Source organism: Nocardia sp. IBHARD005 (assembly GCF_052814245.1).
Genome location: NZ_CP199935.1, coordinates 6,119,659 through 6,234,129, shown reverse-complemented (window position 1 = coordinate 6,234,129; position 114,471 = coordinate 6,119,659). Strand labels below are relative to the sequence as shown.

General features: G+C 66.9%; 102 protein-coding genes and 4 pseudogenes (2 of these 106 cut by a window edge). 53 read left to right on the top strand and 53 right to left on the bottom strand.

The annotated features are described in order from the left end of the window. The 3 genes in view from ACTWPB_RS29220 to ACTWPB_RS29210 are tightly spaced (at most 17 nt apart) and all read left to right on the top strand, a layout consistent with a single transcriptional unit that may run on beyond the window. A protein-coding gene (locus ACTWPB_RS29220) for an HSP90 family protein (protein WP_446223656.1) crosses the window boundary here: on the top strand, positions 1–1,488 show its 3' portion. 309 nt of this gene lie to the left of the window's left edge; 1,488 of the gene's 1,797 nt are visible here — the last part of the coding sequence; its start codon lies off the left edge, out of view; its stop codon occupies positions 1,486–1,488. After that, positions 1,488–4,322, top strand: a complete 2,835-nt coding sequence (locus ACTWPB_RS29215; protein WP_446223655.1) for a hypothetical protein — start codon at positions 1,488–1,490, stop codon at positions 4,320–4,322. The genes ACTWPB_RS29220 and ACTWPB_RS29215 overlap by 1 nt, the downstream gene beginning before the upstream one ends. A 17-nt stretch (positions 4,323–4,339) precedes the next feature. Next, positions 4,340–6,088: a protein kinase domain-containing protein gene (locus tag ACTWPB_RS29210; RefSeq protein ID WP_446223654.1), complete on the top strand. Its 1,749-nt coding sequence runs from the start codon at positions 4,340–4,342 to the stop codon at positions 6,086–6,088. Positions 6,089–6,404: 316 nt separating this feature from the next. Here the strand turns inward: ACTWPB_RS29210 and ACTWPB_RS29205 are convergent, their stop codons facing one another. After that, the gene (locus ACTWPB_RS29205; protein WP_446223653.1) at positions 6,405–7,022 is read right to left on the bottom strand and encodes a TetR/AcrR family transcriptional regulator; all 618 of its coding nucleotides are present in this window, start codon (positions 7,020–7,022) and stop codon (positions 6,405–6,407) included. Between the two features lie 83 nt (positions 7,023–7,105). Between ACTWPB_RS29205 and ACTWPB_RS29200 the strand changes: the two genes are divergently transcribed. The 4 genes from ACTWPB_RS29200 to lon all read left to right on the top strand — a co-directional run bounded on the left by ACTWPB_RS29200 (position 7,106) and on the right by lon (position 11,884). Continuing rightward, complete coding sequence (locus ACTWPB_RS29200) at positions 7,106–7,885, top strand: Rv1157c family protein (protein ID WP_446223652.1); 780 nt, start codon at positions 7,106–7,108, stop codon at positions 7,883–7,885. Positions 7,886–7,915: 30 nt separating this feature from the next. Continuing rightward, the gene (locus ACTWPB_RS29195; RefSeq protein ID WP_082844323.1) at positions 7,916–8,086 is read left to right on the top strand and encodes a DUF2613 domain-containing protein; all 171 of its coding nucleotides are present in this window, start codon (positions 7,916–7,918) and stop codon (positions 8,084–8,086) included. Continuing rightward, complete coding sequence (locus ACTWPB_RS29190) at positions 8,083–9,153, top strand: DUF3068 domain-containing protein (RefSeq protein ID WP_446223651.1); 1,071 nt, start codon at positions 8,083–8,085, stop codon at positions 9,151–9,153. Before ACTWPB_RS29195 ends, ACTWPB_RS29190 begins: the two co-directional genes overlap by 4 nt. 172 nt (positions 9,154–9,325) lie before the next feature. Then, a complete protein-coding gene (gene lon / locus ACTWPB_RS29185; protein WP_446223650.1) occupies positions 9,326–11,884 on the top strand; it encodes an endopeptidase La in 2,559 nt (852 codons plus the stop codon). A 55-nt stretch (positions 11,885–11,939) separates the two neighbouring features. Here the strand turns inward: lon and ACTWPB_RS29180 are convergent, their stop codons facing one another. From ACTWPB_RS29180 to ACTWPB_RS29170, 3 genes and pseudogenes are all read right to left on the bottom strand, one after another. Further along, entirely contained in the window at positions 11,940–12,260 is a 321-nt protein-coding gene (locus tag ACTWPB_RS29180; protein ID WP_446223649.1) for a type II toxin-antitoxin system PemK/MazF family toxin, read from the bottom strand. Beyond that, on the bottom strand, positions 12,257–12,481 hold the full coding sequence (locus tag ACTWPB_RS29175) for a hypothetical protein (RefSeq protein WP_446223648.1): 225 nt from the start codon (positions 12,479–12,481) through the stop codon (positions 12,257–12,259). Before ACTWPB_RS29175 ends, ACTWPB_RS29180 begins: the two co-directional genes overlap by 4 nt. A gap of 208 nt (positions 12,482–12,689) precedes the next feature. Then, positions 12,690–13,097: pseudogene (locus ACTWPB_RS29170) on the bottom strand (PaaI family thioesterase); the annotation flags it as partial. 304 nt (positions 13,098–13,401) lie between these two features. Between ACTWPB_RS29170 and tnpB the strand changes: the two are divergent. From tnpB to ACTWPB_RS29155, 3 genes are all read left to right on the top strand, one after another. Further along, complete coding sequence (tnpB, locus tag ACTWPB_RS29165) at positions 13,402–14,790, top strand: IS607 family element RNA-guided endonuclease TnpB (protein WP_446223647.1); 1,389 nt, start codon at positions 13,402–13,404, stop codon at positions 14,788–14,790. 156 nt (positions 14,791–14,946) lie between these two features. Then, on the top strand, positions 14,947–16,014 hold the full coding sequence (locus tag ACTWPB_RS29160; protein ID WP_446223646.1) for a DNA polymerase IV: 1,068 nt from the start codon (positions 14,947–14,949) through the stop codon (positions 16,012–16,014). Between the two features lie 152 nt (positions 16,015–16,166). After that, entirely contained in the window at positions 16,167–17,162 is a 996-nt protein-coding gene (locus ACTWPB_RS29155; protein WP_446223645.1) for an acrylyl-CoA reductase family protein, read from the top strand. A 117-nt stretch (positions 17,163–17,279) separates the two neighbouring features. Here ACTWPB_RS29155 and ACTWPB_RS29150 read toward each other — a convergent pair whose 3' ends face one another. Further along, positions 17,280–19,163: an ABC transporter ATP-binding protein gene (locus ACTWPB_RS29150; RefSeq protein ID WP_446223644.1), complete on the bottom strand. Its 1,884-nt coding sequence runs from the start codon at positions 19,161–19,163 to the stop codon at positions 17,280–17,282. Between the two features lie 196 nt (positions 19,164–19,359). Here ACTWPB_RS29150 and ACTWPB_RS29145 point away from each other — a divergent pair, with 196 nt between their 5' ends. Together ACTWPB_RS29145 and ACTWPB_RS29140 are read left to right on the top strand one after the other, a co-directional pair. Then, positions 19,360–22,170, top strand: a complete 2,811-nt coding sequence (locus ACTWPB_RS29145; RefSeq protein WP_446223643.1) for an FAD-binding and (Fe-S)-binding domain-containing protein — start codon at positions 19,360–19,362, stop codon at positions 22,168–22,170. Positions 22,171–22,197: 27 nt separating this feature from the next. Beyond that, positions 22,198–23,145, top strand: coding sequence for a DNA-3-methyladenine glycosylase family protein (locus ACTWPB_RS29140; RefSeq protein ID WP_446223642.1), 948 nt, complete (start codon positions 22,198–22,200; stop codon positions 23,143–23,145). 12 nt (positions 23,146–23,157) lie between these two features. On the opposite strand, the gene ACTWPB_RS29135 is transcribed toward ACTWPB_RS29140, so the two are convergent. Further along, positions 23,158–23,364, bottom strand: a complete 207-nt coding sequence (locus tag ACTWPB_RS29135; RefSeq protein ID WP_056824023.1) for a hypothetical protein — start codon at positions 23,362–23,364, stop codon at positions 23,158–23,160. 183 nt (positions 23,365–23,547) lie between these two features. On the opposite strand from ACTWPB_RS29135, the gene ACTWPB_RS29130 reads away from it, so the two are divergent. The 4 genes from ACTWPB_RS29130 to ACTWPB_RS29115 all read left to right on the top strand — a co-directional run bounded on the left by ACTWPB_RS29130 (position 23,548) and on the right by ACTWPB_RS29115 (position 25,122). Next, positions 23,548–24,453, top strand: a complete 906-nt coding sequence (locus ACTWPB_RS29130; RefSeq protein ID WP_446223641.1) for a helix-turn-helix domain-containing protein — start codon at positions 23,548–23,550, stop codon at positions 24,451–24,453. After that, positions 24,450–24,650, top strand: a complete 201-nt coding sequence (locus ACTWPB_RS29125) for a DUF397 domain-containing protein (protein ID WP_446223640.1) — start codon at positions 24,450–24,452, stop codon at positions 24,648–24,650. The genes ACTWPB_RS29130 and ACTWPB_RS29125 overlap by 4 nt, the downstream gene beginning before the upstream one ends. Beyond that, positions 24,647–24,856, top strand: coding sequence for a DUF397 domain-containing protein (locus tag ACTWPB_RS29120; protein ID WP_446223639.1), 210 nt, complete (start codon positions 24,647–24,649; stop codon positions 24,854–24,856). Before ACTWPB_RS29125 ends, ACTWPB_RS29120 begins: the two co-directional genes overlap by 4 nt. A 128-nt stretch (positions 24,857–24,984) precedes the next feature. Then, positions 24,985–25,122, top strand: coding sequence for a hypothetical protein (locus ACTWPB_RS29115; RefSeq protein ID WP_446223638.1), 138 nt, complete (start codon positions 24,985–24,987; stop codon positions 25,120–25,122). Positions 25,123–25,166: 44 nt separating this feature from the next. On the opposite strand, the gene ACTWPB_RS29110 is transcribed toward ACTWPB_RS29115, so the two are convergent. Genes ACTWPB_RS29110 through ACTWPB_RS29100 form a run of 3 tightly spaced genes read right to left on the bottom strand, consistent with a single transcriptional unit; the run spans position 25,167 to position 28,708 of the window. Next, positions 25,167–25,913 carry a succinate dehydrogenase/fumarate reductase iron-sulfur subunit gene (locus ACTWPB_RS29110; RefSeq protein ID WP_446223637.1) on the bottom strand — a complete coding sequence of 249 codons (747 nt, stop codon included), beginning with the start codon at positions 25,911–25,913 and terminating at the stop codon, positions 25,167–25,169. 2 nt (positions 25,914–25,915) lie between these two features. After that, entirely contained in the window at positions 25,916–27,838 is a 1,923-nt protein-coding gene (locus ACTWPB_RS29105; RefSeq protein WP_446223636.1) for a fumarate reductase/succinate dehydrogenase flavoprotein subunit, read from the bottom strand. 30 nt (positions 27,839–27,868) lie between these two features. Continuing rightward, a complete protein-coding gene (locus ACTWPB_RS29100; RefSeq protein ID WP_446226531.1) occupies positions 27,869–28,708 on the bottom strand; it encodes a hypothetical protein in 840 nt (279 codons plus the stop codon). Between the two features lie 241 nt (positions 28,709–28,949). Between ACTWPB_RS29100 and ACTWPB_RS29095 the strand changes: the two genes are divergently transcribed. Continuing rightward, positions 28,950–30,098 (top strand): RNA-guided endonuclease InsQ/TnpB family protein, encoded by a 1,149-nt coding sequence (locus ACTWPB_RS29095; RefSeq protein ID WP_446223635.1) that lies wholly within the window; start codon positions 28,950–28,952, stop codon positions 30,096–30,098. Positions 30,099–30,265: 167 nt separating this feature from the next. Here the strand turns inward: ACTWPB_RS29095 and ACTWPB_RS29090 are convergent, their stop codons facing one another. From ACTWPB_RS29090 to ACTWPB_RS29080, 3 genes are all read right to left on the bottom strand, one after another. Next, complete coding sequence (locus ACTWPB_RS29090) at positions 30,266–30,556, bottom strand: hypothetical protein (protein WP_056824003.1); 291 nt, start codon at positions 30,554–30,556, stop codon at positions 30,266–30,268. A gap of 192 nt (positions 30,557–30,748) precedes the next feature. Beyond that, positions 30,749–31,699 carry an alpha/beta fold hydrolase gene (locus ACTWPB_RS29085; protein WP_446223634.1) on the bottom strand — a complete coding sequence of 317 codons (951 nt, stop codon included), beginning with the start codon at positions 31,697–31,699 and terminating at the stop codon, positions 30,749–30,751. Between the two features lie 258 nt (positions 31,700–31,957). After that, the gene (locus ACTWPB_RS29080; protein ID WP_446223633.1) at positions 31,958–33,139 is read right to left on the bottom strand and encodes an AAA family ATPase; all 1,182 of its coding nucleotides are present in this window, start codon (positions 33,137–33,139) and stop codon (positions 31,958–31,960) included. Positions 33,140–33,248: 109 nt separating this feature from the next. Between ACTWPB_RS29080 and ACTWPB_RS29075 the strand changes: the two genes are divergently transcribed. From ACTWPB_RS29075 to ACTWPB_RS29055, 5 genes are all read left to right on the top strand, one after another. Beyond that, on the top strand, positions 33,249–33,500 hold the full coding sequence (locus ACTWPB_RS29075; protein ID WP_446223632.1) for a hypothetical protein: 252 nt from the start codon (positions 33,249–33,251) through the stop codon (positions 33,498–33,500). A gap of 360 nt (positions 33,501–33,860) precedes the next feature. Continuing rightward, a complete protein-coding gene (locus tag ACTWPB_RS29070) occupies positions 33,861–34,391 on the top strand; it encodes a C40 family peptidase (protein WP_446226530.1) in 531 nt (176 codons plus the stop codon). A gap of 3 nt (positions 34,392–34,394) precedes the next feature. Next, positions 34,395–34,781 carry an RNA-binding S4 domain-containing protein gene (locus ACTWPB_RS29065; RefSeq protein ID WP_446223631.1) on the top strand — a complete coding sequence of 129 codons (387 nt, stop codon included), beginning with the start codon at positions 34,395–34,397 and terminating at the stop codon, positions 34,779–34,781. 548 nt (positions 34,782–35,329) lie between these two features. After that, positions 35,330–36,217: an MBL fold metallo-hydrolase gene (locus tag ACTWPB_RS29060; RefSeq protein ID WP_446223630.1), complete on the top strand. Its 888-nt coding sequence runs from the start codon at positions 35,330–35,332 to the stop codon at positions 36,215–36,217. A gap of 248 nt (positions 36,218–36,465) precedes the next feature. Next, positions 36,466–38,838 (top strand): flippase-like domain-containing protein, encoded by a 2,373-nt coding sequence (locus ACTWPB_RS29055; protein WP_446223629.1) that lies wholly within the window; start codon positions 36,466–36,468, stop codon positions 38,836–38,838. Positions 38,839–38,926: 88 nt separating this feature from the next. On the opposite strand, the gene ACTWPB_RS29050 is transcribed toward ACTWPB_RS29055, so the two are convergent. Further along, on the bottom strand, positions 38,927–39,274 hold the full coding sequence (locus ACTWPB_RS29050) for a hypothetical protein (RefSeq protein WP_446223628.1): 348 nt from the start codon (positions 39,272–39,274) through the stop codon (positions 38,927–38,929). 297 nt (positions 39,275–39,571) lie between these two features. Here ACTWPB_RS29050 and ACTWPB_RS29045 point away from each other — a divergent pair, with 297 nt between their 5' ends. Beyond that, the gene (locus tag ACTWPB_RS29045; protein WP_446223627.1) at positions 39,572–40,345 is read left to right on the top strand and encodes a GntR family transcriptional regulator; all 774 of its coding nucleotides are present in this window, start codon (positions 39,572–39,574) and stop codon (positions 40,343–40,345) included. 369 nt (positions 40,346–40,714) lie between these two features. Here the strand turns inward: ACTWPB_RS29045 and ACTWPB_RS29040 are convergent, their stop codons facing one another. The 9 genes from ACTWPB_RS29040 to ACTWPB_RS29000 all read right to left on the bottom strand — a co-directional run bounded on the left by ACTWPB_RS29040 (position 40,715) and on the right by ACTWPB_RS29000 (position 50,226). Then, the gene (locus ACTWPB_RS29040; RefSeq protein WP_446223626.1) at positions 40,715–41,839 is read right to left on the bottom strand and encodes an NAD(P)H-dependent flavin oxidoreductase; all 1,125 of its coding nucleotides are present in this window, start codon (positions 41,837–41,839) and stop codon (positions 40,715–40,717) included. Between the two features lie 44 nt (positions 41,840–41,883). Next, positions 41,884–43,236: a WS/DGAT/MGAT family O-acyltransferase gene (locus ACTWPB_RS29035; RefSeq protein ID WP_446223625.1), complete on the bottom strand. Its 1,353-nt coding sequence runs from the start codon at positions 43,234–43,236 to the stop codon at positions 41,884–41,886. Between the two features lie 258 nt (positions 43,237–43,494). After that, positions 43,495–44,370 (bottom strand): hypothetical protein, encoded by an 876-nt coding sequence (locus ACTWPB_RS29030; protein WP_446223624.1) that lies wholly within the window; start codon positions 44,368–44,370, stop codon positions 43,495–43,497. Positions 44,371–44,509: 139 nt separating this feature from the next. Next, complete coding sequence (locus ACTWPB_RS29025) at positions 44,510–46,210, bottom strand: cutinase family protein (RefSeq protein ID WP_446223623.1); 1,701 nt, start codon at positions 46,208–46,210, stop codon at positions 44,510–44,512. 185 nt (positions 46,211–46,395) lie between these two features. After that, entirely contained in the window at positions 46,396–47,541 is a 1,146-nt protein-coding gene (locus ACTWPB_RS29020) for a cation:proton antiporter (protein ID WP_446223622.1), read from the bottom strand. Then, entirely contained in the window at positions 47,538–47,915 is a 378-nt protein-coding gene (locus ACTWPB_RS29015) for a hypothetical protein (RefSeq protein ID WP_446226529.1), read from the bottom strand. The genes ACTWPB_RS29020 and ACTWPB_RS29015 overlap by 4 nt, the downstream gene beginning before the upstream one ends. 80 nt (positions 47,916–47,995) lie before the next feature. Then, the gene (locus ACTWPB_RS29010; protein WP_446223621.1) at positions 47,996–48,739 is read right to left on the bottom strand and encodes a TetR/AcrR family transcriptional regulator; all 744 of its coding nucleotides are present in this window, start codon (positions 48,737–48,739) and stop codon (positions 47,996–47,998) included. 110 nt (positions 48,740–48,849) lie between these two features. Continuing rightward, positions 48,850–49,938 carry a lipase family protein gene (locus tag ACTWPB_RS29005; RefSeq protein ID WP_446223620.1) on the bottom strand — a complete coding sequence of 363 codons (1,089 nt, stop codon included), beginning with the start codon at positions 49,936–49,938 and terminating at the stop codon, positions 48,850–48,852. Between the two features lie 84 nt (positions 49,939–50,022). Beyond that, a complete protein-coding gene (locus ACTWPB_RS29000; RefSeq protein ID WP_446223619.1) occupies positions 50,023–50,226 on the bottom strand; it encodes a hypothetical protein in 204 nt (67 codons plus the stop codon). 280 nt (positions 50,227–50,506) lie between these two features. Between ACTWPB_RS29000 and ACTWPB_RS28995 the strand changes: the two genes are divergently transcribed. Continuing rightward, complete coding sequence (locus tag ACTWPB_RS28995; RefSeq protein ID WP_446223618.1) at positions 50,507–50,956, top strand: SgcJ/EcaC family oxidoreductase; 450 nt, start codon at positions 50,507–50,509, stop codon at positions 50,954–50,956. 53 nt (positions 50,957–51,009) lie between these two features. Here ACTWPB_RS28995 and ACTWPB_RS28990 read toward each other — a convergent pair whose 3' ends face one another. From ACTWPB_RS28990 to ACTWPB_RS28980, 3 genes are all read right to left on the bottom strand, one after another. Continuing rightward, a complete protein-coding gene (locus ACTWPB_RS28990) occupies positions 51,010–51,312 on the bottom strand; it encodes a putative quinol monooxygenase (RefSeq protein WP_446223617.1) in 303 nt (100 codons plus the stop codon). A 118-nt stretch (positions 51,313–51,430) separates the two neighbouring features. After that, positions 51,431–52,087 (bottom strand): MEDS domain-containing protein, encoded by a 657-nt coding sequence (locus tag ACTWPB_RS28985; protein ID WP_446223616.1) that lies wholly within the window; start codon positions 52,085–52,087, stop codon positions 51,431–51,433. A gap of 4 nt (positions 52,088–52,091) precedes the next feature. Then, on the bottom strand, positions 52,092–53,774 hold the full coding sequence (locus tag ACTWPB_RS28980) for a PucR family transcriptional regulator (RefSeq protein WP_446223615.1): 1,683 nt from the start codon (positions 53,772–53,774) through the stop codon (positions 52,092–52,094). Positions 53,775–53,995: 221 nt separating this feature from the next. On the opposite strand from ACTWPB_RS28980, the gene ACTWPB_RS28975 reads away from it, so the two are divergent. The 3 genes from ACTWPB_RS28975 to ACTWPB_RS28965 all read left to right on the top strand — a co-directional run bounded on the left by ACTWPB_RS28975 (position 53,996) and on the right by ACTWPB_RS28965 (position 56,907). Then, on the top strand, positions 53,996–55,135 hold the full coding sequence (locus ACTWPB_RS28975) for a glutathione-independent formaldehyde dehydrogenase (RefSeq protein WP_446223614.1): 1,140 nt from the start codon (positions 53,996–53,998) through the stop codon (positions 55,133–55,135). Positions 55,136–55,273: 138 nt separating this feature from the next. Then, entirely contained in the window at positions 55,274–55,702 is a 429-nt protein-coding gene (locus ACTWPB_RS28970) for a GlcG/HbpS family heme-binding protein (RefSeq protein ID WP_446223613.1), read from the top strand. Next, entirely contained in the window at positions 55,699–56,907 is a 1,209-nt protein-coding gene (locus tag ACTWPB_RS28965; RefSeq protein ID WP_446223612.1) for a low temperature requirement protein A, read from the top strand. Before ACTWPB_RS28970 ends, ACTWPB_RS28965 begins: the two co-directional genes overlap by 4 nt. A 196-nt stretch (positions 56,908–57,103) precedes the next feature. On the opposite strand, the gene ACTWPB_RS28960 is transcribed toward ACTWPB_RS28965, so the two are convergent. From ACTWPB_RS28960 to rpsF, 5 genes are all read right to left on the bottom strand, one after another. Then, positions 57,104–60,112, bottom strand: a complete 3,009-nt coding sequence (locus ACTWPB_RS28960) for a replicative DNA helicase (RefSeq protein ID WP_446226528.1) — start codon at positions 60,110–60,112, stop codon at positions 57,104–57,106. A 722-nt stretch (positions 60,113–60,834) separates the two neighbouring features. Next, positions 60,835–61,287 (bottom strand): 50S ribosomal protein L9, encoded by a 453-nt coding sequence (gene rplI, locus ACTWPB_RS28955; RefSeq protein WP_378916044.1) that lies wholly within the window; start codon positions 61,285–61,287, stop codon positions 60,835–60,837. Between the two features lie 17 nt (positions 61,288–61,304). Further along, positions 61,305–61,556 (bottom strand): 30S ribosomal protein S18, encoded by a 252-nt coding sequence (rpsR, locus tag ACTWPB_RS28950; RefSeq protein ID WP_056823934.1) that lies wholly within the window; start codon positions 61,554–61,556, stop codon positions 61,305–61,307. Positions 61,557–61,588: 32 nt separating this feature from the next. Then, positions 61,589–62,161 (bottom strand): single-stranded DNA-binding protein, encoded by a 573-nt coding sequence (locus ACTWPB_RS28945; protein ID WP_378904447.1) that lies wholly within the window; start codon positions 62,159–62,161, stop codon positions 61,589–61,591. A 91-nt stretch (positions 62,162–62,252) separates the two neighbouring features. Beyond that, positions 62,253–62,540, bottom strand: a complete 288-nt coding sequence (rpsF, locus tag ACTWPB_RS28940) for a 30S ribosomal protein S6 (protein WP_056823926.1) — start codon at positions 62,538–62,540, stop codon at positions 62,253–62,255. A gap of 245 nt (positions 62,541–62,785) precedes the next feature. On the opposite strand from rpsF, the gene ACTWPB_RS28935 reads away from it, so the two are divergent. Then, positions 62,786–64,087: a hypothetical protein gene (locus ACTWPB_RS28935; protein WP_446226527.1), complete on the top strand. Its 1,302-nt coding sequence runs from the start codon at positions 62,786–62,788 to the stop codon at positions 64,085–64,087. Between the two features lie 59 nt (positions 64,088–64,146). On the opposite strand, the gene ACTWPB_RS28930 is transcribed toward ACTWPB_RS28935, so the two are convergent. Next, a complete protein-coding gene (locus tag ACTWPB_RS28930; protein WP_446223611.1) occupies positions 64,147–65,256 on the bottom strand; it encodes a DUF475 domain-containing protein in 1,110 nt (369 codons plus the stop codon). A gap of 69 nt (positions 65,257–65,325) precedes the next feature. Then, positions 65,326–65,901, bottom strand: coding sequence for a TerD family protein (locus ACTWPB_RS28925; RefSeq protein ID WP_056823921.1), 576 nt, complete (start codon positions 65,899–65,901; stop codon positions 65,326–65,328). Positions 65,902–66,189: 288 nt separating this feature from the next. On the opposite strand from ACTWPB_RS28925, the gene ACTWPB_RS28920 reads away from it, so the two are divergent. The 5 genes and pseudogenes from ACTWPB_RS28920 (at position 66,190) to ACTWPB_RS28900 (ending at position 72,128) form a co-directional block, all read left to right on the top strand. Continuing rightward, complete coding sequence (locus ACTWPB_RS28920; protein ID WP_446223610.1) at positions 66,190–67,308, top strand: hypothetical protein; 1,119 nt, start codon at positions 66,190–66,192, stop codon at positions 67,306–67,308. A 34-nt stretch (positions 67,309–67,342) separates the two neighbouring features. Then, positions 67,343–68,554, top strand: coding sequence for an HpcH/HpaI aldolase/citrate lyase family protein (locus ACTWPB_RS28915; protein WP_446223609.1), 1,212 nt, complete (start codon positions 67,343–67,345; stop codon positions 68,552–68,554). Beyond that, positions 68,551–69,807, top strand: a pseudogene (locus tag ACTWPB_RS28910) (phosphoribosyltransferase family protein); the annotation flags it as partial. The gene ACTWPB_RS28915 and the pseudogene ACTWPB_RS28910, both read left to right, overlap by 4 nt. A 378-nt stretch (positions 69,808–70,185) precedes the next feature. Then, entirely contained in the window at positions 70,186–71,295 is a 1,110-nt protein-coding gene (locus ACTWPB_RS28905; RefSeq protein ID WP_446226526.1) for a cysteine protease StiP family protein, read from the top strand. Positions 71,296–71,333: 38 nt separating this feature from the next. Continuing rightward, the gene (locus tag ACTWPB_RS28900; protein WP_446226525.1) at positions 71,334–72,128 is read left to right on the top strand and encodes an HAD family hydrolase; all 795 of its coding nucleotides are present in this window, start codon (positions 71,334–71,336) and stop codon (positions 72,126–72,128) included. Between the two features lie 141 nt (positions 72,129–72,269). Here ACTWPB_RS28900 and ACTWPB_RS28895 read toward each other — a convergent pair whose 3' ends face one another. From ACTWPB_RS28895 to ACTWPB_RS28885, 3 genes are read right to left on the bottom strand one after another with little or no spacing between them, the layout of a single operon-like run. After that, positions 72,270–73,034, bottom strand: a complete 765-nt coding sequence (locus ACTWPB_RS28895; protein ID WP_446223608.1) for an AIM24 family protein — start codon at positions 73,032–73,034, stop codon at positions 72,270–72,272. A 4-nt stretch (positions 73,035–73,038) separates the two neighbouring features. Further along, positions 73,039–73,737 (bottom strand): AIM24 family protein, encoded by a 699-nt coding sequence (locus ACTWPB_RS28890; RefSeq protein WP_446223607.1) that lies wholly within the window; start codon positions 73,735–73,737, stop codon positions 73,039–73,041. 9 nt (positions 73,738–73,746) lie between these two features. Beyond that, positions 73,747–74,370: an AIM24 family protein gene (locus ACTWPB_RS28885; RefSeq protein ID WP_387215959.1), complete on the bottom strand. Its 624-nt coding sequence runs from the start codon at positions 74,368–74,370 to the stop codon at positions 73,747–73,749. Between the two features lie 251 nt (positions 74,371–74,621). Between ACTWPB_RS28885 and ACTWPB_RS28880 the strand changes: the two genes are divergently transcribed. Together ACTWPB_RS28880 and ACTWPB_RS28875 are read left to right on the top strand one after the other, a co-directional pair. After that, the gene (locus ACTWPB_RS28880) at positions 74,622–75,977 is read left to right on the top strand and encodes a TerD family protein (protein ID WP_446223606.1); all 1,356 of its coding nucleotides are present in this window, start codon (positions 74,622–74,624) and stop codon (positions 75,975–75,977) included. A gap of 25 nt (positions 75,978–76,002) precedes the next feature. Beyond that, positions 76,003–77,550 (top strand): TerD family protein, encoded by a 1,548-nt coding sequence (locus ACTWPB_RS28875; protein ID WP_446223605.1) that lies wholly within the window; start codon positions 76,003–76,005, stop codon positions 77,548–77,550. A 76-nt stretch (positions 77,551–77,626) separates the two neighbouring features. Here the strand turns inward: ACTWPB_RS28875 and ACTWPB_RS28870 are convergent, their stop codons facing one another. The 3 genes from ACTWPB_RS28870 to ACTWPB_RS28860 form a co-directional block, all read right to left on the bottom strand. Next, a complete protein-coding gene (locus tag ACTWPB_RS28870; protein WP_446223604.1) occupies positions 77,627–79,366 on the bottom strand; it encodes a glycosyltransferase family 87 protein in 1,740 nt (579 codons plus the stop codon). An 11-nt stretch (positions 79,367–79,377) separates the two neighbouring features. Then, positions 79,378–81,558, bottom strand: coding sequence for a transglycosylase domain-containing protein (locus ACTWPB_RS28865; RefSeq protein ID WP_446226524.1), 2,181 nt, complete (start codon positions 81,556–81,558; stop codon positions 79,378–79,380). Positions 81,559–82,500: 942 nt separating this feature from the next. Then, positions 82,501–82,917 (bottom strand): DUF5318 domain-containing protein, encoded by a 417-nt coding sequence (locus ACTWPB_RS28860; RefSeq protein ID WP_446223603.1) that lies wholly within the window; start codon positions 82,915–82,917, stop codon positions 82,501–82,503. A 389-nt stretch (positions 82,918–83,306) separates the two neighbouring features. Between ACTWPB_RS28860 and ACTWPB_RS28855 the strand changes: the two genes are divergently transcribed. Together ACTWPB_RS28855 and ACTWPB_RS28850 are read left to right on the top strand one after the other, a co-directional pair. Beyond that, positions 83,307–83,864: a PadR family transcriptional regulator gene (locus ACTWPB_RS28855; protein ID WP_266295864.1), complete on the top strand. Its 558-nt coding sequence runs from the start codon at positions 83,307–83,309 to the stop codon at positions 83,862–83,864. Further along, positions 83,857–84,966: an inositol-3-phosphate synthase gene (locus tag ACTWPB_RS28850; RefSeq protein WP_446223602.1), complete on the top strand. Its 1,110-nt coding sequence runs from the start codon at positions 83,857–83,859 to the stop codon at positions 84,964–84,966. The genes ACTWPB_RS28855 and ACTWPB_RS28850 overlap by 8 nt, the downstream gene beginning before the upstream one ends. Before the next feature lie 262 nt (positions 84,967–85,228). Here the strand turns inward: ACTWPB_RS28850 and ACTWPB_RS28845 are convergent, their stop codons facing one another. The 6 genes from ACTWPB_RS28845 to ACTWPB_RS28820 all read right to left on the bottom strand — a co-directional run bounded on the left by ACTWPB_RS28845 (position 85,229) and on the right by ACTWPB_RS28820 (position 91,917). Beyond that, complete coding sequence (locus ACTWPB_RS28845) at positions 85,229–85,660, bottom strand: GyrI-like domain-containing protein (RefSeq protein WP_446223601.1); 432 nt, start codon at positions 85,658–85,660, stop codon at positions 85,229–85,231. Beyond that, entirely contained in the window at positions 85,660–86,115 is a 456-nt protein-coding gene (locus ACTWPB_RS28840; RefSeq protein ID WP_446223600.1) for a GyrI-like domain-containing protein, read from the bottom strand. Before ACTWPB_RS28840 ends, ACTWPB_RS28845 begins: the two co-directional genes overlap by 1 nt. A gap of 177 nt (positions 86,116–86,292) precedes the next feature. Beyond that, on the bottom strand, positions 86,293–88,620 hold the full coding sequence (locus ACTWPB_RS28835; protein ID WP_446223599.1) for a transglycosylase domain-containing protein: 2,328 nt from the start codon (positions 88,618–88,620) through the stop codon (positions 86,293–86,295). A gap of 97 nt (positions 88,621–88,717) precedes the next feature. Next, positions 88,718–89,617: a carbohydrate ABC transporter permease gene (locus tag ACTWPB_RS28830; protein WP_446223598.1), complete on the bottom strand. Its 900-nt coding sequence runs from the start codon at positions 89,615–89,617 to the stop codon at positions 88,718–88,720. Then, positions 89,617–90,594: a carbohydrate ABC transporter permease gene (locus tag ACTWPB_RS28825; RefSeq protein ID WP_446223597.1), complete on the bottom strand. Its 978-nt coding sequence runs from the start codon at positions 90,592–90,594 to the stop codon at positions 89,617–89,619. Before ACTWPB_RS28825 ends, ACTWPB_RS28830 begins: the two co-directional genes overlap by 1 nt. Before the next feature lie 45 nt (positions 90,595–90,639). Beyond that, entirely contained in the window at positions 90,640–91,917 is a 1,278-nt protein-coding gene (locus ACTWPB_RS28820; protein WP_446223596.1) for an ABC transporter substrate-binding protein, read from the bottom strand. Positions 91,918–92,190: 273 nt separating this feature from the next. Between ACTWPB_RS28820 and ACTWPB_RS28815 the strand changes: the two genes are divergently transcribed. Together ACTWPB_RS28815 and ACTWPB_RS28810 are read left to right on the top strand one after the other, a co-directional pair. Beyond that, entirely contained in the window at positions 92,191–92,991 is an 801-nt protein-coding gene (locus tag ACTWPB_RS28815) for a DUF2786 domain-containing protein (RefSeq protein ID WP_446226523.1), read from the top strand. Positions 92,992–93,170: 179 nt separating this feature from the next. Further along, the gene (locus tag ACTWPB_RS28810; protein ID WP_446223595.1) at positions 93,171–93,728 is read left to right on the top strand and encodes a TIGR04338 family metallohydrolase; all 558 of its coding nucleotides are present in this window, start codon (positions 93,171–93,173) and stop codon (positions 93,726–93,728) included. Positions 93,729–93,919: 191 nt separating this feature from the next. Here ACTWPB_RS28810 and ACTWPB_RS28805 read toward each other — a convergent pair whose 3' ends face one another. Both ACTWPB_RS28805 and ACTWPB_RS28800 read right to left on the bottom strand, forming a co-directional pair. Beyond that, on the bottom strand, positions 93,920–95,065 hold the full coding sequence (locus ACTWPB_RS28805) for an o-succinylbenzoate synthase (RefSeq protein WP_446226522.1): 1,146 nt from the start codon (positions 95,063–95,065) through the stop codon (positions 93,920–93,922). Then, positions 95,051–95,143: pseudogene (locus ACTWPB_RS28800) on the bottom strand (hypothetical protein); the annotation flags it as partial. The gene ACTWPB_RS28805 and the pseudogene ACTWPB_RS28800, both read right to left, overlap by 15 nt. A gap of 59 nt (positions 95,144–95,202) precedes the next feature. Here ACTWPB_RS28800 and ACTWPB_RS28795 point away from each other — a divergent pair. Next, positions 95,203–95,733: a winged helix-turn-helix transcriptional regulator gene (locus tag ACTWPB_RS28795; protein WP_446223594.1), complete on the top strand. Its 531-nt coding sequence runs from the start codon at positions 95,203–95,205 to the stop codon at positions 95,731–95,733. Between the two features lie 75 nt (positions 95,734–95,808). On the opposite strand, the gene ACTWPB_RS28790 is transcribed toward ACTWPB_RS28795, so the two are convergent. Beyond that, entirely contained in the window at positions 95,809–96,456 is a 648-nt protein-coding gene (locus tag ACTWPB_RS28790; RefSeq protein WP_446223593.1) for an NADPH-dependent F420 reductase, read from the bottom strand. Between the two features lie 146 nt (positions 96,457–96,602). Next, positions 96,603–97,673, bottom strand: a complete 1,071-nt coding sequence (locus tag ACTWPB_RS28785; RefSeq protein WP_446223592.1) for an ABC transporter ATP-binding protein — start codon at positions 97,671–97,673, stop codon at positions 96,603–96,605. Between the two features lie 138 nt (positions 97,674–97,811). Here ACTWPB_RS28785 and ACTWPB_RS28780 point away from each other — a divergent pair, with 138 nt between their 5' ends. The 5 genes and pseudogenes from ACTWPB_RS28780 (at position 97,812) to ACTWPB_RS28760 (ending at position 103,473) form a co-directional block, all read left to right on the top strand. Continuing rightward, positions 97,812–98,606 (top strand): LLM class F420-dependent oxidoreductase, encoded by a 795-nt coding sequence (locus ACTWPB_RS28780; protein WP_446223591.1) that lies wholly within the window; start codon positions 97,812–97,814, stop codon positions 98,604–98,606. Between the two features lie 70 nt (positions 98,607–98,676). Further along, positions 98,677–99,897 (top strand): annotated as a pseudogene (locus tag ACTWPB_RS28775) (transporter substrate-binding domain-containing protein); the annotation flags it as partial. A 121-nt stretch (positions 99,898–100,018) separates the two neighbouring features. Then, the gene (locus tag ACTWPB_RS28770; protein ID WP_446223590.1) at positions 100,019–100,744 is read left to right on the top strand and encodes an amino acid ABC transporter ATP-binding protein; all 726 of its coding nucleotides are present in this window, start codon (positions 100,019–100,021) and stop codon (positions 100,742–100,744) included. Between the two features lie 110 nt (positions 100,745–100,854). After that, positions 100,855–101,151, top strand: coding sequence for a hypothetical protein (locus ACTWPB_RS28765; RefSeq protein ID WP_446223589.1), 297 nt, complete (start codon positions 100,855–100,857; stop codon positions 101,149–101,151). 264 nt (positions 101,152–101,415) lie between these two features. Beyond that, the gene (locus tag ACTWPB_RS28760) at positions 101,416–103,473 is read left to right on the top strand and encodes a PhoX family protein (protein ID WP_446223588.1); all 2,058 of its coding nucleotides are present in this window, start codon (positions 101,416–101,418) and stop codon (positions 103,471–103,473) included. An 85-nt stretch (positions 103,474–103,558) separates the two neighbouring features. Here the strand turns inward: ACTWPB_RS28760 and ACTWPB_RS28755 are convergent, their stop codons facing one another. Beyond that, positions 103,559–104,296, bottom strand: a complete 738-nt coding sequence (locus tag ACTWPB_RS28755; protein WP_446223587.1) for a glycoside hydrolase family 25 protein — start codon at positions 104,294–104,296, stop codon at positions 103,559–103,561. A 131-nt stretch (positions 104,297–104,427) separates the two neighbouring features. Between ACTWPB_RS28755 and ACTWPB_RS28750 the strand changes: the two genes are divergently transcribed. Continuing rightward, entirely contained in the window at positions 104,428–105,114 is a 687-nt protein-coding gene (locus tag ACTWPB_RS28750; RefSeq protein ID WP_446223586.1) for a pentapeptide repeat-containing protein, read from the top strand. Here the strand turns inward: ACTWPB_RS28750 and ggh are convergent. Further along, complete coding sequence (gene ggh, locus ACTWPB_RS28745; protein WP_446223585.1) at positions 105,111–106,451, bottom strand: glucosylglycerate hydrolase; 1,341 nt, start codon at positions 106,449–106,451, stop codon at positions 105,111–105,113. The two genes, ACTWPB_RS28750 and ggh, sit on opposite strands and share 4 nt — an antisense overlap. 54 nt (positions 106,452–106,505) lie before the next feature. Beyond that, positions 106,506–107,054, bottom strand: a complete 549-nt coding sequence (locus ACTWPB_RS28740) for a DUF6069 family protein (protein WP_446223584.1) — start codon at positions 107,052–107,054, stop codon at positions 106,506–106,508. A gap of 84 nt (positions 107,055–107,138) precedes the next feature. Between ACTWPB_RS28740 and ACTWPB_RS28735 the strand changes: the two genes are divergently transcribed. The 3 genes from ACTWPB_RS28735 (at position 107,139) to ACTWPB_RS28725 (ending at position 109,342) form a co-directional block, all read left to right on the top strand. Then, a complete protein-coding gene (locus ACTWPB_RS28735; RefSeq protein WP_446223583.1) occupies positions 107,139–107,828 on the top strand; it encodes an SDR family oxidoreductase in 690 nt (229 codons plus the stop codon). Between the two features lie 266 nt (positions 107,829–108,094). Continuing rightward, positions 108,095–108,883, top strand: a complete 789-nt coding sequence (locus ACTWPB_RS28730; protein ID WP_446226521.1) for a polysaccharide deacetylase family protein — start codon at positions 108,095–108,097, stop codon at positions 108,881–108,883. Between the two features lie 144 nt (positions 108,884–109,027). Beyond that, positions 109,028–109,342, top strand: a complete 315-nt coding sequence (locus ACTWPB_RS28725; RefSeq protein WP_446223582.1) for a hypothetical protein — start codon at positions 109,028–109,030, stop codon at positions 109,340–109,342. Between the two features lie 121 nt (positions 109,343–109,463). Here the strand turns inward: ACTWPB_RS28725 and leuS are convergent, their stop codons facing one another. Continuing rightward, positions 109,464–112,304: a leucine--tRNA ligase gene (leuS, locus tag ACTWPB_RS28720; protein WP_446223581.1), complete on the bottom strand. Its 2,841-nt coding sequence runs from the start codon at positions 112,302–112,304 to the stop codon at positions 109,464–109,466. Between the two features lie 62 nt (positions 112,305–112,366). On the opposite strand from leuS, the gene ACTWPB_RS28715 reads away from it, so the two are divergent. From ACTWPB_RS28715 to ACTWPB_RS28700, 4 genes are all read left to right on the top strand, one after another. Next, positions 112,367–112,591 carry a helix-turn-helix domain-containing protein gene (locus ACTWPB_RS28715; RefSeq protein ID WP_446223580.1) on the top strand — a complete coding sequence of 75 codons (225 nt, stop codon included), beginning with the start codon at positions 112,367–112,369 and terminating at the stop codon, positions 112,589–112,591. 9 nt (positions 112,592–112,600) lie between these two features. Next, the gene (locus ACTWPB_RS28710) at positions 112,601–113,008 is read left to right on the top strand and encodes an SdpI family protein (protein WP_446223579.1); all 408 of its coding nucleotides are present in this window, start codon (positions 112,601–112,603) and stop codon (positions 113,006–113,008) included. A 443-nt stretch (positions 113,009–113,451) separates the two neighbouring features. Beyond that, complete coding sequence (locus ACTWPB_RS28705) at positions 113,452–113,760, top strand: hypothetical protein (protein ID WP_446223578.1); 309 nt, start codon at positions 113,452–113,454, stop codon at positions 113,758–113,760. A gap of 185 nt (positions 113,761–113,945) precedes the next feature. Beyond that, positions 113,946–114,314: a hypothetical protein gene (locus tag ACTWPB_RS28700; RefSeq protein ID WP_446223577.1), complete on the top strand. Its 369-nt coding sequence runs from the start codon at positions 113,946–113,948 to the stop codon at positions 114,312–114,314. A 141-nt stretch (positions 114,315–114,455) separates the two neighbouring features. On the opposite strand, the gene ACTWPB_RS28695 is transcribed toward ACTWPB_RS28700, so the two are convergent. After that, positions 114,456–114,471 carry the 3' portion of a pyridoxal phosphate-dependent aminotransferase gene (locus tag ACTWPB_RS28695; RefSeq protein WP_446223576.1) on the bottom strand. The gene runs 887 nt beyond the window's last position, so only the last 16 of its 903 coding nucleotides appear in the window; the start codon falls outside the window, past its right edge — the gene reads right to left on this strand; its stop codon occupies positions 114,456–114,458.

Sequence of the window (114,471 nt, the reverse complement as noted above, 5' to 3'; positions counted from 1 at the left end):
CTCGGGCAGTTCGGTATCGGCCTGCTGTCGTGCTTCCTGGTCGCCGACGAGGCCCAGGTTCTCACCCGATCGGCGCGCGGCGGCCCGACGGTGCGCTGGACCGGTTTCGCCGATGGCCGCTACCGCGTGGAGCCTGCCGCACAGGAACGTGACGAACCGGGCACCACCGTGATCCTCGCGCCCCGCCGCGGCGCCGGGCAGTGGCTCACCCCGACGACCGTGGTCGAGCTGGCGCGGCTGTTCGGTAGCCTGCTGCCTTTCGAGGTCACCGTCGATGGCCGTTCGATCACCGAGCCCGAAGTGCCTTGGCGCGCAACCTATCCCACTCCTTCGGACCGCACGAATGCGCTTGCCGGGTACGCCGAGGACACCTTCGGTTTCACCCCGTTCGCCACCTTCGATCTCGCCTGCGCCGAATCCGGTGTCACCGGTGTGGCTTTCGTGCTCCCGCAACCGGTCAACCCCGCGGCCAGGGCGGGGCACCGTGTCTACCTCAAGCGAATGCTGCTGGCGGAGAGCGTCACCGGGCTGCTGCCCGACTGGGCGTTCTTCGTCCGCTGCGTGGTCGACACCACCGAATTGCGCCCCACCGCGAGCCGCGAGGCCCTCTACGAGGACGACCTGCTGGAGAGCACAAGGGCAGCGCTCGGCAACCGGATCAGGGACTGGCTGGTGGAATTGTCCACCTCGGATCCGGCCGCGCTGCACCGTTTCCTGCGCGTTCATGATCTCGGCGTGAAGGCCCTCGCCCTGCACGACGACGACATGCTGCGCTTGGTCGACCGCTGGCTGCCGGTGGAGACCAACGCGGGCCAGATCCCGCTCGCCGAATTCCGCCGCCGCTTCGGCGCTGTCCGCTACACCCCGTCGGTGGAGGAATTCCGCCAGCTCGCCGCGGTGGCGAGCGCCGCGGGCATCGGCCTGGTGAACGGCGGCTACTCCTATATCACCGACATTCTCGAGCGGCTGCCCGCGATCGATCCCGAAATCCGCGTGCTCCGTTTGGATTCCGCCGAACTGGCCACTCATTTCGACCTCGTCGATCCGGCCACCGAGCTCGCGCTCCGTCCCTTCCTGACCACCGCCCAGCGCGTGCTCGACCGCCTGGAATGCGAAGTCGTGCTGCGCACTTTCGATCCGCCGTCGCTGGCCGCGCTGTATCTGCTCGACCGCGACGCCGGGCACCGCGCCGAACTGCGTGCCACCCGCGAAGTCGCCGACGAACTGTGGGCCGATGTACTCGGCGCCTTCGATACCGACCGGGCAGGCGACCGTCCGCAGCTGGTGCTCAACTACCGGAACCCGCTGGTACGCCGCATTACCGGGCTCGCCGATGCCCGCTTGGTGACGACGGCGGTCGAGGCCCTCTACAGCCAGGCGCTGCTGCTCGGTCAGCATCCGATGCGCCCGGTCGACACCGCGCTGCTGAACAAATCATTCGTCGGGTTGCTCGACTGGGCGGTTCACGATCCCCGGGGAGAGCTCTGATGCCGGCAGCCCCCAACACTCCCGACGACCTGCAAAGGCTGCTCTTCCAGGCATACGACATGCCCTACGGCGACGCCAAAGACGCACTGCTGGAACAGGTCCTGCGGCACGCCGAGGCCGGCGCGCACACCACGCTCGCGTTTCATGTTCGCATGGCGATGGTCGACGCGTACGGCCACGGGATGAGCCCGGCCAAGTTGTTCGTCCCGTTCGCCCGCTGCCTGGCCGACTACGATCGCGACCCCGGCGCCCATGAGTCGTGGGTGGCGCCCTCGCTGCGGTGGAAGTTCAAGACCGCGGTGGGCGCGATGACGAAATTCCCCGAGGTGCCAAGGGATCGGGCGCTGGCCGCCCTCGATCAGATGGAACGGCGCTACCGGGTCGAGGGTCAGAGCCTGAACGCGGTCTACGGCCGCAGACACCGCGTGGCCGAACATGTCGGCGATCTCGCCGCGGCGGCCCAGTGGTACGAAAGATGGTGCACCACACCGCGCGACGAGAATTCCGACTGCGAGGGCTGCGACCCGACCAACCGCGTCGCCTGGCTCGCGAGCCAGGGCCGCGACGCCGAAGCCGTCGAGCTGGCCGCCCCGGTCCTCGCTGGTGAACTCGGCTGTTCCGAGCAACCACAGCTGATCCTGACCGAACTGCTGCTGCCCTACCTGCGCACCGGACAACTCGACCAGGCGCGCACCGCGCATCGCCGCTCCTACCGCCTGCTGCGCACCAAACCCCAGGACCTCGCCGCGATCGGCGACCACCTCGAGTTCTGCGCGCTGTCCGGCAATCAGGTGCGTGGCCTGGAACTGCTCGATCGCCACTTCTGCTGGCTCGACCGCGCGCCGAGCCCGAAAGACGCGCTCACCTTCCTCGCCTCCGCGGCCCTGCTGCTGCGCACGCTCGTCGACACCGGCCACGGCGACACCACGCTGCGCCGCCCGGCCTTTGCCGACCGCCCGGCTGTCGAATCGACCGCGCGCGCGATGCACGTCGAGCTGACCGGCGAAGCACTCGCCATCGCCGCCCGCTTCGACCGCCGCAACGGCACCGATCACCAGACCGCGTTGGTCAACGCGAAGCTGGCGAGCACGCCGATCGTGGACTACCTGCCGTTGTCCGCGGCCACCGCGCACCGGATGCCGGTCGAGCCGGGCCCGGCGGCGGCGGCCGTCGAGATCCCCGAGCTCACCACCATCGAACTGATCGAACGCGCCGAGCGGGCGAACACCCACCACGCCCTCGCCGAGCTGCGGGCGCTGGCACAGCGACTGGCGGCCGAACCGGAGCCGACTGATCCGGGTCTCGCGGGTCGACGCGCCTCCGTCATGGCAGGCGGATCGTTGCAGACAACGGATCGAGCCCGCGCCGAATCGCTTTTGCGCCAAGCCGCAGAGTATTTCGCCACGGCGGGCGAGCAAGATCGCCGCCAGTCCGATCTGGGTCGTCTCGGTCTTCTGCTCAGTAGGTACGGTGACGCGACGGAAGCTGTTGTACTGCTGCGAGATTCACTATCGCACCTGGCGAGCTCGCCCGATCCGCACACGAGAGCCACGGCGGCGCTACGCCTTTCCGGCGGCCTGCTCGCACTGTTCGATCGGGGCGAGCTGGCGGGCGAGGACGCCGCCGAGCTGCCGGCATTGCTCGACCGGGCAGCGGTCGACGCCGCAGGCGCGGCCGACGACAGCCTGCTCGGGGATGTCGCCCGGCATCGAATGTATCTGCACCAGAACAACGCTGAACTCGCCGAGGCAGCGGCGGCCGGACAGGCGGCGGTCGCGGCGTATCGCCGGGCCGGTCGTGGGTGGCGGGTTGCCGATGCGGCCCAGTACCTTTCCGGAATTCTCAGCGACGCAGGCGATTCGGACGCGGCACTGGTGATGATCGACGAGGCGGTGCGGCTGGTCGATGCCGACCTTCCCGACAGCTTGCGGCTGGTCGTGCACGCGCGGCGCGGCGCCCTGCTCATCCACCTGGCCAGGCCGGCGGAAGCGGTCAGCGAGCTGCTGACCGCGATCGCGATCGGCACCGCGGCGGGCAATGCGCAAGTGCCGTACGTGCAGTGGGATCTGGCGCTCGCCTACCGCGCCATCGGCCAATTCCTCGACGCCGCCGACCAGGCCGAGGAGAGCATCGCCGGGCTGGAGCGCGCCGGGGCCGACGAGCAAGCCCGGACCTGCCGCTTCCTGCTGGTCGGCCTGCATCGCGAGCTCGACGAGGACGAAGCAGCACTCGTCGTCCTCGACGAGATCATCGAAGCCGACCGCGCCACCGGCAATCTCGTCGGCGAGTCCTATGCGCTCGTCGAGACCGCCGATCTGCTCGACACCCTCGATCGCGATGCCGAGGCCGCCGAGCGCTACGTGCTGGCCGCCGAGACCGCCGGGAAACACGGCGACCCGATCCGCGTCGCCTACTGCCGCTACAGCGCCGCGCTGTCGCTGCACTGGACCGGCGACTGCGCCGCCGCGGTCGCGGCCGTCTCGGCCGCCGACGAAGCGATCACGCAGCTCGCCACCACGGACCCGGACCCCGAACTGCTCACCTGGCACACAGCCAGGCACAACCACAACGCCGCGCGAATCCTGCGCCGTGCGCAGCGCCGGGCCGACGCCCTCCCGCGCGCCGACGCCGCCGCCTGCGGCTTCCGCGCCATCGATGCCACCGACCAGGCCATCCGCGCCGACTACGAGCGCGCCGTACTCCTGATCGAGCTGAACCGCCCCACCGAAGCCGAGAAGATCCTCGCCGAGGCCGTCGCCGAACTGGCCGACGAGCACGCGGCCAGACCGATGCTGTCGGAATTACTGGCCGAAACCCGAGCTCAGCTCACCTGATCCGAAGGAACCACCCGATGCAACCGCTCGACCCGAACGATCCTCGGCGGATCGGCGACTACCGGCTGCTGGGTGTCCTCGGTGCCGGGGGCATGGGCAAGGTGTATCTGGGCCGGAATCCGGGTGGGCGCACCGTGGCGGTGAAGGTGATCCGCCCTGATCTGATCGATCCTGAGTTTCGCGCGAGGTTCCGCCGGGAGGTCGCGGCCGCCCAGCGCGTCGGCGGTGCCTTCACCGCACCGGTTCTCGACGCCGATGTCGATGCCGAGGCGCCGTGGCTGGCCACCGGTTACGTCGCCGGGATCTCGTTGACGGACGCGGTGACCCAGTTCGGACCGTTCGGCGAGCCCGCGCTGTCGGCATTGGCGCACGGGCTCGCCGAAGCGCTCGTCGCGGTGCACGCGGCGGGGATCGTGCATCGCGACCTGAAACCGTCGAACGTGATGCTCGCGATCGACGGACCCAAGGTGATCGATTTCGGCATCGCCCGAGTGATCGCGGATTCCGCGCTCACTACCACCGGAAAGTTCCTCGGCTCACCGGGTTTCATGTGTCCCGAGCAGGTGAGCGGCGAAACCCTCAGTCCCGCATGCGATGTCTTCGCCCTCGGCGGCGTCCTCACCTTCGCCGCCGCGGGCCACGGCCCCTTCGGCACGGCCGAGGTCATGCAGATGCTCTGGCGCATCGTCTACGAGGAACCCCGCATCGAGGCCCTACCCCCGGCCCTGCGACCGCTCGTCTCCTCCTGCCTGGCCAAGGACCCCGCCGCCAGACCGACACCACAGCAAGTCATTTCGGAACTGGCGAGCATCGGTGCCTCCGATCGCGCCGGTTGGCTACCACCACAAGTAGTCGCGCACATCAGTACCGGTGCTGTCCGTCTTCTCGACCTGGATTCCGGCCTCGCCGACCCGCCCGGTGCGTCGTATCCCGACGCCGCCGCGACCTCCGCACCAGGCTGGTCGACGGCTATCTCGGCACCGAACCTGCCTACCTCGAGCCCGACCCACACCGCTCAGACCGGCTCGTCGAGGCCGAACTGGCCGACCGCGACCAGTGGATCGGCGCCGGCTCCCGAGAGACAGTCCGGTGGATTCATCTCCGGTCCCACCGAGGCACCCCGGCGAGGTGCCACCCACCCGGGACAGAATTCCGCCGCGATGGGCAGCGTGTACTCCCCGCCGCCCTTTGTGGTCGCGCACAAGCCCCCCGACGCGTTCACCGGCCGCCCGCGGCCCGCCACCGCATCGCGGCGCACCCGCACCCTCCTGATCGCCGCATCCGCGACGGTCGCGGTGGCGGTGGCCGGCGGTGCCTACCTCATCGGCACCCAACTGGGCACGGAATCCTCTGCGACGAGCACTCTCGCCGGAACCAGCACGTCCACCGGCCCCGACGACTCGACCACCGTCGCTCCGTCCAGCGCGACCGTCCCGTCGGAGTTCGTTGGCACGTGGAAGGGCCGCGCCAACGACGGCCCGGTCCAGTTCGACATCGAGCTCACCATCACCCCCGGTGCCGTCGGTCAGGAACTCGCCACTTCCGCCAACACCGGCGCCATCCGACGCGACCGCTGCGACCGTGCGGAAACCCTCACCGAGGCGACCGCCAACAGCCTCACCTTCCGCGCCAGGCTCACCGCCGGTAGCGGATGCTTCGACCAGGGCGCCACCTCGACGGTCACCCTGCAACTCGACGGCACTCTGGCCTACCGAACCCCTGGTGTCCTCGGTGGCACCATCGCCGGTTCCCTGCGCAAAGGCTGACATGCCCTCCGGTCGAACTGGAACAGGTTGCCGCCGGATTGCCGGCGGTTGCCTCGACGCGGGCGCAGCCGGTCATTTGTCCAGGAGCAATCGCCCGCGTCAGCCCGTGCGCGGGGTGCTGAGCAACGACCGCCACCGCTGCATCCCCCCAGGTGACACCGGTCTCAGAAAATCTGGCATTGCGATCTGGGTCACTAATATGTCAAACTCTCGCCCACACTGTGAAGCCGATCGGTCTCACAATGTCCGGAAAGGGAGTCGATTGAGCAGGCGGCAGGTGAGCGTGGTTGCCATCCTCCCGAAGGCTGCCCTGATGTCAGTCGAAAGTGACCAGCGCCCGGGCCGCGCCAGCGAGCAGATCGACCAGCTCGTCGACGGGCGGGCGCGACTCGCGCAGCAGCCACTCGTGCGCCACGCCGGTGACCGCGCCCGTGATCAACGCGGTGGTCAGCTCGGCATCCCCACGCAATCGCACACCCACTTGGGCCAGCGCCCCTTCGATCAGCGCCGACCAGGCGTGCCTGCGGGTCCGGCGATGGTTCTCCATCCGATCGCTCACCCCGACCACCTCGATCAGCGCCACCTGCGCGCGATAGGGGTCGGAGCCGAGCGACTCCAGGTACGCACCGAAACCGGCCCGCAGCGCGAGCTGTGGATCGGTCGATCCGAGCGCGATCAGAGCGTTGCCCACCGCGGCCGCCGCGTCGTCCTGGATCCGGTCGTAGGCCGCGAGCAGCACGTCCTCGCGGGTCTCGAACTCCTCGTAGAACTGCCGCTTGGACAGTCCGGCCGCCGCGCACACCTCGGCGAGCGAGCACGTGGCGTACCCGCGTTCGGCGAAGATTCGCGTCGCTGCTTCCAGGAATCGGAGTCGGCGCTCGGCTTTTCGCGCGATGACCGTACGACCCCCATACCGCCTGTCCGCTGTAGTCACCTCTCCAAAGTATCTGACACCCGGGATAACACTGACCTTTCCGGGTCGCTTCATCTATCCACCGAACAAAGGACGGCCGACCAGTGCTGAGCACCCGAGCATCGCGGACCGCATTGTCCGCCCTCGTACTAGCGGCGGGTGCGGCACTCGTGGCGCCCACGCAGTCGATGGCTGCCCCGCAGTCCGCCGCGACACCGCCGAATGTCCCCGCCATCGCGGAGAACGTCCCCTCCGGGACGCTGGCCGCGCTGGCACCGACGATCGTAGGCGCCATCTCCGCCCCCGGCCCCATCGCCGACGGCGGACAGGCCGCGATCCTGGCCCAGGCTCGCGTGCTGCTGGCCACGCCCGGCATCCCCGCGCAGGTCAAGACCACCCTCGAAAAGGTCATCACCTTCCTCGACGGCAGTGGCGGCGGCGGTCCCGAACTGCCGCCCTCGGACGGTCCGCGCATCGCGCAGTTCCTGTACCCGACCATCGGCAAGGGCTGCATCGGCCCGACCTCGGATTCCGTCGGCACCGCGCTGGCCGTCCCCGGCCCCGCCGAGCTGCCGCCGCCCGGACCGGCCGCGGGCCAGACCGGCTTCGTTTTCACCGCGCTCGGCACGAAAACCGCTACGGTCGTGCAGAATCCGCCGATGACGGTGCAGTGGGTCAACCTCGACAACCGTCGCACCGGCACCCAGCCGCTCACCACCGCGGCGGGTATCAACCCCGATGGCCCGGCCACCCTGTCCGCCATCGCCGACACCGGCCCCGGCCGGGTCGCCGCAGTGATCACCGGCTCGCTCACCACGGCCACCGCCGATGGTGACCGCACCTGCTCGTTCGCCCCGACCCTCGGGTTCTTCTCCGTCGGCTGAGTCTCGCACCACGCAATTGGAGTTCGATCTATGAAGTTTGTCGTCCCCGGCCTGGTCAGCGGCCTGGCCGGCGCGGTCATCGGGGTGATTGCCGTACTCGGCATCACCGCGGGCGCGCAACAGAATTCGATCCCGGCGCCCGAGGAGTCCGGTGACCCTGGCTCGTCGCTGCTCGGCAACGTGCAGTACGGCTCGCGATGAGCAACGTACGCAGGCTCATCGCCTGCATCCTCGTCGGTCTCGGCGCGCTGCTGCTCGCGGCCGCTGTCATGATCCCCACCTACACGGTCGGCAAGGTCGCCAAGACCCCGCTCGATCTGCGCATCACCACGGTCGCCAAGAGCGTGCCCGGCGAGGAAAGCCTTGTGCTCGACTCGAAGTCGCTCACCTCGCCCGAGGGCTCGGCCAAGATCGACACAGCAGTGCCGATCGTCTCGCAGCGCTTCCTGACTGTCGAGGAGCCCTCCGGTTCCGGCGAGATGACGGTTCAGGCCGGTCAGACTCTGCGTCGTGACGACCGCGATGCCAGCGTCGGACTGCTCACCGCCTCGGTCGACCGCGTCACCATCGACCGCGTCACCGGTCAGCCGATCGATGCCTCGCCCAACGGTTCCATCGCCGTCACCGTCGACAAGTCGGGCACCTCGGTGGCCGATGCGTCGCAGCGCCGTGGTCTGCAGTACCGCTTCCCGATCGGCACCGAGAAGCAGTCCTACCCGTACTTCGACCTCAACGCCCGCGCCACCTACGACATCGACTTCATCGACGAGTCGCAGATCAACGGCGTCCCGGTCTACCACTTCCAGCAGACCATCCCGGTGACGAACATGTGGGACGTCGTTCCCGCCGCCACCAACAAGCTCACCCTGCCCGCCGCCAAGTGGGGCCTGCCGGGCGAAGAGCCGGTCACCATGACCCGCTTCTACACCAACACCCGCGACGTGTGGGTCGAGCCGAGGACCGGCGCGGTCCTCAAGGGTGGCGAGAAGATCCACCTGTACTACGGCCGCAGCGCCGAGCAGGTCGACGTCACCGCCCTGAAGTCGCACATCGTCTTCGACGAACCGACCATCGAAGCCCAGATGGCCGTCACCAAGGAGAGTCTCGACAAGCTCGACCTCTACGGCAAGACCCTGCCGATCATCCTGGGTATCGCCGGCGCCATCGCCCTGATCGCGGGAGCCGTTCTCGGCTTCCTCAGCGGTGGTTCCACCTCCCGCCGCACGATCGATCCCCCGACCGAGCGGATTCGTCCCTCGAACCTGTAGACCACCTGTCCCACACGCCCTCGGCCTCCCCGGTCCTCAACCCGGGGAGGCCGAGGTCGTTTCAGGACCGATTTCGGAGAATTTTTCGCCGTGAGTGAACGGCGCGACCTGCAGGAACAAACCGCGAGGGGTCCATGTTGAGTCAGCAAAGCTCAACTTTGGAAGGGTCGACATGACTTCAGCTCAGAACCTGCCGGTGCTGTTCCTGACCGATCCGATCGTGCTGCCGGGCATGGTCGTGCCCATCGAACTGGACGAATCCGCGCAGGCCGCCATCGACGCCGCGCAAGCAGCCAAAACCGGTTCGGTGCTGGTCGCACCGCGCCTCGACGAGGGGTACGCGTCCTACGGCGTGGTCGCCACCATCGAACAGGTCGGACGGATGCGCGGTGGTGCGCCCGCGGCCGTGCTGAAGGCCGAGCGCAGGGCGCGGATCGGGCACGGGGTGACCGGGCCTGGCGCCGCGCTGTGGGTGGAGGCGGAACTCGTCGAGTCGGTCGAGCCCGACGAACACACCACCCAACTCGCCGCCGAGTACAAGAAGCTGGTCGTCGCCGTCCTGCAGCGCCGTGAGGCCTGGCAGATCATCGATATCGTCAACCAGCTCGACGACGTGGAGGCCATCGCCGACACCGCGGGCTACGCGCCGTACCTGTCCGACGAGCAGAAGCGCGAGCTGCTCGAGACCCCCGACGTCGTCGTGCGGCTGACCCGCCAGCTCGAGTGGATCAAAGACCACATCGCCGAGGTAGAGGTCACCGACAAGATCTCCGAAGACGTCCGCGACGGCATGGAGAAGAGCCAGCGCGAGTTCCTGCTGCGCCAGCAGCTCAACGCCATCCGCAAGGAACTCGGCGAGGACGAACCCGACGGCGCCGACGACTACCGCACCCGCGTGGAGAACGCGGACCTGCCCGAGAACGTGCGTGCCGAGGCGCTGCGCGAGGTCGGCCGGTTGGAGCGCGCCAGCGACCAGAGCCCGGAATCGGGCTGGATCCGCACCTGGCTCGACACCGTGCTCGACCTGCCGTGGACGGTGAAAACCGAAGACAGCACCGATGTTTCGGCTGCTCGCGCCGTACTCGACGCCGATCACCACGGTCTCGACGAGGTGAAGGACCGCATGGTCGAGTACCTGGCGGTGCGTGCGCGGCGGGCCGCGCGTGGACTCGAGGTCGTCGGCGGACGCGGTTCCGGCGCGGTGCTCGTGCTGGTCGGTCCGCCCGGTGTCGGCAAGACCTCACTGGGTGAGTCGGTCGCGAAGGCGTTGGGCCGCAAGTTCGTTCGCGTCGCCCTCGGCGGTGTGCGCGACGAGGCCGAGATCCGTGGCCACCGCCGCACCTATGTCGGCGCGTTGCCCGGCCGGATCGTGCGTGCGGTGCAGGAGGCGGGTTCGATGAATCCCGTTGTCCTGCTGGACGAGATCGACAAGGTCGGCTCCGACTTCCGTGGCGATCCGGCGGCGGCCCTGCTCGAGGTCCTCGACCCCGCGCAGAACCACACCTTCCGCGACCACTACCTCGACCTCGACCTCGACCTGTCGAACGTCCTGTTCATCGCGACCGCCAATGTCATGGACACCATCCCCGGACCCCTGCTCGACCGCATGGAGCTCATCACCGTCGACGGCTACACCGAGGCCGACAAGGTGGCCATCGCCCGCGACTTCCTGGTCCCCCGCCAGCTGGAACGCAATGCGCTGACCGCGCAAGAGGTTTCGATCACCGACGCGGCGTTGCGTGAGATCGCGGCGAACTACACCCGCGAGGCCGGGGTTCGCCAGATGGAGCGGCTGGTGGCAAAAGCCTTGCGTAAGGCAGCCACTCGCCTGGTCACCGGCGACGGCGGACGCGGCGGCGCGGATGCGGGGCCAGGCAACGACGCCGGGCCGGGCAGCGATGTCGGCAACGACGCCGGGCTCGGCGACGCTGCCGTCGGTGGTGCGGGCGCGCCGCTCGTCGGCAAAGGTTCGTACGGCGAAGGTGCGGTGCTCGGCTACGATCCCGAGCTCGGCTACGACAACGTCATCGACATCGCTGCCGGTCCGCTGCCGGTCGGCCAGGTGCCGAGCTTGGTCGTCGACCTCGACAACCTGACCGACTACCTGGGCCGCCCCCGCTTCACCCCGGACTCGATGGAACGCACCTCGGTCCCCGGTGTGGCGACGGGCCTCGCGGTGACCGGTGCGGGCGGCGATGTGCTCTACATCGAGGCCAACGGCGCCGAGGGCGAGCGTTCCCTCACTCTCACCGGCCAGCTCGGCGATGTCATGAAGGAGTCCGCCCAGATCGCCCTCACCTACGTGCGCTCGCACCTGGCGGAAATCGGCATCGAGCCCAAGATCCTGGACCGCAATATCCACATCCACTTCCCCGCGGGCGCGGTTCCCAAGGACGGCCCATCGGCGGGCGTCACCATGGTCACCGCTCTGGTGTCGCTGGCACTGGGCCGCCCGGTCCGCGGCGATGTCGGCATGACCGGCGAGGTCACGCTGAACGGCAGCGTCCTGCCGATCGGCGGCGTGAAACAGAAACTCCTCGCCGCCCAGCGCGCGGGCCTGAAGACCGTCTTCATCCCGGCCCGCAACGAACCGGACCTGGACGAAGTCCCGGCAGAAGTACTGGCCGCCCTGAACGTCCGCCCCGTCGCCGACGTGGCAGACATCCTGGCCTACGCCATCGAACCCATCGCCGAACCCGCCGCCGCCAGCACCTTCGCCGTCAGCGCCTGATCCGGATCAACGACGGGCCGTGCACAGCCAACTGTGCGCGGCCCGTTCGCCGTATCTAGAGCAATCCGAGTTTCAGCATCAACGCACGGTCGAGGTCCCTCAGCTCGCCGCCCTCTAGTGACCCCTTGAATTCGCCGAGTCGTTCGGGAGCGATGGTGAAAATCTGGTCCGTGAGAATCCTCGTCTTGGTTCCATCGAATTCGATTTCCGGCCGATAGACTGCCGGGCCGGCTCCGGTCGAGGTCATCGCCACAATGACTGTGCTGGACGGAAACCGGTCGGACTGAATGATCACGCAGTACCGATGGCCGCGTTGTTCGTGGCCGCGAGTGCCGGGGATCGCCTTGATCTCGTATATCGCGCCACGAAATATCACTCGGCGACGCCCATGAACCGCTGGATCGCGAGCATCTCAGCCCGGTCTTCCGGATCGTTTTCGAGCCGCTCGGCGTCGGCGGTGGCCTGTTCGAGTAGGAGTTCCTTGTAGGTTCGCAGCAATGCATAGCGAACCGCTTCGGACCTGGAGCGACCCTCACTGGTGAGGATGTTCAGCGCCTTCTCCATCGCTTCGTCGGTTCGAACGTTCAGTGCTCCCATGCCTCGAGTGTAACGCAATTTGTATTACATCGAGGGATCGGTTTCAGCGGCTGACCGTTGGCGGAAGTACCGGCCCGTCGACGGTGACCACGGCCAGTTGGTCGGTGTCGTAGTTGTCCTGGTCGTCGTCGAATTCGGCATCGTCGTCGAATTCGACGTCCGCGTCTTCCTCGGTGGAGGGGGCGAGGTCCTTCTCGACGCGGCGGGTCGTCCCCTGGGCGACCGCGCAGAGGATGGGTTCCTCGCCCTCGGTTTCGGCGTACACGTCGCAGTGGGTGACAGCCTGGCGGCGGGTGGCGCCGAGGACGGTGGCGTGCACGCGCAGGCGTTCACCCTGGGCGGGGCGCAGGTAGGTGATGGTGAAGCCGCCGGTGAGGACGTTGGGGCCGAGGACGGTGCCTGCGGCGAAGGTGAGGGCGTTGTCGGCGGCGTAGGCCAGCACCCCGCCGTGCACGAAGCCGAACTGCTGGCCGTGTTCGGGCTGGATATCGATGACGAGCGTGGCCGCGCCATCGCCGAATTCGGTGAGCTCGGTGCCGACCAGACGGGCGAATGGCTGCGCGGCGAGCACCTGGCGCGCCAGGTCGAGGTCGAGGGTGGAGGCTTCGGTCGGCATCGGGTGTTCCGTTCTTCGAGCTCAGTCGTGATCGGTTGGCGCGCTACGGATATTGCCACGCCCGGTTACGCCGGATTCTCGGTGCCATGGGGTAGCGCCTATTGGACGACTTCATTTCCCGCGGACCGTGTTGTCGGACCCCTCTGCCATGCTGGTCGTCGTGGAGCATCGGGAGCGGTTGACACAACTACGGGACGATTCCGTAGGCACAGAGCCGACCGGCTACGAGCACATTGCCATCGTCGCTGATTGTCGTCAGACAACCGATCCCGACCACGACTCTGTCGGGTTCCGGTAGGTCGACATGGCGAGGTTTCAGGTGCCAGAGGGTTGGACCGCCCAGGCATACCGGTTCGCGTTGGATCCCACCCCGTCACAAGTCCGTGCAATCCGATCACATTGTGGGGGAGCGCGGTTCGCTCACAACTACATGCTGGGGTTGATCAAAGCAGTCATCGACCAACGGGCCGCGGAACGCTCTTATGGTGTGCCCGACAACGAATTGACACCTGTGCTGGGCTGGAGTCTGGCGGCGTTGCGGAAGACATGGAACACCAGAAAAGGCACGGTCGCACCATGGTGGACTGACAACTCGAAAGAGGCCTACAACAGCGGACTAGACGGTCTCGCAAGGGGATTGGACGCATGGTTCGCATCGAGGAAAGGTGTGCGGGCCGGCGCCAAGGTCGGGTTCCCTCGCTTCAAGCCCAAGCATCGCGCGGTGCACTCGGTCCGGTTCACCACCGGCGCAATCCGAGTGAACCTCGACCGGCACCACGTCACACTGCCAGTGCTCGGCACAATCCACACCCACGAATCGACCCGTAAGTTAGCGCGCCGAAAGTTAGCGCGCCGTATCGAGGCGGGAACCGCGCGCATTCTGTCCGCGACAGTCAAATACGACGGTCAACGCTGGTACTGTGCGTTCGCGGTGATCGTGGAAGGCAAACATAGGGGCGACCGAGCGCGCCGATCACCGCATCCGGTGGTGGGTGTCGATGTCGGGGTGAAAGACCTGCTGGTCGTCGCAGCAGCGGACGGCACCGAGATAGAGCGGGTGCCGGCACCGAAACCGCTGACAGCCGCGCAAGCGAGGCTGCGGGTGTTGCAACGCAAAGCCGCACGGCAGCAGGGTCGTTGGGACACGGCGACCGAATCCCGTCAGGACCCGTCGAAGCGGTGGCTGCGCACACAAGCTCGGATCGCGAAAACCCATGCCCGCGTGGCGAACATCCGCCGCCACGAACTGCACACCGCCACCACCAGACTCGCCCACAACCACGACGTCATCGTGGTCGAGGACCTCAACGTGACGGGAATGTCGCGTCGTGGTGGTGCCTACAAGCGTGGGCTGAACCGGGCGATCGGTGATGCCGCTCTCGGCCGGATACGAATCCTGCTCGGCTACAAGACCACCTGGAACCAAACCCGGCTCGTCACTGCGGATCGCTGGTTTCCTTCTACTCAAACGTGTTCGCGTTGTCAGGCGAAAACCAAGCTGGCGTTGCGTGACCGTGTCTATCACTGTCGCAATGGGTGTCCGCCGATCGATCGGGATATCAATGCGGCGATCAACCTCGCCCGCCTCGGCGAAACCACCGAACGTGGTGGTGTATCGGGGACCGGTACCGGGAGTAGCCCGGCCGCCAGCGTTTCGGCTGGAGATGGGTGTGGAGCCATCCGCAAGACCTGACTCACCGAATGGGTGGGGAAGGCAGGAGGCGATGAAGCATCTACCCCGCACCACCACACGGTGGGTCAGACGGGGACTGCCTCTCCGCAAGTAGAGGCTGCTTGAGAATGGGTGTCATACAACGCTCACATTTTCAGGTAATGGTATGACGGAACAGTGCCCCGGTGGCTCCTGCATGTCGATCTCGACCAATTCCAGGCGGCGGTGGAATTCCGTCGTCGCCCTCAGCTGCGCGGTCAGCCGGTCATTGTCGGCGGCGAAGGCGATCCGGCGCAGCCCCGCAAGGTCGTGACCTGCGCTTCTTATCCCGCGAGGGCTTACGGCGTGCGGGCGGGAATGCCGTTGAAGATGGCGCAGCGTAAGTGCCCGGAGGGCGTTTTCCTGCCGGTCGACATGGCCGCGTACGAGGAGGCATCCGAGGAGATCATGGCGACGTTGCGCCGGGTGGCGGGTGCGGTCGAGGTCTGGGGGATGGACGAGGCCTTCGTCGCCACCGATGCAGATCCGTGGCAGCTCGCCGCCGAAATCCGTACCGCCATCATCGAACTCGGCCTCACCTGCGCGGTCGGCATCGGCGACAACAAACTCACCGCGAAACTCGCCACCGGTTTCGCCAAGTCCACCGGCAAGACCTCCGCCGAACCCGAACACGACGAGGGCGCGGCCGCCGGGATCTTCGAACTGACCGCCGCCAACTGGACCGAACTCATGGGCCACCGCCCCACCGACGCGCTCTGGGGCGTCGGCGCCCGCATCGCCCAACGCATGGCCGACCTCGACATCACCACGGTCGCCGACCTGATGGCCGCCGACCGCCAGCGCCTTGCCGCCGAATTCGGCCCGAACACCGGCCCCTACCTGTGGGTCCTCGGCCACGGCAAAGGCGACACCGAACTCTCGACCACCCCGCGAATCCCGGTGGGCCGCAGCAAATCCGAAACCTTCCCGCATGACCTCACCGACCCCGATGACATCCGCCGCGAGGTCGCCCGCATCGCCACCGAGGTCGCCGAGGAAATGCGCGAACACCACCGCATCAGCACCCGGGTCTCGGTCACCGTCCGCACGAAAACCTTCTACACCCGCAGCAAACAGCAACAACTCCCCACCCCCACCGACGACATCACCACCATCACCGACACCGCCCTCGCGATCATCGACCGCTTCGACCTCGACCGCCCGGTCCGCCTCCTCGGCGTCCGCCTGGAACTCCTCCCACCCTGACCTGGCAGCCGAAGTGGATCTGTTGGACAGGTGATCACCAGGCGCTGGTGGCTTTTCCTTCTCGGGCGATGCTTGCATGAATGCCTAGTGGTCAACCGTCCAGGTGCAAGGGGACTCTCCGTTTCGGGACTCCGAACTCGTATGCTCGGCGCATGGAGTTCTCTGCGATGGTGGCCCGCGAATCCGATGGCGGGATTGTGCTCGCCCGCGAAACGGTCGGGGACGACTTCCTCGGCACCGGCGAGGTGACGATCAAGGTCCATTACTCGAGCGCGAATTACAAAGACCTGCTGGCGATTACGCCGCGCGGTGGGGTGGTGCGCAACTACCCGATCGTGCCCGGCATCGACCTCACCGGCGAGGTGATCGCCTCGGATAACGAAGACTTCGCACCCGGCGACCAGGTGCTCGCGCACGGCTACGACCTGGGTGTTTCCCGCAACGGCGGCTTCGCCGAATACACCAGGGTGCCTGCCGAGTGGGTGGTGAAGCTCGATGGCCTCGACACCCGCGACGCCGCCACCATCGGTACCGCGGGCTTCACCGCCGCCATGAGCGTGCGGGCCCTGCTCGATCACGGCCTGACCCCCGACGACGGCGCCGTCCTGGTCACCGGCGCGACCGGCGGTGTCGGCACCGTCGCCATCGACATCCTCTCCGGCCTCGGCTTCGAGGTCATCGCCTCCACCGGCAAGACCGACGCGAGCGACCTGCTCGCCGAACTCGGCGCCAACGAGGTCATCGGCCGGCTCCCCCTCGACCCCGACGCCAAGCCGCGCCCGCTCAACAAGGCCAGCTGGGCCTCCGCGGTCGACAGCGTCGGCGGCGCCTCGCTGGCCCACGTCCTCAGCGCCATCGGTTACGGCGGCGCGGTGGCGGCGAGCGGCCTCACCGGCGGCGCCGAACTCCCCACCACCGTGCTCCCGTTCATCCTGCGCGGTGTCAGCCTGCTCGGCATCGACTCGGTCCAGCTCCCGATCGGGAAGCGCCGCGCCCTGTGGACCGCGCTGGGCAAAGAGCTTCGCCCGCAACACCTCTCGACTATCGAGTCCTTCACCCCGATCACCGAGGTCGGTACCGTCCTGCAGTCGATCAAGGACGGCACCCACTCCGGCCGCACCGTCATCGGCGTAGCCAACGAGTTCTGAGCGGTACTCCGCCGAGACGGCACGACGATCACAGATGAGTCCGCGATCGTCGTGCCGCTACCGAATCGCCTATCTCGGTCACATCCAGGGGCCGCGCGTCGGTGACCGGGGTGTTCTTCAGACGACCGCCGGGATCACCGAGTCGTCGGCGAACTGGGTTCGGTAGAGCTCGGCGTAGCGGCCGTCGGCGTTGAGCAGGGTGGCGTGGGTGCCGCGCTCGATGATGCGGCCGTCTTCGAGGACCAGGATCTGGTCGGCGGCGCGGATCGTGGAGAGGCGGTGCGCGATGACCAGGGCGGTGCGGCCGGTCAGAGCCTCGGTGAGCGCCTCCTGGACGGCGGCTTCGGAGGTGGAGTCGAGCGAGGCGGTCGCCTCGTCGAGGATCACCACCCGTGGTTGCTTGAGGAGCAGGCGGGCGATGGTGAGGCGTTGGCGCTCGCCGCCGGAGAGGCGGTAGCCGCGTTCGCCGACGACGGTGTCGAGACCGTCGGCGAGTGAGTCGACCAGGTCGCCCAGGCGGGCGCGGCCGAGGGCATCCCACAGTTGTTCCTCGGTGGCTTCGGGCCGGGCGAGCAGGAGGTTCGCGCGGATGGTGTCGTGGAACAGGTGGCCGTCCTGGGTGACCAGGCCGACGGTGCGCTGGATGGATTCGGTGGTCAGGTCGCGCACGTCGGAGCCGTTGAGGCGGACGGCGCCGGAGTCGACATCGTAGAGACGTGAAACCAGCTGGGCGATAGTGGATTTGCCCGCACCCGAGGAGCCGACCAAGGCGATGAGCTGGCCGGGTTCCGCGCGCAGCGACACCTCGTGCAGCACCTCGACGCCGCCACGGCTGTCCAGGGTCGCGACGTCTTCCAGTGAAGCGAGCGAGACCTTGTCGGCCGACGGGTAACCGAAGGTCACCGCGTCCAGTTCCACCGCGACCGGGCCGTCGGGCACCGGGGTGGCGTGCGGCCCGTCCTCGATCAGCGGCTTCAGGTCGAGCACCTCGAAGACGCGCTCGAAACTCACCAGTGCCGACATGATCTCCAAGCGGGCGCTGGCCAGCGCGGTGAGCGGGGTGTAGAGGCGGGTGAGCAGCAGCGAGAGCGCGACCACCGAGCCCGCGTCGAGACTGCCCTGCAGCGCGTACCAGCCGCCGAGGCCGTAGACCAGGGCGAGCGCGAGCGCGGAGACCAGGGTGAGCGAGGTGACGAAGGTGGTCTGCAGCATGGCGGTACGCACGCCGATGTCACGCACGCGGGTGGCGCGCACCGCGAACTCCGACGACTCCTGCTTCGGCCTGCCGAACAGCTTCACCAGGGTGGCGCCCGGCGCGGAGAAACGCTCGGTCATCTGGGTGCTCATGGCGGCATTGAGCTGGGCGGCTTCGCGCTGCATGGCAGCGAGTTTGTTGCCTGCGCGCCGGGCCGGGACGACGAACACGGGCAGCAGCACGAGGGCGAGCAGGGTGATCTGCCAGGAGATGCTGAGCATCACCGCGAGCGTGAGCAGCAGGGTGACGAGGTTGGTGATCACGCCGGAGAGGGTGTCGCTGAACGCCCGCTGCGCACCGATCACATCGCTGTTGAGCCTGCTCACCAGCGCGCCGGTCCTGGTGCGGGTGAAGAACGCCACCGGCATCTTCTGCACGTGATCGAACACCGCGGTGCGCAGATCGAGGATCAGACCCTCACCGATGCGCGCCGACAGCCAGCGAATGGCGATGCCGAAGGCGGCGTCGAGAACCGCGAGACCGGCGATGGCGAGCGCGAGCAGCACCACGGTCCGCGGCGCCGAACCGTCGACGATCCCGTTGACAACGCGCCCCGCCAGCACCGGGGTAGCCACACCGAGCACCGCGGCCACCACGCTGAGCAGCAGGAACCCGCCGATCCGGCGCCGATGATGCTGCGCGAACCGCAGAATCCGCCGTGCCGTCACCATGCTGAACGGGCGCTGCTCCTCCGGCGCGTTCACGCGCCGGTACATCTGGCTGTAAGCCACGGATTCGATACTCACTGCACTCTCCTCAAGGCTTCGCCAGCCCATTGAACTCCTGCCCACCGACACTAAAACCTCAACAAAGGTTGATCGCAAATGCTTTCCGTGGACTCCCGGTTCCGCGCACAGCGAAACCGGCCGCCGAATCACACCCGACGGCGGTCGCGCGGACGGCTGACCGGATCCGCCCGGCCACGCGAATAGGCTGGTTTCCGTGGACGACGACCGGAGCGCTGAACTGCTGGCGGACGCACTGCGCAGGCGGGTCGGCTGCACGGTCGACGCGTCGGTGCGCAGGCGCGTCGAGTACTCCGCCGACGCGTCCAACTACCGCGTGCGGCCCGCCATGGTGGTGTTCGCGCGCACCGAGGACGATGTCGCCGCCACGATGGGCTTCGCGCGCGAGAACGGGCTCTCGGTCACCGCGCGCGGCGCGGGCACCTCGGTCGCGGGCAATGCCATCGGACCCGGCATCGTGCTGGATTTCAGCAGGCACATGACCGCGATACGCGCGGTCGACGTCGAGGCGCGAACGGCGATCGTGCAGCCGGGGGTGGTGCTCTCGGATCTGCAACGCCGGCTGCGGCCGCACGGGTTGCGGTTCGGGCCGGATCCGTCGACGCAGGACCGCTGCACGCTGGGCGGGATGATCGGCAACAATGCGTGCGGACCGCACGCGCTGGCCTGGGGGCGTACCGCCGATACCGTGCGCGAGCTGCGCATTCTCGACGGCACAGGGACGCGGCGAACACTCGGTGCCGACCTGACGGCGGTGCCGGGCCTGGCGAGGTTCACCACCGCGAACCTGGCTGTGCTGCGCACCGAACTGGGACGGTTCGATCGTCAGGCATCCGGCTACGGCCTGGAACACCTGCTGCCGGAACGTGGTTCGTCGGCGGCGAAGGCGTTCGCCGGCTCCGAAGGTACCTGTGGACTACTCCTGGAAGCGCAGGTCACGCTCACGCCGGTGCCCGCCGCGACCGTGCTCACGGTGCTCGGATACCCCGATATCGCCTCGGCCGCCGACGATATCGCCGCGGTGACCGCATGCGCGCCGATCGCGGTGGAGGGTATCGATGCCGGACTCGTCGACGTGGTCCGCGCACATCGGGGGACGGTGCCCGAGTTGCCGCGAGGTCGCGGATGGTTGTTCGTCGAAACCGCGGGAGCGAGCCCGGCCGAGGCGCTGGCCGTGGCCCGGCGGCTGTGCACGGCGAGCAACGCTGACGACCACCGGATCGTCACCGATCCTGTTGCCACAGCGGCACTCTGGCGTATCCGTGCCGACGGCGCCGGTCTGGCCGGGCGAACCCCCGACGGGAAACCGGCGTGGCCAGGTTGGGAGGACGCCGCTGTTCCGCCGCAGAATCTAGGGGCATATCTGCGCGAATTCGCTGCGCTCACCACCGAATACGACGTGCGCGGCCTGCTGTACGGACACATCGGCGACGGCTGCATCCATGTCCGCCTGGATTTCCCGATCACCGACGCACCCCAGCGATTCCGCGCCTTCCTCTTCGATGCCGCCGAACTCGTTGTGCGGCACGGGGGATCGCTGTCGGGCGAACACGGCGACGGCCGCGCCCGATCCGAACTGCTCGAAGTCATGTACTCACCGGCCGCGCGGGCGGCCTTCGCCGGCTTCAAGTCCCTGTTCGATCCCGGCAATATCCTCAACCCCGGCGTCCTCGTCGCCCCGAACCCCGTCGACGCCGACCTGCGCGTAGCCGCTCTCGCGCCGGTCCCCTCGCGCGGTTTCGCCCTGTTCGCAGACTCCGGCGATTTATCCACAGCTGTGCACAGATGTGTAGGAATCGGTAAGTGCCGTGCGGACACTCGTGGTTCCGGCGGCTTCATGTGCCCCTCGTATCTGGCCACCGCCGACGAGAAGGACACCACGCGGGCCCGCGCCAGAGTGCTCCAGGAGGTGGTGCGCGGCGAACTCGACTGGCGCGCACCAGCAGTCGAGGAATCCCTCGACCTCTGCCTGTCCTGCAAGGCCTGCGCCTCGGACTGTCCCGCCGGTGTCGACATGGCCACCTACAAGTCCGAGGCGCTGTACCGCCGCTACCGAGGACGCCTACGCCCCCTTGATCACTATGTCCTCGGCCGGCTCCCACGCTGGCTCGCCATCGCCCAGCACTTCCCACGCCTGGCCAACGCCGTCGCCGCCCGCCCCCACCTGCGCCGGGCGGGCCTGCGTCTAGCCGGAATCGACCCGAGACGAGAAGTGCCGCGACTCGCCCCGAAATCGTTCCGCCGCCGATGGTCTGACGACAGAGCGGGTACCAGCGAGTCATCGGCTAGCGAAGTCATGCTGTGGATCGACTCCTTCACCGACAGTTTCGACCCCGAAAACGCCATAGCCGCAATACAACTGATCGAACAACTCGGCTACCGCGTCCGCACCCCGAAAGCGCGTGTGTGCTGCGGCCTCACCTGGATCAGCACCGGCCAGCTGGACGGCGCCCGCGCCCGGCTGCGCGCCACCCTCGACGCACTGGCCGAGCACGTGGCATCGGGTGGCCTGATCGTCGGCCTCGAGCCCTCCTGCACCGCTACGCTGCGCGCCGATCTGCCCGAACTACTCCCCGACGATCCACGAGCGAAACAGGTCGCGGCCGCGGTCCGCACCCTCGCCGAGTTCCTGCTGGCGCACCCCACGTGGCAACCACCCCAGCGCCCGCGCGACACCGTCGTCGTCCAGCCGCACTGCCACCAGCACGCCGTAGGCGGCTTCGACGCCGAACGCCGAATCCTGGCCGCGATGGGCGTCACCGTCGAGGAACTAGCGGGGTGCTGCGGCCTGGCAGGCAACTTCGGCATGCAGCGCGGTCACTACGACGTCTCGGTCGCGGTAGCCGAAAACGCTCTGCTCCCCGCGCTGAGAAATGCCCCACCGAACGCCGTTTTCCTGGCCGACGGCTTCTCCTGCCGAACCCAAGCCGACCAACTCGCCGGCACCCCCGGCCTGCATCTGGCCAGGTACCTCCTCGATCGCCCGACCGGACCGGCTGTCCATTGACGCCGATCACAGGCGCACAATGGTCGGATGCGTGATCAGACCCTGGACCCGGACCTGGCCGCGGCCGGTCTGTCCAGGACCGTCCGGTCGAGCAGGCCCTTCGACGTCGGCATCACCGTGTCACCGCTGCGCCGCGGCGGCGGCGACCCCTGCCACCACGCCGGCCCCGACGGCGCCCACTGGCACGCCTCGCGCCTGTCGACCGGCGTGGTCACCTATCGCCTGACCCAGGACGGCCGCGACGGCGCGAGCGCCCGCGCCTGGGGGCCGGGAGCCGAGGAATTCCTGGCCGGTCTCGACCGCATGCTCTGTCTCGAGGAAAACCTCGACGACTTCGCCCCGGAACACCCCAAGCTGATCGAAGCCCATCGCACGGTCCCCGGCCTGCGCATGCTGAAAACGGGTCTGGTGATGGAGTCGCTGATCCCGGCCATCCTCGAACAGAAGGTGCACACGAAGTCCTCGTTCGCGGCCTGGCGCACCCTGGTCCGCGAGTTCGGGACGAAGGCCCCTGGCCCGGCACCGACCGGCCTGATGGTGGCACCGGACGCCGGCACCTGGCGGCTGATCCCGTCGTGGAAATACCACCGGGCCAATGTCGGCCCGCAGCGCGCGCAGACCATCGTGCGCGCCGCCAGAGTCGCCGACTCGATCGAACGCACCGCCACCCTCGACCCGGCCGAGGCCGCGCGACGTTTGCGCAGCCTGCCCGGCATCGGGGTATGGACGGTGGCCGAGACCGCGCAACGCGCCTTCGGCGACGCCGATGCCCTCTCGGTCGGCGACTACCACCTCGCCGCCGTTGTCGGCTGGAGCCTGCTCGGCCACCCGATCGACGACGACGCGATGATCGAATACCTGCGACCGCTACAACCCCACCGCTACCGCGCGGTGCGATTGCTCGGACTGAGCGGGCAGGCGCACAAACCGAAGTTCGGCCCGCGCGACCCGATCACCGATCATCGCCACCACTGAGGCGCGCTGCGACTAACGCGTCGCGCGCGCGTCGAGTACGCAGCGGCCCGCTTCGACGAGAGTGTTGCGCGCCCGCCTGCGCACCCGGCACTCTTCGACCGTGCAGTCGAGATGTAATTGCATTGCGGCATGGGCTTGTTCGGGCTCCATCGGGCCCGGGTCGGTGGAGCAACTCAGCAGTGCTGTGGCGACGCGCATGTTCACTTCGCTCAATTGCATGAACCAAGCACAGCACGCAAACACCAGGCTAACGGTGAGTACACGCGCGATCGGAAAGATTTACCTCGAATTCCCAGCACGACATCCAAGGGGGAGTGCAGGATTCCCCACAGTGGACGAATTCCACCGTCGCCGCGGGGCTTGGAGCGGATGGCGGGTGTGCGACACAGAAGGAGCGGGGCTGTGGCATCGAACGGAACATACGGGCACGCGGGTGCCTCCTCGACCCTGCCGCGCCGCCAGCTCGGCCGCTACCTGCGTGACTGGCGCAGCCAGGCCGGGCTCACCATCGCCGAGGCGGCCCGGCTGATGGAGTGGGGCGCCAGCACCCTCCAGCGACTGGAGAAGGGGCAGGCCGACCGCATCCGGACCATCGACATCCACGAACTGTGCCGGATCTACGGCATTCCCGACGATCTCGCCGACGGTCTCGCCGGGCTCGCGCAGCAGGCCGCCGTCAAGAGCTGGTGGCACGCCTACGGCGACCTGATTCCCGAAAACTTCGATATCTATGTGGGTTTGGAAGCATCGGCGCATCGGTTGCGCGCCTATCAGTCCGAGCTGGTTCCCGGACTGCTCCAGACCACGGAATACGCACGGGCACTGAATCATCTGGGTTTTCCCAAGGATTCGGCCGACGAGCTCGATCGCCGCGTCGCGCTGCGGCTGCAACGCCAGGCATTGATCACCCGCAAGCATTCGCCCGCCGAGATCGATGTGGTTCTGCACGAATCGGTATTGCGTAGCGTCGTCGGTGATGCAAAGGTGATGGCTGCGCAGTTGCGACACCTTGCCGACGCGAGTACACGAAGTAACGTGTCACTGCGCATCCTGCCGTTTGCCGCCGGTGTTCCGCTCGGAGTCTCTACCGGACCTTTCACGGTTCTCGAGTTCGGTACCGACGGCTTGGGGAAACCGGTCGAACCACCGGTGGTGTACGCCGAAGGCTTTACCGGCGACCTCTACCTGGAACGACACGCAGATGTTCGAAGGTACGACCAAGCTCACGAATGCCTCCAGCGTCATGCGCTGGATATCCCACCGAGTAGAGACCTGCTGCGGCAGGTCGCGAAGGAGTATGTGGCATGAGTTTCGATCTCGTCGACGCACACTGGTTCAAGAGCACTCGCAGTGGTGCGGGCAAGGATTGCGTCGAAGTCGCTTTCCTGTTCGGCGGGCACGTCGGGGTGCGTGACAGCAAGAATCCCGTCGGCCCCGCCCTGGTCTTCGACGGCGCGAGCTGGGACGACTTCACCCGCGGCATCGACACCGGCGCGTTCGCGTGAACACCAAGCGCGACATCGACACCACCGGTGCCACCTGGCTGCGGGCGGGCGCCGCAGACGGCAGCGTGGAGGTCGCCATGCTGGCCGAGGGGTACGTCGCCCTGCGCGACAGCAACAATCCCGACGGTCCGGTGCTGATCTTCACCCCGAGTGAATGGACCGCCTTCACCGCGGGCGTACACGACGGCGAGTTCGATCGCCCTTGATCACAGAACGATAGATATTCGGCATAGACCGAGGTTTGATGCGGAGCCGGGTCGGGTAGCCCAGGTATATGGACCGAGGGTTGAAGAAGATGCCACCCCGGTACCGGAGGCTAGCGCCTGAGGACGGGGTGGAACGCCTGATCGTGATCCTGCTGTTCGCGGTATCGGCGATCGGAATCTACGTACTCACCAGCTCTTTGCTGTCGGCGCTGTTCATCGGATTACTGGTCGGATCAGTCGCTGTGGGGACTGTAGCTGTCTTGTAGCAGCAGACGCTGCGGGGTTTCCTGCCCCGCAGCGTCAGCAGTTCTTACCGCCGGAACAATCTATTGCCGAGCCAGACAATCGGGTCATATCGACGATCCGCCACTCGTTCTTTCAGTGGAATCAACGCGTTGTCGGTGATCTTGATGTGCTCGGGGCACACGTCGGTGCAGCATTTGGTGATATTGCAATAGCCCAAACCTGCTTCCTCCTGGGCCATTTCGCGTCTGTCGCGGGTGTCGAGCGGGTGCATCTCCAATTCCGTGATGCGCATCAGGTAGCGCGGGCCCGCGAAGGCGGGCTTGTTCTCCTCGTGATCGCGCACCACATGGCAGGTGTCCTGGCAGAGGAAGCACTCGATGCACTTGCGGAACTCCTGCGAGCGCTCCACGTCGACCTGCTTCATCCGGTAGTCGCCCGGCGCGAGCCCGGGAGGTGGCGCGAAAGACGGTATCTCCCTCGCCTTCTCGTAGTTGAACGAGACGTCGGTGACCAGATCCTTGATGATCGGGAACGTCCGCATCGGGGTGACGGTGATGACCTCTTCGGGCGTGAACGTCGACATGCGCGTCATGCACAGCAGGCGCGGGCGACCGTTCACCTCCGCCGAACACGAACCGCACTTGCCCGCTTTGCAATTCCAGCGCACGGCGAGGTCGGGTGTCTGGGTGGCTTGGAGGCGATGGATGATGTCGAGCACCACTTCGCCCTCGTTCACCGCCACCGTGTAGTCGGCGAGGCTGCCGCCGTCGATGTCTCCGCGCCAGACCCGAAACCGGGCGTCGTATCCCATGGTTACGCCTTTCCCTCGGCTGCCGGGTGCGCAGCCAATTCTTGCTCGGTGTAGTACTTTTCGAGCTCGCTCAGTTCGAACAGGGCGAGTAGGTCTTCGCGCATCGGCGTCTGATCGGCCGGGGTGACGGTCACGTCGGGGATCTGGGCTTCGGAGGCCGGATCGACGGCGCACACCAGCAGCGTGTTGCGCCAGTCCGGGTTCATGCCGGGGTGATCGTCGCGGGTGTGGCCGCCGCGACTCTCGGTGCGCAACAGCGCTGCCTTGGCTACACATTCGCTGACGATCAGCATGTTGGCCAGGTCGAGGGCCAGGTGCCAGCCGGGGTTGAACGGCCGTTTGCCCTCCACCGCCACGTTGGCGTAGCGGGCGCGCAGCTCGGTGAGTTTGTCGATCGCCGCCCGTACTTCGTGTTCCTTGCGGATGATGCCGACCAGGTCGTTCATCGTCTGCTGGAGTTCGGAGTGCAGGGTGTACGGATTCTCGCCGGGGGCGTCCGCCGGTGAATCGAAGGGTGCCAGTGCGGTTTTCGCCGCTGCCTCGATATCGGTCTCGGACGGCGTCGGCTTGTCGGTCAGCTGCTGGACATACGCCGATGCGCCGAGCCCCGCCCTGCGGCCGAACACCAGCAGATCCGACAGCGAGTTACCGCCGAGCCGATTCGAGCCGTGCATACCACCGGAACACTCACCGGCAGCGAACAATCCGGGTAGGAGTGCCGCACCGGAGTCGGGGTTCACCTCGATCCCGCCCATCACGTAGTGGCAGGTGGGGCCGACTTCCATCGGTTCGGCGGTGATGTCGACATCGGCCAGTTCCTTGAACTGATGGTGCATCGATGGCAGCCTGCGCACGATCTCGTCGGCGGGCATGCGGGAGGCGATGTCGAGATAGACGCCGCCGTGCTCGGTGCCGCGGCCCGCCTTCACCTCCTCGTTGATCGCCCTGGCGACTTCGTCGCGGGGGAGCAGGTCAGGGGTGCGGCGCGCGGAATCGTTGTCGCGCAACCACTGATCGGCCTCTTCCTCGGTCTCGGCGTACTGACCCTTGAACACCGGCGGGATGTAGTCGAACATGAACCGCTTGCCGTCGGAGTTCTTCAGCACGCCGCCGTCGCCGCGCACACCCTCGGTGACGAGGATGCCCTTCACGCTCGGCGGCCAGACCATGCCGGTGGGGTGGAACTGGAGGAACTCCATATTGATCAGCGTCGCGCCGGCGCGAAGAGCCAGCGCGTGGCCGTCGCCGGTGTACTCCCACGAGTTCGATGTCACCGTGTAGGACTTGCCGATTCCGCCGGTGGCCAACACGATCGCGGGTGCCTTGAACAGCACGAAGCCACCGGATTCACGCCAGTAGCCGAACGCACCGGCGATCGCCCCCGCGTCGGTGAGCAATTCGGTGATCGTGCATTCGGCGAAGACTTTGATCCTTGCCTCGTAATCGCCGGTCGCCGCGTAGTCCTCCTGCTGCAACGAGACGATCTTCTGCTGCATCGTGCGGATCAGTTCGAGGCCGGTCCGGTCGCCGACATGTGCGAGGCGCGGGTAGGTGTGGCCGCCGAAGTTGCGCTGGCTGATTCGCCCATCAGCGGTTCGATCGAACAGCGCCCCATAGGTTTCCAGCTCCCACACCCGGTCGGGTGCCTCCTGGGCATGCAGTTCGGCCATGCGCCAGTTGTTGAGGAACTTGCCGCCGCGCATGGTGTCTCTGAAATGCGTCTGCCAGTTGTCCTTCTCGTTGGCGTTGCCCATCGACGCCGCGCACCCACCCTCGGCCATCACGGTGTGTGCCTTGCCGAACAACGACTTACACACCACCGCCACCGAAAGCCCTTGTTCGCGTGCCTCGATCACGGCTCGCAGACCCGCGCCGCCCGCTCCGATCACCACGACGTCGTAGTCGTGCCGTTCCACGTCTGGCATTGAAATACAAGCTCCTCGCGTTGTCGCGGCTCAGTTGACGAACCGCAGGTCCGAAATGGTGTGGCTCGCAACCAACATCACGTAGAAGTCGGTGAGCGCGAGGGTGCCGAGGGTGGTCCAGGCCAGCGCCATGTGGCGGGTGTTGAGCTTGGAGATCTGGGTCCAGTACCAGTACCGCACCGGGTGGGCGGAGAAGTTCTTGAGCCGCCCACCCGCGATGTGCCTGCACGAATGACACGACAGCGTGTAGGCCCACAGCAGGATCACGTTGACCAGCAGGACGATATTGCCGAGGCCGAAGCCGAAACCACCACTGCTGCCGTGGAAGGCGGTGATCGCGTCGTAGGTGTTGATCAGCGAGACCACCAGCGCCACGTAGAAGAAGTAGCGGTGCGTGTTCTGGATGATCAACGGCAGCCGCGTCTCACCGCTGTAGCGCGCGTGCGGCTCGGCCACCGCACAGGCGGGCGGGGAGAACCACACCGAGCGGTAGTAGGCCTTGCGGTAGTAGTAGCAGGTCAGCCGGAAGCCGAGCAGGAACGGCAGCACCACGAAGCCCAGTGGGATCCACATCGGCAACTCGGGGAACGGGGTACCGAAATGCGCCGATCCCGGTGCGCACGAGTCGCTCAGACACGGCGAGTAGAACGGGGTCAGATAGTGGAACTCGGGCACCCAATAGGCCGTCCGGACAAAGGATCTGATCGTCGCGTAGGCGACGAACGCGAAGAGTCCGAGCGCGGTGAACAGCGGCGGCAGCCACCAGCGGTCGGTACGGAGGGTGCGCGCGGAAATGCGGGCACGCGTTCTGCTGAAGACGCCGGTGCCCGCGGAGTGGGAAGCGGGGGAGGCGGTCGGTGCGGCACTCACGGTGGATGCCTCGCTGATCTTCGGGTCTGCGGCAGTGATCATTACCCACCGCGATGGATTGTGATGTGGAGCACCATACGCCTGTGTTCGCGCCGCTCGCCGGGGGTCTCACGCACTCGGTCCTCGTGCATGCCGGTGATCTCGATCACAGCCGTGACCAGGAAACGTTGCGCGCAAGCCCGGTCGTTCAGGACTGGGTCAGCGCATCGAAGGTGTCGGTGGATCGCGGTAGCCTCGATTCGTGCAGCTCCGATACAACTTTCGTGTCTACCCGACACCGGGCCAGCGGACCGCGCTGGCCCGGGCCTTCGGGTGTGCGCGAGTGGTGTACAACGACGGGCTCGCCGCCCGTCAAGCCGTACGTGCAGCGGGCTTGCCCTATATCAAGGACTCAGCCCTGCAAACCCAGGTGATCACGACTGCGAAGAAGACGTCTGAGCGGGCATGGTTGGGGGAGGTGTCGTCGGTGGTGTTGGTGCAAGCCCTGTCCGACTTGCACACTGCCTACCGGAACTTCTTTTCCTCGGTCACCGGCACACGCAAGGGCCCCAAGGTCGCCGCGCCGAGGTTTCGGTCGCGTAAGGACACCCGTCAGTCGATCCGGTTGACCCGCAATGGGTTCAGTCTCCGGTCGAATGGGAGGCTGTATGCGGCCAAGATCGGGGAGTTGAGGGTGGCGTGGTCGCGGGCGCTGCCGAGCAACCCGTCGTCGGTCACGATCACCCGCGATAGCGCGGGTCGTTATTTCGCCTCGTTCGTGGTGGTCACCGACGATCAGCCGTTGCCGCCCACCGGCACCGAGGTGGGTATCGATCTCGGACTGGCGACTTTTGCTGTGTTGTCGGATGGCAAGACGATCGCCTCGCCGAGGTTCTTGCGGCAGGCTGAGCGTCGGTTACGCAAGGCCCAGAAATCGTTGTCGCGCAAGGACAATGGCAGCAAGAACCGGGCGAGGGCCCGTATCAGGGTCGCCAAGGCACACGCCGGGGTGGCGGATACGCGGCGGGATTGGGCGCACAAGCACTCGACGCAGATCATCCGCGACAACCAAGCGGTGTTCGTCGAGGACTTGAGCATCAAAGGTCTCGCTCGGACGCGGTTGGCGAAATCAGTGCACGATGCCGGGTGGGGCATGTTCACGCGCATGTTGGAAGAGAAAGCGGCCAGGTACGGGCGGTACTTCGCCAAGGTGGATCGGTGGTTTCCGTCGACGCGCTTGTGCTCGGCGTGTGGCGTGGTCAGCGACAAGAAGCCGTTGCATGTGCGGGAGTGGACCTGTATGTGCGGGACGACCCACGATCGCGACGTGAACGCGGCGAAAAATGTTCTCGCGGCCGGGCAGGCTGAGAGGTTAAACGCTTGTGGAGGGACGGTAAGTCCAGCCGCTTAGGCGGTCGGCGCGTCCCTGTGAAGCAGGAACCCACCAAGAGCGGTCGACAGGCCGCTGGTAGGAATCCCGGTCGTTCCCGGCCGGGAGGATGTCAAGCGCAATGAGAAGAGCCAAGGGGTCGGCGCGACGACCCTTGGCAGCAGGGCCGTCGCGCCGGTGATCAGGCTTTACTTCGTCCGCGGCCTGGAGTGGAACCCCAACCCTTCGTCCTGGGCGCCCATCCATGCTGCTTCGTCGGACTTGCTGTCGGGGACGTAGATCGGCTCCGACCTGCGGGGGACAGCGAGTTCCGGCGGTGGTGCCTGCTCGAAATCCTCGGCGTCGATGACAAGCCGCTCGAGGTCGTTCTCCAGACGGCGGATGGTGGCCGCGTCGCCGTAGTTGGAGCGCAGTGCACCGATCGATTGCCGGAGTTGGCCGACCGCGTAGCGCAGTTCCGCGATATCGCTGCGTGTCATCGTTACCTCCTGTGTATATGGCGGGCATACCGACTCGCCGGATCACGGGTACGCCCGAAAAGTCCTCGGGCCGCACTGCACCGAGCCGTGTGACTCACCACACAACGTGATCTCCACCACAATAACGGATCTTTTCGGTTTACGCCCGAAGTTGCGGGAGACCGCGCGATTGCCATCGGGTAACTGTCGTGCTCACCCCGCGACGGCGTAGCGAGCGCGGACGCCGTTCCTCGCCCGTTCGACCAGCGCGGTGATCGACTGGGCGACCTCCTCCGCGCGCTCGAGGATGACGCTGTGACCCGCGCCCTCGATTCGCACCAGCTCAGCACCGGCCAGCTGTGACGCCAGCACCACCGAGTGCGCGAACGGCACCATGAGATCGGCCGAGCCCGCCAGGACGAGAGCGGGCAGATCGCCGAAGCGGGCGAGGGTGTTCGCCTCGTCGAAGTCGAGCAGCGAGCTCAGGAAACCGGACATGGTCAGCAGCGCGGTCTCGTTGAGCACCGCGGTGGCGATGGCCGTTACGCGCGGATTCACGCGCCGGGTGCCCGCGCTCGCCTCGCGGATCAGCGGTCCGAAGATCCAGCGGGAGAAGCGCTTCGACGCCTGCATCACCCGGGGTGCGCGCACCACGGCGCGCTGGAGCGAGGCCACCGCGTGCCGGTTGAGGAGCCGGCCGAGGCCGACCTCGGTGATGCCGCCCGCGGCGCCCGCGATCAGGCCGATCCCGGCGACCCGGTGACCGATGGCCGCGGGATAGAGGCGGGCGTAGGCCAGCACCACCATCGCGCCCATCGAATGACCGATCAGCACTACGGGCCCGGTCGGCGCGACCGCGCGCAGCACCGCGTCGAGATCGGTGGCGAGCTGGTCGATCGTGTAGGTGGCGTGGTGGGCGTGCCCGGATTCGCCGTGGCCGCGGTGGTCGTAGAAGACCATGCGGGTGCCGGCATCCCAGTCGCGCAGCAGGTGTTCGCGCAGGAACGACCAGGATTCGGTGTGCAGGCAGTGGCCGTGGACGAAAACAACGGTCAGGGCCGCATCGGTGGCGCCGAAGCTGCGGACCGCGATCGGCACACCGTCATCGGCGACGACGGTGTAGCGGTGACCGTCGGTGTCGGTGAAAGGGAAGGTCTTCGACATTGCGGCCTCCTCCGGTCCGGCGGGACGCACCTGAAGCGTCCTGCTGGGCTTTTCGGAGAAGGTTTCCAGCGTGTTAACCGGCCAACCCTCGCGTTATCCACCCGATGCGCAAACGATCCCGGGCGGGCCCACACCGTTACTCAGGACAATCTTCGGATATCTAGTGCTTGTGCTAGAAATTTGTAGATTGCGATCGAGTGGTGACTCGGCCTGACTTTCTTCGACTCTCTAGCTGATGTCCTAGAAATGCGAAGATCCTCATACGCTCCGGAGATAGCGGCCGAAGTGGGGGACGGTGAACCCGATCGTGCCGCGTTCGGCCGAGTAGATCAGGCCCTTCTTGATCAGGCCGTCGCGCGCGGGGGAGACCGAGGCGGGTTTGCGCCCGAGCTCGGCGGCCACCGCCGACGTGGCGACCGGGGCGTCGTCGCCCGCCAGGTCGGCCATGGCGCGCATGTACTCGCGTTCGGCGGGGGTCGCGCGTTCGTAGCGGGAGCCGAAGAAGCCGACCGCCAGCTCCTCTTCGGCTGCGGGGGAGGCCACCGCGACGTCCTCGGCGGTGATCGGGCTCTCGGGCGCCTGATCCCAGGCGGCCTTGCCGTAGGCCTGGACGAAATACGGATAGCCGTCGGCTCGTTGGTAGAGCGAATCGAGCGCGGTTTCGGTGAACTTCACGTCCTCGCGTTCGGCGGGGGCGATCAATGCCAGGTCGGCCGACTCGCGGTCGAGGCGGTCGATACGGTGATAACTGAACAGTCGCTCCGAGTAGCTTTTCGAGGCAGAAAGCACCGCGGGCAGATGGGGTAAGCCCGCGCCGACGACGATCAACGGGGCGCCGTCCTGGCTCAGTTCGTGACAGGCGCCGCAGATCGCGGACACGTCGGCGGGGCCGAGGTCTTGCATTTCGTCGATGAAGATGGCAATGCCGATACCGATGTCGGAAGCGAGGGCCGCAGCCTCTTTGAACAGTTCGATCAGATCGATCTCGATATCGCCCGAGTCGGCGCGGCCGGTCACCGCGGGCACGTCGATGCCGGGCTGCCACCGTTCGCGCATGCCCTTGTCCGCGGTGGCGCGCAGGGCGAAAGCCTTGAGGATGCCGAGGAAATCGTCGACCTGTTCGGAGTTGCGTGCCGACATCGCGATCGCGCGCACCGCCATATGCAGTGCCGAGGACAGCGGCCTGCGCAGATCCTGGTCGGGCCTCGCCTCGATCTTGCCGGTGCCCCAGCCGCGCGAGATGGCGGCGGAGCGAAGTTGATTGAGCAGCACGGTCTTTCCGACACCGCGCAGGCCCGTGAGCATCACGCTGCGTTCCGGCCTGCCGCGGGCGATGCGCTCGAGCACTATGTCGAACGCCGCGAGTTGTTTGTCGCGCCCGGCCAATTCGGGCGGACGCTGGCCGGCGCCGGGTGCATACGGATTGCGCACGGGGTCCATGCCGGATAACCGTAGCGCGTGTGCACGGGAGAATCTCGGTAACTCTCGGCTGTGTCCTAGATACTGCTAGCGAAACCGAGAATTGTTGTCGAAACCGGAATGGAGCCCGATGTTCGAGCAACCCCAGACCACCGCGGAGATCGTCGCGAGCTGGCCGCTGCCGCAGGGCGCGCACCTGGCCGACACGATCCGGCGCGACCTGCTGGCAACGCTCGACGCGGGCTTCGACGACCTGGACCCGCAGTTGGTCGCCGCCCTGGCGATCGGGCCGCTGTTGATCATGCTGGCCAGGCTCGAGATCGACCTGGCCGACGCCCGAACGCGCATCGACCAACTCGAGCGCGCGCTGCGCGATCGGTAACGCACCGCGCGGCCGGGACGATGAAATCGTTACCCGCACCGACACGCCGGTGCCATGGCCCCTGTTCTGGGCTTTTCCGGTTGGAAGAAAACAACTTGCGTGCTTCGCTGGACAGCGCTCATCACAGGCCGTAATCTTCTCGTGACTTAGTGGAGTCTGTCGGTTCGTCAGAGAAGCGGCGCCATTGGGTCACCGCCGAATAGTCGTGATCGCCAAGCGATTCGCGACGAAGCGGCGGGAGAGTAGCAAGATCGGAGACTCGTCTCGGTGGGTAAACACAGCTTGCAGCGGGATTCTCGACTGCCGAATTCCGTCAAGGGTGCCCTCGTCCTGGGCGCGGTGGCCGCTACAACCGGTGCGATGCCCGCGATTTCGCAGGCCGCCACGATCAACATCCCCGGTCTGGGTAACTTCGATCTGCCGCCAGAGCTCGAGCAGCCGGCGCAGCAGGTCGAGAAGCAGCTGCAGGCGATGGTCGCCCCTCAGGGCCAGGCCGCACCGCAGCTCCCGAGCGTGAACTTCGAAAACCCGTTCTCCCAGCAGCAGTCCGCGGGCAACATCGCCCTCGACGCCGCCCGTGGCAAGCTGGGCGCCCAGTACAACTGGGGTGCCGCAGGGCCGCAGAGCTTCGACTGCTCCGGGCTCGTGCAGTGGGCGTACCGCCAGGCCGGCGTCGAACTGCCGCGTACCAGCTTCGAGCAGTCCCATGTCGGCGCTCCCGTCTCGTTCGACAACCTGCAGGCCGGTGACATCGTCATCACCAACGGTGGTGGCCACGTCGGTATCTACGCGGGCAACGGTCAGCTCCTCAACGCCGTGCAGTCGGGCACCCCGGTGTCCTACAGCCACCTCAGCGCCGACGACGTCGTCACGGCTCGCCGTATCGTCTAAGGGGTGACCCCCCAGCACTCCGACACCCAGGCCCGCGTCGACGCGTGGATCTGGGCGGTGCGCCTGTTCAAAACACGCTCGGCCGCCGCAGTTGCCTGTCGCGCCGGGCATGTGCGCGTTAATGGGGTTACCGCGAAACCGGCGCTGACCATCCGCCCCGGTGACGAGATCAGGGTCCGCCACGGCGGTCTCGAACGCATCGTCGTCGTCGAGCGGATCATCCACAAGCGAGTCGGCCCGCCCGTGGCCGCCCAGTGCCTGATCGATCGCAGCCCGCCGCCGCCTCCGAAGGAAGTTCTCGCCACGCTGCCGCAGCGCGAGCGCGGTGCGGGTCGGCCCACGAAACGTGAACGGCGCGAGACTGATCGGTTGATGGGTCGGTCGGACTGAGTTCGGAGCGCTGGCGTGGGGGCTCTGGTGGCCTCCTTGGGTAGACATATCGGGGGTACCCGCCCCGGGTCGTGTGGTGGCTGTGTTTTTGGAGCGCTGGCGCGCTCGAGCGGGGCCCTGGTGGCCCCGATCTTCCCTCCCTGCGGGTACTCCTTCGTCGCACCCTCCGGTCAGTCCAGATCGGGGCGGGCCCCTTTGGGTAGGGACATATCGGGGGTACCCGCCCCGGGTCGTGTGGTGGCTGTGTTTTTGGAGCGCTGGCGCGCTCGAGCGGGGCCCTGGTGGCCCCGATCTTCCCTCCCTGCGGGTACTCCTTCGTCGCACCCTCCGGTCAGTCCAGATCGGGGCGGGCCCCTTTGGGTAAAGACATACAGGGCATACCGGGTCCGGACAGGTGGTCGGATGTTGTTCTGGGTTAGTCGATCGGTGTCGGCTTGCCGCAGGTGAACCTGGTTCGGTGGTCGGGGTGTGGGCGATCGCCTACGGTGGCACGTATGGGTGAGCGCACGACGATGTTATCGACTGTTCTCGCCTGCTGTGTTGCTGTCGTGGCCACGGGGCCGCGGCTGCTCTGGCCACGCGGTGCCGATACCGCGTTTCTGGACGGGCTAGAGGTCGCTCCCGTTCCGCCCGCGCACAACACCGTTGGTCTCACCGCGCTGGTGCAGGCGGAGCTGTCCGCGCCGACGACGATCGTCGCCGAGGGGGTGTGGACGCTGCGGTCCACGCAGCTGACCATGTCGACGTTCCTCATCCGCCACCCGGACGCCACTTTCCTGGTCGACCCCGCGCTCTGCGCGGGCGTGCACCAGCGGGTACTGCCCGAGCTGCCGTTTCCGGTGCCGCTGCTGGTTGGCCCCGACAGTCCGGTGCGGGGTCTGAGCGAGGTGCTGGCCGCGCACGACCTCACCGGCAACGACATCGACTTCGTGCTGCCGACACATCTGCACTGGGACCACGTCGCCGGGCTGTACGAACTGCCCGGCCTGGTCCCGATCCGGGTGCCCGCCGTCGAATACAGCTGGGCGATGGCCGGTTCGCACGTCCCACTCGGCGTTGCCCGTGGACCACTGCGCGGCCGCGTCTTCGACCTCTACGAACTCGACGGCCCGCCCGTGCTTACCTTCGCCCGCAGTCACGACCTGTTCGGTGACGGCTCCGTCCTGATCGTCGACCTGGCAGGCCATACCCCCGGCAGCGTCGGCATCCTGCTCGCCGTCGACGACGGCTCCCGCGTCCTGCTCGCAGGCGACGCGGTCTGGAGCACTCTGCAAATCGACCTGCTCCGGGAAAAGGCGCCGCTGCTCGGCGAACTACTCGACGCCGATCGCGACCGCGCCTTCGAAACCATCCACCGCCTACACGCCCTCCCGGCCGATATCGAAGTGATCCCCGGCCACGACCGCGCCGCCGTCACCGCCCGAACCGCACCATGATCACCGGCCGTGCCCGGCCGTAACGTCAACGCGCGGATCAGAGGACGGCCGATGGCACCGGTGGTACCTGCGAGCAGAACCTGCATGATCGTTCCTTCCGGCTGAGTGGGTGTTTGTCTACCCTCTGGACGGGGTATCGCCTGCGTTTGTGACGGCCTGTGATCGGCTTCACGCCACGCGGGTACGACCGTGCTGGTTGCGTGATGTCACGGCGGGTCTGCGGCGTGTCGGTGTGTATCGTGCGGCTCATGCGAGTCGACGGTCGGGAGATCCCGGTCACGGGGAAACTCCTGCAACCGCTGATCCGGCGGACCAGTGACATCGTCCGGGTGGTGCTGGCGGGGATGGGCGTCGCCGTCGTGGTCGCGGGCTCGGTGATCACCCGGCCGGAATGGCTGGCGCTGGAACGCTCGGTCGCCAATATCGTCGGGTTCCTCAGCCAGGACCAGTCGACCATGGTCTACCTGATCTACGGAATGCTCATCCTGGCACTGCCGTTCGCCATCCTCATCGAACTCGTGCTGCGCAGGCAGTGGAAGCTGCTCGCCGGGTATGCGGCGGCAGGCCTGCTCGCCGCGCTCGCCCTGTCGATCACCGGTGCGGGCATCTCCACACCGAAATGGCACCTGCCGGTCCCGGACCGCTTCGACACCTTCCTGTCGCAATTCCTCGACGATCCACGCTGGATCGCGATGCTCGCGGCCATGCTCACCGTGTCGAGCCCGTGGCTGCCGGTGCGGCCGCGGCGCTGGATGTGGTTTCTGCTGTTGATGTTCGCGCCGATCCACCTGGTGGTCAGCTCGGTGGTGCCCGCGCGGGCGATGCTCGGCCTGGCAGTCGGCTGGCTGGTCGGCGCGGTGATCGTCTGGCTGGTCGGTACGCCCGCGCTCGAGGTGCCGCTCGACGGTGCGGTCCGGGTGCTGGCCGGGCGGGGATACACCGTGAAGGCCTTCCGGGTCGACCGGCCTGCCGGGCGCGGACCGCTGCTGCTCGCCACCGAGGTCGACGGGCCCGAAGGCGAGATCGTCGTCGAGCTGTACGGCAAGAACCAGCGCAGCTTCGGCGCGATCCGGCAGGTGTGGCGCTGGATCACGTTCCGCTCCAGCGAGACCGCACCACTGCACGGATCGATGCACCGGGCGGTGGAACATCGGGCGCTGCTCGGCATCGCGATCGGTGACCTCGGGATGGCCGACAGTCATCAGGTCGCGGTGGCGGGCTTGAATCGCGGCTGGATGTTGTACGCGCACACCATGCCTCGCGGTACGCAGATCGCGACCTTGTCCGCACAGGTACTGCCCGGGGTGTGGCGTTCGCTGCTGCGCCTGCACGAGAACCAGATCAGCCTCGGCGATCTGCAACCCGGCTTCGTGCGCGTCAGCCAGGGCGACACCCTGTTCGGCGGTTTCGCCGCCGCCGAATTCGGTTCGGCGCAGACGCAACGCCAGACCGATATCGCCCAGCTGCTGGTGACCACGACCTCGCTCTACGGCAAACACGAGGCGGTCTCGGCGGCGATCGAGGCCCTCGGTGAGGACAAGGTCGCCTACGCGGCCCGGCGCCTGACGAAATCGGCCATGTCGATCGGCATCCGCAAGTCGGTGCCACAGTGGACCAAAGTGATGGCCACCGCCCGCGAGGAGGTGCGCAGGCAAACCGGCCACGACCGTATCCAGTCCGAGCAGATCACCCGCTTCTCCCGCAACCAGATCATCCAGCTCGTCCTGCTGGTCGCGCTCGTCTATGTGGCCTATCCGTTCATCAGCCAGGTGCCGACGTTCTTCAGTCAGCTGCGCACGATCAACTGGTGGTGGGCGCTGGCCGGCCTCGCGGTCTCGGGATTGACCTACATCGGTGCCGCCGCCGCGCTCGGCGCCTGCGCGGACGGGCTGATCAAGATGCGCTACCTGGTGGTGGAGCAGCTGGCCAACACCTTCGTGGCGACGACCACCCCCGCGGGCGTCGGCGGGTTGGCGCTGAGCGTGCGGTTCCTGCAGAAGGCGGGCATGTCGACGCTGCGCGCGACCGCCGCGGTGGCGATGCAGCAGTCGATGCAGGTGCTCACCCACCTGGTGCTGCTCGTGGTGTTCAGTGTGGTGGCCGGAACCTCGAGCAACCTGGCCCACATCGTGCCCGACGCGACGGTGCTGTACCTGATCGCCGGCGTCGGTGTCGGGTTGATCGGCGCGTTCATGTTCGTGCCGACGCTGCGTCGCTGGGTGAATCACTCGGTGCGCCCGCAGGTCAAGGAAGTGCTGGGCGAACTCGCCGACCTCGCGAAGGATCCGAGGCGATTCGTGGTCATCGTCGGCGGCTGCGCCGCGATCACCCTTGGAAAGGCGCTGGCACTGTGGACGGCCGTCGAAGCCTTCGGCGGTGGCACGGATTTCGTGGCCGTCACCATCGTCGCCATGATCGGCGGCACGCTGGCCTCGGCCGCGCCGACACCCGGTGGCGTCGGCGCGGTCGAGGCGGCGCTGATCGGTGGTCTCGCGGCCTTCGGTGTTCCGGCCGGGATCGCGGTCCCCGCGGTACTGCTCTACCGCGTGCTGACCTGCTGGATCCCGGTCGGTTTGGGCTGGCCTGTGATGCGCTGGCTGGACAAGAAGGACATGATCTGAATCTTTGGAGCGCTGGCGCGCTCGAGTCGCGGCCCTTCGGGCCCCGATTCTTCCCTCCCTACGGGCACTCCTTCGTCGCACCCTTCGGTCAGTCCAGAATCGGGCGGGCCGCGAAGACAAGAATCCTGGGTGTCCCGACCTGGCCGGTCAGCTCGCTCGTAGTGCGATGACGAGGCCGTCCGAGGGGCGGCGGAACCGGTGGGACGCTGCTGGTGGTCGTCACCGGGGGCAGGGTTGGGTTGACCGTGCGGATCGGGGTCGGGGCGGGCGGCGGCGGCGTGGCAGGCGCCGCGTTGCCGCGCAGGCCGATGGTCAGGCCCTGGTTGACGCAGACATGCGGCACCGCCGTGTCGGGCTGCGGTTCGCAGGTCCAGCCGTCGACGGAGGCGGCGTCGCCGGTGCGCGGTACGCCGAGGTAGTCGGGAGTGGTTCTCAAAATTCCTCCCAGAATGTTTAGCTGCCCAGTTGCCTGCGTATTCAATCACGGTGTCGCACACTGCTGTCTGATCCAGATGAGCGCGTTGCCCGGCGAAGTATCTGCGGTTCGGGGTGTGCGCGCCTCGGCATCCGCCGGATTGCCTACCGCTTGCCGAACAAGCTGTTCGGTCGGTTCCGGGCAATGAACAGCCTGTGACGCGAACCACTCCACAGCGCGCGCAGGTTCGTGCGGGGTGGGGTTGCACCGCCTAAGCTGTCTGGGACGTAGCCCGATGATGACCGAAAGGTGTTTTCGATGGGATCCCGGACGGTGGTCGCCGACGTTGCCGATGAGTTGGCACGCCGGGTAGCTACCGGTGAGTACCGGCCCGGCGAGCTGATGCCGTCGGTGCGCCAGGTCGCCGACGAGTTCGGGATGAACCGTGCCACCGCCCAGCTCATCCTGGGCCGGCTCGAGTCCTACGGATTCGTCGAGGCCAGGCGCGGCAAGGGGTTCACCATCCGCGATGTGCGGGTGGAGGGCGGCATGGATGTCTACCGGCACCTGTTCCGGTTCTCGATCACCGCGCCCGCGGTCGCCGCCGAGATGTTCACCGACATCGTCGAGGTGGAGCGCGGCATCGTGGGCGAGGCGCTGCTCGCCTACACGGCGGGGGAGAAGGTGCTCGATCCGGCCGAGCTCGCCGCCGCCGTCGACGAGCTGGAGACGATGGCGCGCCACGCCGTGCCCGACCACGCGCGCATCATCGCCGCCGAGATCGCGCTGGTGCGCAAGCTTCTCGGCGTGCTCGACATGAGTATGCAGCGCGCGGTACTGAATTCGATCGCCGATATGGTCGTCGAGGTGCCAGAGGCGATCGCCGCCTACTTCGCCGTCGCCCCCGATCTGCATGTGCTCGTCTGGCGGGCGCTGCTCGCGGTCTGGGACGCCGAATCCGCCCCGAGCGACGCGCAACTCGCGCTGTTCGGTGACCTGTTCGCGCTGTATCACCAGAAGGTGATCGCCCGCTTCGGCCAACTCGTCGGCGAGACACCGATCCACACCGTGCCACTGAGCTCAGCTGTGTGAACTGATCAGCCGTCTGAACGGAACTGCTAGCTGTCTGAGTCGGGCTTCTTCGTCGTCGCGCCCGCGGTGTGCTGCCACGGCAGATGGTGTGGCACAACCGTGTCGATGGCCTTCGCGTATTCCTCCGAACCCATGTCACCGCCGTCCACAACCGTTGGGCAATGCTGCGGGGCGGTGTACTGAACACCGCCCCGCAGGTCAGATGCACGGAGTGTAGTGGCAACCCGCACAGTGAGCGGCCCCAGCAACCGATGGAATCGCACCAGTTCCCGAGATCTCGCAAGCACATGGGTAACTCACCGGGAACGGGCTCACCGGCGAGGCTGGGAAGCTTGCCGCGTCGCCAACTACCCCCGCACTCGGGTCTGGCTAGGAGTCCCCGGAGAGGCGGGTGAGCCGGTCGTAGGCGGTGACGTATTCCTCGACGAGGCGGTTGATCACGTCGGCGCTGCGTTCGACCTTGTTCATCATGCCGACCACCTGGCCGACCGGGTTGAAGTTCACGTCCTTGGCGGCCTCTGGGTAGCGGTGTCCGCGCTTGACCCCATCGAGGGCGACCATCATCTGCAGCGGCATCGGCAGCGGGTCGGGGGTTTCGGTGGATTCCCAGGCATCGGTCCAGTCGTTGCGCAGCATGCGGCACGGCTTGCCGGTCCAGGAACGCGAGCGGATGGTGTCGTGGCTGCTGGCCTCGAGGTAGGTCTGCATCTGCGCAGGCGGCACGTTGGCCTCCTCGACGGTGAGCCACAGCGACCCGGTCCACGCGCCCGCCGCGCCCATCGCCAGCGCCGCCGCGACCTGCGCGCCGTTGCCGATGCCACCGGCGGCCAGCACCGGTACATCGCCGATCGCGTCGATCACCTGCGGCCACAGCACCAGCGAGGACACCTCACCGCAGTGCCCGCCACCCTCGGTGCCCTGGCACACCACGAAATCGAGGCCCGCCGCCTTGTGGTTCATCGCGTGCTTGACCGAGCCGCACAGCGCGCCGATCACCCGGCCGGAATCCTGGATCCGCTTGACGACGTCGTCAGGCGGGGTGCCGAGCGCGTTGGCCACCAGCTTGGCCTTGGGATGGTTCAGGATGACGTCGACCTGCGGGCCCGCGGTGGTCGCGGTCCAGCCGAGCAACTCGTTGTGGTGCTCGCCGTCGGGCAGCGCGGGCACGTGGTGATCGGTGAGGATCTGCTGGGCGAAGTCGCGATGGCCCTGCGGAACCATCTGCGCCAGCTGCTTTTCCAGCTGTTCGGGGGTGAGCCCGTCGACGCCCTTGCCCTCGTATTTCGACGGGATCACCAGGTCGACGCCGTAGATCCCGGTGACGTGCTCGTCGAGCCAGGCCAGCTCCACCTCGAGCTGTTCGGCGGTGAAGCCGACCGCGCCGAGTACCCCCAATCCGCCCGCGTTGCTCACCGCCGCCACGACGTCGCGGCAGTGGGTGAAGGCGAAGATGGGGAACTCGATGCCGAGCTGTTCGCAGAATTCGGTACGCATACCGAACTGTAACACGTTCTATTTTGGTCGAGAATGCCCAATTTCTACAGCGCGGCATCCTCCAGCGCGGCCAGCGAGTCCTCGAGGTGATCGAGCAGTCGATGCAGGTCGGGCAGCGTGCGGCGGCAGCCGACCAGGCCGAAATCGAGGTTGTCACCGCTCGAGGTGAGGGTGATGTTCACGGCCTGCCCGTCGAGCGGGATCGACAGCGGATAGGTGGCATCCAGGCGCGAGCCGTTCCAGTACAGCGACTCGCGCGCACCGGGCACATTCGAGATGACGATATTGAACGGCGGCGTCGCCACCGAGGCGAACCCGGGCAGCAGCATCGCCGCGAGCGGACTCAACATCACCCCGGCCAACGCCAGCGTCTGCGTCGGCGTGAGCGAGCGGTACACCTCCTTGTTGCGGCGCGTCGAATCACTCACCACCCGAAGCCGTTCCAGCGGATCCGCGACATCGGTGCCCAGATTGCACAGCAGCGCCGCGACCTTCACGCCCTGGGTGTCGATATCGTCTTCCTCGCGCAACGACATCGGCACCAGCGCGATCATCGGCTTGTCAGGTAAGGCGCCGCGCTCCAGCAGATATGCCCGCAACGCACCCGCCGACATCGCCAGCACCACATCGTTGACGGTGGCGCCCGTCGCTTTCTTCACCTGCTTGACCCGATCCATCGACCAGCTGCGCACCGCGCATTTGCGGGCACCGCCGATCGGCACGTTGAACAGCGTGCGCGGCGCCTCGAACGGCAGGGTGAGCTGCTGCTGCAGCAGGCCGGTGCGGGTCGCCTTGATCAATGCGGTGGTCGACGAGCGCGCCGAGGTGACGGTATCGATCAGTCCGCCGAGCCGGGATTTGCCGGGGCGCGCCGGGCCGAGCTTGCGCGGCAGGTTCCACGGCCGCATCAGCTCGGTCGCGAACGGGTCGGTGGTCAGCGTGCGCCGCATCAAGCGCTGGGCCGACACACCGTCCACCAGTGCGTGATGCATCTTCGAGTAGAGCGCGAAGCGTCCGTCGGCCAGGCCCTCGACGAAGTGCAGCTCCCACATCGGGCGATGCCGGTCGAGCAGGGCGCTGTGCAAGGTCGACGCGTGGTCGAGCAGCTGGTCGAATTGGCCCGGTCCGGGCAGGGCGCTGCGCTGCACGTGGTAGTCCAGGTCGACGTCGTCGTCCTGGGTCCACGCCATCTGCGGTGCGCCCAGCCAGGTGGCGGGCCGCTTACTGAAAGTGGGCCGAACGGTCTTGTCGGCCAACAAGGTGTCGCGGAACTCGCGCAGATATTCGGGCCCGGCGTCCTCGGGCGGTTCGAACAACTGCAGTGAGCCGACGTGCATCGGGTGCTCACGAGATTCCGCGAGCAAGAACAGCGCATCCAACGGCGCGATGAGATCCATAATAGATCGCCCCCTGACGAGAGTGGGTCGGTGCTAAGTCTTCAGACGATCGACCACGCTGTCGGGTACGGCACCCCTGCGTACCGTACACCCAAGTTACCCGGCCGTTCGGTGTCGCGTCAGCTGAACGCTGAGACCATCATGAACTCCATGGTGTTCACCGAATGTTCAATTCGCGGAACAGTACTGGATGCTAGAGCTGATTAGAACACAGCGGGCCCGCGACACCAGGTGTCGCGGGCCCGCTTCTTCGAGGGGTCAGACCTTGACGGTCTGTGCTTCGCGCAGGTCGACGGCGTCGCGCGGATCGTCTTGCTGCGGTGCCTCGGTCGCGGGCAGTGCCTCGGTCGCGTGCGGCGGCTCGGCGAAGGGCTGCGGCTCGGCGGCGGGCTGCGGCTCGGCCGGCTGCGCCAGCTCGGCCGGCTCAGTGGGTCGTTCCTCGACGGCTTGCTCGAATTCGGCTTCCGCCGAGCCGGTTTCGGCAACCACCGGCTGAGGCAACGGAACCGGATCTACGCCAAAACCTTTCGTGGCGATCTCGATGCCGAGTTCGATGCGTGTCGTCTCGACCAGCGCCCGCTCCTGCTCGGCGGCGTGGCGCATCGCCTTCTGCCACAGCGAGGCCATCTCCTCGAGCTCCTCGACGGTCGCCTCCACGTCGATGTGCAGCTTCAGCCGCTGCATCGTGATGTGCTGGGCGGCGGTGAGGGTGCGCAGCAGGTCTTCGCACTTGTTCGGGATCCGGCGATGCGCCACCACCCGCAAGCGAGTCAGCATGCCGCCGGGGCGATCCCAGATCACCTTGTGAATCTGGGCGCCGACGCTGTCGATCTCGTCGGCCGTGACCAGATCCCATTCACCGCAGGTGGTCAGATCGGCGCGCACCGAGGCCGAGGTCTCCAGGATCGAGGCGACCGCGGCGAGCACCGCCTCGCGGCGCCACGCCTCGTGATCGCGCTGGTCGCCCACCATGTTCGACAGCTCGACATTGCGCTGCGCGGCGTCGAGTGCCTGCCTGCCGCGCTCGTCGGCGGCCGCGATTCCTTCCCGGTGGGTTCGGTTGTTGGCGATGACGCCGACCAGAACTGCGCCGGCGACGGGGAGCGAGCCGAGGAGTGGGAGCCACTGAGTCACCAGGCGATCATTGCACCGGTGCTCGCAACAGTCACCATGATCGGCGCGTTGGTATCGATGTCGCGTGTCAGCCCGGCGCCGGAAAATCCCCGGTGCGCAGCGGTTCAACGCTGCCCACCGGGGATTTCGTGGTGTGTGACTAGTTGGCCGACGGGGTGGTCGTCGGGGCAACCGTGGTGGTCGGCTCGACCGTCGTGGTGGGTGCCACCGTGGTGGTCGGTGCCACGGTCGTGGTGGGGGCCACGGTCGTGGTCGGGGCGGGGGCGGCCGCCTGGTTGGTCGCCGGTTCCGGAGTGGTGGTCGACGGGGTGGTGGTCGACGGGGCCACTGTCGTGGTGCTGGTGCCCGTCGTCGACGTGGTGGTCGGCTTCGGACTGGTCGTCGACTTCGCGGTGGTCGACTTGGCCGTACTGGTCGGCGCGGTGGTGGTCGTCGCAGGCTTGGTCGGAGCTGCCAGCGCGGCAGCGACCGAGTCGTCGTCGGGTGCGGCCTTGGTGTCCACCGTCTCGCCCGCCTGCGCCTGCTCGGCCAGGTGCGTCAGCCACGCCGCGGCGTACTCCGCCGAGGTCAGCGGCTTGCCGTTCGCGGCGTCGGAGTCACGCCAGTAGTCGAAGTGGTGACCGGTCCCGTTCGGGCCGAGGGTGAGCTGGTACGGATCGTTCATCACCACCGGGATCGTGTTCTGGTTCGTCACGATCAGCCCGACGATCTCGTTGAAGATCTTCTGCGGCAGGTACGCCAGCGGCGAGAGCTGCTCACCGGCGATCACGTCGGCCTTGGCCGGCGTGGTGGTCTGACCCGGCTGGTAATCCGGGTCGGAGACCTTCAGCAGCACGTCGAGGAAGGTCTCGTCGCTGGCCATCCAGTTCGGGTTCGACCCGATATCGGAGAACGCGGCCATCGCGATCCGGCCCAGCGTGAACGCCATGTCCTGGCCCATCGCCGGGGTGATCGCGGTGATGCCGTTGCGCTCCAGGTCGGCGCGCTGCAGTTCGTCGATATTGATCTGACGACCCACATTCGCGGCCAGCTGCAACAGGGAGATGTTGTCCGGTGCCGCGCAGGTGAGGTCGCCCTCGGAGCAGAAGGAGGCGATCTTGCCGTTGAGCGCGCCGAAATCAGCGCCCGTGGTCACGCCCTGGCCCGAGATCGGCGTCTTGCCGTCCTGGTACTTCTGGTCGAAGTTGTCGGGGCGCGCGAACGGGTCGTCCGCACCGAGGAAGGTGCCGTCGCCGGCCTTGCGGCCCGGATCGGCGAACATCACCACACCGAGCACGTCGTCCGGGTTCACGGTCGCGTACCCGTCGGCGGGGTCGTCGTTGCCGATGCCCTCGGCCACGCGACGCACCACATCGGCGCCCTCGCTGTAGCCGACGATCGAGAACTTGGTGTCCGGGCAGGCCGCCGAGATCTCGCGCATCACCTGCTGGGTGTTCTCCACACCACGGTTGACCGCGTCCTCATAGCTCGCCAGATCGGCCGGGTAGGCGATGTACACCGCCGCGTACTCACCCTCGGCCACACTCTCACGCGGCGCGTTCACCACCGGATCCACCCACACACTGCTGTGGTCGCCCGACAGCGCGGCAGGCAGCGGATTGCCGTTGGCGTCGAGCAGCATCGCCGTGGTGCCCTCGACCGGGGTGTCATTGCGCCCGGCTACCGAGATGGTCACCATCTCGCGGCACTCGGTCACCGATGTCGTCAGCTCGTAGCTGGGGGAAGCAGGCTGCGATGTCACCGCGAACGAGGCGGCCACGATCGCCGCGACCCCCAGCGCCGCAGGCGCGGCAACAGCCGAAGCAATGCGATGTTTCGCAAGAAACTCACGCAGATTCATATGGTGATCCCGTTCGAATGACCTACAGGTGGGCAGGCCCCCCGACGGGCCGCATGTCACGAACGATGTCGTGCTCACCAGCAAGATCGTTACTGCCGCGAACAGGAACCACTGCCCCCATTTCCGGGGCCATGCGTTTCAGCTATCGAATATCAGCGCCGCCGCGCTCCCGCGAACGCCTGTGTTCACGGGCCTGCCGCGGTTGCCGGGGCCTTCGCCGCGAGCCGTCCGGCCGCCATCGCCGCCGCCGCGATGGTGCACAGCGTCGCCAACATGATCGCCGAGCCCTCGCCCGGCACGAGCACCCCCAGCTGACTGCCGACGGTCACCGCCGCGACCGGCACCCCGATCTGCGCCGCGGCGAGTGTGCCATAGGCCACCGGCTGGCCGAGCAGGCGCGCCGCGCAGTGCACCCCGACAGCACCGAAGCCCAGGGCGAGGCCGAGCAGGATGAATCGCGGATGTTCCCCGAACTCCCGCAGATCGAGCCGAGCGCCGAGCCACACGAAGAACAGCGGAGCGAGCAGTCCGTCGCTGATCGCGAACACCTGCTTGGCCACCCGCCGCGGCTCGCCGACCCCGGCCACCGCCAGGCCCGCCGCGAACCCGCCGAGCATGATCGAGACTCCCATCTCGCTGGCCACCCCGCACAGCGCGAACACCAGAACCAGGCTCACCCGCAGTTCGAGCGTGAACTTCCGGTCCTCGGACACCTCGTGCACCTGACGTTGCGCACCCGTCTTCTGTAGATAGCGCAGAACGAAGAACATCACAACGGCACACAGCGCGACGACCACCGCACCGATCGCGGCTCTGGCCGCGTTCGCCGGGTCGATCACCAGCGGCAGCGCGACGATGCAGGCGGTGTCGGCGATGGCCACCTGCGCGGTGAGCGCGAGCACCGGTGGCCCGCTCAACCGCATCGAGTCGATGATCGGCAACGCCATCGCCGCCGACGACGACGCCATCAGCACCGCGTACACGGCCGCGTTCCCGAGATCGAACGCCTGCGCCACCGCCCAGCCAGCGACCGCCGCGACCACGCCGACCAGTACGGCCCGCGCCGCCCCGCTGCCGAGCGCGGTGCGGACCCGCGGATCACGCACGGGCACGTGGGTCCCCGCGGCGAACATCACCAGCGCGAAGCCCATGTCGGCGAGGAACACGAAGATCGGGTCGGTGGGGTCGAGAATGCGAAGACCGGTGGTACCGAAGATGATTCCCGCGATCAGTTCGCCGAGCAGCACCGGCAGGTACAGCTGCTTCGGCAAGGCGAGCAGCGGCCCGAGCAACCCGAGCGCGACCACCAGCGCCAGGGTCGCGAACGTCATGGCATCGTGGCGATCTTGGCGGGAATCTCGATGTTCTCGTCGGCCCAGTACAGCGCGCACACGCGGTGATACCCGTCGGCGATCAGCATCGGCACGTTCCGGCGGCAGTCACCGCGCACCAGCAGGATCGGCGAGAGCTTCTTGCCCTCGTTCACCTTGAGCAGGTCTTTGCGGACATGCGGGTTGTCGGGGGTGAGGGCATCGAGCTGGGAGGCGCGCAGAATGTCCTTGGCCTTCTTGACGACCACCGGCGCGGCCATGAGCTCGGCCACGATCGCGTCGACCATCGTCTTGTCGCCCAGTAGTTCGAGATAGTCGGCGGCAGCGGGATAGTCATGGTCTTCGGGCGCGGACTTCCACTGCACCTGCAGGATCGGGTCGGTCATCGACCCATCATCCGCCGCGTCCAACCGGTTTGCCGAGAGGTCGCTATCTGTCGGCGATCCGACGGTGTTCAGTTGGTGTCGGCCGAGACCGGCGGGTCAACGGGCAGGAACATCGACAGGATCGTGGGGTTGGCCATCACGATCTCCATCAGCTTGTAGCGTAGCTCCGGCGGGACGAACTCGGCCAGCGCCTGCGGGTCGGCGAGGATCGAGTCCATGATCTCCTCGCGGATCCGGATGGTCGGGTCGACGCGGATCGCGCTGATCACCGCCCCGATGTAATTGGTCACGATGAGCTCGCGGACTTGGTCGCGGGTCAGGGCGTCGGTGTGCAGCCAGTGCACGACCAAGCCTTCGATCGATGCGATACAGCCGGTGATCGCCGCGCGCAGAACGGGACCCGCTTCCGCCCCGGTGAGCTCGAGCGCCAGTTGTTCGGTGATCTGGTCGAAGCTCCGGTCCCTGATCTGGCGGACCTGGATGTCGGCGACATCGGCGACCATCAGCTCGTAGCCGCCAGGATGTTGCTCCGCCCGGTCGAGCAGGCTGTCGATGAAACGGTTGAGCCACTCCAGCGCCGGTCCCCGCGTTGCCAGGATGTCGGCGCGGAACTCGTCGAAGGCTTGCTCGATGACGGCGAGATAGAAGCCGCGCTTACCACCGAAGTGGTAGCTGATCGAGCCCGCGGCGACACCGAGGGTGCGCGCGAGGTCGACGATCGAGACTTCCTCGTACCGTTGGTGGCTGAACGCATCCCTGCCCGCGTCGAGCAGCGCCGCTCGCGCCGCCTCCCCGCGTCGGTTGCCCGCCACTGAACCTCCGCCCTTGAACAGTCGTCGAAGACTGCTCGAGTTGAAGATATGTCCCGTCCCGCCGAGACGTCAAACCAGCTCCGCGCAGCGCGATACCCCCTGCCACGGCCTCACGATGCGAGCTCTGAGCTCGGCTTTCGGTCCGCTTCGGCGAAGCGATCGGCAAGAAACGCGAACCCGGCACGGGCGAATCGCGGTGCCGAGGTGAAGTGCCCACCGCGCCGGATCCGGTGTTCGGTGATCTCCACGCCGAGCGCGCGCCAACGCTGTGTGAGCAGCTCGGTCTGCCGGTAGGCAACCACCCGGTCGCGCTCGCCGTGGCCGACGAGCACGGGCGCGGCCGGCGGCAGATACCCGAGGCCGGCCTCACGGATCCGCTTGATCCACGCCGGATCCGCGAACGGGTCGGTGCTGAGATAGAAGGTGCGAGATTTGGGCAGGATGAACCCGGCCGCGCCGAGCAGCAAGGGGTGCAGTCGACGGGCGAACGGCATCATGGACTTGCCCGGGGTGTTGAGGCATCGTTCGAGGTCCAAGTCATCGAAGCTGGCCGCCAAACCCATCGCCGCGTACATGAGCAGGAACACGCCCGCGGTGTGATCGAGGCTCTTACCCATTTCCATGAGGTCGGCGGGCGGAGCGCCGACGGCGACACCGGCCAACGGCAGATCCGGGGCGTAGGAGGCGCTGAGCTGCGCGGCCCAGGCGGCAGCGTTCCCACCTTCGGAGTAGCCGTAGATCCCGTACCGGCTCACCTGCGTGGATCGGGTTCCGAGCAGAAACCGCGCGGCCCGCATCACATCGAGCAGCGCGCGGCCATTGGTCGGACCGATCACATAGGGATGGGTTCCCCGCGTGCCGAGTCCGGGGTAGTCGGTGACCGCGACCGCCCAGCCGCGAGCGAGCGCGAGCGCGATGAACACGCCTTCGTATTCCAGTCCCTTTTCGAGCAGCTGTGACACCGACGCCGAACGCGACATTCCCTGCGTGCCAGGGGCGAAACCGACGAGCGGAACAGACCCGGAGCTCTGCCGGGGAATCAATATCGCGCCCGACACCGTGATCGGGTTCCCGGCCAGATCGGTCGAGCGGTACAGCACGCGATACGCGTCGGCACGCATCGTGATGCCAGGGGCGATCCGCGCCGTCATCGTGCGGACGCGCAGCACCTCCCCGCACTCGGCCCGGCTGACGGTCATGTCAGGAAGATCTCGGTAGAACTGTTTGCGGCGCCCGCACCCGGTCGACATCATCGTCATCTTTCGGTTTCACATCAGGTGAGATCAGCGCCGCACCGACGCTGTGATTCTGTCGAACCGCGAGAAACCGCCGAGAAGCTCGTCGTTGCCGAGCGATTCGCGGTCGCGGTGATAGTTGTTGACGACCGTCAAGCGAGCGCGCCGTTCGACCACGGCACCGGCGATGATTCCGGCGCAGCCCGCCCCGATGATCACAACACTGGGGTCGCGGGATGGCACCTCGGTCATCGAGAAGGTCCTTCCGAAAAGCGGTGAGATTCCACGGTGTCGGGCCCGTTGGGGCGGTCACGCCACTCCCTCCATGGCGTGCACGTCTCAACGGGTGATCGCCCCGACAGTCTCAGACTGCCACATGTATTGAATCGAATTCAAGAACTGGTGGAGAATCGTCACCGAATGCAGCGCGAACAGTCGCCCACCGCCCAAAATGCTGAATCGAATTCAAGCAGGACAGTCGCAGCCTCTCCCCTCTTGACCTAAACCGCTGTTGAGGATCGAGAGTTCTCTCATGAGCACGAACATGATTCAGCCCCCGGTCGTCGACGACGCCACCGTGGACCACACCGCCGACATCGCCGCGATTGGCCAGATCATCGCCGACACGCAGACCGCGTACAACACCAACGACGCGGAACTCATGACCGCGCAGTTCACCGCGAACGCGGTGGTGGGCAATGCGGTCGGCATGCTGATCACCGGCCACGACGCGCTGCTCGACGCGAACCGGCGCGCGCTGGCCGGATTCCTGAAGGACGAACACGTCCGCTACGACGTCATCGACGTGGCCTTTTTGCGCCCGGACGTGGCCATAGCCCACAAAACAGCACGCGCCACCACCGCCGACGGCACCCTGATCGACACCGAACCGGCAATGGTCGCGCTCTACGTACTGGTCAAGCAGGACGGGCAATGGTGGACCGCAGCCCGGCAGAACACCCTGGTGCCGTCAGCAGGGTGACCGTGTTCGATCGGACGGACCCTCGCACGCCCGCGCACCGCTGAGCCCCGACGTCAGGGCAGCTTGGACGCCAGCACGTCGAGGTACTGGATATCCGGCGGATTGATGAACAGCTCGTCGGCCTTCGCCCCGAGCGCCTGGCCTACCTTGCCCTGCAGGTGGGCAGTCCGTCCGGCGTCGTCGGGGAAGACGTCGAAAATGCCGTAGATCGTCGGCCCTAGCTTGATGGCGAACCATGCGATGGTGTCCGGCTCTTCATCGACGAGTGCGCGTCCGGCGTTGAGGAACTTCTCGACGTCGGCCTCTTTGCCTGGTTTGGCCTCCAGGGTTACTAGCAGCCCTACCGTGACGCTCATATCCGGTCTCCGTTCTGGTGGTCGTAGTTGCTTCAGCAGTGCCAGCATGCTGTTGGCTCGCGAGTCAGCGCTTCCACCCGCCAGGACCAACCCCGGCCTGGATCATCGGCCTGGCAGGTTATTCCACGCTCTGGTAGTAGGGATTTTCCACCACCACTCCGCTGATCCACACCTTCGGATGCGCCCGCATCACCGCGAAGATGACGTTTCCGCCGAAGCGGTCCAGGTCGTACATACACACGCAGGATTGTGGGTAGGACCGGGCCCATTCGGTGGCGCGCGTCTCGTAGTCGGTCAAGTCGTCGATGAACGGCGCCGAGACCAACGGCAGACCCCAGCTCATGTCCGCGACGACACGGGCGAAGTCGAGGTTGTCCTCCTCGAACGCGCTTCGAGACCAGTCGTGGAGAAAGGCGAGCATGGGCTCCGGCGTGAATGTCCCGGTCCGCATATGCGCGTCGCGCGGCTCGGTCACCACGAGTCGGCTGACGTCATGTTCGGGAGAAAGCGACGCGACCAGTTCGCCGCCCTCGCCATCGGTCGCCAGGCACAGGCAGGCGTCGCCGGCTCGCAGGCCCGCCTTCAGGAAGGGCATCATCAACCCGTCACGCTCGTCCCGGCCGCGATACAACGCGCAGATGTGATCGTGTGGCTCGGCGGGCAGTCCACCGACTTCGACTGATTGCTCATTCATCGTGTCCTCCGTAAAAGACATCGGATGCAACGCTGGTGCCCGCGCGCGCTGGGCAAGAACCGAAGCCGTGGTCGGCCCCATAGGGTCAAGGATGGCGGGTTCTGGACGTACTCTGCAGGATCTGCCAGGCCCTGGTGGCGACGTGCAGATTGAGTCTACTGTCGACGGCGCCGAGATCGTGGCCCGTCAGCTCGCGGATGCGGCGCAACCGGTAGCGCAACGTGCTGCGATGGATCCGCAGCGCGCCTGCGGTCGCATCGTAGTTCCCACCACACTCGAAGTACTGCCACAGCGTTGTTACCAGTTCGGCTTTGTGGGAGGCATCGTAATCGATGAGCGGTCCGAGCCACTCCCGGACGAATTCGGCGACCTGGTCCCCGTCGGCAGCGCCCAGCAGCCGATAGATGCCCAGCTCGTCGAACGTGGTAACGCCGCTGGGCGACCCCGAACCCTGCCGGATCGTGAGCGCCTGCACAGCTTCGGCGTAGGACCGCGGGAGTTCCGACGGTGCGGCACACAACCGACCTACTCCGACGGCCCCATCCGTGGAATGCACCGCCTTGGCCACACGCCGGTGCAGTTCGTTCCAACGGTGCGAGTCCCCCACACCCTCCGGTCGTGGAGCCACCAGCACCACCTCGCCGGCCCGGCGCGCGAGCAGCGGTCCAGCCTCCAGGATCCGCGTCGCCGCCTGCCGAACTGCCCGCGCAAGTGTTTCGTCACCAGCCAGTCCTCGCCACTTGACGACCAGCACCTGGTGAGGTCGCTGGAGGTCGTGACCAAGCGCGGACGCGCGCAGCAGCGCACTCTCGTCGTCGGTCCCGCCGATCAGGTCGTCGACCAGGTCCCGGCACAGCCGTAGTTCGGTCTCAGCCACTCCGCGCTGGTGTGCCAGTTCCATGGCCAGTACCACGGCGCCGTGTTCGAGCGCGAACACATCGTGCTGCCCGGCCCGCTGGTCAGGGTCTATCAGAGCGAGCACACCGAGGACGTCGCCGCGCGGTTGCGCCACTGCGACGAACCGGTCGCCCTGACGCAAAGCGCGCCCGCTGCGCCGGACATCAGCCAGCAGTTCGACCCGACGGCGAGCCGACGGCAGTGGATAGTCACCGGGCCGGCCCGGGCCACCCCAGGCACGCAGGTAGCCAAACCGATCCTCCACCGCGACAGGCAGCTGGGTCAGTTCGAAGAGTGCCTCTGCGATACCCGCTTCCCCGGCACCGGCGGCGGCCACTGCGGTGAGCACCTCGTGGATGCGGCTCCGATGCTCGAGATCGGCCACCAAGGTGGTGAGCCGCTCGTTGAGGTCGCGAAGTGTCGTTGCGGCTTCTTGCTCGCTGCGGTAGAGCCAGGCGCTCTGCAAGGCGGCCCCCGTCTGCTGAGCAAGAGTTCGCAACAAGAACCGCTGATCTGCGGAGGGCTCGGCCGGCGCGGAGACCACCAGATAGCCCGCGTGCCCACCAACCGATCGCAGCGGATAGGCCCACGCCCACGGTGCTGTCGAGAGGGTGACCGGGCCGTCGGCTCCGCCCAGTGTGGCCAGCCGATCCAACAGGACATCATCGCCGTGCACAGCGCGTTGCGTCTGGTCCCGGGTCAGGTAGGCACCCTCGGCCCTGCATCGGCCGAGCGCTTTCACCGAACTCACTGCCAGCTCTAGGATCTCCCGCTCGTCGAGCCGGTCGAACATCACCATCGACAGCGCGAAAGCCGCGGACAGATTCGACATCTGCCCGCGCAGCGCGCGGATCAGCTCACGATCGTCCATCGAAACACCTCGGCAGGGGCCCTGCGTTTTCGAAGAATGGTCACCGTGACAGTACCGCTGGTGCGGCTTCGGCCCGGCAGACCCAACGCGGAGCCGATCATTCGTCCTGTCGGGCGGATGCGTCGGCGGCAGTGGATTTGGGACGGTTGGACAGGTAAGCCGCTGCATCGTCGCGGGCAGGCGGCACGCCCAACCCAGCAGGCTATCGAGGGAGAATCGACATGAAAGCGGTTGTGTACGACGGGCCTCGTGAGGTTCACGTCAAAGAGGTGCCCGACGCAAAGATCGAGGCGCCGACCGATGTGCTGGTGAAGATCACCAGCACGAATATCTGCGGGTCTGACCTGCATATGTATGAGGGCCGCACCGATCTGGACCCAGGGATGGTTCTTGGTCACGAGAATCTCGGGATCGTCGCCGAGGTGGGCAGCGGGGTGGTCTCGTTGTCACCGGGGGATCGGGTGTGTCTGCCGTTCAACATCGGCTGCGGCTTCTGCCGTAACTGCGAGGCCGGTCTCACCGCATATTGCCTCACGGTGCACCCGGACCCTGACATGGCAGGCGCCGCGTTCGGCTTCGCCGGGATGGGGCCGTTCTGGGGCGGGCAGGCCGAGTACCTGCGCGTGCCGTTCGGCGACTTCAACTGCCTTCGGTTACCCGAAGACGCCCAGGATAAAGAAGCCGACTACGTGATGCTGTCGGATATCTTCCCGACCGGATGGCACTGCACGCGATTGGCGGACCTGGAGCCCGGCGATTCGATGGTGGTATTCGGGGCAGGCCCGGTGGGACTGATGGCGGCGTACTCGGCGGTCCTGCAAGGTGCAAGCAAAGTGATGATCGTCGACCGACACCCGGATCGTTTGAAACTGGCCGAGGAAATCGGTGTCATCCCCATCAACGATGCCGACGGCGACCCGGTCGAACAGGTCCTCGAGCTGACCAACGGCAAAGGTGCCGACAAGGGCTGCGAATGCGTCGGGTATCAGGCACATGACCCGCAGGGCAACGAGGATGCGGCCCTGACGATGAACGCGCTCGTCAATTCGGTGCGTTTCACCGGCCACATCGGGGTGGTTGGGATCTTCTTGCCGCAGGACCCCAACGCGTCGGACACATTGCAACAAGACGGCAAGATCGCATTCGACATGGGCACGTTCTGGTTCAAAGGACAGAAGATCGGGACCGGGCAGGCCAACATCAAGCACTACAACCGGCAGCTACGCGACCTCATCCATGAAGGCCGGGCCACACCGTCGTGGATCGTCTCCCACGAACTGTCGTTGGACGAGGCCGAATCCGGCTACCAGCATTTCGACGCCCGCGACAACGGCTGGACCAAAGTCGTACTCCATCCGTGAGCCGGCCCCCACCGAGAGGAGCGCAACAATGGCAACGACACTGCAGGGCAAGCGGATCGCGAGCCGCGCGCCCGACGACCTCCCCGCGTTCTGTCAGGCCATCGTCGAGCAGTTCGCCAAGACCAGGGCGGGTGCGCCATGACCGTGAACCAGACCTCGGTATCCCTCGACGATGCGCAGCGTGTGATCGCCGCCGGACTGGCCACAGCGGCTGAGATCGAGTCGCCGTCGAACATCGCGGTGGTCGATGCCGGCGGCAACCTGGTGGCCCACGCGCGGATAGACGGCGCCTGGATCGGCAGCATCGACATCTCGATCAACAAGGCGTTCACGGCACGTGCTCTGGACATCTCGGCCGAGGATCTCGCGGCCAACGTAGGTCCGGGCAACCAGTTCTACGGAATCCATGTCTCCAACGGTGGTCGGATCATGATCTTTGCCGGCGGTGTGCCATTGCGGCACAACGGCCAGGTCGTCGGGGCGGTCGGTGTCAGCGGCGGCACGGGCGAACAAGACACGACTGTCGCCGAGGCGGCCGCGAAGGCGATGACCACCGGTCGACGATGACGGTCGACGACGGCAACGCCGCCGGGGGACTCGGCCGCGAGCCCGGCACCGACGAATCGCGGGAGCCGCCGGAGACGAATAGGCGGTCGGTAGGCAACCTGGAGTTGTTCTTCGACCTCACGTTCGTGTACGCGATGTCGCAGGTCACCCTCCTGATGCTCAGTGACATCTCCTGGCAGGGTTTCGGCCGGGGTGTGCTCGCTCTGCTCGCCCTGTGGTGGGCGTGGGTGTGCTACGCCTGGCTGACCAACACGTTCGAAGCGGCGCGGGTGATCCACCAGACTCTGATCATCGTCGCGATGGCGGCGATGCTCATCGCGGCGATCGCATTGCCAACCGCATTCACCACCGGGGCCCTCGTCTTCGGGCTCGCATTGTTCGCCGTCCGCCTCATCAACGCCGGCATGTTCATCGCCTCGTCATCCCGAGACGAGGATGAAGTATTGGTGTCGGCGGTCCGCCGACTGGTCCCGGCCCTGCTCGTCGGGCCGGCCCTGATCGTTGCCGCCGCTTTTGTGGCCTCGCCCTACCGTGAGTTGCTGTGGGTCGCGGCGGCGGCGATCGACTTCGGCAGCCCCCTGATAGCGGGAGTCAGCGGACTGCGGGTCGTACCTTCGTATTTCATCGAGCGCCACGGTTCGGTCATCATCATCGCGCTGGGCGAGACGATCATCGCGCTGGGAGCGGGGGCAACCGAAAACCTGCGCCATCCCGGCGTCCTCGGCGCTGTGGTTCTCGGGGTGCTGATCTCGGCCACCCTGTGGTGGACCTACTTCGGCCTCACCGCCGGCGCCGAAGAACGCATGCAGCGAACATCCGGTGTCGATCGGGCACGGTTGGCGCGCGACGCCTACAGCTACCTGCACCTGCTGCTCGTCGCGGGGATTGTCTTCTTCGCACTCGGGGCACGGGTTTCGGTGGAACACATCGACAAACCGTTGGGTCCGCTGGCCGCCGTCGCCCTCACCGGTGGCGTGGCTCTGTTTTACGCCGCCGAGGTGGCCTACCGATGGCGTGACCACCATCAGCTCACCGTCGATCGGCTCCTCGCCGCCGCCGCGGCCCTCCTGGTGTTTCCCCTGGCGATTTCCGTCCCCGCCGTCGTGTCGCTGACCGTTCTCACCGCGATCGGAGTCCTGCGACTCGCATGGGAGCTGTGGCGGCGCCCGCAGATGGGCACCGGCGTAGCGGGAACCGTGCGGTGAGAACGATTCCCGCCGGCGTAAGCACCGCCTAACTAACAGGTCGTCCGGGGAGATCAGACACGTCAACGCCTTCGCGGGGGATGATACTGATCATCCGATAGGGCCCCAGGTAGGCCCGCGCAATCACCGTGGGGTCCGAAATGCCGTGCAACCGTAGCTGAGACAGCACTTCGACCGGCGCGACCCCAGCAGAAGTTCAGCCCCTCGCCATATCCACAAACCTACTCAAATGCAGCTGGTGGGCAACGGTGATGGTCGCGGTGGGGCCGTTACGGTGCTTGCCGACGATGAGGTCGGCCTCGCCGCCACGCGGGTCATCGCGTTCGATAGCGTCCGGTCGGTGTAACAGGATGACCATATCCGCATCCTGCTCGAGACTGTTATGAGAAGTTATACCGTTTGCCAAATAATTATGCGTTCCAGGTACTGTGCCGTCGAAAACATCCTGGTCACCGACGCTGGTGATCTCGATGATCTTGTCCCAGAAGACATCGTTCGTCGCCAGCATGTCTATTTCGGCGTCGTCCAAGACTGCCGCGACACGCGCCAGCTTCGCGCGGCCGGGAGCGTGTTTCCATTTAGAAGCGCAAAACCTGGAACCCAGTGCTGCACCGAACTCTTGGTGGGTCATCTGGTTGGCCAACAGCAGATCGTTGACCTTTGCCCACACTTCCTTAGGTACCGTATCCGAGCCCGGCCGTGGCGCGATGTGAGCAAGTTCGCCGAGTAGATCCTGCGCGGAAGTCCCGCGAGCGCCATGGACTCCGACATCATTCAAGAATCGCAGCTGGTTATCAACACGATCGATTGTCACGTGCCAGCAGGGGCGATACCCGGACTTCTGAGTGCGCATGATGCGGGAATGAATCCCTAGACGCAGCAGTAGCTGTGCGACATCGTCGGCGAGGCGCCGACTCGTCGACGCGTAATACACGCGGCCGATATGACCTTTCACATCCCAGCGCACCGACCCGTCTGTCGCCCACAGGTGCCTCAAGAACAGTGCGATCTGATCGTTGGGTAGCGCGAAAACCGGTTCGGGGACGAACTTTTCGTAGCTGCGCAGACCGAACAGGCCGAGCGAGTCCAACCAGGCGGCGATCGGGTTGCGCTTGCCGTGGGTGAGATGGAACGGCGCGGGCAGGCGCAGAGTGGTGACGCGGGCTGCGGCGTACTCGTCGCGGACCGCGCTGACGCCGAAGTGCTCCGCGGCGGTGGTGACGGCGGCGAGGTTCTCCTCGTCGACGCTGGCGTAGCGGATCGGCTGGCGCTTCACGCACGAGCCGTCGCCGATCATGTGCGCGAGCATCACGATCTCGGCTTCGGGCAGTCGTGTGGTGTGTACGGGTTCCGGGACGAGTCGCGGCGTGGCAAGACGGTCGCCGACCGCGAGCTTGTCGAGGGCGATCCAGCCGTCGACCGTCAGGAACGGGTGGTTGCCGGTGGCTTCCACCTCGCGACCCGAGGCGAGCTTCAGCTTGAATACTTCCTTGTGTCCGCTCGGGAACACTTTCACCATCGGGCGGGCGACCATCCGCATCCGCTCATCGAGCGACCACACGAGTGGCTGCTCACCACTGGCCATCAGTTCACCTAGGGTGACTTCGGCGCCGGTGTCAGCACGCAGGATCCGTGTCGACGCGGGCATACAGCCCGACTCGCGAAGGTCGGAGACCATGGGCCGCTTGTCGGTTCGCTGTTCCGGACCACGGTTCAGCTGCGAGATCGCGATCACCGGAACCTCGAGTTCCTTGGCGAGCAGCTTGAGGTGACGCGAGAATTCCGAGACTTCCTGCTGCCGGGATTCGACCTTCTTGCCCGAGCTCATCAGCTGCAGGTAGTCCACCACAACGAGTTTCAGATCGTGACGCTGCTTGAGCCGGCGCGCCTTCGCCCGAATCTCCATCATGGTGAGGTTCGGCGAATCATCGACGAACAGCGGCGCTTCACTGATCTCGCTCATGCGGCGAGCCAGTTTGGTCCAGTCGTCATCGCTCATGCGGCCGGAGCGCATGTCGCCCAGCTTGATCTTCGCCTCGGCGGACAGCAGGCGCATGACGATCTCGGTGCGGCTCATCTCGAGCGAGAAGATGACGCTGGCCATGCCGTGCTTGATCGAGCAGCTGCGCATGAAGTCCATGCCGAGCGTCGAGTTGTGCGTGGGCACCATGGTGCGACCGGCCAGGTACATGTGGTCGGCGTTGTCGATCTCGACGCAGCGGACGAGTACCGGGTCGACCTTGCGGACATCGACGATCTGACGGGCCGACGAACGGGCGGATCGGGGCACCATGTGGGCGAAATTATCCCTGGGTGTGCGCAGGCTGTGCGCGATCTCGCCGGTCGTCCGCACCACCGGATGCGGTGCCAAGGTGGGGGCGAGCGTTGTCCACTGGTGCTCTTCGTCGGCGGTGATCACGGTGCCGTCGGAGAATTCGACCTCGTAGCAGGGCCGGTCGGTCATCTCCTCGGTGGCCGCGAGCACCCTGGTGGGCCTGCCATCGGCCCCGAGCAGCTCGTCACCGACGCGAACCTCACCCATCGTGGTCCAACCACCGGGCGTCGGCAGCGGAGTGTCGAGCGCCAGCGCCTTACCGACACCGGGTCGGGCCGCCACGATGATCATCTGACCCGGGTGCAGACCGTTGGTGAGTTCGTCGAGTTCGGTGAAGCCGGTGGGGACGCCGAGGGAGATGCCGCCGCGGGAGGCGATGGAGTCGATTTCGTCCATGGTGGGCTGGAGGAGTTCTTCCAGCGGGGTGAAGTCCTCGGTGGTGCGGCGTTCGGTGACCTCGTAGATCTCGGCCTGCGCGCGGTCGACCACTTCGGCGACGTCCTGGCCGTCGGCGCCCGCGTAGCCGAACTGGACGATGCGGGTGCCCGCTTCGACGAGGCGGCGCAGGATGGCCTTCTCGGCCACGATCTCGGCGTAGAAGCCGGCGTTGGCCGCGGTGGGGACGGTCTGGGTGAGGGTGACCAGGTAGGGCGGGCCGCCGATGCGCTTGAGTTCGCCGCGGCGGTCGAGACCGGCCGAGACGGTGACGGGGTCGGCGGGTTCGCCGCGGCTGTAGAGGTCGAGGATGGTGTCGTAGACGGCCTGGTGCGCGGGGCGGTAGAAGTCGCCGGGGCGCAGCACCTCGATCACGTCGGCGATGGCGTCCTTGCTCAGCAGCATGCCGCCGAGGACGGACTGCTCCGCGGCCATGTCGTGCGGAGGCTGACGGCCGAAGTCCTCGCCGGGGGGTTCAGGCGTGAACTCGGTTTGCGCGCGGTCACCGGTGGTTGTCACCAGGGGAGTCCTCTCTGCCCGCAGAACCGGGGGTTACACATCGATGTACTCGTTGTACTCCCGGACACCGACACCGATGTCAGCAATCGGTTGCCTGCGCGATTCCCGGGGCCGCCCGCAGGGCAATGCGACGAACCTAGGCGACGTTTTCGGGACTCGCCAAGCCGACATGTGCACACAACTGTGGATAACTTGGGGGTAGTTCACCCGTTGTTGTGCAGCGCCTGTGGAAAACATGGGGAAAACCCAGGTCAGTACGGAAAAACGCCCTGCTAGGCCCTGGTTTGTCCAACTTCGGCCCTGTGGATGAAAGAAGTTCCGGCGTGTCGGTAAAGGTGAACAGCCGGGCGTGTTGGGTAAACAGCGATGGTGCTGGGTATGACTGGAGTCACAAATCTGCCGGTCGGTTTCCTCGGTCATCCACAGGGTGAATAACCGGAGGTCAACAAGTTACCGACCGTGAGCCGCGCAACACGACCTCCGCCGACCGCGACATCGGCTACCGGTCAGTTATCGCGAAATCGGCCTGAAAAAGGCAAGCAGAAACCACCCCTGTGCACGCACAGGGGTGGTTTCCGGCGAACTGTGTCACGGCGGCTGGCGCCGCAGTTCTCGGCCCTGTGGGCCTCGACCGAGAACTAGTTCGCAGCAACCTCGAGGTTGAACTTCGCCGACACATCGGGGTGCAGGTGCACCACGATGCCGTGCTTACCGGTCGCCTTGATGTGCGACTTCGGCAGCTCGATGCTGCGCTTGTCGACCACGGGGCCACCAGCGGCCTTGATGGCCGAAGCCACGTCGGTGGTGGTGACCGAACCGAACAGCTTGCCGCTGTCGGCGGTCTTCACGGCCAGCGAAACCGCGGCGAGGCCCTCGATGGCCTGCTTCAGCTCGTTGGCGTGATCCAGGTCGCGCACCTTGCGGGCGTCCTGGGCGCGACGGATACCGTCGACCTGCTTCTGGGCGCCACGGGTGGCCGGGATGGCCAGACCGCGGGGCAGCAGGAAGTTACGGCCGTAGCCGTCCTTGACCTCGACAAGGTCGCCGGGGGCGCCGAGGTTGTCGACATCAGCGGTGAGGATGAGCTTCATCTGTGTGACTCCCTTTCTCAGCGAGCGGTCGACACGTAAGGAAGCAGAGCCACCTCACGCGAGTTCTTGACGGCGACAGCGATGTCACGCTGGTGCTGCACGCAGTTGCCGGTGACGCGGCGAGCGCGGATCTTGCCGCGATCGCTGACGTACTTACGCAGCAGCGTGGTGTCCTTGTAATCGATATTGACGATTCCGGACTTTGCTTCCTTGCAGAAAGCACAGGCCTTCTTCTTCAGTACCTTTTCGCGCGCGGGCGCTTTAGGCATGGTTTTCTCTCCGTACTATGAGTGCCGTTCGATCAGAACGGCGGTTCGTCATCCATGCGGCCGCCGCCCCCGAAGGAGCCGGCCGCGGGCGCGCTACCCCACGGATCGTCTTCGCCACCGGCATTGCTGCCGCCGGCCGGACGTCCGCCGCCATTGTTGGCGTTGTAGCCGCCTGCGCTAGATCCACCACCGGCATTGCCGGAACCACCACTGAAGCCGCCACCGCCGCCTCCGCCACCGCGACCGGCCTTGGAGACCTTCGCAGTCGCGTAACGCAGCGAAGGACCGACTTCGTCGACCTCGAGCTCGACCACAGTGCGCTTCTCACCCTCGCGGGTTTCGTAGGAGCGCTGCTTGAGCCGACCACTCACGATGACGCGAGCGCCTCGGGTCAGACTTTCGGCGACGTTCTCCGCTGCTTCACGCCAGATGTTGCAGCGCAGGAACAGAGCCTCGCCGTCTTTCCATTCGTTCGAATTACGATCGAAGACGCGGGGCGTGGAAGCGACGGTGAAATTCGCCACCGCTGCGCCCGCGGGCGTGAAACGAAGCTCCGGGTCTGCCGTCAAGTTTCCGATGACGGTAATGACCGTGTCGCCTGCCATGGGGGTTCCTCCTGCTCGGGGTGCAGTCCGCTGCTCGTGTTGCGCTAGAGCCTAGAGATAGGCACCGACGAAAACGAGAAGTCGATGCGGACTACTTGTCGTTGCGCAGAACCTTGGTGCGCAGCACCGTCTCGTTCAGGCCCAGCTGGCGGTCGAGTTCGCTCACGGTGGCCGGGGTCGCGGTCAGGTTGACGATCGCGTAAATGCCTTCGGCCTGCTTGGCGATTTCGTAGGCGAGCCGGCGGCGGCCCCAGATGTCGACCTTGTCGACGTTGCCGCCCTCGGTCTTGACGACCGTGAGCAGGGTATCCAGGGACTGCCCGACGATGCGCTCGTCCAGGCTCGGGTCGAGGATGACCATTACTTCATATTGACGCACGGACCAATCACCTCCTGTGGACTAGGAAACGGCCATGGACTCTCCATGGCAGGAGGGTTCGTTGCGTCAGCAACCCGCCAAGGCTACATGAGCGGGTAGTGACCAGCGAAATCGATGCCTGGCGCGGGTGTGCACGGGTGATCGGCGCGCCGCCGCATAATGTGGTCGCCATGACCACAGCAGGCCCGCGACAGCGCGCAGCACGACGCGGCGCGGCGTGGGGCGCGGCGTTGAGCATCCTGGTGATGCTGCTGTGTGGACTCACTCTCGCGCTGGCCTATGCCAACAAGGCCAGGTGCGCGGGCGGCGCGATCGATGAATCCGGTCGCAGTCTGGTATTCGAGGAGCGCAAGGATTCGGATGTCTGCTATTCCGATATCCAATTCCTCTGGCTCGGCCGCGATATCGACAATCACGTCTTCCCGTACGTCGACGGCGCGATCACCGATGACGGTGCGCTGACCGGCGGCGCGGTGGAGTACCCGGTGCTCAGCGGTGTGCTGATGTGGGCGGGCGCCATCGGGGTGGACAACGACGCCGACTTCCTGTGGCACTCGGCGCTGTTACTCGCACCGTTCGCCCTGCTCACGGCCTGGATGCTGGCCAGGCTCGCAGGCCCGGCGGCGCTGCTGTGGGCGATCGGGCCGCCGCTGGTGTTCTACGCCTTCCACAACTGGGAACTGCCGGTGGTGTGCACGGCGGTGGCGGCGGTCTTTGTGATGACGATGCCGACCGGCCTGTCCGTGCGCACCCGCGGAATCATCGCCGCGGTACTGCTCGCGCTGGGGTTCTGTCTCAAGCTCTATCCCGGAATCTTCGTGCTGCCGCTCGCGGTGTTCGTGCTCACCGAGGGCGCCCCGCGCGGTCGGCGCCGGATCGGCGAGCTCGACGTGGCGGGGGCCGCGCAGACCCTGCTGGCCGCGATGGGCACGGTCGTGGCGGTGAACCTGCCGTTCGTGCTGGCCGGGGTGGAGGGCTGGCGCGCCTCGATCACGTTCCAGCAGCTGCGCCAGGCCGACATCACCACCAACTCGATCTGGTATTGGGGCCACCGGCTCCTCTTCGGCCGGTCGGCGGAAACGACACAGACCTGGCACGACGCTGTCGCGATCGCCTCGCCTGCCTTGATCTTCGGTGGGTTCGCGCTGGCCATGTGGCTTGGCTGGCGGCGCTGGACCCCGAGTTCGGCGTACCCGTGGGTGGGCGTGAGCGCGGCGATGCTTGCCGCCTTCATGCTTTTCCACAAGGTGCATTCACCCCAGTACACCCTGTGGATAATTCCGTTCCTGGTATTGCTGGAGGTGCCGTGGTCGCTGGTCGCGGCCTATCTGGTGGCCGACGCGGCGGTGGGCGTCGGGGTGTTCCGGTACTTCGCCGCGCTGGGCGAGGGCGAGGGCGTCGAACTGATGGAAGGGATTGTCCAGTTCGGCGTGTGGCTGCGCACCGCGCTGTTGATCACCCTGTTCTTCCTCTTCCTGCGGGCGAGGGTGCGCGGCGGGCGCATCGCACCGAGCACCGCGCTGGGCCGCCAGCTGCAACCCGCGTAAACGACAACGGCGGCGAATCCCGGATGGGACTCGCCGCCGTGTGAATCTTCGGCCTTTGATCAGCTGACCGGAGCGGATTCCTTGGCGTCCTGCACGGCGTCGGGCTCGGCCTTGCGGTTGCGCAGGACGCTGGAGACGAGCGCCGCGCCGATGAACGCCACGCCGATCAGGCCCGTGATGAGCTCGTTGACGTGCACGCCGATCGAGACGAGCAGGATCGCCGCCAGCGCACCGATCGCCCAGTGGGCGCCGTGCTCGAGGTACACGTAGTCCGACAGCGTGCCCTGGCGAACCAGGTACACCGTGATCGACCGGACGAACATCGCACCGATCAGGCCGAGGCCGAGCGCGATGATGATCGGGTCGGAGGTGATGGCGAACGCGCCGATGACGCCGTCGAAGGAGAACGACGCGTCGAGCACTTCCAGGTAGAGGAACAGGAAGAACGCGGCCTTACCGGTCGCCTTGACCAGCGTGGACGGGCCGCCCGACGGGCCTTCTTCGAACTCCTCGGTGTGGAACATCGAACCGAGCCCGTCGACCAGGATGTAGACGATCATGCCGAGCAGACCGGCGACCAGCACGGTCGAGCGATCCTCGTCCTTGGCCAGGAATTCGGCGACCAGCACCAGGCCGGTACCGGAGACGACCACCGACAGCATGTCGAGCTTGCCTGCCTTGGCCAGCGGCTTCTCCAGCCAGCTGAGCCAGGTGATGTCGCGCTCTTCGAAGATGAAGTTCAGGAACAGCAGCGCCAGGAACATGCCACCGAACGCCGCGATCTGCGGGTGCGCGGCGGTGAGCAGGGTCTCGTAGCTCGGGCTGCCGTCAGCGAAGGTGGCCGCGTCGTTGGCCGGCGGGTTGAGGGCCAGATCGAAGGCGTCGATCGGGTTCAGTCCGGCGGTGACCCACACGATGGCCAGCGGGAACACCAGACGCATACCGAACACGGCGATCAGCACGCCGATGGTCAGGAAGATCCGCTGCCAGAACTCGCTCATCCGTTGCAGGACGGTGGCGTTGATGACAGCGTTGTCGAACGACAGCGACACCTCGAGAATGCCGAGGATGGCGCACAGTGCGAGAGCGGTCAAGCCACCGTAGAGGTAAGCCACGACCAGCGAGACCACCGTGATGGCGATGGACAGGCCGAAGATGCGCGTTATCACGCGGAGGGACCTTTCTGTTTCGCACAAACAGGGGGCCCGATGTGTCGAGCCCCCTGTTCGCGATGATGACTAGACGTTGACGCCGTAGTCGCGGGCGATACCGGACAGGCCGGAGGCGTAACCCTGTCCAACAGCGCGGAACTTCCATTCGGCACCGTTGCGGTACAGCTCGCCGAAGACCATAGCGGTCTCGGTCGAGGCGTCCTCGGACAGGTCGTAGCGGGCGAGCTCGGTGCCGTTGGCCCGATCGACCACACGAATGTAGGCGTTGCGCACCTGGCCGAACGACTGCGAGCGGGTCTCGGCATCGTAGATCGATACCGGGAAGAAGATGCTCTCGATCGTCGGCGGGGTGTTGGCGAGGTCGACGTTGATGACCTCGTCGTCGCCTTCGCCTTCGCCGGTGGTGTTGTCGCCGGCGTGCTCGATGGCACCTTCGGGAGACTTCAGGTTGTTGAAGAAGACGAAGTGCTTGTCGGAGACGACCTTCTTGTCGGCGCCGGTCGCGATGGCGCTGGCGTCGAGGTCGAAGTCGGTGCCGGTGGTGGTGCGCACGTCCCAGCCGAGGCCGACCGACACAGCGGTCAAGTTCGGAGCCTCTTTGGTCAGCGAAACGTTGCCGCCCTTGGACAGACTGACACCCATGCGGGAATCCCTTCGGTTAGTCCGGTGTGTCGTTTCCCAGCATGTCCGAATCGCCGGGTACCGCTACGACAGTAATAGGTTTCGCGGATCTTGCGTAGGAACCGTCTGCAGCCCAGGTTAGCGGGGGGAATCTCCTACCATCGACGGCAGTGAGCGCCACGGTCCGCACGCGTGGTTCGGAAAGGGGATGTGCCGGTGACACCTCGCAGACGCGGATGGTTCAGATCGGGGGCGGATCATGAGTGGATCAGCGGGGCGCGGGCCGCTACCTCGGCCGCCTTTCTGGATATGGATCGCAGGCAAACGGCGGCGGAGGCGGGCGTGGTGGCCAGTGAGCAGGTCTTCCCCGAGCGCCGGATCGGCGCGATCTGGGAGCCGGTGCGCGCGCGGTGCTATGCCGCGGCGGGCGCGTACCTGAGCTTCACCGATGAGCTCGACACCGCCGAGGCCGCGGGCACCCCGATCGCGGACGGCCAGGCCAGAGCCGACGTGTTGGTCGGGCAGCTGAACGACGCCGCACGCGGGGTCGATAATTTCTACAACGCGCACCGCAACGGCCTCGCCGAAGCCTCGACCGTGCGGGCGTCGGTGCCGCAACTGCTCACCCATGTGCGTGCCGAGGCCGAGCAGGTACTTGCCGCGGCCGAGTCGTCCGGATTCACGAAATACCCGTCGATCTCCGCTGGTGTAAGGAGCCTGAATGAGGCTCTGATCACAGCCTCTTCGACCGATCCCGGCACGGCTGTCGCGAGCGCGCGCGAGGCCGCGGCACAGGTTCAGCGGGCGACCACGGAATTGTCGAATGCCTTGTCGCAGGCGCCTTCTCGTGCCTCGGCTGCCGCGAACGCGATCGCCTCGGTCACTACCAGGCTGGCCGCGGTCGGCAATCGCGCCGGCGCGCTCGGCCCGGCCTACTCCGCGCTGCTTCGTGAGTTCAGTGCTGCGAGTTCGGCGGACTTGACCAACAATGAGCGGGAAAGCCGTCGTGGCATGGACGCCGCCGACGAGGCACTGGTCGGTGCGCGCGTCGCGGCAGCCGATCGTGATCCGGAGACCGCCCTTGATTTGACCGCCACCGCACGCGAGTACCTCGCCGAGGCCGAGCAGTTGGTCGACGCCGTCACCCGGCGCCTCGAATTGTTACGTGAGGTACGTACCGACCCCGGAGCTCAGGCTCGCACCGTACGATTCCGGCTGCGGGACGCGCAGATGCTCGCGGTCGACCGAGGACTGGTCGCCGAGTGGGGCTCGGTTCTCGATGCACAAGCCGAGCGCCTCGACCGCATCACTGCTGGACTGACGGGTCGTCATCCAGACTATTGGGCGTATGTTACCGAGCTGGGCACCGTCGCAGAGTTCATCGCAGGCGTGGTCGAGCGCATCAGAAAGAACGCTTCCGAAAAGTAGAAATGACAATGGTTCGACAGATGAGGTGGGGGGAATGACCGCGGGCTACGCCATCGCACCGGAAGTTTGCTTGCGAAAGCAGGTGCCGCTGCGCCATTTCCAGCAGTTGCAGGGGCCCCGCAGCCGGGAGTTGTTCCTGGTCGAACCGGAGCCGATTCAAGGCCACGGCGACCGGGAGCTGTTGGCGACCGCGCTCGGCGCGACGCTGTACGTGCCCGCGACCCGCCCCGATCTCGCCGCGACGATCCGCCGACGGGCCGAGCGCGGGGTGTGCTCGATGGTGATCGACCTAGAGGACGCCGTCGCCGATCACCAGGTCGAGGCCGCCAAACAGCACGCGGTGGACACCCTGGACCTGCTGGCACGCCGCGAAGCCGCCAATCCGATGCTGTTCATCCGGGTCCGCGACGCGGCCTCGGTCGGCGAGCTGGTCGCCGCGCTCGGGCCGGGCGCCGACGTGCTCACCGGATTCGTCTTCCCCAAGTTCGACGCTGTCAGCGGGCCCGCCTACCTGGCCGCCCTCGACGACGCCAACCGCGAGCTCGGCCGTCCCGTGTACGCGATGCCGGTGCTCGAATCGGCGAACCTGGTGCACCGTCAGACCCGCGACGAGCAGCTCTCGCGCATCGCCGAACTGCTCGCGCAACACCGTGAGCAGCTGCTGGCTGTGCGGATCGGCGCCACCGACATGTGCTCGACCTTCGGCATCCGCCGCGACCGCGACCTCACGATCTACGACGTGCGGGTGGTCGCCGACGTGATCGCCGATATCGTCAACTACCTCGGGCGCGTCGACGGCACCGGCTTCATCATCACCGGACCGGTGTGGGAGTACTTCGCCGATCACGAGCGGATGTTCCGGCCGCAGCTGCGCAGCGCGCCCTTCGAGGAATCCGACGCGGTGAAGTTCCGCCAGTACCTGGTGAGCCGCGACCTCGACGGCCTGCTGCGCGAGATCACCCTCGACCGCGCCAACGGCATCCAGGGCAAAACGGTGATCCACCCCTCGCATGTGGCGGTGGTGCACGCGCTGTCGGTGGTGACCCACGAGGAGTACGCCGACGCGCTCGACATCATGGAGGCCGATGTCGGTGGCGTGGCGGCCTCGGAATACCGCAACAAGATGAACGAGATGCGCCCGCACCGCAGTTGGGCCCGCCAGACGCTGGTGCGGGCCCGTGCGTTCGGGGTCGCGAACAAGGGAGTGTCTTTCGTGGACTTGCTGACAGCGATGATCGCCGAATGAACGGCGTCGGTCTCGACCGGGAAATCCCCTGGGCGACAGTGAATCTGGGAATCGAACTGCACCACGGTTCGTCCTTCGCCGCAGCCCGGGAAGGCGATACGCACCCCGTGGACCTGTCGTCGGCGGCGACTGCGCACGACGATGCGCCGGCTGCGGACTCGTCGTCGACCGCGCCAACTGCGGGCGACACGCTGCCCGCGAAACTGTCGATCGCCGAACTGGTCCAGCCCGGTCTGCGCCGGAATCCGCGCCGGGCGCACCTGCTGGTGTCCACCGTGCTGGGCAAGCACCTGCCGACCGACCCTCGCGTGGTGATCGGCGCGGGTAACCGACTGGGTGATCTCGTGCGCGAGGTGCTCGGTGATCGTGAAGCTGTCGTGCTCGGATTCGCCGAGACCGCTACCGGTTTGGGTCACTGTGTGGCCGCGCGGATCGACGCGGGTTGCTACCTGCACTCCACTCGCCGCCACGAGTCCCGTGCCACCACGCTCACCGGCTTCGAGGAGGGTCATTCGCACGCCACCTCGCACCTGCTCCAGCCCGCGCCCGCTGCGATCTTCGCCAACGATCTCCCGCTGGTGCTGGTCGACGACGAGATCTCCACCGGCGACACCGCCATCGACGCGGTGCGCGCGCTACACGCCTTCGCACCTCGCGCGCACTACGTGCTCGCCTCGCTGGTCGACATGCGCACACCGGCCGATCGGACCAAGTTCGAAGCCGCCGCAGCGGAACTCGGTGCGCGCATCGACACGGTCTGCCTGGCCTCCGGTCGCACCGAACTGCCTGCCGAGCTGATCGACACCGTGACTGCCCTGCCCGATCCGCAGCTGAATCCGGTAGCCGCCCAACCCGGTTCGTATGGTCGCATCGAATTGACCTGGCCTGCCGACGTTCCCGAGGGCGGCAGGCACGGGATCCTGCGCTCGGATGGCGCCGCTTTCGACGTCGCGTTGAAATCCATTGCCGGCGAGGTGAACATCCGCCTCGACGCCGAGTTCGCCGGACGCCCCGTCATCGTCGTCGGCCACGAAGAACTCATGTACCTGCCCCTGCGCCTGGCCGCCGACCTGGCCGACGCGGGCACCCCCACCCGCTTCCAAACCACCACCCGCTCACCGGCATACGTCCTCGACGAACCCGGCTACCCCCTCCGTCGCGGCTTCCGCTTCACTGCTCCGGAGCCCGACGCCACCGCCCAGCGCTACCTGTACAACGCGCAGTGGCCTGATGCCGACGCGGTCCTGCTGGTCGTCATCGATCCGCCCGCCGATACCCCCGAACTGGTCGCCCCCGGCGGGCTGGTGGAGGTCCTCACCGCATCGGGAGCCGACGTCCTGATCGCCGTACTGCCAGGCGCGGATCCCCGTGCACTGCACGCGGGCCGTGCCGCCGGGCCGGTCGCGGCGACGGCCGCGTTGTCGGGCAACGGCACCGAGCCGGTGCGCGGCGGCGATACCGCGGGCAGCGCCGATTCTGGGCGCAGCGCCGATTCGTCAGGTCGGGCCGATTCGGCGAGGCGAGGTGAATCGCCGGTGGACACCGATTCGGCAGGACGCGACGATCACGCGCAGCCCAGTGCCGGCGCGAATCACCGGCCGGGTGGTGGCGACAGTGCTCTCCCCGAGCCGCTGCACGGCCCCGAGTTCGGTTCGTATGCGCCCGAGGATGTTTCGTGGCTGCTCAAGGATCTCTCCGACGCCGATCTGGAAGCCGATGTGACCGAACGCGAGCGGCGCATCCAGGCAGGCGTTGCCCATTACGCGGAGTCGCTGCCGGTGGAGTTCCAGCCCGACGCCGAGTATCGCGAGCTCTTCGATCGCGTGCTGGCCGACAGTGCTGAGCGACTCGCTCTGGCGGTGGCGACCGTGGCCGAACTGGTGATCGCCGAACGCGGCGAGAACATCGTGCTCGTCTCCTTGGCGAGGGCGGGAACCCCGGTCGGCGTGCTCATGCGCCGTTGGCTCACCAGCGGAATCGGCCGCGCGCCCTTGGCTGTCCCGCACTACGCCGTCTCGATCGTGCGTGACCGTGGCATCGACGCGGTGGCATTGGATTACCTTGCCCGACACCACGATCCGTCCTCGATCGTCTTCGTCGACGGCTGGACGGGCAAGGGTGCGATCACCCACGAACTCACCGCCGCTCTCGACGCGTATCACGCCGCGGGTGGCGCCCGGTTCAACGACGAGCTCGTCGTCCTCGCCGATCCCGCCAACTGCGTGCGCACCTATGGCACCCGCGACGACTTCCTCATCGCCTCCGCCTGCCTGAATTCGACAGTGTCAGGGCTGGTTTCACGAACGGTCCTCAACGACACCCTGATCGGCCCCGGCGAGTTCCACGGCGCCAAGTTCTACCGCGACCTGATCGGCGCAGATGTCTCGAATCAGCTGATCAACACCGTCACGGCGGCTTTCGACGTGATCGGCGACAAGGTCACGGCCGCCGTCGACGCGATCCGGAATTCCGACCGTACCCCGGACTGGTCCGGCTGGGCCTCGGTCGAGAAGGTTCGCGCCGAATACGGCATCAGCACAGTCAATTACGTGAAACCCGGCGTCGGCGAGACCACCCGCGTGCTGCTGCGCCGGGTACCGTGGCGGGTGCTGGTCCGCGAGGCAGACGCACCGGAGCACGCCCACATCCGACTGCTCGCCGCGGCGCGCAATGTCGCGGTGGAAGTGGTCCCCGACCTGGCCTACTCCTGCATGGGCCTGATCAAGGAGTTATCCCGGTGACCGCCGAGTCCCTCTTCGCGACCGATCTGGATCGCACGATGATCTTCTCCCGCAACGGCTTCGGTGGTGCGGAGGCCGTCGCGAAGGAATGTGTCGAGTACTACGAGGGCGAGCCGCTCTCCTATATGACCGTCGCCGCCATCGCCGCCCTGCGCGAGCTCGCAGCCCTCGCCCCGGTCATCCCCACGACCACCCGCACGATCGAGCAGTTCCAGCGCATCTCCCTGCCGGGTGCGCCCTGGCGCTATGCGATCACCAGCAACGGCGGCAATATCCTCGTCGACGGTATCCCTGATCCGGCCTGGCGGGTCGCCATCGACGACCAGGTCAACGCATCCGGCGCCACCCTCGCCGATGTCGGCGCTGAATTACGTTCCCGCATAGACGATTCCTGGGTGACCAAGTACCGCGAAGCCGACGAACTGTTCTGCTACCTGGTGGTCCGCCCCGACGAGGTCCCCACCGGTTTCCTCGCCGAATGGGATTCCTGGTGCCGTGCCAACGGCTGGTCGGCATCGCAGCAGGGCCGCAAGATCTACACCATGCCCGACGCCGTCTGCAAGAGTCTCGCTGTCGCCGAGGTTCGCAGAAGGCTGACCGAGCCAGGCGAATTGGCAAGTACCGCAACCCTGTTCACGGCCGGTGACGGTGCTCTCGACGCCGAGATGCTGAAGGCCGCCGACGCCGCGATCCGCCCCCGCCACGGTGAGCTGGAAGAACTGAACTTCACCGCACCCAACCTGACGATCACCACCGCCGCGGGCATCCTCGCGGGCGAGGAGATCCTCGATTGGTTCCACGCTGCCGCGCGACGCGCCGCCGTGCCGGCCTAAATCAACGAGGACCGCTCCACAACCGCGCCGACCGCCGAGGGAAGAAGTCGGACAACCGATCACCAGGCCCTCAGGGATTTTCGCTCTCGGGCGATGTTGCCACAGTGGCCTGGTGATCGTCTGTCCAGGACGGTGTACCGCTCAGTATTGCTGTTGCTGACCAGCCAGCTGCTGGGCGATCACACCTTGGATGCGCTGCAGACCACCGACTGTGACGCCGCTCTGCAGCTGTCCTTCGATCGTGCGGACCAGGGCGTTGTCGCTCATGATCTTCTCGGTCGACTGGATCAGCACGGTGCCGGCGCCGGTGAAGTCGAATTGCCGTTCCTCGCCGGAGTTGGCGCCCATCCGCGCCGCGCCCGCCGCCAGGAAGCTACCGATCCAGCCCTGGTCATAGTGGTGACTGGGGGAAGGGCAATCAGCCCAGCCGACAAGGGATTCGGGGTCGACGCGCAAGGGCGGCTCGGCGAACATCACCGGCCCGTTGGAGGAGGCGAGGAACTTGCCGGTGCCGATCAGCGTGAGGAACCCGGGCACGATCGACTGCTTGAGCGCCAGTCCCGGTTCGAAGGCCAGCAGATTCGCACCACGGATGGTGAGGTTGCCTTCTTCGAGGTCATAGGAATTGATGTCGTAGCCGCGGTCGCCGATGATCAGCTTGCCGTGGCCCTGCGCCACCACGTAGTCGCCCGCGAACAGCGGCGCCGAGAACTGGCTGCTCACCATGTGCATCAGGCCGCCCTGCAGCCCGTGGGTGAGCATCTGGAACTCGATCTGGCCGTAGTAGGCGATCATCGCGCCCTTGCGCATGAACCACGGTCCGGTCAGGTCGATGCAGTAGGCGTAGCTGTTGCCCGGAATGTTGTCGCTGGCACCGAGATTGTTCGGCGAGAGGATTTCGCTCATCGGTTCACAACTTCTCTTCGGAGGCCTGCACGTACACCACACCCTGTCCGTGGCAATGCAATTGCATCGCCTCGCCCGCGCCGCGGCCCACCGCGTCGCGCCAGCTCATCGCGGATTTCAGTTCGGTCGCCACATTGCCGTAGGCGGCGACGAACGCCTGCGGGTCGACAACGATCGGATTCGGCCCGCCCACCTGAAGTTCCAGGAAACCACCGTGCGCGAGCAGCACCGCCGAACCCTGTCCGCTCAGCTGCGTGGTGAACATGCCCGCGCCGGTCGCGACGCCCGCCGCGGCACCGCGTAGCGCGCCCATCAGACCGCCACCACCGCCGCCGCCACCCGAACTGGCCACCGACACCACGGAAGCCTGCAATCCGGCCGACTGCGCGAGCAGTCGCGAAGCCTCGGCCCGCAACACCGCACCCGGCTGCATCTGCACCACGTGCACCTCTAGCCCGGCGAATCCGTAATGGACAACGCCGTTTCCCTGCGCCAGCATGGTCCGCTCGTGCTCACCGGCCATCATCTGCCCGGCCATCCGCATCAAACCACCGCCGCCCATGCCCTGACCGGCACCGGGAATCTGGTGCGGCGCGAACGCCACCTGCCCTGTGTAGAACAGCATCGCACCGGAACGAGCGACTACACCGCCCGCGCGCCCGACATCGACCTTGACGACCTTGCTGTTGACCTTTTCGAACATCGCCTGCCCCTACCGTTCCGCCGGCTGGATCAGCACGACACCCTGGCCGTCGAACCGCAGCGAGAACGCCTCGCCCGCATCCTGGCCGACCATCGTCCGCCAGGAGACATCGGTGACGAACGACTGGTTGAGATTTCCGCGCGAAGCGACGAACGCGTCGGGATCCACGATCAGCGGATACTGCGGCGACACCTCGAGATGAATCAGCGGCCCACCGGCCGACAGCAGCGCCACCTGCCCCTGACCGCTGACCGTGGTGGTGAACAGCCCGCTGCCCGCCGACATCCCGCCGACTCCGGCGAACCGCACATCGGTGCGCAGATTGCCCGCGAAGGCCAGCAGTTGCTGGGACTCCACCTGCAGTGTCTCGTTGTTCAGGTTCACCACGGTGACGTTCTGGCCGTTCACCGCCAAGAACACGCGCCCGTTGCCGTTGCACTCCATCAGTGACAGTTTCTCGCCGGTGGCGCGGCGCTTGAGGCCGTTGAGCACGCCCTCGCCGCCGCCGAACCCGGCCGATTTGAACTGCACATTGCCTTCATAGGCCACCATCGAGCCTGCGATCGCGCGGATGCTCGTCCCCGCGAGCTGCGCCTCGATCACCTTCTTCGACTGTTCGAACAATTGCGCCATGATCGGCTCTGTTGTCCCCTCTTGAAAAGGCGGACAAACCGCCGTCGTCCGACTGCGTCGTCACCCTAACCGATCAGGCGAAACTCCGCCCGCGGCGCCGGACAATGTGTGCCCGGGCGCCGGACAATGTGTGCCTGGGGCGCAGAGCAATGTGTGCCTGGGGCACAGAGCCCGGACGCGTGCGCCCGGTTTCTCGTAGAGTGGCAGGCGAGTTCCGTCGACACCCACCAACGACAAGCGAAGGGTCGAACTTGTCTGCAACACTCGCCAAGGGCCAGAACGGCCCGGTGGCCGTCAGTGATGTGGTGATCTCGCTCCAGGTCACCGCACCGGCCGACCTCTCCGCTCTGCTCGTGACCGAGCAGGGCAAGGTCCGCACCGACGCTGATTTCGTCTTCTACAACCAGCCGAGTGGACCGGGTGTCGATCTGCGCCCCGGACCGGCGGGTCAGCCTGCCTCGCTTGCTGTTTCGCTGCCCGCGGTGCCCGCCGACATCGATCAGATCCGCGCGGTGATCACCCTCGACGACGCGAACAGCAATTTCGGCCGCTTCGCCCCGCCCACCGCCATCGTCTCCGACGCGTCGGGCAACCAGCTGTTCAGCTACCAGATCGATGGTCTCAACGCCGAGTCGATCGTGATCGCGCTCGAGCTGTACCGCCGTCAGGGCAGCTGGAAGGTGCGCGCTGTCGGCCAGGGTTACGCCGGTGGGTTCGCGGCACTGGTCACCGATCATGGTGTGCAGGTTGATGATTCGCCCGCTCAGGCCGCCCCGCAGCAGGCGCCGCCCCCGCCGCCCCCGCCGCAGCAGGCCCCGCCCGCGTACCCGGCGCGATCCGCGCCGAGCTACCCGCAGCAGCCCGCGCCCGCCTACGCCCCGCCCGGGGGTGGCTATCCGCCTCCGCCCGGCCCGGCCCAGCAGCCGCCCGGTGGCGGCTACCCGCCGCCGCCCGGACAGGGTTATCCGCCGCCCGCGCAGGGTGCCCCGCAGCAGCCGCCCGGCGAGATCAGTTTGAGCAAGGATCGCCCGGTCAGCCTGCAAAAGGGCCAGCGGGTCACGCTGCGCAAGGAGGGCGGCGCCGCGCTGACCTTCGTGAAGATGGGCCTGGGCTGGGACCCGGTGCGCACGCGCGGAATGTTCGGCAACCGCACCGTCGACATCGACCTCGACGCCTCGGTCTGCCTGTTCGCCGACCAGAACCTCGTCGACGTGGCCTACTACGGTCAGCTGTCGTCGAAGGACGGTTCGGTGCGCCACCAGGGTGACAACCTCACCGGCGAGGGCGAGGGCGACGACGAGATGATCCTCGTCGACCTGACCAGGATCCCGGCGCACATCACCACGCTGCTGTTCATCGTCACCTCCTACAAGGGTCACTCCTTCGAGCAGGTGCAGAACGCGTTCAGCCGCTTGATCGACGGCACCACCAACGCCGAGCTGGCGCGCTACACCCTCACGGGCGGCATGCCGTTCACCGCGATGGCGATGGCGAAGGTGTACCGCGTCGGTGGCGACTGGAAGATGCAGGCGCTCGGCGAGGGCTTCAATGCCAAGCACCCCGGTGAAGCGGTGCCCCAACTGGGCCGATTCCTCGGCGGCAACTGAACCGCGACAGATCAGGGCAGACACCGTGATTCACCTGAAGGCCGGGCAGAACACTGCTCTGACCGCTGATTCCGTGCGCTTCACCGCGCAGACCACCGGCACCGCCGAACTCGGGGCGCTGGTGGTCGGCGAGGACCTGCGGGTTCGCGACGTGCACGATCATGTGTGCGCGTCGCGACCCGCGGCACCTGGGGTGAGCTTCGCCGGGGCGGCGGTGGATCTCACGCTGTCGCAGATCAGGTCCGACGCGCATGCTGTGCTGCTGTTCGTCGTCGGCGGGCAAACGCTCGGCGCGGTGACCGCCGCACTGTACGAAAATGGCAGTCCGGCTGCTGAATTCGTCATCGCGCCTACGGCCGGTGAGAGCGCGCTGATCTGCCTCGAGGTGTACCGGCGCGGTGGTGGCTGGAAGTTGCGGGCGCTCGGTCAGGGTTACGCGGGCGGCGCGGCACAATTGCTCACCGCCCACGGCGTGACCGCGCCCGGGCCCGCACCGGCGCAGGCGTGGCAGGCCGCGCCACTGGCACCGCCCAGCGCCCCCACCGAGACGGTCGCGAGACCCGCATCCGGCATCCCGCTCGAAGTCGACCACGGCCTGCAACGCATGTGGATGATCTTCGAAGACGCCGCCCGCTCGGCCGCCGCGCTCGTCTCGGCCCGCGACTACGCGACCAAACGCCTGGATCAGGAACTCTCCGAAGCGGTTTCGAACCCGGCTACCCGTAATACCCCTGCCGCCGACGCTGCCCGCGCCGAAGCTCAGCGTCGCCACGACGAACTCGTCGCCCTCGCCGACGCCGACCACCGTCGCGACAGCGACCAGCTCGGCAACGAGATCGCCGAGGCCGACGCCGCCATGCCCGCCGCACTGGCCTCCTGGCTCGCGCCCGCCTGGACCACCCGCGCCGCCCGCAGCGACGGCATCCGCCTCGGCGAGCTCTACGCGCAGGACCGTGGCGGCCTGCGCGTGCCGTATTGCGTTCCGGTGCCGCTGAATCGACCGCTGTGGGTCGACACCGAATCCACCGGCGCGGCCTCGCGCGTGATCGGCGCCCTGGTGGCCCGCCTCGTCGCCGCGATCCCCGACAAGCCGACCAAGGTCGACCTGATCGACCTCACCGGTGGCCTACGCACCCTCGCCGCTCCCCTCGCACCCCTCTTGGCAGGCCCGGTGATCACCGACCACGGTGACATCTCCGCCCGCCTAGCCGAACTCGCCCACGCCGCCGAACTCGCCGAAATCGCCTACAACAGTGGACAAGCCGTACCCCCGACCGAACACCGCATCCTCGTCGCCGCCGACTTCCCCCACGGCTACCAGGGCAGCGATGTAGTGCGCCTTGGCCAACTGATGGTCCGCGGCGACCTGATCGGCCTGTCCCTTGTCATCGTCGGCACCGGCAGCGGCGAATTCGGCGACGGCCCAGTCGATCTCCTAGCCCAGTCCTGCAGGCACCTCCCCACAATGCCCGGCACCCCCCTGTTCGACCCCTGGACGGGCAACGCCTGGGAACTCGACCTCGACATGCTCCCCGCCGAACCCGAACTCCAGGCCCGCTACTTGCGGATGTAGAGCCGGGGTGTTCGCATCCACAGCACCGGCCGACGACGAACTCCCGCTCGGGATCTCGTCGTCCCACCCGTTCGGGTCAGGTCAGAACCGACACGGGCCGCGAGCTGACCGTTGCATGCCTCGGGCGCAGGAATTCCGGGAGCCAGGGGAGTAGGGGGTCGAGGGCTCGGTCGAGGATGCCGCCGGCGGGGTCGTCGACGAAGTCGCGGCGGACCACGTCGTTCTGGGGGCGCAGGATCTCGTAGACGATCAGGGCGCACAGGCCGAGTACCGCTAGGTCGCGCAGGACGACGGTACCGGTGAACCACTGTTCGGGTAGGCCTTTGTTGTCCTCGCCGAGGTAGTAGTACATCCGTGGTACCCAGACCAGGGCGTCGATGGTCATCCAGGCCAGCAGGATTCGCCGATGCGGCAGGGCGAGTACCGCCAGCGGCACCAGCCACAGCGAGTACTGCGGGCTCCACACCTTGTTCGTCAGCAGGAAGGCCGCGACGACGAGGAAGCACAGCTGGGTCAGGCGTGGGCGCCGTGGCGCGGTGAGCGCGAGGTAGGCGATGCCCGCGCAGGCGGCCACGAAGGCCAGCAGTGACACCGTGTTCAGGATGGTCGGGGGCTCGCCGTGCCCGAGCGGCCCGTCGAAGCCGACCCAGCCGGTGAACGAGGTGATCACGTTGTAGATCGAATCGGGGTCGGCGTGGCGAGTGGTGTTGAGCCGGAAGAACTCTCGCCAACCTTCTGGATACAGCGCCGCGATCGGAAGATTCACCGCGGCCCAGGTGCCCGCCGCGGCGAGCACGGTGAGGGTGGCCGCGCCGAGGGGGCGCAAGGCGAAAAGGTGTGTCCTCGCCGGTGTTTCACGCAACCAGGTGCGCGCGGTTTCGAGACTGCCGACATCGCGCAACCGCAGCCCGGCCCGGGCGGCGGGCTGACGCTGCATCGGATCGATCCGCAGGCACAGCACCACGATCGGCCCGAGCAGCAGCAGCGGATACAGCTTCGCCGCCCCGCCCAGCCCGAGCAGAATGCCCGCGAGCACCGGTTTACGCCTGGCCCACGCCAACAATCCGGTAGCCGCGAAAGCCGTTGCCAGAGCATCGAAATTGGTGAACATATGCACGATCACCAACGGCGACACCGCGATCAACGCGGCGTCCCACACCCGTCGCCCGGCTAATCGCGACGATGCCCACACCGTGACCAGCCATCCGACCGAAAGGCCGAGTGCGACAACGTTGAAATACACCACCACCGACAACGCACCGGGCAGCGGCAGATGATCCCAGACATTGCCGATCTGCATCGCCGCGTACTGGTACAGGCCCGAAAGCACCGGATACTCCATGTATCTGGTCTCGGTGCCACCGTCGGGCGTCGATTCGGTCCAGGATTTCTTGTACGGGAACGCGCCCTCGTTGAGCCGTTCGGCGCCGTAGAGCGGCACCGTGTCGGAGTAGCACATGGCCACGTATTGGCGGCCGTTGTTCCAGTCCAGCATCAGGCCACCCTCGCCGTCGCTGGTCTGCTGGATGCAGCCGGCCTTGGCTGTCCAGCCCAGCGCCAGGAAGATCACCGTGAAGGCGAACATCACCCGCAGCGGCGTCCAGAACCGCACCCGCCCGATCAGCGCGTGATCGCCGACCGGGCCGCCGATCACGGTGGAGAGCTGCGCGGTCAGTGAATCGTTGCGGCTTGGCCGGTCCCGCGCATCGATCGAGCGCAGGTCGGGTGCCAGCCGAGCGGGCGCCACGTACCCCACCTCGCGGCCCGGCCGGGTACCACTCGACGCCGGCTGGTCCGCGAGTTGCTGATCGGTCACGACATCCGAGGTTACCGGGATCGGGTCGGCGTGGTTCCCGCGCCGCTGCTCTCGTTGTCGTTGCCGTTGGCGCCGTTGCTCGGTCTGGTGGACCCTCCGTTGCCATTTCCCGGCGTCGCCGGCGAGCCATCCGGTCCAGCCGTCGGCTGACCGGGCAGCGGGCCGGCACCGGTCTCCGCCGGTGACTGCTGCGACTGCGGTACCGCGGGCTGCTGCACCCCTGGCACCGGAATCCGGATGCCGGGCAGGATCTCGACCTGCGAGGGCACGATCACCGGCGGCGCGAGCACCGGAGCGGTGGTGGACGGCGCGGTGTAGGGCGCCGACCACTCCGGCACACCGGCCTGACCCTTGATCGGGGCAGGCTTGGGGAACGACTCGTTCGACGTGCCCGACAGCGCGCCGTCCATCGTCGCCTTCCAGATATCGGAAGGCAGACCGGAACCGTAGATGCTGCCGCCGCCGTAGTTCTTGAGCGGGTCGCCCTGCTCGGTGCCGACCCATACCGCGGTCGACAGCGACGGGGTGTACCCGACCATCCAGGCGTCGCGGTTGTTGCCGGTGTCGCCGAGCTGGTGGGTGCCGGTCTTGGCCGCGGACTCGCGGCCACCGGCCAGGTTGTGGTTGCGCGAGTACGCCGCGATCGGCTTCATCGCCGCGGTGACATTGTCGGCCACGGCCGCGCTCACCCGCTGCTCACCGGCGGGCTCGCCGCGATCGAGCAGCACCTGCCCGTCGGCGGTCACGACTTTCTGCACGAAGTGCGGCGCGTGGTAGACGCCCGATGCCGCCAGGGTGGCGTAAGCCGAGGCCATGTCGAGCGGCCGTGACTGGTACTGGCCGAGCACGATGCCGTTGTTGGGGCCAACGCCGCCGGGCTCGGTCAGCGTCTCGCCGATGCCGGGCAGCTCCGTCGCGATACCGAGCTTGTGGCCCATGTCGGCGATCTTCTGCGGACCGTTCTGCATGTCCAGCTGCATGCGGTAGAAGCTGGTGTTCAGTGAACGCTTGAGCGCCTCGGCGATGGTGCACATGCCGCAGCCCTCGCCCTCGACATTGCCGATCTGGATCCCGTTGACGGTGATCGGTGAGCTGTCGTAGAGCTGCGAAAGCGGAACGCCCTGTTCGAGATTCGCGGCAAGGCCGATCACCTTGAACGAAGAACCCGTCGGCAGACCGGCATTGGCGAAGTCGAAGCCCTGACCGTCGCTACCGCCGTAGTAGGCGCGGACCGCGCCGGTGCGCGGGTCGACCGAGACCACCGCGGTGCGCAGGTTCTCCGGCTCACCGTCGAGCTTGCCCTGCGCGGCCTTGATCGCGGCGTCCTGCGCCTTCTGGTCGATCGTGGTGGTGATCTGCAGGCCCTCGGTGTTCAGCTGCTGCTCGCTGATGCCCGCGGTCGAGAGCTCCTGGAGCACCTGGTTCTTCACCAAGCCGGACGGGCCCTCGTCGTTGTTCTTGTCGCCAAGCGATTCCAGCGAGACCACCGCCGGGTACTGCATCCCCGCACGCTCCGCGGCGGGCAGGTTGTTCTCCGCGACCATGCCGTCGAGCACGTAGTTCCAGCGCGTCCTCGCGCCCTCGGGGTTCTTCTCCGGATCCAGCAGCGAGGGCAGCTGGATCGTGGCGGCGAGGACAGCGCCCTCGGCCACGGTCAGCTCCTGCACCGGCTTGCCGAAGTAGGACTTGGCCGCGGCATCGATGCCGTACGCGCCGCGCCCGAAGTAGATCGTGTTCAGGTAGGCGGCGAGGATATCTTCCTTGCTCCACTGCCGTGCCATCTTGGCCGAGATCACCAGCTCGTGCATCTTGCGCGTCATCGACCGCTCGTCACCGACCAGCGCGTTCTTCACGTACTGCTGGGTGATGGTGGAACCACCACCGGCGCTTTCCTTGCCGAGGATGTTGTCGCGGGCGGCGCGGGCGAAGCCCGAGACCGAGAAGCCGGGGTTGGTGTAGAAGTCGCGGTCCTCGGCGGCGATCACGGCATTGCGCACGTGCGGCGGGATCTGATCGATCGAGACCTCGGTGCGGTTGCCCTGCGGCGGAACCACCTTGCTGATCTCGGTGGTGCCGTCGCTGGCGAAGATCGTCGCTACCTGGTTGGTCTCCAGATCGCCAGGCTTTGGCACCGATACGGCCGTGTAGGCGACCAGGAACACCGCGCTCGGCACGACGATGGCCAGGGCCATCAGGACATAGAGCGTCCGGCGTACGATCCGCCACGGCGATTTCTTCACCGCACCATCACTACCCGAGCCGTCGTCGCCTCCGCCACCAGCGCGGCGGCTGCGCGGACCGGTCGGCGGTGGTGTGCCGCCCACACCCGTGGCACGACGTTCACCGGTGGTCGGGCCACCCACGGTGGCGCGGCGTTCACCGGACGTGGGGCCACCGGGGCGGCGCCCCGCACCGGCCCGTGCGGCCGCGGCGGCACCGCCCGCGCGGGCCGTCCTGGCTACGTCGTCGTTCGCACCACGCACGGTCCGGCCCGCACCGGACTGACCCGAACGCACAGTCGACTCGTCGGTGCCGCCGGGACGCGGCAACTTCTGTGTGGCACCGGCAGCGGGCGCGCCGGGACGGCCCGGCTGCGCGGGCCTACCCTGTGGCGGCCTGCCCTGACCGGGCGCACCTTGCGGAGCCGGTCCACCCTGCGGTCCACCCGGACGCTGCGGGGGCTGACCAGGCCGACGCGGCGGCAGCCCACCGGGCGGCGGACCCTGCTGACGATTCGGCGGTGGCCCCTGCGGGCCGCGTCCACCAGGCACCGGCCCACCCTGCGGACGCCCACCCTGCGCGGGACCACCGGGCGCACCCTGCGGGCGCGGGCCTGCGGGCGGCATCGGCCGACGCGGCGGGGGACCACCGGGCCGATCACCCGACTGTGGGGGGAGACCCGGTTGCGCACCCCGAGCCGGACGGCCGCCGCGCGGATCATCGCCGTGGGGGGAGGACTCGTAGGGCGAACTCACTGACCAGATCTCCATAACTTGTAAGGTTCGGGCACACAACATCCGCGCCGGAGTACCGGCGCGGATGGGGTGCAGCCCGAACAGTGGCGCATCACGCGGTGGCCACCATCACTTGTGCGGGCCGCCCGTCACTGGGCAGCCCTGTCGCTCGGCACGCCATCATTCGGCAGCAGAGCGCCGGGCTCGCGAACTCGTCCGTCGCCTGGCGGGGGCGGGAGCCGTGCCGAGCACATACGACTGCACCAGATGGTTCCAGCTGCACGAGCGACATACTTCGACGACATGCACCGAGAATTCTTCGTTCGCCTCGGCCATCCGAATCAGTTCCTCGGGCGTCCGCGCCGACCCGGCCACTTGGCCGAGCCCATCGCCGAACACCCACGAAACCAACGTCAGCTGCTCTTTCCGGCAGATCGGGCAGGTCGCCTCGCTGCCCCGGCCATGGAACTTGGCGGCCCGGAGCAGGTACGGATTCGCGTCGCACACCTCGGCGACGCCGACCCGCCCCGCGGAGACATCGGCCAGCAGGGACCGGCGCCGGAGCGCATAGTCCACCACCTGCCGCTGAATTCGCACGATCACCAGAGTAGCGGGGTTCGCAGACGCGTGCCCAAGGCATCGTTTGATCCGAGCTCCCTGACGGCTCCGGCTATTTCGGGGCGGATCCGGGTGTTTTCGCAGGTGAGGTGACACACGGCGCACGGTTGCCCGGCAGACCTCGATCGGGGGTCGCTGATTCGGTTCGCGCGTACGTGACATCTATCGCCCAGCGGCGTCGAGCATGCTTGACGCCGACGCGAGCTCACAAAGCTCCAGTTCACCCCACTGCACTGACCTGCGGTGATGGCGCATGCGTCACATTCGGCTGGTGCGTAGATGTATCGCTCCGATATAGTTGGAACTCGCATCCACGGTTAGGTCTGATCGGCCTGTCAGGTCGTCATAGTCAGGGAGTGAGGTCGGCAGTGCTCGAATTGGCGATTCTCGGCCTGCTCCTCGACGCGCCCATGCACGGTTACGAGCTGCGCAAGCGGTTGACGGGCCTGCTCGGAGCGTTCCGGGCCTTCTCCTACGGTTCGCTCTACCCGACGCTGCGCAGGATGCAGGCCGACGGGTTGATCGCCGAGGAGCTTCCGGAGGGCGCGATCGCGCGCCGTGCGCGCCGCGTCTACCGGCTCACGCCGGTTGGGCGGGAACGGTTTTCTGAACTCCTCGCCGACACCGGTCCGCAGAACTACACCGATGACGGTTTCGGCGTTCACCTGGCCTTCTTCAGCCGCACTCCCGCCGAGGCGAGAATGCGGATTCTGGAGGGCAGGCGACGCCAGGTCGAGGAGCGCCGAGAGGGTCTGCGGGAAGCGATCAAGAAGGCCAGCGGCTCGCTGGATCGCTACACCCGCCAGCTCCACCAGCTCGGATTGGAATCAAGCGAGCGCGAAGTGCGCTGGCTCAACGAGTTGATTGCGGCGGAGCAATCGACGAAGGCGGCACCACAGAAAGAGGGAAAGAGCGGCCATGAGTGATGTCAACAAGGTTGGGTCCGGCGAAGTTCGCGTCGCGATCGTCGGTGTGGGCAACTGCGCATCGTCGCTGGTGCAGGGCGTGCAGTACTACAAGGACGCCGACGAGAACCAGGTCGTTCCCGGCCTCATGCACGTCAAGTTCGGTACCTATCACGTGCGCGACGTGAAATTCGTGGCCGCGTTCGATGTCGACGCCAAGAAGGTCGGCTTCGACCTGGCCGAGGCCATCTTCGCCAGCGAGAACAACACCATCAAGATCTCCGATGTGCCGCCCACCGATGTGACGGTCCTGCGTGGCCCGACCCTCGACGGCATCGGCAAGTACTACGCGATGACCATCGAGCAGTCCGAGGCCCCCGCGGTCGACGTCGTCAAGGCGCTCAAGGATGCCAAGGTCGACGTGCTCGTCTCCTACCTGCCGGTGGGTTCGGAAGAGGCCGACAAGTTCTACGCGCAGTGCGCGATCGACGCCGACGTCGCCTTCGTCAACGCGCTGCCGGTCTTCATCGCCTCCGACCCGGTCTGGGCGAAGAAGTTCACCGATGCCGGAGTCCCGATCGTCGGCGACGACATCAAGTCCCAGGTCGGCGCGACCATCACCCACCGCGTGATGGCCAAGCTGTTCGAAGACCGCGGCGTGGTGCTCGACCGCACCTACCAGCTCAATGTCGGCGGCAACATGGACTTCAAGAACATGCTCGAGCGCGACCGGCTGGAGTCGAAGAAGGTCTCCAAGACCCAGGCCGTCACGTCGAACCTCACCGGTTCGCTCGCGGGCAAGGTCCACGACCGCAACGTCCACATCGGTCCCTCGGACTACGTGGAGTGGCTCGACGACCGCAAGTGGGCCTACGTCCGTCTCGAGGGTCGCGCCTTCGGTGACGCCCCGCTGAACCTGGAGTACAAGCTCGAGGTGTGGGACTCGCCGAACTCGGCCGGCATCATCATCGACGCTGTCCGCGCGGCGAAGATCGCCAAGGACCGTGGCATCGGCGGACCGGTCATCCCGGCCTCGGCCTACCTGATGAAGTCCCCGCCGGAGCAGATCGCCGACGATGTCGCGCGTACTCAGCTCGAGGCGTTCATCATCGGTGCTGATTAATCACTGAACAGGAAGGCCGGGCGCGCATGCTGCGTACCCGGCCTTTTGTTCGGTAGTCCCAGGCAGGTTTGACGCTGTGTTTATTGGAGCGCTGGCGCGCTCGAGTCGCGGCCCCGAGGGGCCGCCGGTTAGCCACCGGGGCTTGCTCCTTCGTCGCGTACGCCCCGGCGGCTAACCGGCGACCCGGCCGCGACCGGCCACTTCGTGGCCGCCGCTCCCTAGGGGTCGCGGGTGGTGGTGGGGGGTGCTGTCGTGGCGGTTTTCAGTCCAGGGAGACGTAGACCTCTACGCTGGTTGGGCCGGTGTAGCGCTCCAATTCCGCTGTGTGCGAGCGGGTTATGGTGCCCGCGTTCTCGGCCTTGATCACCTGGGCCCAGGCGGTTCGCAGCAGATCGTAGGGCTTGTCCGAGACCACGAACTTGGCGTAGCGCCCCGCGGGGATGCGGGTGAGCACGTCGCCGTCGTCGACGTCTTCCAGCCCGGCGACCTCGTAGCCGAGCACGGCCACCGCATGATCGTTCTGGTCGATATAGGCAGCCGAGCGGGGAACCATCTTCTCCCGCGAGAAATACCGATCCCAGGTGAAGTTCACCAGATCAAGATCGCGTGCGGTCACCTCACGCCCGGCCAGCGGCACGGTGAGACCCGCGATCAAACCGTTGTCGAGGGTGACGATTTCGAAATCCACGGCCATCAGCTGTCCTTCTCATCGGTCAGCGAAACGAAGATCTCGACCGTGCGCTCGTCGGGATACTGCTCGCAATCGCCGGTATAGGCGCGCACGAATTCACCCGCTGCCTCCGCGTCCCACACCTGGCGCCACAGCCCGACGATGGTGTCGCCGAGGTTGTCGCCACTGGCCACGAATCGCGCGTAGCGGCCCGCCGGAATCCGGCCTAGTACGTCGCCCACCTGCAGGTCGGCGAGAGTTTTGCACTCGTATCCGACGATGTGAGTCAGGTAGGAGTTGATCTCCGGCGCGAAATCGACATAGCCCGTCGCGACCGGCCCCGGTAACGTTCTCGTCCGCAGGTTCGCCCACGCCTCGACCACCTTGGCGCGGCGCGGCCCCTCGACGGCGAGCGCCGGGCTGCGAAGCACCGTGCCCGCGATCAGCGTCTCGGGACGGTCAACGACATTGAAATCCACCTGCGTAGCCCCTATGTCTAGTGTCGTCGCATGTCGGTACCGACCGCACATCCTCCCGTATCGGTCCGACAGGTTCCGCGCCGGGATCATTCGACCCCTGGTCGGGCGGTTCGCGCTCAGGGCAACGATGTTGCCATGTCCCTAGGCTAGCCGGGTCCGGCTGCGCCAACTCGTGATCTATCGCGGCCCTTCACCACCGAGCCCGGGGAACAGTTCACCGGGGTTCGACGGGTTCGGTGCGGGCGGGATGATGATCAACGGTGGCGGTGGCGGATTGTTCGGCGAGTTCGTGGGCGGAGCGAAGATGTCGAAGCCACGGCTCTGCGTCGGTGCCGTCCCGGTACCCGGCACCGGTACAAGCGGCGGGCTCGGCAACGGTGCTGTGTCGAACTGTTCGACCGGTGTCCCTGCCAGTGCGGCGTCCATCGCCTGCTTCCAGATGTCGGCGGGCAGTCCCGAACCCCACACGGCCCCACCGCGACCGGTGCGCAGCGGCTGGGGGTGCTCGGTGCCCACCCACACCGCGGTGGACAGCGAGGGCGTGTACCCGACCATCCACGCGTCCTTGTTGTCCTTGGTCTCGCCGAGCTGGGTGGTTCCGGTCTTGCTCGCCGACTGCCTGCCGCCGGCGAGCCCGTGGCCGTTGGAGTAGTTGGCGATCGGCAGCATCGCGGAGGTGGTGGCATCGGCGATGTCGGCGGTGATGCGCTGCTCGGGTTCTGGGAGTTGCCTGCCCACTCGGCTTTCCGAGCCCCCGCGGTCGAGCAGCACCCGCCCGTCACCGGTGCTCACCTTCTGCACGAAGTACGGCTGGTGATAGACACCGGAGGCGGCCAGCGTCGCGTACGCCGACGCCATGTCGATGGGCCGCACCAGATACTGCCCGAGCACGATCCCGTTGAGCGGGTAACCGTCCGGTTCCGTGAGGGTGACGCCGTCGACGCCGGGAATGTGTTCGGGGATGCCTGCCAGGTGCGCGGCCTCGGCGATCGAGCGCGGGCCGTCGGCCATCGTCATGGTGAGCCGGTAGAAGCTGGTGTTCAGTGAGCGTTTGAGCGCCTCGGCGAGCGAGCAGCGCCCACACGAGTCGCCATCGACGTTGGTGATCTCGGTGCCGCGGTCGGTGATGGGCGAGCTGTCCATCGCCCGCGTGACCGGAATGCCTTGCCGTTGGGCGGCGACGAGCGCGAAAACCTTGAACGCGGAACCTGTTTGGAGTGGTGCCTGCGCGAAATCGAACCCGGTCCCGTCCTCGCCGCCGTAATAGGCGCGCACGGCCCCGCTGCGCGGATCGATCGACACCACCGCCGAGCGCAGTTCCGGCGGCTGCCACGAGAACCGTGCACGGACCGAATCGACCGCGCCCGCTTGCGCCGCGGCATCGATGGTGGTGGTGATCTGCAGTGCACCGGTGTTGATGTCGGCGTCATCGAGGCCCGCGGCACGCAATTCGCGCAGCACCTGGGTGCGGATATGCCCTTCCGGTCCGAGCGTGGTCGCTTCGGCGGGCACATCGTCGAGCGGGATGATCGGCGGGAACACCGTCGCGTCCCGGTCGCCGGGCGCGAGCACGCTCATCGCGACCATCCCGTCGAGCACGTACTGCCAGCGCGCCAGCAACTGATCGAAATGATTCTCCGGGTCGAGCGCCGAAGGCGAGCGGATCAGGGCCGCGAGCACCGCGCCCTCGGCGAGGGTCAACTCCGGCACCGGCTTGCCGAAATAGGCCTTCGACGCGGCCGCGATCCCGTACGCCCCGCGCCCGTAATAGATGGTGTTGAGGTAGGCGGAGAGGATCTCGTCCTTGCTCCACTGCCGTGCCATCTTGGCCGCGATGATCAGCTCGCGCATCTTGCGGGTAACGGTGCGTTCGGAGCTGAGGAAGGCGTTCTTCACGTACTGCTGGGTGATCGTCGAGCCGCCGCCCGCGTAGTCCTGCCCGGTCACATTGTCGCGGGCGGCGCGCAGGAAGCCGCTGGTCGAGTAGCCGGCGTTGGTATAGAAGGTGCGATCTTCGGCCGCCAGCACGGCGTCACGCACCGGATACGGCACATCGGTGAGCGGGATGGGAATCCGATTGCCCTGTGGCGGAATGAATTTCGTCAGTACTGTGGTGCCGTCGGCGGCCAGCACGGTGGCGGGCTGCTCGACCGCGACCTCGGCCGGTTCGGGGATCTCCGAACTCCAGTACACCGCCACGAACAGCAGCGCGGGCACACACACGAAGATCACGAACACCGCGAGCAGCAGCCGCCGGATGCGCTGACCCCTGGTGCGCGGCTTACGTTCCGAGGGCTGGTCGTCGGTGCCGAGCCGGGCGGCCTGTGCCCGCCGCGCGGCACCCTTGCCGGGGGGCCCGTCGGTGGCGGCCAGTCGTGCCGCCTGTGCCCGGCGCGCCGCACCCTTGCCCGGCTTCTGCTCCTTGGCCAGTGGATCGCGGAACCCGGCAATCGAGGTATACGGCACGTCCTCATCGGAACGCCGGCGCCCGCGCTGGGAGGCCACACCATCTCCTTTCGGAGCGAGGAGAAGAACTCACCTGCACCGACGTCGATATCGGTGCAGGCGACTCTACCCGGCGGCGGCGGCAGAACCCGGCAGGTCAGCTCTTGACGCCGCCCGCGGTGAGACCGGAGATGATGCGACGCTGGAAAATCAGCACCATGATCACCAGCGGCACGGTGACGATCACGCCCGCCGCCATGATGGCCGCGTACGGCTGTACCAGCGGGTCGTTGCCCGAGAAGCTCGCGATGGCGACCGTCACCGGCTTGGTGTCCTCGCCCGAGAGCAACCGGGCCAGCAGGTACTCGTTGATCGAGGCGATGAACGCCAGGATCGCGGTGGTGAACACCGCGGGCGCGGCCAGCGGCAGCATGATCAACCGGAAGGCCTGGAACTTGCTCGCACCGTCGATGCGCGCGGCCTCTTCGAGCTCCCACGGCAGTTCGGCGAAGAACGAGGCGAGGATGTAGACCGTCATCGGCAGCACAAAGGAGATGTTCGGGATGATCATCGCCTGGTACTGGCCGATCCAGCCGATATCGGTGAACAGCTGGAACAGCGGCGTCACCAGCACCACGGCCGGGAACATCGACGCCGACAGGATCAGCCCCGAGATCAGGTACTTGCCCGCGAAGGTCATCCGGGCCAGCGCGTAGGCCGCGAGTACGCCGAGGATCAGCGCCACGGCGGTGGTCGCCGATCCGATGATCACACTGTTGAGCAGTGCCTTGCCGAAGTCGTTGCCGCGGCTGGTGTCGAAGGCGTTGCGGAAGTTCTCCAGCGTCACGTGGGTGGGCCACGGGGTGCTGTCGAAGGTGTGGGCCGGGTCGCGGAACGCCACCACGGCCATCCAGTAGAACGGACCAAGACCCCACAGCAGCACGATGGCGACACCGAGGTAGAGCCGCACCGTGCCGATCCGCTTGCGCCACGACACCGGCTGTACCGGCAGCGTATTCGACTCGGCGACGGGTTCTTTCGTCATCGACATGGTCATCAGTTCGCCTTCCGCTGTTCTTCCTGCGTGCGAACAGCGTTGGCGCCGAGCACCTTCACCAGGACGAACGCGATACCGAACACGAGCAGGAAGGTGATCACCGACAGTGCCGCGGCGCTGTTGGGACCTTGGCGCACCTGCTCGACCACCAGGATCGACAGCGTGCTCGTCGCCGGGTTGGCGCCGGTCATGATCGCGGGCAGGTCGTACATGCGCAGTGCGTCCATCGTGCGGAACAGCACCGCTACCAGCAACGCGGGCTTGAGCAACGGCAGCGTGATGTGCACGAACCGTTGCCACGCCGACGCGCCGTCGACCTTGCCCGCCTCGTACACATCAGCCGGAATCACTTGCAGCCCAGCCAGAATCAACAACGCCATGAACGGTGTGGTCTTCCACACGTCGGCCGCGATCACCGCGAACCGTGACGCCCACACCTCCGAGGTCCACAGAATGTGCGTGCCGAGCACCCGGTTCACGACACCGTCGTACTGGAACATGAACTCCCACAACCGCGCGGTGACGGCGGTGGGAATCGCCCATGGGATCAGCACAGCGGCGCGCAACAGCGCCCGGCCACGGAAGGTCTTGCCCATCACCATGGCCATGCCGAGACCGAGCAGGGCCTCGAGCGACACCGTCACCACGGTGAAGAACAGGGTGACGCCGACCGCCGCCCAGAACTGCGAGCCGAGCGTGCCGGTGGGGCACGACACCGTGCCCGTCAACGACGCGCACTGCTGCATCAGCCAGTGCGTGTAGTTGGCGAATCCGGCCCCGCCGCCTTCGACGAACATCCCGGTGGCCGGGTCGATGCCGGAGTCCTTCGAGAAGGACATCCAGATCGCCTGGACCACCGGATATCCGATGACCACGGCCAGTGCGACGAGCACGGGCGTGACGAACAGCCATGCCTTGCCGGATTGTCGTAGTTCCAGCGCTAGCCCGCGCTGCTTGGCTCCCGAAGGATCCGACACCGTTACTACTCTCCTACGGTCTGGTCGGGTCCGCTGCGCAGACCGCTACGAACCGGCGGTCTCGATGCCCTTTTGCATGTCGGCGATCGCATCGTCGACTGACTTCGAGCCGGTGAGAGCAGCATAGGCGTTGTCCTGGATAGCCTTCGACACCTTGGGGTAGAACGGGGTGACCGGGCGCGGGACAGCGCTGGCGATGGACTCCTTCAGCGCGGGCAGGTACGGCATCTTCGCGATCAGGGCCGGGTCGTCGTACAGCGAGGAACGCACCGACGGCAGCGAGCCCGCGGCGATGATCTGCTGCGCCTCTTCGCTGATCAGGTAGCGAACGAAGTCCGAGGCGGTGGCTTTATTCTTGGAGAACGCGCTGATCGCGGCGTTGTAGCCACCGAGGGCGGAGGCGCCGATGCCGGTGTTGCCCGGCAGCGGGGCCACGCCGAACTTGTCCTTCACCGAGGACCCGTCACCGTTGGCCTGACCGTACAGGTAGGGCCAGTTGCGCAGGAACAGCAACTTGCCCGACTCGAATGCGGCCGCGCTCTCGCCTTCCTTGAAGGTGATGGCTTCCTTGGGGATGTCGCCGTTCTTGTACGCGTCGACGAGGACCTTCAGGCCGGCCTTGGACTCCGGGCTGTTCACCGTGGGGGTCTTGCCGTCGGCGCCGACGAAACTGCCGCCGAAGGCGTTGATCACCTCGGCGGTGTTCACGGTCAAACCCTCGTAGGGGAACAGCTGACCGGCGTAGCAGCCGATGTTGTTGTCGCGCGCCACCTGGCACTGACCGAGCATCTCGGTCCAGGTCTTGGGCGGGTTGGGCACCAGGTCCTTGCGGTAGTACAGCAGGCCACCGTTGGTGTTGCGCGGTGCCGCGTACAGCTTTCCGTTGTAGGTGGCGCTGGCCACGGTCGGCGCCAGCAGCGGCGCGGTATCGATGGCGAAGCTGCCCTCGAGCGGCTGGATCCAGCCCTTCGCGGCGAACTCGGCGGTGTTGGGCACATCGAGGGCGACTACGTCGTAGCCGTCCTGCCTGGCACGGAAGTGCTCGGCGAGGTCGTCGTGCTGCTGGGTGCCGTCGGCCGACTGCTCCTTGAACGTCACCTGCTCGTTCGGGTGCGCGGCGTTCCAGCGGTCGATGAGCTGTTTGACCACACCGGTTTCGGTGGTGTCCTTACCTTCGACGTAGGTGATCGGGCCGCGGCCCGTCAGGTTCTGGTCGAGCGCGTTGCCACCGTCGTCACTGGAGCAACCACTGGCGAACGTTGCGGTGAGCAACGCGATCGAGGCAGCAGCCATCGTCGCTCTGGGGACAAACTTCAAGGCCATCGCAGACACTCCAGGGTCAAGACGTGAGCAGCAGCACACCGTGCGGTGCAACAGGCAACATACAGTATTTGTGGCGGGCCGGGGCCCGCGTGTTCTCGGCCCTGTGGGCCTCGATCTTCCCTCCCTACGGGCACTCCTTCGTCGCGCCCTTCGGTCAGTCCAGATCGAGGCGGCCGAGAACGGGCAAAGACTTCCACGGTTTGGTGTCGGTGGGGTGGCTTAGGGTCGATCACTGTGACAAGTCCTTCCACTGGCTCCGCTACGCCCGATCGGATGCTCACCCGCATCGGTGGTTTGCTGCGCAAGGCCGAGTCCACCGACAACGCCCACGAGGCCGAAGCCTTCCTCGCCGCGGCCCAACGGCTGGCGACGAAATCCTCGATCGATCTCGCCGTGGCGCGCTCGCATGTCACCGCACGTGAGCGTAGGTCGGCGCCGGTGCAGCGGATCATCCCGATCGGTGAACCGGGCCGCAAGGGCCTGCGCACCTACGTCCAGCTGTTCGTCGCGATCGCTACCGCCAACGACGTTCGCTGCGATGTCGCCCGCACCTCCGCCCAGGTCTATGCCTACGGCTTCGCCGCCGACATCGATACCTGCGAAGCGCTCTACGCGAGCCTGCTCATCCAGATGGTCCGAGCCTCCGACCACTACATCAAATCCGGCGCCTACCGCGAGGCCACGGTCGTCAAGGTCGTCACGGAGAAGCGCCTCGGCCGCACTGTCCGCCGCAAGGTGCAGGCGCCGGTGGCAGGAGTCACCGCACGGCTGAACTTCCAGATGGCCTTCGCCGCCCGGATCGGCGCCCGCCTGGCCGAAGTGAAAGCAGAGGTCGTCGCCGAGGAATCGGCCGTCGAATCCACCGGAACGGCGCTGGCGCTGCGTGACAAAGAAGTAGCCCTCACGGACTTCTACACGTCCACCTCCGAAGCCCGCGGAACATGGCGAGGCCCGCAGACTTCCACCGGCCACTCCGCCGCGGCCCGCCGGGCCGGCGACCGGGCAGGCCGCACCGCCCGATTGGGTGCGTCCCCGGAGCTACCCGCCGCTCGCGGAAAGCTCACGGGCCGATGAGGTCGTTGGGGCATCGATGACGATCGCGAGGTCTTGGGGGCGCGCGTGGACACACGACGCCGTCCAGCGATGCCGTGTGCCATATCGCGGAGACTGGCCGCCCGCGCGCGCTGCGGGGTCGACGGTCGACGGGTTGACGACCTGGATCGACCACCGGCCGAGTGCGGCGAAGCGGTCGGATGGGGCGATGTCCGATCGGGCAAGCTGTGCCGCAAGGTGATTCGGCCGGTACCCGGCGTGACAGTCAGCGAGCCAAGGTTTACGACGGTGAGCAGTTGGTACGTGGGGTGTTCGACCGTGCCGACAAGTTCGGGCATCGGACAATCGATGTCTACGGATCGCAGCTGACATTGCCGATGGAACGCCGTTTCGCCGCTGTGGAGTCGGTGCAGATCTATGTCGACAAGGTGCTCGCGTTGAATTGGGTGCGCGCGCAATGGGAACGGGCTGCGGTGGCGGTTCGTGTGCGTGCACGTGGGGGTGCGGCTGCGGCGCACTACGAGCCTGCGACCGCTGTTCTGGCGGTTCCGCTGCACACCGGCTCCACTGCTTGGGCTCTGCGTGAACTGGTGGTTCTGCATGAAATCGCCCATCATCTGTCGCCCGATCTGGAAGAAGCGCCCCACGGTCCCGAATTCTGCACCCGCTATGTCGAATTGGTCGATGGGGTGATCGGGGCGGAGGCGGCGTTGTTGATTCGTGCGAGCTTTGCTGGCTGCGGTGTTCGGTTCGGCTAGTTGCAGACTCGGTGGCGTGTCTGTAGTGACATACCGGCGGGACCCGCCCCGGATCGTATGGTGGCTGTGTTTTTGGAGCGCTGGCGCGCTCGAGCGGGGCCCCTGAGGCCCCGATCTTCCCTCCCTCCGGGTACTCCTTCGTCGCACCCTCCGGTCAGTCCAGATCGGGGCGGGCCCCTTTGGGTAGGGACTTACAGGGGTTTACCTGTTTCGAGTAGGGTGCTGACTCGCTCGTATCGGCGTAGCCACCAGTCGACCCGGTCGGGGTCGGGGTGTCGGTACTTGTCGAGCAAGGTGGAGTCGGGCTCGGGTGGTGCGGTGGGGACGGGCAACCATCCGTTTACCGGCAGCAGCGACTCCGCGACTAGATCGCCCTCGAATAGTGCGAGAGTGCCCAGGCCGCAGGCGAATTCGAGATCGGGCAGCGCGCCGGCCAACGCCAGTTGCGCGGACAGCCCGACGCTGGTCTCGAGCGCCGACGAGACAACGGTCGGCAGCCCAGCCGCCCCGGCAACCGCCAACGACCGCCGAACCCCGCCCAAAGGCGTGCACTTCAGCACCGCCACATCAGCTGCCCCGGCCACCGCTACCCGCATCGGATCCTCCGCCCGCCGTATCGATTCGTCGGCAGCGATGGGCACCGAAACCTGCCGTCGAACCTCAGCCAATTCCTCGATCGTCGAACACGGCTGCTCGACGTATTCCAAACCCCCAGCGGCCCTGTCGAGCTCGCCGATATTTCGAACGGCGGTCTCCACATCCCACACCGCGTTCGCGTCGACCCGAATGGCTCCCGAGTCCCCGATCGCCGCGCGCACCGCCGCCACTCGAGCCAGATCCTCGGCAAGCGAATCAGGGTGGTCAGCTACCTTCACTTTGGCTGTCGCACAACCGGATTTCCGAACAATCTTTCTCGCGAGCGCGGGATCGACCGCGGGCACAGTGCAATTCACCGGAATTCGATCTCGCACCGGCGCCGGCCAGCCCACTGTCACCTGTTCGACAGCAGTAGCCAACCACCCGGCTGCTTCTCGATCGTCATACTCGGGAAACGCGCAGAACTCCCCCCAGCCCAACTCCCCTCGAATCAACATCCCCTCGCGCACAGTGATCCCCCGAAACCGTGTCCGCAACGGAATCGCATAAACAAACAGCTCGGCGCTCACCCGACCGATCGTAGAACTCGTCTGCGCGTGCGTGATTCCGCGGTCGGGTGTACCGCTGGTCGATGCACATTCCCGGCGGTGCGAGCACGGCGCGTGCTGACAGCCGAGGTGAACGGCGGCGCTCGCGGTGAGCGCCGCCGTTTCGTTGGCGAGACCGCCCGCTTCGCACATGGTTTGCGGCCCATAGCGCACCCCACGCTGCCGCATCGCGTGTACCAGCGTGATCCTCAACCGCGCCCCGGACGCGCCGAGCGGGTGCCCAGCGCGATCCTAGACCCTAACTATCATCGACTCAAGTCAGATTGGCTATGATGTCTCTCATGGCAGCCGTGATGGAAGGACCTCTGGCCGATCTCAGCAGATGGGACACGGCGGGCTGCTCCATCGCCAGAGCCATGAATCTCATCGGCACCCGCTCCGCGATGCTCATCTTGCGCGAGGCCTACTACGGCACCCGCCGCTTCGACGGCTTCGCCAGCCGGGTAGGCATCACCGACGCCGCCGCCGCGGCCCAACTCCGCAAACTCACTACCGCGGGTCTCCTGAAAAAGCGCCCCTACCAGGAAGAAGGCAAACGCACCCGCCACGAATACGCCCTCACACAGATGGGCCGAGACCTACTCCCCGCCGTCGTGGCCCTGTGGCAATGGGGCGACACCTACCTCCAGCCGGGCCCCCCGCCCCTGCTCAGAGTGGACGCCGAAACAGGCGCGCCGGTCCGCGTCGACCTCCGCACCCCCGACGGCACCGAGATCCCCCTCGAGCGCCTAGCGGTCCGAGTCAACGAGGACTACCTCCGTGACCGCGCCGAGCACCGAAAGAAGAAGCCGGACAACTGATCACCAGGCCCTCACGGATTTCCCCTCTCGGCCGATGTCTCCACAGAAGCCTGGTGATCGCCTGTCCAGGACGGTTCAGGCGCTGAACACGCCGATGGTCACGTTCTCGGTGCCGAGGGCCTGGTACAGGCTGACCCATAGCAGGACGATTGGTTCGGTGCTGCGGGCGGTGTTGAGGGCGCCGAGGTCGATCAGCTGTTCGTCGGACCAGCCGAAGGAGTTCAGCAGCTGCGCCACCTGCTTCTTGGCGTCGGCGTCGTCGCCGCTGAGGAAGATGGCGTGCTGTCCGGGAATTCGGGCCGGGTCGACCATCACCTGGTTGTTGGTGGTGTTGAGCGTCTTCACCACGCGGGTGGCCGGAAAGGCCTGCTGGATTTCCTCGGCGACGCTGCCCGCTTCGGGGACAACGAGTGTGGGCGGAAAGCCCTGCGAGAAGTCGAGTGGGTTGGAGACATCGACGATGATCTTGCCGGCGAGATTGTCCGCCCCGGCCGCGGTGAGCGCGGCCACCGATACCGTGCCCGATGTGGCATTCACGATCAGCTCGGCAGCGCCGGCCGCATCGGCGAAAGTGCCGTGTGTTCCCCCGGTTTCGGCCGCCCAGGCTGCCGCGTCGGCATTGCCGGCGGTCCGCGACCCCATCGAGACCGTGTGCCCGACCTCGACCAGCTTGCTCGCCAGCCGTCGACCGACCTGGCCCGTGCCGAGTACTGCTATGTGCATGTCACTACCTCATGTCGACAAGCCTGCCCCGGTAATCTCCGGCCGAGCCATCAGCATAGGGCCGGACAGGCATCGAGCCGAGTGGGCACGCGCACAGCGGAATCGGGCGCGGGCGACTCGATCCACGAGCCGCCCGCGCAGTCGAATCAGCGCAGACGCCGTCCGTCGACGCTGAAGAAGTACACGTGTTCGGGGTCGGTGGTCAGGCAGAGGCGATCGCCCTTGCGCGGCGGGTTGCGCCAATCCACGCGCGCCACGATCGTTTCCCCGGTCTGGCCCGCGGACACGGCGCGGCCGTAGACGTAGGCGTCGGAGCCCAATTCCTCCACCACGTCGACCTCCATCTCGAGGCCGCCGTCGCCCACTTCGAGATGTTCGGGCCGGATGCCGAGCACCACCGACCCCGCACCCGCGTCGGCCACCGCACGCGGCACCCGCACCGGGTATCCACCGATGGTGACAGTGCTGTCGTCGACGGGCAGCGTGAACAGGTTCATCGCGGGCGAACCCATGAATCCGGCGACGAACATGTTCGCCGGATCGCGGTACAGCTCGCGCGGTGACGCGCACTGCTGGAGCAGGCCGTCCTTGAGGACCGCGACCCGGTCGCCCATGGTCATCGCCTCGACCTGGTCGTGGGTGACGTAGACCGTGGTGGTTCCGAGCCTGCGCTGCAACTGCGCGATCTGGGTGCGGGTCTGCACGCGCAGCTTGGCGTCGAGGTTCGACAGCGGCTCGTCCATCAGGAACACCCGCGGCTGCCGCACGATCGCGCGCCCCATCGCCACCCGCTGACGCTGCCCGCCCGAGAGCGCCTTCGGCTTGCGATCCAGGTACTGCTCGAGGTCGAGGAGCTTGGCCGCCTCCAGCACCCGCTCGTCGCGCTCGGCCTTGGACACCTTGGCCAGTTTCAGCGCGAAACCCATGTTCTCCGCGACCGACATGTGCGGGTAGAGCGCGTAGTTCTGGAACACCATCGCGATATCGCGATCCTTGGGCTCGGCGTTGGTCACATCCTTCTCGCCGATCCGGATGCACCCGCCGTTGACCTCCTCGAGGCCGGCCAGCATGCGCAGCGAGGTCGATTTGCCACACCCAGAGGGGCCGACGAGTACCAGGAATTCGCCGTCGGCGATCTCCAGGTCGAGTGCGTCGACCGCGGGTTTGGTGGCACCGGCATAGAGCCGGGTAGCGCGGTCGAAAGTCACGGTAGCCATGCGTAGATCAACATCCCATCCCGGCAGGAACGTGCCGGACGATCCGAGTAGTGGGTCGGTGGGGATCGTAGCGGCCGATAACGGCGCCGGGTAGCCTCGGTCGCGAAGGCCAACCCGAGCCATCGAGGAGCCAGCGATATGAGTCGTCCGGTCCGTATCGGAGTCCAGCTTCAGCCGCAGCACGCGCCCGATTACGGCCTCATCCGCGACGCGGTGTTGCGGGCCGAGGACGCCGGGGTCGACATCGTCTTCAACTGGGATCATTTCTTCCCGCTCACCGGCGACCCGGCGGGCGCGCATTTCGAATGCTGGACGATGCTCGGCGCGTGGGCCGAGCAGACGGAGCGGGTCGAGCTCGGCGCACTGGTCACCGGTGGTGGCTATCGCAATCCCGACCTGCTCGCCGATATGGCGCGCACGGTCGACAACATCAGCGGCGGCAGGCTGATTCTCAGCATCGGCGCGGGCTGGTTCGAGCGTGACTACGACGAATACGGCTACGAGTTCGGCAAGCCGGGCAGCAGGCTGAAACTGTTGAACGACAACATGTCTCGCATCACGGCACGGCTCGCGAAGCTGAATCCGCCACCGGTCAGGCAGATCCCGATCCTCATCGGCGGCGGCGGTGAGCGCACAACGCTGCGGGTGGTCGCCGAGTACGCCGACATCTGGCATTCCTTCTCCGACGCGGCGACCCTGGCGCACAAGAACAAGGTCCTGGCCGAGCATGCGGCGGAAGCCGGCGCCGATGAGTCGAGAATCGAACGCTCGGTGCCGTGGCGGGGGCGCGACGGCGCGAAGGCGCTGCACGACGCCGGTGCCACCCTGTTCACCGTCGGCGTCTCCGGTCCCGACTACGACCTCACCCAGGTGCACCGCGCCATCGAATGGCGAGATGACGTGAACCCCGCGCTGCTCGAGGGCCTCGCGTAAGCCCTGAACACCCCCTGGCACCGTGATGTGCAACCTTCGATGTGCAAGGTTGCGACTAGGGTCTATCGGCATGGCAGGGCTACGAACTCGGGCGCGGATCGCTGCCCTCTTGCTCCTCGTCGGTGTCGCGGCGACCGGTTGCGGTGGTTCCGGCAGCAGCTCGGCGCGCGATCTCTGTTCCCCACCCGGGCCCTCAGCTGCCGCCGCCGCGCCGACCAACCTGGCCGCGGGCGAGACGGCGGGCGCCGACCGCTACACCACCGCGACCACGGCACCGGTCGACTCGATCGACACCGCGAAACTCGGTCTGCTCAACCCGGGCACCCTGAGTGTCGGCACCCTGTCCGACGCGCCGCCGAGCATCTGCGTCAACGGTCAGGGCGCCTTCACCGGCTTCGACAATGAACTCCTCACCGCGATCGGCGCGAAACTCGGTCTGCGCGTGGAGTTCTCCGGCACCGAGTTCGCCGGGCTGCTCGCCCAGGTGTCGGGCAAGCGCTTCGATGTCGGCTCGTCCAACATCACCACCACCGATGCCCGCCGCGAACTCGTCGGCTTCACCAACGGCTACGACTTCGGCTACTTCTCCCTGGTCGTCCCGCAGGGCAGCGCGGTGAAGGGCTTCGGCGACCTGAACCAGAGCTCGCGCATCGCGGTGGTGCAGGGCACCGTGCAGGACGAATTCGTGGTGAACCAGCTGAAGCTGGATCCGGTGAAATTCCCCGACTACAACACCGCCTACGCGAATCTGAAGTCCGGCCAGGTCGACGCCTGGGTCGCACCATCGGCGCAAGCCGAGGGCGCGATCAAGCCCGGTGACGGAATCGTGGTCTCGCAGAACACCTTCAGCCTCGACAACTTCGTCGGCTACGCGGTGGCTGAGAACAACCAGCCCCTGATCGACGCGCTCAATTCCGGCCTGGACGCGGTGATCGCCGACGGCACCTACGCCCGCCTCTACGCCGACTGGGTGCCACGCGAACTCCCGCCGGGCTGGAAGCCCGGTTCGAAAGCCGCACCCACACCCCAGCTTCCGGACTTCAAGGCGCTCGCGGCCGAGAATCAGCCGGCCGACACCGAACAGGTCGCGCAGAAGTCGACTGTGCAACAGCTGAAGGACACCTTCTTCGACTGGTCGTTGTACCGCAAGGCTTTTCCCGATCTGATCAAAACCGGCCTGCCGAATACCCTGATCCTGGCGGTGGTTTCGGGTGTCCTAGGCACCGTGATCGGCATGCTGCTCGCGGTGATGGGCATTTCCCGCACCCGCTGGTTGCGCTGGCCCGGCAAACCCACCCCCGCCGACCCGATCGAGCAGGCAGTCATCACAGAAGGGCGAGGCGCATGAGCGACCATAGCGAGCGGCGGATATATGCAGTCATGGCGGAACCGAGCGCCGGCGGGGTGGAGGCATGAGTGCATCGTTGACCGGCACCGGGCTCAACCTCACGCTCGGCAACAACCACATCCTGCGCGGTGTCGACATCCACGTCGAGGCAGGTCACGCCACCACCGTCATCGGCCCGTCCGGCTCGGGCAAATCGACCCTGCTGCGCGTGCTCAACCGCCTGCACGAGCCCGATTCCGGTGACGTGCTCCTCGACGGCACATCAGTACTGAAAGACAACCCCGACAAGCTGCGCCAGCGCATCGGCATGGTCTTCCAGCAGTTCAACCTGTTCCCACACAAGACCGTCGCCGACAACATCGTCCTCGGCCCACGCAAACTGCGCGGCCTGTCCGCTGAACAAGCCCGCGCGCTGGCGATCGAACAGCTCGAGATCGTCGGCCTGGCCGACAAGGCCGACGCCAGGCCCGCTTCGCTGTCGGGCGGCCAGCAGCAGCGCGTGGCCATCGCCCGCGCGCTGGCCATGAAACCGGAGCTGATGTTCTTCGACGAGGCCACCTCCGCGCTGGACCCGGAGCTGGTCAAGGGCGTGCTCGCGCTGATGGCCGACCTCGCCTCTGGTGGCATGTCGATGATCGTGGTGACCCACGAGATGGGCTTCGCGCGCGAGGTCTCCGACAGTGTCGTGTTCATGGATCAGGGCGTCGTCGTGGAGACCGGTACCCCCGACGCCCTGTTCGACGACGCCAAGACCCCACGCCTGCGCCGCTTCCTCGATCAGGTCCTCTGACCAGGTAAGGGCTTCGCAGCAACGCATGCGCAACTGCTAATGTTGGAAGTGCTTCAGCTCCATTCGATCAGTACCGGACCGAGTTCCGGGAAACCGGAAAGAGAGAGCCGATGACCACCACGCACGCCGAACATCCGCAGCACACCCACGTCCACGGCCCCACCTGCGGCCACGTCGCCGTTCCGCACGAGGACCACGTCGACTACGTCCACGACGGCCACCTGCACCGCGAACACGAGGGCCACTTCGACGAGTGCGAGACCTCAGCACACATCGAGCACACCGCCCACACCCACCAGCACGGTCCCGGCTGCGGGCACGTCGCCGTTCCGCACGGCGACCACGTCGACTACATCCACGACGGTCACCGCCACGCCGCCCACGCGGACCACTACGACGACCACTGACTAACCGGCGGCCCGCCCCGGTTCGAATTCCACCCGCAGATGCAGCTCGAGCGCCGTGGCGAGGCGCTCGAGCGGGAGGTGGTGATCTCCCTTCCGGTCAACGCCTGATGACAACCTCATACGCACTCGGCGCGTGCTATCGCTGATCCATCCGTGATCGGTCACAGCACGCGCCGAGTTTTGGTCGTCCGTTCATCTATGCGTTCCCGATGGCTCGCTTGGGCTGCTTACGGTGCCCGAAGTCCGTTCTACTCAGGAGTCACCGTGAGTCCGAAACCGCTCGCCCTGTTCGTCAAGCACGACGGTCAGTCGGCACGCGCCGCCCTGACCTGTGAATACAAGTGCGGCAACGCCTGCTTCCACGAGCCCCCGAACACCTCCGAGGGCGCCTACTTCGGTGACATCGTCAGCGGCCTCAACCGCCGTGGCCTGATCAAGGGCGGCGCGGCCGCGGTGCTGGCCGTCGGTGCCGCGAGCGCCCTGGCCGCCTGTGGCGACGACTCCGAGGCCGGCAAGACCCCGGCCCCGACTCCGGCCGGAACCCCCGGCACCGGAACGGCTTTCACCGCCGTGGCGCCGAACAAGGAAGACGCGCTCACCATTCCGGAGGGCTACGACCAGCAGGTCGTCATCCGCTGGGGTGACCCGATCTTCGCCGACGCCCCCGCGTTCGACTTCGACAAGCAGACCGCCGCGGCGCAGCTGAAGCAGTTCGGCTACAACAACGACTTCGCCGCGCTGATGCCGATCGAGGGCCAGGCCAACAGCTACCTGCTCGTGGTCAACCACGAGTACACCACCGGCCCGATGATGTTCCGCGGGTACAACAAAGAAGCCCCGACCGACGAGCAGATCGCGATCACCAAGGCCGCCCATGGCATGGCCGTGGTCGAGCTGAAGGGCGAAGCCGGCTCCGGCAAGCTCACCCCGGTGTTCGGCAAGAACAACCGCCGCATCACCGCCGATACCGAGTTCCTGCTCACCGGTCCCGCGGCGGGCAGCGCGTTCACCGTCACCGGTGCCGACCCCTCGGGCAAGAAGGTGCTCGGCACCTTCGCCAACTGCGCGGGCGGCGTGACCCCTTGGGGCACTGTGCTTTCCGGTGAAGAGAACTTCAACGGCTACTTCGCCAACGGCGACAAGGCCTCCGACCCGAAGGGTCGCGTGAAGCGCTACGGCTTCCCCAAGGGCGGCACGCCGAACCAGTGGGAGCGCACCGACAAGCGCTTCGATCTGAACTCCGAACCCAACGAGGCCAACCGTTTCGGTTACGTCGTCGAGGTCAATCCGTGGGATGCCTCCTCCACGCCGATCAAGCACTCGGCGATGGGCCGCCTCAAGCACGAGGGTGCGTCGATCTATGTCACCGACTCCGGCGACGTCGTCTCCTACACCGGTGACGACGAGAAGTTCGACTACATGTACAAGTTCGTGTCCTCGCGCAAGATCCAGTCGGGCACCGGCGCTTCCGCGATGCGGCACAACCTGACCATCCTCGACGCGGGCACCCTCTACGTCGCCAAGCTCACCGGCGACCACGCCGCCGAGATCGACGGCTCCGGCAAGGTCCCCACCGGCGGCTTCACCGGCAAGGGCCAGTGGATCCCGCTGCTCGAGACCGGCGACGACGGCAAGGGCAAGTCCCTGGTCGACGGCATGACCGCCGCCGAGGTCGCGGTGTTCACCCGCCTGGCCGGTGACAAGGTCGGCGCCACCAAGATGGACCGCCCCGAGGACTTCGAGGCCAACCCGTTCACCGGCAAGGTCTATGTGGCACTGACCAACAACGACAACCGCGCCAAGGACGACAAGCCGGGCGTCGACGAGGCCAACCCGCGCAAGCTGAACAAGAACGGCCAGGTCCTCGAGCTCACCGACAACCACACCGGCACCGACTTCACCTGGTCGCTGCTGCTGGTCTGCGGTGACCCCGCCGCCGCCGACACCTACTTCGCCGGCTTCGACAAGACCAAGGTCAGCCCGATCTCCTGCCCGGACAACCTGGCCTTCGACCCGTACGGCAACCTGTGGATCTCCACCGACGGCAACGCCCTCAAGACCAACGACGGCCTGTTCTCGGTGATCCTCGACGGCCCCAACCGCGGTGAGACCAAGCAGTTCCTCACCGTCCCCAAGGGCGCCGAGACCTGCGGCCCGATCGTCACCGAATCCCACGTCATCGTCGCTGTCCAGCACCCGGGCGAAGCCGATGACGCCACCCCCGACAACCCGCAGTCCCACTGGCCCGACGGCGGCACCTCCCAGCCCCGTCCCGCCGTAGCGGTCGTCTGGAAGAAGAACGGCGGTCGTATCGGCGTCTAGCCGACCACCGATCCGCTGATGGAACCGCTACTCGGCTGGGCGAGTAGCGGTTTCGTCGTCTGCGGCCCGACCCCGTTGGGAGAAATCACCATCCAGTGCCGAACAAGCCCGACATGTTGGCGAAGTCGGCGAGCTCGCCCTGGGCTCCGCTGTAGATGTTGACGTCGGTGGCGCCGCCGATGCCGGGGACGGCGCCGCGGTCGGTGGTTTGCCAGAAGGTCCAGGTGGGCCAGTTGCCGGGGACTTCGGGCTTGTCGTTGCCGCTGTAGTCGGCGATCCAGAGGGGGTATCCGGTGAAGACGCTGGTGTCGGCCATCGCTGTCTGCCAGAAGTGCGGATACGTGTAGATGATCGGGGTGCGGCCGGTGAGGATTTGCAGGGCGTCGAGGTAGCGGTGGGTCCAGTCGATGAGGTCGGCGGGGGCGAGGCCGCCGGAGGTTTCCAGGTCGAGTACCGGCGGGAGGTCGAGGGGGCCGTTCTGGCCGAGGACCGTCGCCGCGTACATCGCGGCCTGCGGTTCGGGCGGCAGTTCGGGGCGGGCGAAATGGTAGGTGCCGCGGGCCACCCCGGCGGTTCGCATCAGAATGCTGTCCTGCACGAAGTACGGATTGACGTAGTGCAGGCCCTCGGTGGCCTTCACCATCGCGAACTGATGTCCGGCCGCGCGCACCGCGTGCCAGTCGATCATCCGGCCGTCCACATGCTGCCAGGACGACACATCCGGCCCGCTGGGCTCCGCCTGCGCGGTCGCGGGCAGCGCGAAGACCAGGGCGACGAGCGCAACACAACCACGAACCGTCGAACTCCAGCGCTTGGTGTCCATGGTCGTCGACCGTAGTGGCTTGTTACTGGTGTGGCCAGTGGTGTTGGTGGGTGTCTGTGAATAGTTACCGAAAGCCTGTCGGCCCGTGCCCGTATCTTGGTGCGGACATCGGCTGACAGGGAGTGGTAGGCATGGCGCGCAAGCGTGAGGTGCGGTTCGAGCCGGCGGTGCCGAAGCCGGGGGCCCTGCGACCCGCGGTCTCGCCCGCCGATGATCCGATCGACGAACTGACCGTGACCGACGTCGAATATCGCGACGCGGATTTCGCCGAGAGGCACGTCTCCGGCGTGAGCGTCGAGGCCTGCCTGTTCGGCAGCGTTCGATTTCCGAGCACCCTGCGCAGGAGCACCATCGCCGAATCCACACTGCGTGTCTGCGATCTGGCCAACGTCGCGGCCGACGACTCCTCGATGATCGAAACCCTGATCGAGCACGGTCGTCTCACCGGATTGTCCTGGACCGCAGGCGTTCTCCGCGACGTACTGATCGACTCCACGCGCGCCGACCTGTCCTCCTTCGCCCAATCACGTATGCGCACAGTCGTTTTCCGTGACTGCGACCTACGTCAGGCCGACTTCCAGAGCACCGAGTTCCGCAATGTCCGCTTCGAACGTTGCAATCTCGTCGGCGCCCGCTTCACCGGCGCCCGCATCCAGCAGAACCTGCGCTTCGAAGACTGCGACCTCACCGGCATCTACGGCGTCACCGCGCTGCGTGGCGCCACCATCAACGGCGGCGACCCGGAAGGACTGGCGTCGACGCTCGCGCGCGAACTCGGCATCACCGTCGAATGGCAGTCCCGCATCGGCGAGGACTAGCCGAGCCAATCGAGAACCGAAGCGGCGGTCCAGGATTGCTGCATGCTGCCGAGCGGAGCGCCGGTGAACGGCTCGTAGTACTCGGCGAAGCTGCCGTCGCTGGCCTGGCGCAAACCTTCGGCCCGGAGCATGTAGGAGCGCTCGGCCCAGCCCCGGCGGGCGAAAGCCCAGGAGAACAGCCAGCTCATGACCGGCCAGACGGGGCCGCGCCAGTACTCGCGAGGGCGGAAGTCCTTGGAAACGGGGGAGGTCGACGGGGGCAGGGCGTAGCGCAGGTCGGGGTGCCCGCAGAAGCGAGGGCCAACGAAGGTGTTGAGCAGGGCCCGCTCGGCGTGGCGGGACAGGCCACCCGAGATCAGCGGCGCGAACATGGCCAGGGTTTCGGTGCTGATCCAGCGTTGCAGGCGGACGTCGTAATCCCTTGCCGCGCCGGTCCGTTCGTCGGTTGTGGCGACCACGCCCGTGCGGAAACGTTCGGCCCAGCCGTGTAGTTCGCGGACGTCGGCGTGCGGTTGCTTGTATTCCTCGCCGATGTCGGCCAGCACCTCACAGGCCAGCGCGAAGATCGCCGAGACGAACACGTCCTCCACCGCGAAACTCATCACCGAGGTGAGCTGGAAATCGTCGTAGTTCGCGCGCCGCATCTGCTCGACCAGCCACAGGTAGCGGTCGTATTCGCGATCGCTGGGACGCTGGGTCGGGTCGGAGACGATCGAGGTATCCGCGCGACGATACGGCGGAAGATCGGTCCCCGGGACAACATTGGCGTAGGCGCGGTCCCAGCGCGGTGAGTTGTCCATCCCGGATTCCCAGCCGTGATACAGCGTGACCCGCCCGGTTTCCTTGGGGTCGCGGGCATGCGCGAGCCAGCGGTGCCAGCGCACCAGATCGGGCCAGCGCCGGTTCAGGAATTCCTCGGCGACGGCGCGGGTGGAGCGACCGTGCCTGCGGGAATGGTCGAGGATGCGCTGCACGGCGATAGCGTGTACCGGCGGCTGGGTGATGCCGGAGGTGTCGGGGCCATCGGGTGCGTTCGTGGCCAGCTTGCGGCACTCCCAGCGCGCGGGCCCGGGAAAATACCCGTCGACACCGTTGGCGAAGACGATGTGCGGGATCATCCCGTTCTTCCACTGCGCCGACAGCAGCGTGTCGAGCTCGACCACGGCCCGCTCCACGCTCAACGGCGCCAGCCCGACCGCGACGAACGCCGCGTCCCAGCTCCACATGTGTGGGTAGAGGCGGGGTGCGGCGCTGGTCATCGTGCCCAGGTCGTTGCCGCGCAGGAGGTAGGCGGCGCGGGCCGCGAGCTGCGTCGAGGTGAAACCTGGGTCGGTCATCTATCTATTCTGCGGCTGAGCAGGCCCGCTGGCATCCCGGCGACACTGTGACGATCAGTACCCGGTTTGACGCGGCGTGTTCTGGGCGGCCGACCCGACCGAGCTCAGCATGGTGGTGATGCACAGGCCGACCACCAGGTTGATCGCCGCGGTCGCGATCTTGGCGTCCAGGTCGGCGACCAGCGTGAACGGCAGAATCACCGCGACGGCGGTGAGGAGCAGGCAGATCCAGGTGAAGAAGGTGAGCGGGCTCGGCATGGCCAGCAGCAGCACCATCAGCAGGGCCGTCGCCAGCAGCGCGGCACCCGCCGCGGCGATGGCGTAGGAGGTGGTGGAGACGGTGCCGTACGCGCCCGCGCCTTCCGGCGAGAGGATCGAGATGCCGAGCACCCCGCGGATCAGCATGATCGCGACTACCGCCAGCAACGCGGCAACGGCGGCTGTGCCGATACCGCCCGCCCACAGCTTGCCCACATTGACCTTGGGTTCCGGCTCGCCCTGGTGGGGATACTGTGGGTCACCCTGGCCGTGGGCGTACTGCGGCTGACCCGGGTGCTGGTGGTACTGCGTGTCTGGTCCGTAGTTGTACCGGGGATCGGTCATAGTCCGACGGTACTAGTCAGTGCTGTCATCCGCGCGGGGAAACGGCCAGGGTGTCGAGATCTCTGTGCCCGCTAGCGTGGGACCATGACGGTGACCAGTACTCCCGCCCAGACCGCTCTCATCACCGGCGCGAGCCGTGGACTCGGCGCCGCGATCGCCCGCGAACTCGCGCCCACCCATGACCTGCTGCTCGGCGCCCGCTCCGCCGACGCGCTGAAGCCGATTCTCACCGAGCTGCCCGACGCGACCGGCTGGCCCGTGCCGCTCACCGACTACCCCGCTGTGGCGGCGGCCGCCGAGCGGATCTCGCGGCTCGATGTCCTCGTGCACAACGCGGGTGTCGCTGATCTCGGTACGGTCGCCGAGTCCTCGGTCGAGCAGTGGCGCGAAACTCTCGAGGTCAATCTGATCGCCGTCGCCGAGCTGACGCGGGTGTTGCTGCCCGCGTTGCGCGCCGCGAACGGGCATGTGGTGCTGATCAATTCGGGTGCGGGGCTGCGCGCGCATCCCGGCTGGGGTTCCTACGCGGCGAGCAAATTCGGGCTGCGCGCCTTCGCGGACGCGTTGCGTCAGGAGGAGCCCTCGTTGCGGGTGACCTCGCTGTTTCCCGGCCGCATCGACACCGATATGCAGCGCGCTATCGTTGCCGGCGAGGGTCGCGAGTACCGGCCGGAGGAGTTCCTCACCGCCGAAACGGTGGCCGGTGCCGTGCGAACCGCCGTCGACACACCGCGTGACGGGCATCCGACCGAGATCGTGCTGCGTCCTCGCTGAGAGACCATGCGATTCGGTATGGTCGCCGTTAACTGCGTCAATGGGGTCGGCGCTGGAATTCGCACAGAGGTATCCGCTGGTTCAGGTGCTCGATGGATTCGGTGGGTACCGTGCCGCTGGTTCTCGGCGCGCCTCCGCCGATGGACTGACCGAAGGGTGCGACGAAGGAGTGCCCGTAGGGAGGGAAGAGGTGGAGTTCAGCGCCGAGAACTGCGGCGCCAGCCGCAAATGACTCGAGTAGGGGTTCGTAAGTGGACAGACGTCGAATGCTGGCGATGTTGGCCGCGGGTACCGCCGTGGCGCTGACCGGCTGCGCGACCGCCGAGGGCGAGACCGTCGAGGCCGGGTCCGCCGGTGAGATCCCCACACCGCCGCCCGTTGCGACCCCCGCGCAGCCCCTGCTCCCGCCGCCGCCGGGCGGCCCGAAGTCGATCATTGCCCCGAAACCCATCACCGCGCTTCCGGGTCATGGCCTTTCCATGGCACTGACCGTCGACGACGGAGCCAGCCCCGAAGTCGTTGGCGCCTATGTGAAATGGGCCAGGGACACCGGCGCCCGCTTCACCTTCTTCGTCACCGGCTACTACGAATCCTGGACCATCCACCGCGACGCACTGCGCCCGCTGGTGGACTCCGGCCAGATTCAGCTCGGCAACCACACCTGGGACCACGCCGCCCTGACCAAGATTGGCACCACGGAAGTAGCCGACCAGCTCAGCCGCACGAAAACCTTCCTGCGCAACAACTTCGGCGTCGACGGCACCCCGTTCTATCGCCCGCCGTTCGGCTATCACAACGCCACCGTCGACAAGGTGGCCGCCGACCTCGGCTACACCGTCCCCACCATGTGGTACGGCTCCCTGTCCGACTCAGGCCTCATCACCGAGGAATACCTGATCGAATGCGCTTACAAATACTTCGCCGCCCAGTCGATCATCATCGGCCACGCCAACTTCCCCCCGGTCACCCATTGCTACGGCCAATTGGTCGACATCATCAAGGAACGCAACTTGGCGCTGGTGACGTTGAACGACGTCCTGCAAGTGCAAGCCTGAGGCCGGCGGTCCCCACCACTGCGTGGTAGCACGCAGTGATTTCCGGCGTCAGCACGGACGCGGACCCAGTCGCTATTTTCGTATGTTTTCTCTACCAGCAAAGAAGAGCCGAGACTTCGGCCCTATTTCAGAGGAGAAGGCATCATGAACAAGAATATTGTGCGCGCGGCGATCGCGGCAGCGGCTATCGTGCCCATGGTCGCACTGGGGGCCGGGACTGCGGCGGCAATACCCACTGTGAACCCTGGCGTGCCCACGGCGCCGTTCGACGGAGAACAACGAGACTCCGCCGCGACAAACGCCTACACCTGTGTCTGGGTGGGCCCGGGGATCGGATTCGGCTCTAATCCTGTGGGCTTGTCCGTACCTGTGACTGGTCTATTTTTCGGTCCGGGAGTCGTCAACGGAGTGTGCCTCGGTCCTTCCGGCATCGCCACCGGCATCGGTTTCGTCGAATGACAGCCGCCAGGCCGCGCCCGGTCACCTTGGGGTGATTCGCGGACCCTTATCGGCGAAGGCCCCGGCGATATGACTTTGTCAGTGATCGTTGCGGGGCCATCGCCGGCGGCGGTATCGCAGCTCAGGGGACGATGTTGACCATCTTGCCCGGCACCACGATGATCTTGCGGGGCGCTTGACCGTCGAGCAGCGCGATGACCTTCTCGTCGGCCAGGGCAGCGGCCTCGATCGACGCGGGGTCGGCGTCGGCGGGGACCTGGATTCGGCTGCGCACCTTGCCTTTCACCTGGATCGGGTACTCCACCGAATCCGCGACCAGCAGTGCGGGGTCGGCGGCGGGGAAGGGGCCGTGAGCCAGGGAGATGTTGTGGCCCAGGCGTTCCCAGAGTTCCTCGGCGATGTGGGGGGCCAGCGGAGCGAGCATCAGCACCAGCGGTTCCACCGCCGCGCGGGGAGCGCCGGTGGGGTAGTTCTTGGTGAGGTGGTTGGTGAGCTCGATCAGCTTGGCGCCCGCTGTGTTGTCGCGCAGGGCGGCCAGATCTTCGTCGACACCGGCGATGGTGCGGTGCACCAGGCGCAGGGTTTCGTCCGACGGCGCAGCATCGGTGGCCTTCACCGTGCCGGTCTCCTCGTCGACCACCAGGCGCCAGACACGCTGCAGGAAGCGGTGCGCGCCGACGACATCCTTGGTCGCCCACGGGCGCGAGGTGTCCAGCGGACCCATCGACATCTCGTAGAAACGGAAGGTGTCGGCGCCGTAGAGATCGCACATCTCGTCAGGCGAGATGGCGTTCTTCAGCGACTTGCCGATCTTGCCGTACTCCTGGAAGACCTCGATCTCGATGCCGTCGGCACCGGTCCAGAAGAACTTCGCATCACGCTCGACGATCTCGGCGGCGGGCACGTACGCGCCACGGGAGTCGGTGTACGCGTAAGCCTGCACCATGCCCTGGTTGTACAGGCGGCGGTAGGGCTCGCTGCCGGACACATCGCCCAGGTCGAAGAGCACTTTCTGCCAGAACCGGGCGTACAGCAGGTGCAGCACCGCGTGCTCCACACCACCGATGTACAGGTCGACACCGCCGGGGTCGTTCGGGCCGTGCTCGGCCGTGCGCGGGCCCAGCCAGTACTGCTCGTTCTCCTCGGCGCAGAACGTCTCGGCGTTGGCCGGGTCGGCGTAGCGCAGCTGGTACCAGGAGCTACCGGCCCAGTTGGGCATCACGTTGGTGTCACGGCGGTACTGCTTGGGCCCGTCGCCCAGATCCAGTTCGACGTGCACCCAGTCGGTGGCCTTGGCCAGCGGTGGGGACGGCTCGGAGTTCGCGTCGTCGGGGTCGAAGGTGACCGGCGCGAAATCCTCCATCTCCGGAAGTTCCACGGGCAGCATGGATTCCGGCAGCGCGTGCGCCACACCGTCGGCGTCGTAGACGATCGGGAACGGCTCGCCCCAGTACCGCTGACGGGCGAACAGCCAGTCGCGCAGCTTGTACTGGACGGTGCCGGTGCCGTGCCCCTCGGCTTCGAGGTGACCGATCATGGTCGCCTTGGCCTCGTCAACCGAAAGTCCGTTCAGGAAGCCGGAATTCACCAGCTTGCCCTCGCCGGAGTGAACGCCTTCGGCGACGTTCCCGCCGTCGATCACCTCGATGATCGGCAGGCCGAGCGTGGTCGCGAAATCCCAGTCGCGGTGGTCGTGGCCGGGCACCGCCATGATGGCGCCGGTGCCGTAGCCGCTCAGCACGTAATCGGCGATGAAGATCGGCACCTGCGAGCCGTCGGCCGGGTTGGTGGCGTAGGAGCCGAGGAAGACGCCGGTCTTCTCCTTGTTCTCCTGACGTTCCAGATCCGACTTCGCCGCGATCGACTTGCGGTATGTGGCAACGGCTTCCGCGGGGCCGGCGCTGTCGTTGGTCCAGCGGGCGTCGGTGCCGGCGGGCCAGGCGCCGGCGGTCAGCTTGTCGACCAGCTCGTGCTCGGGGGCCAGCACCACGTAGGTCGCGCCGAACAGGGTGTCGGGTCGGGTGGTGAACACCTCGATGGTCTCGCCATCGGCGTCGAACCGCACCTGGGCGCCACGCGAACGCCCGATCCAGTTGCGCTGCATGGACTTCACGTTGTCCGGCCAGTCCAGCGTGTCCAGGTCGTCGACCAGGCGATCGGAGTAGGAGGTGATGCGCATCATCCACTGCCACATGCGCTTACGGAACACGGGGAAGTTCCCGCGCTCGCTGCGCCCGTCGGTGGTGACTTCTTCGTTCGACAGCACCGTGCCCAGTCCGGGGCACCAGTTGACGATCGAATCCGACTGGTACACAAGGCGATACGAGTCGATCAGCGCGCCACGCTCGGCGGCCGGCATGGTGTGCCAATCACCGTCGGGAACCGGGCGCGCGCCCGTGGCGAACTGCTCTTCCAGCTCGGCGATGGGGCGGGCGCGACCGGCTTCCTGGTCGTACCAGGCGTTGTAGATGCGCAGGAAGATCCACTGCGTCCACCGGTAGTACTCCGGGTCGGTCGTGGCGAACGAGCGCCGCGGATCGTGGCCGAGGCCCAGCCGGTCCAGCTGACGCTGCATCGTCGCGATATTGGCCTCGGTGGTCACCCGCGGGTGCGCGCCGGTCTGCACGGCGTACTGCTCGGCGGGCAGACCGAAGGCGTCGTAGCCGAGTGCGTGCAGCACGTTGCGGCCGCGCATGCGGTGGTAGCGGCCGAACACGTCGGTGGCGATATAGCCGAGCGGATGGCCCACGTGCAGGCCCGCGCCCGAGGGGAACGGGAACATGTCCTGGATGAACAGCTTGTCCGGCGGAGTCTCGCCGGCGAGTGGACCTACCGGGTTGGGCGCGTTGAAGGTGCCGCGCTCGGTCCAGTTCTGCTGCCAGCGGCGTTCGATCCGCCCAGCCAGCTCGGCGTTGTACCGGTGCTGAGGTACGTCAGTCTCGGTTGCACGAGTGTCCTGCACGGTCCTGCCTTCTTGTTCTCGCCGATCCCCGGTAAACATCGGCTATCAGAGTATCGGAGCAGTTGTTGCCGGTTATTCCTGGCAGACTCCAGCGAAAGGCACGGCACACGACGTTCCGATATCGCCTCGACCCAACGGTCGATCAGCGATCGGTGCTGTCGCGGCACGCTGGGGCTGCGCGGTTCGCTGACAACCATTGCCCGCCGGGGAGAAGACCGGCAGGCGAAATGTGTGGGCCGTCACCTCGCCGGGGAGCGCTCGATCGGCCGTTCGTACGGGTGCGCTAGCCTGCATGAATGGTCGTCGTCGCTCTCCTGTTGTTCGCGCTGGCCGCGGTCGCCATCGTGACCGGCGTGCTCGGACTGCTCGGCAAACTGCCCCGCAACCGCTTCCTCGGTGTCACCACCGAAGCCGCGCTGCACAGCGACGACAATTTCCGCCTCGCCAACCGCATCGCCGCCCCCACCTCCGTCGGCGCGGGCGCCCTGCTGTTCGCCGGCGGCCTGGTCGTGCTGGTAGCCGGTGGCTTCGCCGGCCTCGGCGTAGCCGCACTGGTCGCGGTCATCGCGATCTTCACCCTCGGCGCGGGCGCCAACGCCGCAGTCCGAACAGTCGAACCCCTGCTGCCCCCCGCCCCCGTCGGCGGCTGTGGCTCCTCCTGCGGCGGCTGCTCCCTCCGCGACACCTGCGCCCCTGCCAGCTGACCCTGGCGGCAGGCCCTGGTGGCAATCGGCGGTGGCGGCGGGTCCCGCGCTCCGGTACAACTGAGGCAGGACCTTGATCGGGGGAATCGTGAAGGTTGTCGGGGTGGGGCTATTGCTCGCATTGGTCGGCGCGATCACTACCAGCTATTCGGCGGTCGCGGGGATTGTCATGCTCGTCATCGCGGCGGTTGTCGTCGCGGTCGGTGGTGTTCTCATCGTTCGTGATCCGGGGGGTTCACGGAAGTCGAAGCGGCGGTGGGGTGTTGGTACATCCGCGGCTGGGGTCAGCTGGTTCGGTGACGGCGGCGGGCAGCATCACGGTGGCGGCGCCGGGGGCAGCAGCGGAAGTGGTGGCAGTGGCTGCGGCGGGGGTGGCAGTGGCTGTGGGGGCGGCGGTTGTGGTGGGGGTGGCGAATGATCGGCGCGACTGAATTGGGGGAATCATGAAGGTATTCGGTTCGGGGCTTGCCCTGTTGTTCATCGGCATATTCGTCGGCGTCTTCGTGCCGGTGATCGGTGTGCTGACCGTGGCGGTCGCGTTGGGCTTCATCGGGACCGGTTGCGTCCAGCTCGCTCGCGGTTCCGGAAACACCACGTCGGCCGGGCGCCGCAGTAGAGGTTGGCGTGCGGGCGGGGCCGGTGCGGGCACCTTCGGCACCTTCGGCACCGGTGACAGCGGCAGCAGCTGTGGCGGCGGCAGCAGTAGCGGTGGTGGCGGCGGATGCGGCGGTGGCGGTGGTGGGGGCGGCTGACCGCCACCACCGAGCTCCTCGCGCGAACGGCCGATCGCAGCACGGCTGATGAGTCGGGCTGACCTGTGGGACAGGGAATGTGGCGAGATCAGCGGTGGATCTGACTGCTGGTCGGCCGAAAGGGGATTGCAAGAACTCGCGATTACGGTCGGCCTCGACATGCTGGTCGAGCGAGGAGGGGTCCCATGAGTATCGGCGACGTGATCGGAACGGTTCTTGCGCTCTTTATCGGAGTGGTCGGGGTGATCGGGTTGGTGACGGTCCCGATCATGATCATCGTGGCGATCGCCCAGCAGGTAACCGATCCGCAGGGCAGGCCGGAGCGGCGCGCCCGCATTGCGGCGAACAGGCAGGCTCGGGAGTTGGCCCGTGCTCGTCAGCGCAGACACAGCTCCGGGTCGACCAGTTGGAGTTCCGCTGACGGCGGCTGGTACAGCGGCAGCAGCAGTGGCGACAGCGGCAGCTGGTCGGGTAGCTGCGACTCCGGGTCGAGCAGCAGCAGCAGCTGTGGTGGTGGAAGTAGTAGCAGTTGTGGCGGTGGCAGTAGCTGCTGAACTGCGCCGACCCAGCACTTCGTTGGTATAACAAGCGAAGAGGGGATTGAACCGCGGATGACCGGGACCTGGTGGAGGGGTCCAGGTCCCGGTCGTGATGACCCGGCGGCAGGGCCGGGTCGGGTTCCGTTGCCGAACTGATTACCGCAGGTCGACG

Excerpts from the sequence above, each read along its gene's own strand:
- ACTWPB_RS28785 (WP_446223592.1), bottom strand. The coding sequence starts at position 97,673 with ATGGCTACCGTGACTTTCGACCGCGCTACCCGGCTCTATGCCGGTGCC.
- ACTWPB_RS28765 (WP_446223589.1), top strand. The coding sequence starts at position 100,855 with ATGACCACCACGCACGCCGAACATCCGCAGCACACCCACGTCCACGGC.
- rpsR (WP_056823934.1), bottom strand. The coding sequence starts at position 61,556 with ATGCCTAAAGCGCCCGCGCGCGAAAAGGTACTGAAGAAGAAGGCCTGT.
- ACTWPB_RS29140 (WP_446223642.1), top strand. The coding sequence starts at position 22,198 with ATGCGTGATCAGACCCTGGACCCGGACCTGGCCGCGGCCGGTCTGTCC.
- ACTWPB_RS28925 (WP_056823921.1), bottom strand. The coding sequence starts at position 65,901 with ATGGGTGTCAGTCTGTCCAAGGGCGGCAACGTTTCGCTGACCAAAGAG.
- ACTWPB_RS29125 (WP_446223640.1), top strand. The coding sequence starts at position 24,450 with ATGAGTTTCGATCTCGTCGACGCACACTGGTTCAAGAGCACTCGCAGT.
- ACTWPB_RS28965 (WP_446223612.1), top strand. The coding sequence starts at position 55,699 with ATGACGGTCGACGACGGCAACGCCGCCGGGGGACTCGGCCGCGAGCCC.
- ACTWPB_RS29190 (WP_446223651.1), top strand. The coding sequence starts at position 8,083 with ATGAGCAACGTACGCAGGCTCATCGCCTGCATCCTCGTCGGTCTCGGC.
- ACTWPB_RS29035 (WP_446223625.1), bottom strand. The coding sequence starts at position 43,236 with ATGGATCTCATCGCGCCGTTGGATGCGCTGTTCTTGCTCGCGGAATCT.
- ACTWPB_RS29025 (WP_446223623.1), bottom strand. The coding sequence starts at position 46,210 with ATGAATCTGCGTGAGTTTCTTGCGAAACATCGCATTGCTTCGGCTGTT.
- ACTWPB_RS29085 (WP_446223634.1), bottom strand. The coding sequence starts at position 31,699 with ATGTCGAAGACCTTCCCTTTCACCGACACCGACGGTCACCGCTACACC.
- ACTWPB_RS28730 (WP_446226521.1), top strand. The coding sequence starts at position 108,095 with ATGCTGGCGATGTTGGCCGCGGGTACCGCCGTGGCGCTGACCGGCTGC.
- ACTWPB_RS28980 (WP_446223615.1), bottom strand. The coding sequence starts at position 53,774 with ATGGACGATCGTGAGCTGATCCGCGCGCTGCGCGGGCAGATGTCGAAT.
- ACTWPB_RS28985 (WP_446223616.1), bottom strand. The coding sequence starts at position 52,087 with ATGGGGCCGACCACGGCTTCGGTTCTTGCCCAGCGCGCGCGGGCACCA.
- ACTWPB_RS28705 (WP_446223578.1), top strand. The coding sequence starts at position 113,452 with ATGAAGGTATTCGGTTCGGGGCTTGCCCTGTTGTTCATCGGCATATTC.
- ACTWPB_RS29215 (WP_446223655.1), top strand. The coding sequence starts at position 1,488 with ATGCCGGCAGCCCCCAACACTCCCGACGACCTGCAAAGGCTGCTCTTC.
- ACTWPB_RS28945 (WP_378904447.1), bottom strand. The coding sequence starts at position 62,161 with ATGGCAGGCGACACGGTCATTACCGTCATCGGAAACTTGACGGCAGAC.
- ACTWPB_RS28710 (WP_446223579.1), top strand. The coding sequence starts at position 112,601 with ATGGTCGTCGTCGCTCTCCTGTTGTTCGCGCTGGCCGCGGTCGCCATC.
- ACTWPB_RS29055 (WP_446223629.1), top strand. The coding sequence starts at position 36,466 with ATGCGAGTCGACGGTCGGGAGATCCCGGTCACGGGGAAACTCCTGCAA.
- ACTWPB_RS28790 (WP_446223593.1), bottom strand. The coding sequence starts at position 96,456 with ATGCACATAGCAGTACTCGGCACGGGCCAGGTCGGTCGACGGCTGGCG.
- ACTWPB_RS28900 (WP_446226525.1), top strand. The coding sequence starts at position 71,334 with ATGATCTTCTCCCGCAACGGCTTCGGTGGTGCGGAGGCCGTCGCGAAG.
- ACTWPB_RS29000 (WP_446223619.1), bottom strand. The coding sequence starts at position 50,226 with ATGACCGAGGTGCCATCCCGCGACCCCAGTGTTGTGATCATCGGGGCG.
- ACTWPB_RS29045 (WP_446223627.1), top strand. The coding sequence starts at position 39,572 with ATGGGATCCCGGACGGTGGTCGCCGACGTTGCCGATGAGTTGGCACGC.
- tnpB (WP_446223647.1), top strand. The coding sequence starts at position 13,402 with ATGGCGAGGTTTCAGGTGCCAGAGGGTTGGACCGCCCAGGCATACCGG.
- ACTWPB_RS29090 (WP_056824003.1), bottom strand. The coding sequence starts at position 30,556 with ATGACACGCAGCGATATCGCGGAACTGCGCTACGCGGTCGGCCAACTC.
- ACTWPB_RS28700 (WP_446223577.1), top strand. The coding sequence starts at position 113,946 with ATGAGTATCGGCGACGTGATCGGAACGGTTCTTGCGCTCTTTATCGGA.
- ACTWPB_RS28815 (WP_446226523.1), top strand. The coding sequence starts at position 92,191 with ATGCTCACCCGCATCGGTGGTTTGCTGCGCAAGGCCGAGTCCACCGAC.
- ACTWPB_RS29105 (WP_446223636.1), bottom strand. The coding sequence starts at position 27,838 with ATGCCAGACGTGGAACGGCACGACTACGACGTCGTGGTGATCGGAGCG.
- ACTWPB_RS29195 (WP_082844323.1), top strand. The coding sequence starts at position 7,916 with ATGAAGTTTGTCGTCCCCGGCCTGGTCAGCGGCCTGGCCGGCGCGGTC.
- ACTWPB_RS28805 (WP_446226522.1), bottom strand. The coding sequence starts at position 95,065 with ATGTGCGAAGCGGGCGGTCTCGCCAACGAAACGGCGGCGCTCACCGCG.
- ACTWPB_RS28780 (WP_446223591.1), top strand. The coding sequence starts at position 97,812 with ATGAGTCGTCCGGTCCGTATCGGAGTCCAGCTTCAGCCGCAGCACGCG.
- ACTWPB_RS29005 (WP_446223620.1), bottom strand. The coding sequence starts at position 49,938 with ATGACCGTCAGCCGGGCCGAGTGCGGGGAGGTGCTGCGCGTCCGCACG.
- ACTWPB_RS28725 (WP_446223582.1), top strand. The coding sequence starts at position 109,028 with ATGAACAAGAATATTGTGCGCGCGGCGATCGCGGCAGCGGCTATCGTG.
- ACTWPB_RS28820 (WP_446223596.1), bottom strand. The coding sequence starts at position 91,917 with ATGGCCTTGAAGTTTGTCCCCAGAGCGACGATGGCTGCTGCCTCGATC.
- ACTWPB_RS28740 (WP_446223584.1), bottom strand. The coding sequence starts at position 107,054 with ATGACCGATCCCCGGTACAACTACGGACCAGACACGCAGTACCACCAG.
- ACTWPB_RS28890 (WP_446223607.1), bottom strand. The coding sequence starts at position 73,737 with ATGTTCGAAAAGGTCAACAGCAAGGTCGTCAAGGTCGATGTCGGGCGC.
- ACTWPB_RS28960 (WP_446226528.1), bottom strand. The coding sequence starts at position 60,112 with ATGGCCGCGGAGCAGTCCGTCCTCGGCGGCATGCTGCTGAGCAAGGAC.
- ACTWPB_RS29175 (WP_446223648.1), bottom strand. The coding sequence starts at position 12,481 with ATGGGAGCACTGAACGTTCGAACCGACGAAGCGATGGAGAAGGCGCTG.
- ACTWPB_RS29080 (WP_446223633.1), bottom strand. The coding sequence starts at position 33,139 with ATGGACCCCGTGCGCAATCCGTATGCACCCGGCGCCGGCCAGCGTCCG.
- ACTWPB_RS28915 (WP_446223609.1), top strand. The coding sequence starts at position 67,343 with ATGACCGCGGGCTACGCCATCGCACCGGAAGTTTGCTTGCGAAAGCAG.
- ACTWPB_RS28865 (WP_446226524.1), bottom strand. The coding sequence starts at position 81,558 with ATGGCCCTGGCCATCGTCGTGCCGAGCGCGGTGTTCCTGGTCGCCTAC.
- ACTWPB_RS29020 (WP_446223622.1), bottom strand. The coding sequence starts at position 47,541 with ATGACGTTCGCGACCCTGGCGCTGGTGGTCGCGCTCGGGTTGCTCGGG.
- ACTWPB_RS28795 (WP_446223594.1), top strand. The coding sequence starts at position 95,203 with ATGATGTCTCTCATGGCAGCCGTGATGGAAGGACCTCTGGCCGATCTC.
- ACTWPB_RS28810 (WP_446223595.1), top strand. The coding sequence starts at position 93,171 with ATGGGGCGATGTCCGATCGGGCAAGCTGTGCCGCAAGGTGATTCGGCC.
- ACTWPB_RS28830 (WP_446223598.1), bottom strand. The coding sequence starts at position 89,617 with ATGACCATGTCGATGACGAAAGAACCCGTCGCCGAGTCGAATACGCTG.
- ACTWPB_RS28755 (WP_446223587.1), bottom strand. The coding sequence starts at position 104,296 with ATGGACACCAAGCGCTGGAGTTCGACGGTTCGTGGTTGTGTTGCGCTC.
- ACTWPB_RS29040 (WP_446223626.1), bottom strand. The coding sequence starts at position 41,839 with ATGCGTACCGAATTCTGCGAACAGCTCGGCATCGAGTTCCCCATCTTC.
- ACTWPB_RS28845 (WP_446223601.1), bottom strand. The coding sequence starts at position 85,660 with ATGGCCGTGGATTTCGAAATCGTCACCCTCGACAACGGTTTGATCGCG.
- ACTWPB_RS28770 (WP_446223590.1), top strand. The coding sequence starts at position 100,019 with ATGAGTGCATCGTTGACCGGCACCGGGCTCAACCTCACGCTCGGCAAC.
- ACTWPB_RS28920 (WP_446223610.1), top strand. The coding sequence starts at position 66,190 with ATGGATCGCAGGCAAACGGCGGCGGAGGCGGGCGTGGTGGCCAGTGAG.
- ACTWPB_RS28850 (WP_446223602.1), top strand. The coding sequence starts at position 83,857 with ATGAGTGATGTCAACAAGGTTGGGTCCGGCGAAGTTCGCGTCGCGATC.
- ACTWPB_RS29075 (WP_446223632.1), top strand. The coding sequence starts at position 33,249 with ATGTTCGAGCAACCCCAGACCACCGCGGAGATCGTCGCGAGCTGGCCG.
- ACTWPB_RS29155 (WP_446223645.1), top strand. The coding sequence starts at position 16,167 with ATGGAGTTCTCTGCGATGGTGGCCCGCGAATCCGATGGCGGGATTGTG.
- ACTWPB_RS28990 (WP_446223617.1), bottom strand. The coding sequence starts at position 51,312 with ATGAGCGTCACGGTAGGGCTGCTAGTAACCCTGGAGGCCAAACCAGGC.
- ACTWPB_RS28895 (WP_446223608.1), bottom strand. The coding sequence starts at position 73,034 with ATGAGCGAAATCCTCTCGCCGAACAATCTCGGTGCCAGCGACAACATT.
- ACTWPB_RS28735 (WP_446223583.1), top strand. The coding sequence starts at position 107,139 with ATGACGGTGACCAGTACTCCCGCCCAGACCGCTCTCATCACCGGCGCG.
- ggh (WP_446223585.1), bottom strand. The coding sequence starts at position 106,451 with ATGACCGACCCAGGTTTCACCTCGACGCAGCTCGCGGCCCGCGCCGCC.
- ACTWPB_RS29070 (WP_446226530.1), top strand. The coding sequence starts at position 33,861 with ATGCCCGCGATTTCGCAGGCCGCCACGATCAACATCCCCGGTCTGGGT.
- ACTWPB_RS28885 (WP_387215959.1), bottom strand. The coding sequence starts at position 74,370 with ATGGCGCAATTGTTCGAACAGTCGAAGAAGGTGATCGAGGCGCAGCTC.
- rplI (WP_378916044.1), bottom strand. The coding sequence starts at position 61,287 with ATGAAGCTCATCCTCACCGCTGATGTCGACAACCTCGGCGCCCCCGGC.
- ACTWPB_RS28750 (WP_446223586.1), top strand. The coding sequence starts at position 104,428 with ATGGCGCGCAAGCGTGAGGTGCGGTTCGAGCCGGCGGTGCCGAAGCCG.
- ACTWPB_RS28935 (WP_446226527.1), top strand. The coding sequence starts at position 62,786 with ATGCTGCTGTGTGGACTCACTCTCGCGCTGGCCTATGCCAACAAGGCC.
- ACTWPB_RS28975 (WP_446223614.1), top strand. The coding sequence starts at position 53,996 with ATGAAAGCGGTTGTGTACGACGGGCCTCGTGAGGTTCACGTCAAAGAG.
- lon (WP_446223650.1), top strand. The coding sequence starts at position 9,326 with ATGACTTCAGCTCAGAACCTGCCGGTGCTGTTCCTGACCGATCCGATC.
- ACTWPB_RS29110 (WP_446223637.1), bottom strand. The coding sequence starts at position 25,913 with ATGGGATACGACGCCCGGTTTCGGGTCTGGCGCGGAGACATCGACGGC.
- ACTWPB_RS28970 (WP_446223613.1), top strand. The coding sequence starts at position 55,274 with ATGACCGTGAACCAGACCTCGGTATCCCTCGACGATGCGCAGCGTGTG.
- ACTWPB_RS28995 (WP_446223618.1), top strand. The coding sequence starts at position 50,507 with ATGAGCACGAACATGATTCAGCCCCCGGTCGTCGACGACGCCACCGTG.
- ACTWPB_RS29135 (WP_056824023.1), bottom strand. The coding sequence starts at position 23,364 with ATGCAATTGAGCGAAGTGAACATGCGCGTCGCCACAGCACTGCTGAGT.
- ACTWPB_RS29210 (WP_446223654.1), top strand. The coding sequence starts at position 4,340 with ATGCAACCGCTCGACCCGAACGATCCTCGGCGGATCGGCGACTACCGG.